This is a genomic window from Desulfatiferula olefinivorans (assembly GCF_054657895.1).
Genome location: NZ_BAAHXV010000003.1, coordinates 172,763 through 257,051 on the forward strand (window position 1 = coordinate 172,763; position 84,289 = coordinate 257,051).

Here is an 84,289-nt window from a genome sequence, read left to right on the forward strand (position 1 = left end):
GGCGAAAAGGGAAGGTGGACAATGCCTTCATGCAGCGGGCCATGGATACGGCCTGGGGCAAATGCACCTGCTGCAATCGTTGCGGACTCTACTGTCCCATGGGGATCGCCACCGGCGTCATGATGAGCTACCTGCGCGGCCTTTGTTTCTCTCAAGGGTTCGTGCCCTGGGAAATGAAAATCGGTTCGGGCATGCATCGGGTCTATCACGCCCAGATGGATGTGACCACCGAGGACTGGGTCGATACCTGCCAGTGGATGGTCGAGGAAAACGAAGAGGATTTTCCCGGTCTGGAAATACCCGTGGATAAACCCGACGCCGACATCATCTATACGGTCAATGCCCGTGAACCCAAACACTATCCGGAAGATATCGGCGACGCCGCCATTTTGTTCCACCTCGCCGGGGAAAACTGGACGGTTCCCAGCAAGGGATGGGAGGAAACCAGTATCGCCATGTTTGCGGGGGACTGGGACGGCGCCGCCCTCCAGGTCCGAGAAGTCTATGACGCCATTACACGGCTGCATCCCAGGCGGATGGTGGTCACCGAATGCGGACACGCCTACCGGGCCACCGTGATCGAAGGCCCCTACTGGGCGGGTATCGAAAGCGGCAAAACCCCCGTCGATGCCCTGCACTATGTGGAATGGATTCTTGAGGCCCTCAAGACCGGCAAGCTCAAGATCGATCCCGACAAGCGGATCAAGGAGCCGGTGACTTACCAGGATTCCTGCAATTACGTCCGGAACGGGGGACTCGGGGCCGTGGGCCCTGAAATCATGCATTACATTGCCGAGGACTTCAGGGAAATGAAGCCGTCCAGGGAGCATAACTTCTGCTGCGGCGGCGGCGGCGGTCTCAACGGTATCGGACGATACCGCAAGCAGCGGAACATCGGCATGAAAATCAAGCGCGATCAGATTCTTGCCACCGGTGCCAAACTGGTGGTTACGCCCTGTCACAACTGCTGGGATGCGATCCGTGATATCGAAGACGTTTACAAGCTGGGGATCCGCTGGTCGTTTCTCAAGCCCCTTCTGCTGAAAATGGTGATTGTTCCGGATCATCTCAAAGGGCAGGACTGATTGCGGCAAGAAAAAAAGCTTGACAGCCCTTGTCGGTTAGCGTTATTTGGTGGCCAATGATTTGTTTTAATTGTCTAACAATAAGGAGCGCACCATGACCGCATCCGAGAAAAAGGATCAGGCTGAAAAACCGTTGACGCCGGTAATGGAAGACTACCTCGAAACCATATACAATCTTGATGTGTCCAACAAGGTGGTTCGGGTCAAGGACATTGCCCAGCGGATGGATGTGAAAATGCCCACCGTGTCCAGCATGCTGAAAACCTTGAACAGCAGGGGGCTTGTCGATTACGAAAAATACGAATACGTCAGGCTGACCAAAGACGGGGCCGACGTGGGTCGGGAAATGCACCGGCGCCATCTGGTCCTTCATCGTTTCCTGACGGAAGTTCTCAAGATCGACCACGACACCGCCGACGGCGAAGCCTGTAAAATGGAACATGCGCTGGGTTCGGAGACACTGGACAGCCTGGTCGATTTCATGGAGTTCATCCAGGCCTGCCCCCGGGCCGGTGAAACCTGGTTGTCTTTCTTTGAAGAATACCGCTCCCATGGGTTGAAACCGGATAAATGCACGGAACGTTGCCCGGAATTTTCCCATGAATACAAATGCAGGCTGGACGCGTTGTGACGCTGTGCGATGAATGACGCCATAATGTAAAAAAACCCTTAAACCGCTGATTGGTAACGATTGGCGGTTTTTTCAGATAGTTGAAGTTAGATATTTCTAACAAGATATGGGTTTGCTTTATTGATGAGGTGGCTATAATGCAGGGCGCCAACGATCCGCTGATTCGTCAGGTCGAAGAAAACATCAAAAGGCTGCAGGCGGGTATGGAACAACATTTGAAGCCCGTCCACGGCGCAGGCCCGGGTGATGTCCAAAACAAACGAATGACTGAGACAAGGAGGAACAATCATGAACGGCAATTTCAGTATGACGCTGTCGCGACGCAACCGTGATCTTCCAAGGGTCAGGCGATGAATGAAACGGGGGGTGATGTGCCGGAGGGATCACTGACGATGAACACGCTGGGGCAAGAACAGAGTGTCGGCCGTCAGGGCAAAGGGTGGTTCTGGTTCTATAAACGGATCAGGATTTTTTTCCGGGATATCGAGGATCAGGACGTGGGTTGTCTCACTCCCGGTCTGGATCACGATATCTGTCGGCTTGTTATGTGCATGAACGGTGATATGCGAATCTGTCTGGTCGGCAGAGAACCTTTCGATGACGTGGAGCTTACCGCAGGCCATTGCAGTCTCCATTATCATCCGGCGGGCTGCCGCTGTATGAATTGCGCCTATTGCAGGCGGGTTCAGGTCCTCGAACTGGAGGCCCCCACCGGTGATTTTCTTTCTCTGATCGGTGAGACGGATCTTGGAAAAAAACTCGAGGAGGCGGTGGTGAAAAGCCGCCCCTTCGCCGTCCGGAAGGGCATGTCACCCCCGTTGTGTCAGGCCCTTGCGACTCTGAAAGATGCCGTGACCGATTCCGGGGGAGGGGGTACCCCGTTGATTCTTTCCCGCGCCCTCGAAATCCTCTGGCTGTTTTCAACGGCGCATGAAAGCGCTGTTGAAAAACCACTGCCGGACGATATCCGAAGGCCCCTGGTAAAGGCCCGATTGCTGCTTGAACAACACATGAGCGAACCGCCTTCACTGGAGGACCTGGCCGGACAAGTGGGCATGAGCCTGACCCGGTTCAAGGAAATGTTTCCCCGAATGTTCGGCATGACCCCTTACGCCTACCTTCGAATCCTCCGCATGGAGCGGGCCCGACATCTTCTTGGCCAGGGGACGATGACCGTCACCGAGGCCGCCTTCGATGTCGGGTACAGCAATCTGAGCCATTTTTCCAAAACCTTCACGGAGCACTTTGGTGTCCAACCATCGCGCATGGCCCGGAAGAAGTGAGCTTTTTTGCAATCGCAGGATAACACCCGCCGGCTGTCAGGGCTGAAGGACGGTCGATACACTGATGGTTTCGACCACAAAGGGGATGCAGCGGACGGCCACACTGCCTTTTTTGACCCAGATCCGGGCGATGGTGGTGGTGTCGCCGTCCAGGGTTACCTCGTTGGACAGCCTTTCCACATAGGAAATGTCTCTGAGCTTGAATTCGTAATAGATGGGCTGATTGCCGAAAAGATCGGCCACCAGGAGGATCTTGTCTTCGCGCTCGGGGTGTTTCCTGGGGCTGCCGGTGAAACAGGCGTGGGTTTTCTTGAGCAGGGTGATGTCCTGGCTGTCGTCGAACAGCTGGATGTCGTAAGTTTCCTGGAGTTGTAAAAAATGATCAAACGGCATGGTAAACCTCCGAAACCGATAAAACGTGAGCGTCCTTTCTGGCGGTGACGTGAAAAACCATGATGTTACTGTATACCACAGGGGTTAAAAACAATTCAAGCTCATGGTGGAACGGACTTGACTCAAACAACATCCGATATTACCATGTCGCAACACTCACGAACCGAAACACGCTCCCACGGCGGGAGTCCCCATTGATTTGACACATTCAGCATCGAAGGAGTCTGCATGAAACGGTACATGGTAATGATGGCGGTTTTTATTTCGTTGATCGGCTTGTCCTCCTGCGGATACAACACGCTTCAGCAGTACGAGGAAGGGGTGTTCAAGGCCTGGGGCGATGTGGAGGCCAATCTTCAGCGCAGGTCCGATCTGATTCCCAACCTGGTCCAGACGGTCAAGGGGTATGCGGCCCATGAACAGGAAACCCTCCAGGGTGTTGTCGACGCCCGGGCCAAGGCCACCCAGACGACGCTTTCGGTCAAGGATCTGTCGGACCCTGCGGCCATGGCCCGGATGAGCGAGGCCCAGGGCATGCTCAGCTCGGCCCTGTCCCGGCTGATGGTGGTGGTGGAACGGTATCCGGATCTGAAGGCCAACCAGAATTTCATGGCCCTTCAGGACCAGCTCGAAGGCACGGAAAACCGGATCAACGTGGCCCGCCAGCGTTACAACGAGGCGGTGGAACGGTTCAATTCGGCCATCAGGTCTTTTCCCAACAGCCTGACCAACAGCCTTCTGCTCAAACTGGAACGCAAGGAATACTACAAGGCAGACGCGGCGGCCCAGGCCGTTCCCAAGGTGGAATTCTAACAGCTTCAGGATAGACGATGAAACATCATGTGATCACGGGTAACGTGCGACGAACCATCGTTTTTTTGATGATGGTCATGGTCCTGGTCGAGGTGATGGCCGTTGCGGCCCTTTCGGAAATGTCCGTGCCCCCGCTCCGTGGCCGGGTCAACGATTACGGCGGAATGCTTTCCGCCTCTACGGTCCGGCAGCTCGAAACCGACCTTTCGGCCCTGGAGCAGAGCGATTCCACGCAGATCGTCGTGCTGACCGTCGATTCATTGGACGGAGAACCCATTGAAACCTTTGCAATCCGTGTGGCCGAGGCCTGGAAAATCGGTCAGGCCGATACGGACAACGGGGCCATGCTGATCGTGTCCAAAAGCGACCGGAAGCTGCGTATCGAGGTGGGGTACGGCCTCGAAGGGCGGCTGACCGATCTGGTGTCCGGGCAGATTATCCGGAACATCGTGGTCCCGTCATTCAAACAGGGTGATTTCGACCGGGGCATCAGTGACGGGGTTTCGGCCATGATCGCCGCCGTCCGGGGAGAATATCAGGCGCCGCCGTCCCGCACCTCGTCTTCGGACGGGTCCGATCCTTTGGTGTTCGGCATTCTGGCCTTTATTTTCTTGGTGTCCCAACTGGGGCGGGCCAACCGTGCGGTCGGAACGGCGGCCGGCGGGATCATGCTTCCGGTGATCGGCGCCATGTTTTTCAATGGCGGCCTTGGCCTGCTGCTTCTGCTGTTTCCCTTAGGGCTTGTGGCCGGCCTGATTCTTTCCGTGCTGGGGGCCGCGCTGGGTTCCCATCTGCCGGTGAGTCACGGCTACCGGAGCGGCGGCGGGTTTTCTTCCGGCGGCGGCTTCGGCGGTTTTTCCGGCGGCGGCGGCGGTTTCGGCGGCGGCGGGGCCTCGGGAGGCTGGTGATCGTCGGTTCGACGTGTTGAGATTTATCGTCATAAGGCGTTACAATTACTAAAAGGATGCTGCTCTGCTCATGAAGAATCTGACCGATGCATTTTTAAGCGAAGCCGATCGTGAAACCATTCGGGACACCGTGGTCCGCACCGAACGACGGACCGCAGGAGAGATCGTTCCCATGGTGGTGTCGTCCAGTTACCGCTATCCCATGGCAACCGTTCTGGGGGCTGCGGCCCTGTCCTTTCCCCTTGCCGTCGTACTGACCGCCGTTGTGGGGGAGCTTTTGTGGATCGGCCGTCAGAACATGTGGCTGTTCATCGGTATGTTTTCCGTGCTGTTTATCGTCTTTCACGCCCTGATCGACCGTGTTCCGGCGCTCAAACGCCTGTTCGTATCCCGCAGGGAAATCGACGAGGAAGTCGAGGAGGCGGCCGTGACCGCGTTTTTCCGTGAGGGCCTTTACCGGACCCGGGATGAAACCGGCGTGCTGATTTTCATTTCCGTGTTCGAACGCAAGGTCCGGGTGCTGGCGGACCGCGGCATCGACGCCAAAGTCGGCAAGGACGCCTGGGCCTGGATCGTCGAGCACATCGTCACAGGCATCAGACAGAAACGCCAGGCCGCCGCCATCTGCGAAGCCGTGGTCATGGCGGGCGACCTCCTGGAAACCCATTTCCCGATCACGGCGGACGACACCAACGAGCTCGGGAATCTGATCGTGAAATAACACCCGTCAATAATGGGGCGGTTTTTCATGGCCACCCATGGGTTCCGCCAGATTTTCGGACAGCTCGCGAATCCGGTCGATGAGAACCCGGTTGGCCGTTTGAATGTCATCGAGGGCTTTCTGCTGCTCGATGACCACGGCGTTCAACTCGGCAATCATGCGTTCCTGATAGGCGAGTTTCGTTTCAATGTCGATTAAACGCTGGTTGTCCATGATGTCTCCCGTGATGCCGTCAGTAAGCTTTTTACGCGTTTTCCTGTCCTCAGACCTCCCCCGCAAGACGGATTATTTCCCGCATATAGCCTTCGGACCGACTCAGGTAAAAGGACAGTCCTTTGGAAAACTGTTTGCCGATGATGCCGTCCACGAACATCAGGCTGATTTTTCGATGACAGGAAAGCAGGTGGTGGCAGCGCAGAAGCACCCGTTTCTCCTCGTTTGTCATGGTCTTGATCAGTTTGCGGAACACGTCCCTGGCCCGGGGCTGGTACATCCAGAAATAGAGAAGATCCAGGGCGTTGACGATCATGACCTGGTCCAGGCCTTCGATATCTTTGTTTCCAAGGGCCCCTTCGAACTGATCGTGGGCGATGAAAAAGGCTTCCAGATCGGTTTCGGGGAACAGGATTTCAAGCCGGATGTAGGTGTCCCGGATCTGGGCCAGCTTTTTGTCGTAGTCGATCCGCCTCAGGCGCATGTTCTCGAACCTGTCGGCAACGCCTTCGATGACCCCGGCCATGGTGTCCGAAGCGGCCTTGGAAATCACGGCGGCCCATTTCTGTAGAATGTCGTTGATGCCCAAAACCCCCAGCGTCCCGAGCAGGCCTCCGATCAGGGTGTTGAAGGCCAGGGCCACGGGGATGGACAACAGGCTCCTGAAAAAATTACCGAACACCGCGCCCCGGGGCAGTCCCCGGAGCAGGTTGTGGGACGACAGGTAGATGCCGTTGATCAGCGCCATCACCGCATACAGCATGGCAGGATCCGTGGTGGTGGTGATGCCGAAGCCCCGGTCCAGCAACAGGGTTTTGACCAGATAATCCAGCAAGGGAACGGAGAATCCCGTGTACAGAAGCGAATCGCTGAGCCTCTCCCAGCTGACGTAATCCTTCCACCGGACCAGGGGGGAACGACGGAATCCGCCGCCGCCCAGAACGGACTGGAGGATGTTGCGGAATCCCGTGATGCCGAACCAGATAAAGGCGCCCAGGTAGGCCAGGACCCACCAGTCCTTGGTCAGCGCGAAGGTCAGAAAGGCAGGGATGAATCCGGCCAGAACCTTGAGTGCGTTTTTCAGCCCCGTGTTCATGTAGGCCGCCTTCGGGCCTTCTTTTTTCTTTCGAAGGGCCCGGGGGACCAGGTGAAGGCCGTTGTCCTTGAAGTCCCCGATCCCTCCGATGGTGGTGATGTTTCCCTTGGGATCGAATCTTACGGATTCGGGGATGACGATCCAGTCACGCACCCGTTTCTGGCCGAGAAACACGGCAAAGGGCAGGATCCGGAACAGTCGGTAGACGTATTCCAGCCCGGCACTGGCCATGGGAACAGGGTGTCCGGTCACCCGGTAACAGGTGTCGACCCGAAGGGGGATGGGGTGGCACACCAGCTCTTTTTTCCGGAAGGCCTTGCGGGCCCGGGCCGGGAGCGTGTTTTCGATGGCGATGCCCATGCCGGGGTACTTGCGTGAATGTCCGGTGGAGTCCGTGCCGATGCAGGATTTCAAGGGCGTGTCCCGGTAAAAGGACATCAGACGGGAAATGTCGATGAGGATCTCGTTGATCCGGGCGGCCCGCTTGTGCCTGCCCTTGCTTTTCAGGTCCTCGATCAGGGTCATGATCATCCGCTTGAGACGCACCGCATTGCCGCTGTTCAGGGCCAGCTGGATGCCGTTGATGGCCTCGTAATCCGGCGCCCGCCCGGCGATGTGATCCTTGAGGTTGAAAATTTCAAGATGGGTGATGTTGCCTCCGCAGTCATAGAGCAGCTCGAGCACGTCTTCCACGTCGAGATCGGTCATGTTGAGGGTGATCCGGGACCCGTGCCTGATGCGTTTGAGCTCTTCGATCAGTTCGGCGGGCGACCGCTGAAGCATGGGGGGGGCGTCGGGGTCGTCCTGGGACGGTTCCATGGGGTCTGGGACCGAGGGGTTGGCGGCGTGAGACAGGTAGGTGTCGTAGATCGACTCGGGATCGATACGGTTCATGGACTCGATCAGCCGGGTAAACGCCTTCTCCTTTTCAGGGCCGGGATCCTTGGCGTATTCCTCCCGAATCTCCTCCAGACGCCGCCGCATGGCCGGAACCATCAGGGTGTGGATGTGTTTGGCCAGATGAAGCAGGGAGGGCTGGCCCGATCCCACGGACCGAAGGAAGTCGTCGGTCGAAATCGGATCGAGCAGGATACCGAACTCATCGGCCACGGCGGGGATGTGTTTCCGGATGAATTCGGACAGGATGTTGAACACGTAGGTCTGCTGATACACCGACACGTTTTTGCTTTCGGCAAGGAATTCCCGGACATGGGGTTTGGCCAGAAAGGACAGGTAGGCCTGGGGTTGGGACAGACCCCTTACCCCCCAGATCAGATGCACGTACCTGCCCTGGAACCGGGCGGGAAATTCCACGCCGATCCGGACACGGATGCCCATGATCTGGGCGGCCTCCATCAGTTCGGAGGCCGCCTCGGGTTCGATGTAGTTGTAATAGACCACCGTGAGAAACCGGATCCCCTTGATCCAGGCGTCCATGATCAAATGGGTGGGGGATTTGCGGCCCTTGGTGTTGGCGTCGTGTACATGGTCGTCAAAGCTGATCTGGTTCCAGTCTTCGGGCATTTCGAGCAGGTGGTATTTTCTGAGCTGCTGCCTGACGACGTTTTGTTTCCCGGTGGCCGCGGCACGGAAATCATGGGCGAGTCTGAGGGCGCTTTCCTCGTCATGGGTTTTGCGCACCAGTTCCTTCATGATCTGAAGCAGCACCCGGGCCGAGTTGAAACGGAAGGTGCTGGCCTTGATGTTCATCACTTCGAAGCTTAAGGTCCGAAGGGCCGTGATCCGGTCTTTTGCTTCGTCGGCATCGAGGGAGCCGATCAGGTGGACAATGGAATAGGCCATGCGAAGGGCCTTGGGTGCGGCCATTTCCACGATGCCGTGGGGGTGGAGAAAGGCGCCGGTGATGTTTTTCAGGTGGCGCCGTTCCTTGCCGCTTTCAAGAACGTCGCGGACGATGTTCAAGAGTTCGTAATCCTGGGCATCAAACATGATTCGTGTAAGCGGTTCGGTCATGACATCCTCGTTCGTTATGGCCATGGGCATGGAGAGTCGCCACAGTTGACTGCCTTCCATCATGCGCTATAAGTTACTAAAATTCAATGGGAATAATGGATGATTTCAGGCCTGATCTTGGATTTGAGGAAATCCTGGTTGACGGTAAAATGTTATCATATTGATTTTAAAGATTTTCTAACCGACAATGCTTCACAGGCTTCTGCCCCGGATCACCCAGAGGCTGGTGAGTTTGAGAAGGCACAAGGCGAGGGCGGCGCCCGGGATCCCGAAGGCCGGAACCAGGATCACGCTTGTCAGGAGTACCCCGAAGGCCGCGCCGGTCAGATCTGCCGAAAAGGCACGGCCGGCCAGGGAATTGCTTTCATCGCCGGCCAGGACCAGGGGAAACTGGAAGCCGCAGGTCAACGACACGGCAAAACCGAACACGAGGTAGAAAACCATGTGGGTCTTGATCATCGGGGTGAGGCTGCCTGCAATGAAGAAAAGGACAAGGCCGGCGAGGGTGAGGTCGGCCCGGGCCAGAAAGAGCCGTCGACGACGGGCAAACCGGTTTTTTGCCGCCAGCAGGGCTCCGGGCAAAAGCCCGGCAAGAAAGACCGTGATCAGGACGCCCATCCGCACATACAGGTAGCCGAACACGATCTGAACGGAAAAAAGCGAAAGAATCTCGCTGCCCATGATGGTGAACCCCGTTGTGAACAGGACGTATTCCTCCCGGGACAGCCGGGGCAGGTAAAAGGCTGCCGCGAGCACCAGGCCTCCGATGAAGACAAGGGGGCGGGTGTGGTGACGGGCAAACCACTGGGTGATCGCAAGGGACATCAGGACAGGCCGGGCGTCGGTGTTGACGGTCGCCTCGGGGGTGAGCATCGACATCAGGTAGGCCCGCCGCGCCGGGCTGACATCGGCGCTGTAGTAATCGCCGATGTAGCGGGTCGAAATGCCTTTTTGGCCCAGAAGGGCGGGAATGTCCGGGTCGAGGGGCCGGTTTGCGCAGATCAGACAGGTTTCACGGCCGGGAAGGATCAGGACATGATCAAACACCTCCCGGGCCGTGCGGTGCAGACAGGAGAGGAGGTCTTTGTTTTCACGATTCAGATAGCTGTCGAAGCCCGCGACCGAAAAGGCCAGAACGCCGTCCGGTTCAAGGCGGCCGGCCATGAGGCGGAAGGCTTCACGGGTGTAGAACCGGTTGACCTGGAAGGTCGACGGCTCCGGCAGGTTGAGCAGAATGGCGTCGTAGGTGTTCGATGTTTCGGACAGAAAGGCCCGGGCGTCGGTGTGGATGGGATTCAGACCTTCTATGTCCGACATCAGGCCGAAATCCATCAGGCTTTGGGTGAGCATGGGGTCGATCTCCACATAATCCACGGAGGAGGGGCGGTATTTTTCGATTTCCGTAAGAATGCCGCTCCGTGACGAAACCAGCAGGACGGATTCGATGCGGTCGACCTGGGAGAGGGCGTAATGGACGCGTTCTTCGGCACCCACCCGGTCATCGGAGGAGAACAACGGCTCTCCGTCCTGAAACAGGGTGTGCCGGCCCTGGTCCTCGACGACAAGGATTCGGCCGTAACGGGTTTCCAGGTAGCGGGCCAGGGTCCCCTGGGCCGGCGTGAGGGACCAGAGCTCGAGCGCGAGGGCGGAGACAAAAAGGCCGAGGGTCAGGATCAGGGCCGGCAAACCGGCCCGGCTTTTCCAGGTCAGGGCCAGCGCCGCCGCCGCAAGGGGCAGAGCCGATACGACCATGGCCTCAACCGGGGTCAGCAGATAAACCAGTACGAAAGAAAACAGGGCCCCGCCCAGCATGTCGCCCAGGTTGTCGGTGATGTAGATCAGGGCTCCGGGGAAGTCCGGCCTGTCCTCCCGGGCCGCCCGGAGGCTGAAGGGCAGGGCGAACCCCACCAGCCCGGCATAGGGCAGGATCGTCAGAAAGCTGAAGAACACGATGGCGGAAAGACCCGGCGAGCTGCCGTGAAGAAAGAGAAGATCCCGCAGGACCCGAAGGGCCAGAAGGGTCAGGGGCCCCAGGGCGCAGAGCAGGAAGGACAAAAAACCTAAGGTCTTTTGCGATGAGGCGCTGCCGGGTCGATACCGGTCGACGAAAAGGAAGGAAAGGGATCCCAGGCCCCCTCCGATCAGCCAGTTGAACAGGGTGAGGGCGATCAGGCATTCGTTGCCGGAAAACAGGGCCAGGTACTCCCGGAGCATCACCAGCTGCCCGCCCACCGAGGCGATGCCCGTGGCCGTCACCGTCAGCAGGACGAGGGATCTATTTTTTTTCTTCAAAATACTGAACCTGATAGACGGCAACCTCAAGATCTTCCGAGGTCCAGGCATCGGCGGGAAGTCCGGCCTTCATGCACAGGTGACGGAGAAAGTCTTCGGCATCGGGAAGCTGGTCCCAGACCTGGGGCAGAAAGGTGGCCCCGGCGTGTCCTTTCCGGATGATCACGCCGTCCACGTGGGGACGCAGCTTCGAAACAAGATCCCTGCCCCCGTGGTGGGCCAGGGGCGCGGGTTCGGTCAGGATACTGACCTCGATGTCCACCGTGTCAAACTCTTCGTCCGAGAGGGGGGAGAACCGGTAGTCGCCGAAGGCGGCGTTGAGGGCGTTCCGCCGAATGCCTTCGGCCACGGATTCGTCCGACGAGAGATTGCCGATGCATCCTCGAAGCTGGTCATGGATTTTAAGGGTGACGAAGGTCCCCCCCTTTCGGTGAAAGGAACCCTCGTCGGGGATCGTTACCGGTTGAGCGGGGCGGCCCAGTTTCCGGGCGATGGTCGCCCGGGCCAGATCGATCAGGACCCGGCCCTGTGCATCCGTGAATTTTTTTGCCGTCGTTTCGTTTTTCTCTTTCATGGTCATACCTCCGTAATAGGCGACGGCGGCGTATCCCACCACCCGCCTGTGATCGCCCGATGTGTCTCCGCTGTTGGCGTAATGAATCAGAGACGGGTGCCAGCCGCTGCGTCCGGCCAGATCCATCAGGGACAGTATGGGCAGGCGTCCGCAGGCGGCATTGTCTTTGGCTGAAAAGGCCTTTGCGTCTGACGAGAGAATCAGGTCAAGGGTGTGCCGGTCGGCGGTCACGGCCCTGTCATAGGGCAGGTAATGGGACAGATCCGAGCTGACCACCCAGAGGGTCGCGGGGTCATCGGGAGGAACCACCGCCGTCAGATCCCGCATCAGCCCTGCGGGATCGTCCTGTCCCACCACCAGGGGAATCAGGGAAAAGTCGGGAAGCACGGTCTGCAGAAAGGGCAGGATCACCTCCAGGCTGTGCTCGCTTCGGTCCGACTCCGGCACGGTGCGGAAGCGATGGGGGAAACGCCGGGCCAGCTCTTTGGACAGGCCGTCGACGGGGATCGTTCCCAGCGGCGTCCTCCAGGCCTCGTATCCGGTGACGGCCGTGCCCCGGAACCCCACCCGGTGGTCGGGCCCGAGAAGCACGACCCGCGTAAACGTCCTTCCGGTCAGCAGCCGTGCGCCATGGGCCGCCGCGGGTCCCGAATAATCATATCCGGCATGGGGCAGGATCAGAGCTTTGAGGGGCACACCCGGCGGCGGGTTGCCGGCGGCCGGGTCCACCTTCGCCGTCAGATCCTTGATGATTGCGGTCAACGCTTCGGGGGTTTCGGGGTAGAAGGCCCCGGCCCAGGCCGGATCACGGACCAGGGGGCCGGCGGCGGCCGGTGCCGCCAGGAAAAAAAGGCAGATGACAATCAAAACCGGACGGGCGGGTGAAACCGTTTCCATGGCGTCCCCTCCTGTGGATCGCGGTGGTCAGATTCTGCTGTCCCGGACCAGCCGGGCAAAATGCTCGAAGGACCGGTCGTAGGTTTTTTCGGCGTCCGCAGGGAAACAGCAGGCCGGAAGCTCGCGGCTTTTCAAGTGATAGCTCAGGCAGTCGCAGCACATCCCCTTGCGTGAGCAGGACGGATACGAGCAGTTGCAACGGGTCAGATTCTTTTCCTTTTTGCATTCCATGGTCAATCCTTCTTACAACAGTTTCAGGTCCCAGTTCCAGGTTCCGGGACGTTTGCGCATGGTCACCGGTCCGGGGACCTCGTCGTTCATGTGGGCGAACAGGCTGTAACCCGCCCGGATGAGCTCGTCCTTTTTGGCGGACAGATCCAGAATCCAGTTGGGATAGACCCATACCTCCGAGCCCTGGCGGGCGGCCCAGGCCTCTTCGCCTTTGGGGCTTTTAAAGGGGACAAAGGGTTTCAGGTCCGTCGAAAGGGTTCGTGAAATCGCCAGGGGCATGGGCCCGCTGAGTACCAGACCCAGGGGCAGGGGGCTCTGGGCGGCCAGTTCCAGGAAATCGTCCCGGGCAAGTTCGGGGCCGGCGAATACCCCTTTGAAGCCCAGGTCGGCCAGAGTCTGGACGGCGATGCCGTTGGTGATGTTGCAGAACGGCCCGGCCCAGAGGTCCAGGGAGTCGGGTTTCGGGAAAAAAACGATCTGCCAGGGCGCGTTGAGGACAAACTGCCTGCCCCCTTTTTTCAAAGCACGCGCGATGCGTCCGGTCCAAAGATCCTCGTCTTCAGGCCAGATGACCGGCGGCAGCCACCACCTGCAGGACGAGCCCAGTTTGCCCGGGACCGCATCCAGCGTATCGTCATCCAGCCAGAGACCGTCACCGGCCTGAATCCGTTTGGGGGCCCGGCGCATGACACGGTATTCCGTGACGGGAGCCTTGCCCCGTGCTTTTTTTCGGGGTGTCGGCGGCAAAACGAGCCGGCTCTCCGACGGGGTCACCGTCTCGGACGGGATGGTGGAAAGTTCCTGGTCCAGATCCCGGAGCAGACGATCGAGTTCCTTTTCCCGTCGGTCGATCAGAAAGACCGGGCTGTCCTTGGCAGGCGTTCGTCGGTCCTTGAACGTCAGGGTGAGGCGCCCTTTTTTGGGGATGGATTGGAATACCTTCCAGACGGCATGCCCCTCGGCATCCTCATAGCCGATACGCAGCAGATCGCCTGCCAGAAGGTCGAATCGGGGAACGAGGAAGGGGGCGTGTGAGGGCCCCTTGAGCTGCCCCACCAGGAGGCCGGATCCGGTCTGGATGCCGGTGTCCACGGGATTTTGCGGCCTCTGGCTGAGAAAGTTGTAATGGCCGGCCGGCCGGCCGAGCGCCTGGCCAAGCAGGCCCAAAGCCGTTTTCTTGGCCTGGGGATCCTGCCCCTGGTCCCGGAGCATCCGGTAGGCCGTGACCGTGTAGTACACGTAGTGGGGGCCTTTTTTCCGCCCTTCGATTTTCCAGGTCGAGACCTGGGGGATGGTCCGAAGCACCTTGACCAGCACATCGAGGCTCAGATCCCGGCAGGAGAAGAACCGTTTCCGGTCAGGGCCCTGGCTGTACATCCGCCGGCAGGGCTGGACACAGCGGCCGCGGACGCTGCTTTTGCCCCCGAGAAAACTGCTCCAGTAACAGCGGCCGGAAATGCCGTAACACAGGGCGCCGTGGATGAAGACTTCGAGGTCCATGCCCTGGGGACAGGCGTCGGCCATCTGTTTGATTTCGTCGACAGAAAGTTCCCGGGGCACCACGGTTCGTGAAAAGCCCAGTCGGTCATGGACGAGAGCCAGTCCCCTGGGGAAGCTCAGGTTGGCCAGGGTGGACAGATGAAGTTGGCCGGTGAAACCCGCCTGCCTGGCGATGGTCCCGAAGGCCGGATCCGCGACGATCAGAGCGTCGGGTTTCACATGGCGAACCAGTTTGTCCACCAGATTGACGGCCTTGTCCACATCGGAGGGCTTCAATATGGAATTGAGGGCCACGTAGACCTCGATACCCCGACGGTGGGCCAGCGTTGTCAGGGCGGCCAGTTCCTCGGTGCCGAAGTTGTCCGCCTCCATCCGGGCGGAAAAGAGTTTGAGGCCGCAGTACACGGCATCGGCGCCGGCCGCAACCGCCGCCAGAAACGAGGCCTTGTTTCCGGCCGGAGCCAGTATTTTCGGGGTATGTGAGGTATCAGTCATGCCGATCAGGGTATCATAATCCCGAAGGCGGAGAAACGGTTTTCTTCAGGGCAATCGCATGTCTGATCATTAAAACATATGGTCCTCATGGATTCATGCCGTTCACGTTTACGAGCACGTTCACGATGGTGGTGCCGGGCTGTGACAAGCCATGCTTCCTTCGTGCTCTTTGTGTTCTTCAGGGAGCGCAGCGACCGGGTGGTTGAATGCATTGACCACGAAGCCCACGAAGAGCATGAAGGAAAAGAGCCCCGGCTCTTTTCTGTGGTGACATGGGATGCCCACAGGAGTGTTGCCGTGCGGCATGCCCCGGCATGTAAGGATGAAAAACGCCGCCCCCAGGGGTGGGGGCGGCGTTTGGGCCGGATCAGTAGTTGATGATCAGGGTCGTTGAAAAAATGGTGTCCGTCCGGTCCAGGGAGCGGGGGACGGGGTGGTTGACGTATTTGACTTCGTAGGCGGTTTTCAGAGAGACCATGTCGGTCAGGGAACAGACCAGCGCGGTTTCGGAGTTGGCCTGGTATTCCTCGCCGTCTTCAAGATCCACGGCGTATTTCACGGTCTGGGTGAATTTGTTTTTTTCGGTAAAGGCGTATTCATACTGCGCCAGAGCGTTTCCCTGAAAAAAATCCTCGGTGGTGTCGTCGATGTATTCTTCATCCACATAATTGACACCGACCTCGGATTTGAAAAAATGCTTGGGACCGTTGAGAAAGATATAACCGCAGGCGGGACCGACGTAATACTTGTTCTCGATACCGGCGAATTTATCCTGGAGCCACCCGGCGAGCAGGGACGAATAGAAATGCTCGGTCAACAGGTAATCGGCCCGGAGTTCGGTGGCGTACTGCTCGGCGTTTCTCACGTCATCACTTTCACCGTACAGGGCGCTGATCAGCCACAGGACGTTGAGTTTTTCCGTGGCGGCCCAGGTCAGGGTGTTCTTGGCTTTGAGCGTCGTGGTTTCCGTGTTGCCGCTGGTGTCGACATAGGAAAGCTCGGCCTCGTTTTTGACGGTTTTGTCTTCCGCATGAAGCGGGGCGGCGCAGAGCGATAGAACCAATACCAGCCAGATCCATCTGTTTTTCATGATACGTTTCATTCCTTTCATATGGCGAATGCCGGTTACATGGGTTTCAGTTCAACACGACGGTTCAGGGCCCGGCCTTCGGCGGTGTCGTTGGTGGCCACCGGACTTTCGATGCCGTAACCTTTTGCGCTGATGCGCTCGGCGGCAATGCCCTTGGAGACGATGTAGTCCATCACTGCCCCGGCCCGTTTTTCGGACAGGCTCTTGTTGAATGCGGCGGAACCGCGATTGTCGGTGTAGCCCTGGACTTCGAGTTTCATGTCGGGGTTGTTTTCAAGAACGGTCACGACCTCATCGAGGTTGGGAAGCGACTCGGCCATGATGGTGGTTTTGCCGGTTTCGAAACGAAGATCCTTGATGCTCCAGCAGCCCCGGGCATTGACCGTGGCGCCGATGGGCGTGCCGGGGCAGGCGTCCTTGTCATCGCTGATGCCGTCCTTGTCGGTGTCAACCGGGCAGCCGTTTTCATCGACGGCCACACCCTTGGGCGTATCGGCGCAGGTGTCTTTGGAATCGGCGACGCCGTCGCCGTCACGGTCGGTTTCGACGGTTGCCGCCGCCACGGGGCATCCGTTATCATCAACGGTCACGCCTTGTTCGGTGCCGGGGCAGGTGTCTTTGTCATCGGTCACGCCGTCGCCGTCGCTGTCCACCGGACAGCCTTTGCTGTCCACAGTCACGCCTTTGGGCGTTCCGGCACAGGCATCTTTGGAATCGGCCACGCCGTCGCCGTCACTGTCCGCTTCGACCACCGGAGCGGGCGCAGGTTTTACTTCCTGTTTCGGTTCGTCGGCGGGGGCGGCTTTGTCCCGGTCGCCGCCGAAGCCGACCACCATGCCCACGGTGTAAAGCAGGTTGCTCTGGGTGTCGGTGAAGGAGATCAGGTGACGGACATCGGCCCGGAGGGCGATGGTTTCGGTCAGGTAGTATTTCAGGCCGGCACCGTAGTTGACCATGAAATCGGTGTCGTTCTCCACGTCGCTGTTGCTGAAGGTCACGGTGCCGAGCCCTGCAGCCACATAGGGCACCAGGGACTTGTCCGGCGTGAGGTTGTAGAACAGGTCGAGCCGGGCCGGATAGACGTCCACGTCCACATCGCCGGGATCGGCCTCGGTGGGGGTCATGTTCACGAACAGTTCCGTTCCCAGGCATTTGGTGAACTGGTAGCCCAGGCCCAGGCCGAAGGTCATGGCGTGGTCGAGTTCTTCATCGCCGTGGAAGGGATCCTGATTGCCTTCGAACACGTGGCCGCCGATCATGGGGGATAAAAAAACTTCCCCGGCTGCGGGGCCGCAGAATGCCGCGGGTGCGAACAACACCAATGACAAAACCGTGACGGTCACATGCATCAAAATGCCTTTCATTGGATGTACCTCCGTTTGTAAGTAATAAAAGAACCATGACCGGGTGTTCCGGTCATGGTGGGTTTCAATAAAGACGGCTTCGTAAAACGTCCGATATCTGCGTTACGCGTCATCCCTCGTCACTGCGGCGTACCTTAAGTACGCCTCATTCCTCGGGATTCGCGACGCATTGAACTCGAACGTTTTTCTTTGCCGTCATGTGACGACGTTTTGCGAGTTCATCAATAAAGGATTGCTTGTTTTTCGGAGTCGCGGTTCGGAGTCGCGGGACGCTGCGGCCATGTTTGTTACATGGGCAGAACTATACAGGAAATAAGGTTTCTGTTCAAGGGGTTAGTCACAAACATCCGGACGCCGCCACAGACGGTCCTTTCCCCTGACATACCCCAGGGATTTTATCGTATGGAGCAGGTAGACATCGAGAAATACCAGGGTGGAGCGTGGAAAGGTGATCCGGGCCAGGTATTGAACCAGGTCAGACGGATGGCTGAGAAGGGCGGACAGGGCCTCGTCAAAGCCGAAAGGCCTGTCAAAGGATGCGATGACGGACCGGGCTGCCTCATGAACGTGCTTGTGCTGATGCCGGATGGTATCGATGTGCCCGGCGATGGCGTCGGTTCCGAACAGGGGGTAGTAATGGCCCTGGAACAGGACGTCCACGCCTTCTTTGGTGACGAAATCATGAAGCCGGTCAAAGGTCTGATCGATCTTTACGACATCCCCGTACTGGATGTCGTTGGCATTGAGAAAATTCAGGGCGTCTCCGGCGAACAGGGCCTTTTGGTCTTTCAGGTAATACACCAGGTGATCTTCGGAATGGCCGGGGGCTTCCATGGCGAAAAGGCCGTCATCGATGCGCCACCCGGTGATCGTCGTGTGATCAAGGTCGATGGATTCTCTGGCTTCGGGTGTCAGGTAGACGGCCCGGGAACGGCCCGGCCGGATCAGGCCCACGCTGTTCAGCGAGTAAAGATAACTGACCGCAAACAACGCGGCGGCGGGGAACAGCCGGGAGAGTCTGGATGAAAGAAGCATTCCCCGGACCATCCAGCCGGGAAACATCCTAAACCGCCTGAGCATGTCGGGAAGTTCCATTTCCCTGGCCATGGTGAGGATCTGTCCGGTGCCGTTGGTCCGCAAATAATGAATCCGGGTCCGGACCCAGTGATGGTAGTAGATGCGGGACCCCCGCCCGGCCGCCCAGCCGTTGTTGGCGCAGTGGTCGTTGTGGTAGTGGGAGCACAGGACATGGAGGGGGCCGTCTGTTTGAAGATAAGGGCGAAGCTCCTTGCGTCGCCTGGCCCCGAAGGCCGGATCTAGGACGTAGAGGGTGTCTCCGATTGCAAATAGACAGGTGTTGGCCGCCGAACTGGCCCGGTTCAGCCGGTCGGTGTCCGAGAACATTCGGATCCCCCGTGCTTCGATTTGTTTCAGAATATCATCGCGGGTCATGCCCTTCCTCCCCCTTCACGGGTAATCACACCATTCAAACCGTCTTGGGGTGATAACAAAACAATGCTATCCAGGCAAGGGGTATTGATGCTTGCAGCCTTAGGGCCTGTAAAAAAAGAACCCGACCATCTTGCATCCCGGCTTCGGGCCATCTTTCGTTGTGGCTCAATCGCAAAATCCTCGACGTAGCTCGGGCTACGCCTGTGGTTTTGCTCAATCACCACAACAAAATCTGACCCAAATCTGTGCGCAATATAGCCATGTTATTTTTTGACAGACCCTCAGGGCCGATACCTTATCAGGCTTTCCTGGGCCATGGTGGCGACCAGAAGGCCGTCTTTGGTGAAGACCATGCCCCGGTTCATGCCCAGGCCGTGGGAGGCGCTGGGGCTTTCCATGGCGTAGAGCAGCCAGTCGTCGACACGGAAATCCCGGTGAAACCAGATGGCGTGGTCCATGCTGGCCACCTGCATCTTTGGTTCGAAGAACGTATGGGCGTGGGGCAGCAGGCTGGTGGTAGCCAGGTTGAAGTCCGAGGCGTAGGCCAGAAGGTAGGTGTGGACGGCCGGATCGTCGGGCAGCGGACCCACAGACCGGAACCAGGTCTGGTGATGGGGCGGCCGTTTGTCCGGCTTGAAGGGGTTGACCGGATTGACCCTGCGGATTTCGATGGGCCGGTCGCAGGTCAGTTTGGTACGGAGCGGCTCGGGGATTTTGTCCTTGATCATCCGGGCCATCTCCAGTTCGGACATCAGGCCCTCCGGGTCCGGGGCCGGGGGCATGTCCGCCCGGTGCTCGAATCCGGGCTCCCGCAGATGGAAGGACGCGGCCATGGAGAAAATCGGACGGCCGTTCTGGATGGCCACAACCCGCCGGGTGGTGAAGCTTTTGCCGTCCCGGATGCAGTCGACGCTGTACACGATGGGCAGTGTCGGATCACCGGGCCAGAGAAAATAGCCGTGGAGGCTGTGGACCGACCGGGTCGGGTCCACGGTCTGGGAGGCCGCCGACAGAGACTGCCCCAGCACCTGGCCGCCGAAAATGTTGCCGAATCCCAGATCCTGGCTCCGTCCTCTGAAAATGGTTTCCTCAATTTTTTCGAGCTTCAAAAGGTCCAGCAGTTCTCTCAATACCGTGTCAGACGCTGTAGCCTGTGCGGATGGGGTCATGGGTCATGTCCTTTCAGGGGTCGAAGATATCTGAAGTGCTTTGCTGACAATTTCATACACCGCCTTGGACAGCCCCGAGGTCGTTGAAATCCTTTCCAGTTCCTGCTTCATCAGGGTCTGCCGTTTTTGATCCAGGCGGTCCCATTTGTTGAACGCGGTGACGATCCGGGCCGCGATGCTGCTGTTGATGTTGTCCTGACGTATCACCTGGTCGGCGACAAATCGGTAGCCCCGGCCGTCCGGGGCATGGAAATGAACGAAATTTCCATGGGCGAAGGTGCCGATCAGGGCCCGGACCTTGTTGGGGTTTTCCCTGGAAAAGGCCGGGTGAGTCGTGAGGGCGATGACGGTGTCCAGGGTGTTGGGGCAGGCGGAGGCGGCCTGGACGGCGAACCATTTGTCCAGCACCAGCGTGTCGGTCCGGAAACGGTTGTAAAAATCCTCCATGGCCCGGGTTTTCAGTTCATGATCCTGGTCGGCGATCAGGCTCAGGGCGGAAAGGGCGTCGGTCATGTTGGCGGCGGACCGGTACTCGTCAAACAATCTGGCGGCGCTGTCGTCAAGCGACCGGGCCAGGTAGGACAGGGCCGTGTTTTTCAGCTTCCGCCGGGCCACGGATGCGCTGTCGATGGCGTAGGGCCCCGTCTCCCTGTTGTTCTCGACACAATCGCGGAACAGGTCATGAAGCTTTTTGGAAAGGGTGTCGAGAAGAAACTCACGGGCCGCGTGGATGCCCTCCACATCGATGAACCCCATGCGGTCCCCCAGTTCGGTTTCACTGGGAATGTTGAGAATCTGGGCGATCAGGGCCTTGTCGGCCCGGGAATCGGTGAGGGTCTGCGCCACGGCTGAGACGAGGTCCGGGGACAGGGCCATGGGGCGGCCGTGCTTCCGGTCGTCGATCAGCGCCGCGATGGTCCGCGTGAACAGACTCTGGGACGCGTCCCACCGGTTGAAGGCATCCGAATCGCGGGCCATCAAAAACATCAGGTCGTCGAGGCCTGCCGTGGACGTCACGGTGACCGGAGCGGAAAAACCCCGGAACAGCGAGGGTACCGGTTCGTCGGTGATGCCGGTGAAGCGAAAGGTCTGCCGGGCCCGGGTCAGGGGCAGGGTGCGTTCAACGCGGGCATCGGATTTCGATTCGCCGTCGAGGATCAGGGGCAGGGCCCGGCCGTTTGAGTCGAGCAGGCAAAGCGTCATGGGAATCAGCATGGGCTTTTTCCCACTCTGGCCGGGGGTGTCGGGAATTGTCTGGGTGACGGTCAGGATGAACTGTGCGGCCGTTTTGTCAAACTGTTTCTCGATGGTTATTTCGGGGGTTCCGGCCTGGGAATACCAGAGCCGGAACTGGGACAGGTCCATGCCCGAGGCGTCTTCCATGGCTTTCACAAAATCCTCGGTGGTCACGGCCTTGCCGTCGAACCGTTTGAAGTAGAGATCCATGCCCCTGCGGAAATCCGAGGGACCTGTGAGGGTATGGATCATCCGGATCACTTCGGCCCCCTTGTTGTAGACCGTGGCCGTGTAGAAGTTGTTCATCTCGATGTAGGCCTCGGGCCGGATGGGATGGGCCATGGGGCCTGTGTCCTCGGGGAACTGGCTTGCCCTCAGGGTCCGGACGTCGGTGATGCGCTTGATGGCCCGGGAACCCATATCCGCGGAAAATTCCTGGTCGCGGAATACCGTGAGCCCCTCCTTGAGGCTCAATTGGAACCAGCTGTTGAGGGTCACGCGGTTGCCGGTCCAGTTGTGGAAATACTCATGGGCGATGACGCCTTCGATGTTCTGGTAATCCGAATCCGTGGCGGTGTCGGGCCGGGCCAGCACGTATTTGGAGTTGAAGACGTTCAGCCCCTTGTTTTCCATGGCCCCGGCGTTGAAGGCGTGGGTGGCCACCACCATGTAGACGTCCAGATCGTAGCTGACGCCGTAGACCTTCTCGTCCCAGGCCATGGCTTTTTTGAGGGATTCAACGGCGTGACCGCACTTGTCCTCGTCGCCGTGGTCCACATAGAACTTCAGGGCCACCGTCCGCCCCTCGGCGGTGGTGAAACGGTCTTCCACGCAGGCCAGGTCGCCCGCCACCAGGGCGAACAGATAACAGGGCTTGGGAAAGGGGTCCTCCCACATCACCCGGTGTCGGTTGCCGTCCAGGATGTCCGTGCCCACACAGTTGCCGTTGGACAGAAGGACCGGGTATGTGTTTCTGTCCGCCGTAATGGTGCAGGAAAAGCGGCTCATCACATCGGGTCGGTCCGGGAAAAAGGTGATGCGCCGGAATCCCTCGGCCTCACACTGGGTGATGAAGGTGTTTCCGGCCATGTAGAGACCCTCGAGGGCGGTGTTGTTCCGGGGCCTGATCCGGGTTGTGATCGCCAGGGTAAAACAGGGGGGTGGGGCGGTGAGGGTCAAAACCTCGTCCCGGAGCGTGTAATCGTCGGCACCCAGGGACTGGCCGTCCAGGGAGATGGCGATCAGTTCAAGGTCGCGGCCGTCCAGGTTGAGGTCGCCGCCGGTGTCTCCGTGATCCGGATTCCGACGGATATCCATGAGCGAGCCAATCAGGGCGTGGTCGTCGTACAGGTCCACATCGAGGTGGATGCGATCCACCAAATACGATGGGGGCTGGTAATGTTTCAGGTATTTCACCAGGTTTTTTTTCATGAAGGAAATCTCCGCGTGTCGATGATTCAGATGACGGTCCGTAAAACTCCTATCCTAACCATGATCTGGAAAAGATCAAGGTGCCAGGCCGGGTGCCCCTGTCGCCAAAAAAACGATTGCATGGCCCACGTGATTCATTTATGGTCATGGATCACAGCTTGGGCCGACGTCCCATCATCCGAATTGAAAAATGTGACCATGATAATGTGAACCGTCTTGTTTGGCAAGGAGATACCCGATGAAACGATTCGTGCTGCCTGTGTTTTTCGTTCTGGCGCTTACGGCATGCAGCAGCAAGGACATCCGTCCCACCGACCTGGGTGTCAAGGCCGGCTGCCTGGTGCCTTGTCCGAAAAAACCCAATTGCGTGGTCAGCAATCCCTTGGATCCCAAACACTATATTTATCCCATTCCCTACGCCACGGATCAGGAGGTGGCCTTTGGCGTGCTTCGGGAGGTCGTAACGGCCATGGAGGGATGCACGATCATCGAGGAAACGCCCCTGTATTTCCGGCTGGAATGCCTTGACGGCGGCGGCGATGTGGAGGCCGATGTGGAATTGTATTTCCCCAACGAACCGGTGATTTTTATCCGTTCGGCCTCACGGGGAGGGTACTGGGATTTCGGAGCCAACCGCAAACGCCTGGAATGGATCCGGGCCCGGTTCAATGAGAAAATCCGTGACGTCAAACTGCCTTTTCTTCCGGAAGAGACCGGGGACGGGGAATGATGCGTCCTTAAATAATGGCCTTCAGTTCGGCGATCAGCCGGGCCATGTCCTCCCGGGAGAGGTCCCGGGTCACGGTCCCGCCGCCGGGGTGGGAGAGGGACAGGGTGCAGCCGCTGTCGGTTGGGGTCAGACGGAACGATTCGCCCGGGGCCATTCGGACCCGGGGGGCCAGCCAGTCATCTGCGTTGAACTCGGCGATCTGGATCAGCACCCCGAACGCGTGTCGGGGATGAATGAACAGCTCCTTCCAGTAGGCCTCCTTGTATTCGTTGTAACCGAAGTAGGGGATGGCTTCACGGTCCAGAGTTTCCATGGCCGTTTGAATATCCGGGGTCTGTAGGGTGATGTGATGGACCCCGCCCTGACGATCGGAAAGGAAGGGATCGAGAAAGCTGCCTTTGTCCGTGGCCCCCAGAATTTCCAGACGGCTCAGATCGCCCAGGGAAAACATCTGCCAGCGGTACTTCATGTGATCGTCCCGGGCCCCCGCGCCGGGTGTTGCCCCCAGCAGGCGTTCGAAGAAGTCCCGGGCCTTTTCCTCATCGCGGACGGCGATGGACACGTGGTCGATGCGTGAAATGATCATGCGTCTCCTTTATTTCAGACCAAGGGCCCACAGGCCCGTTCCCGTTCGGCCAGGGCGAGGGCCGAGCGGACCATGTGGGCGAAGCAGGCGTTGTTCAGGGTGATGTATTTGACCAGCCGGTCGTTTCTCGGATCCAGGGTCCGGAGGATGGCCCGGAAGTCCTGGCCCTGATCAAAACGGTCTTTGACGGTCCCGTAAAAATCCAGCAGAAAATTCAGTTTGGCGGCCATGGCCTTTTTTCCCCCGGTCAGCGTGGGCCGGTGGGCGCAGAACAGGGTGTCGAAGTCGAGGGCCAGAACCTTTCGGAGCGAACGGATCTGGTCTTCCAGGCATTCGTCGGCCCGGAAAAACTTGATTCTTTCCCCCAGAAACAGGTCGCCTGAGAAAAGAAAACCGTGGTTTTCCTCAAGGTACACGGTGTGATCGTGACTGTGCCCCGGGGTGTGAACGGGCCTGATCCGGAAGCCGCCGGTGTCGATCTGCTCAGGGTAAGGCGTCACCTCCACGGGCTCGCTTTTCCCCCAGACCAGATGCTGATAGGGCCGGATGCGGAAACGGTGTTTCAGGATGGCCGCCGTGTCCGGATGACCAAGAACCCGGCTTCCGAAGCGCTCTTTCAATTCGCCGGCATTGCCGCTGTGGTCCTCGTGATGGTGGGTGACAAAGATCAGCTCCGGGGGATCGGCTTCCTGACTCTCTACTATGGCCTTGCGCAAATGGCGGATGCCCGTGTCGAAGAGCGCCTCTCCCAGCCTGAAACACCAGGCCGTCATGATGGGCGGACCCGCTATGCTCACCCCGGCGTTGTATCCGGTGACGGGTCCGAAGTCTTTGATATGGAAATGTTTTTTGAGCAGTGTCATGGCGCGGTTCTCCACGAAGCGAACGAAGCAGGTCGTCATCAATCCCGAAAGCTCACAGGTATCACAGAAACGGAGCTAAAAAAATATCAAATTGCCTCGATCATAAAAGGTAGAAAAGGTAGAAAAGGGACATGCAAATTATACATTTTATCTCTTTACATTGCCGTATTTCTTCTGATAGGTTCAATCCGATGTTTACATAATCTTGCCTTCATCACACAGGAGGGTACCTCATCATGCCACGAACTACCCGGATGCTCAGTTCGGATCAAAAGAGCGTATATCATGTGATTTCCCGCACGGCCCTTGACGGTTTTCCCTTTGGCCCGGTGGAAAAAGACCGGTTCGTTTCAATTTTGAAATGGTTTGCCCGGATCTATTTTGCGGACGTTCTCGGCTTCGCCGTCATGGACAACCATGTACACATCCTGGTCCGCATGCTGCCCGAACGGAATTTTTCCGATGCGGACATCGAAGCCCGTTTCAAGATCAAATACGGTGCCGATGCGGTGTTTCCGGTGGGCCGTATCGATCACTTCCGGGAAAAATGGTCAAATCTCTCCGAATTCGTTCGGGATGTGAAACAGACCTTTTCCCGCTATTACAACAAAACCAGGGGACGGAAAGGAACCCTCTGGGGTGAGCGGTTCAAGAGCGTGATCGTCGAACGAGGGGAAACCCTGATTAATTGCCTGGCCTACATCGACCTGAACGCCATCCGGGCGGGTATCGTCAAGCGGCCCGAAGATTACCGCTGGTGCTCGCTGGGCTACCACAGCCAGACCGGCAACCGGGATGGCTTTCTTTCCACGGACTTTGGCCTGGTGGAATTCGGTGAGATGGACGAGACGGAGCGATTCCGCCGTTATCGTCGCTTTGTCTATGAAGCCGGGTCGATAACCCGATCAGACGGGAAAAGCAAAAAGGTCATCGACAAAGTCATTGTCGATAAAGAACGTGAGCGGAACTTCGAACCCACTCGAACCGACCGGTTCATCAATCGGACCCGTTATTTCACCGATAGCGGCATCATCGGAAGCCGGGCCTTTGTGGCCGAGTATTATCAGCAGTTCAAGCATGTCTTTCAGTCCAGGCATGAAAAAAAGCCCAAGCCTATCAAGGGGTTGGAGGGCCTTTATTCCCTCAAACGTCTGTCGTCCTGACCACATCGCTATTAAAGACTCCAGCTTTAATCATCCATTTGTAAACGACCCAATGGAAAGGCCAAGCTGTTTCTTCGGGTTGGCATCTTCGGAAAAAAACTCGCGCTTCAACGGTTTTTGGACTGAAAAAAGTATGATTTCATCGCAGTGGGGAGGTGTAACTCCATCATAGCGGTTTCTTTAATGATCATCATGGCCGATGTTGGTCATCGATTTTGACCGGCTTTGTCGTGGTGAATAATTTGTATGTCCCTTTTGAGGGATTAAAGTTGGGGTTCGGATTGGCCGATAGGATGGGAACGAGCGGATTCCGGCCTGGTTTTCATGGAAAGAATCATTGAATGAAAATGAATATTCTGATTATCGATAACTCACCGGAAGATCTGGAACAGCTTAGGTTTCTTCTGAATCTGGGGGGGCATTTCGATCTGTTCAGTGTCGACTCGATATCCAAAGCGTTCAAGTTGCTGGGTGTGGGCGGCGCAAAGGATATGCTGAGTAAAACCTACGGGCTCATCATCATCGATATTTTTATGGAGGGGAACAAGGGTCTTGAGGCCTGCAAAAAAATCAAATCCATTCCGAGGCTCAAGGATATTCCTCTGATCGCGGTGACGGAGACGGTGAGCATGGAAAAAATGCTCATGGCCTTTGAAGCCGGTGTGTCCGATTATATCAGCAAGCCCCTTGACAATAAGATTGAACTCATCCCCCGGGTGAATTCCGCCATTAACCTGAAAAAGGAAATTGAGGAACGTAAAGCCCGTGAAAAAGACCTGATGCGGATGACCACGCTGCTTGAAGAGTCCAACAGCAAGCTTCAAACGGCGAACAAGCTTTTGAAAGAGCTGGCGACCATTGACGGTTTGACCGGCATTTCAAACCGAAGAAATTTTGAATCCTTCGGTCGTCGTGAAGTGAACGTGGCGAAGCGGAACAAGACCTGCGTCACCCTTTACATGATCGATATCGATTATTTCAAATCATATAATGATATTTACGGGCACCAGCATGGGGACAAGTGTCTGAAGATGGTCGCCCGTGCCTTGAAAAAGAGTCTGAACCGCCCCGGGGATCTCGTTGCCCGATACGGCGGGGAAGAATTCATCGCTCTTTTGCCTGACACGGATGTCAAGGGTGCGGAGGCCATTGCCCAGCGCATGCGATATCGGGTCGATGAGCTGAAGATCAAGCATTCCGGGTCCAATGTGGGCTCCCGGGTGACCTTCAGCATGGGGATCGCCTGCCGGGTTCCCGGCGGGGACACCACCTTGGAATCCCTGATCGCTTCCGCTGACAAGGCCTTGTATGAGGCCAAAAAACAAGGTCGAAACCGTTATATCTTTTATCGGTCCGATCAAGCCGATCAAGCGGAATAGCCTCTCTTCCCATTCCCCCTTAACGTATTTTATTTTCATCTTTACATCGTCCGGTCGATTTCTTATAGTGGCTGAACATACGCTGGGGGTGTCCCGCATGTCGGGACTGAGACGGAGAAATCCAACCCTTTGAACCTGATGCAGATCATACTGCCGTAGGGAAGCACTGAGACGACATTGTTTTTGTTTATCGAGCTTGCCTTCGGGCAAGCTTTTTTTTTGCCCGAAGCCTGCTAAGAGGCTTGGTAAAGGACATGCTCCCATGCGCATCTGTGTAAACGGTGAATACGAAGATCTTGACGAAGGACCGAGCCTTCTGGATTATCTGGCGGCCCGGAACCTTTCTCCGTCGGAGGTGGTGGTGGAGCGGAACCTTCTGATCGTGATGAAGGACGATTACGCAACGGTGAGGCTCATGGATGGCGACACGCTGGAAATACTGAGATTTGTTGGAGGAGGATGAGATGAGCAGGCAGGCGTTGGCAGACGATGTGCTGGTGATCGGGGGCACGGCCCTGACCAGTCGGCTTTTTACAGGAACGGGCAAGTATACGGCTGATACCCTGATTCCCCGGATCATCGACCAGTCGGGTGCCCAGGTGATCACCGTGGCTCTGCGGCGGGTGGATTTCCAGTCGACGACCGACAATGTGATGAAACATATCCCGAAACACGTGACCCTTCTGCCCAACACCTCCGGGGCCAGGAACGCCGATGAGGCGGTCCGTATCGCCCGGCTGGCCCGGGCCGCGGGCTGTGGAAACTGGATCAAGATCGAGGTGATATCAGACAACATCTACCTTCTGCCCGACGGCTATGAAACGGTTAAAGCCACGGAAATCCTGGCGGCCGAAGGCTTTGTGGTGCTGCCTTACATCAATCCGGACCTGATGGTGGCCCGCTCCCTGGTGTCCGCCGGGGCGGCGGCGGTCATGCCCCTGGGATCACCCATCGGAAGCAACCGGGGACTGAAAACAAAAGAGATGATCCGCATTCTGATCGAGGAAATCGATTTGCCCATTATCGTGGATGCCGGCATCGGGCGGCCGTCCCAGGCTTGTGAAGCCATGGAAATGGGGGCTGCGGCCTGTCTGGTCAACACGGCCATTGCAAGCGCCGCCGATCCGGCAGCCATGGGTGCCGCTTTCGGTGAGGCGGTCAGGGCAGGCAGGCGGGCCTTTCTGGCCGGACCGGGTGCCGAACGGGAGCGGGCCTCAGCCTCGTCCCCCCTGACGGGTTTCCTTTACGAGGAGGCACGCTGACCGATGGGTTTTTATGATGTGTTCAAAACATGGTCCCAGAGCCTGATCGACCAGCGGCTTAACGCCGTGGGACCGGAGGATGTACGTCGGGTGCTTTCCAAAACCCGGCTTGATGAATGGGATTATCTGACCCTTTTGTCACCTTCGGCCCGGGCGTTTCTCGAACCCATGGCTGGGCGGGCCCACCGTCAGACCGTGGCCCAGTTCGGACGGGTCATGGTGCTGTTCACTCCCATGTACGTCTCCAATTACTGCGAAAACCAGTGCATGTACTGCGGGTTCAACGCGACCAACCGAATCGCCCGCAAACATCTGACGTTTGATGAGATCGAGATCGAGGCCCGCCGCATTGCGGAAACGGGCCTCAAGCATATCCTGATTCTGACCGGCGAATCCCGCACCCATGCGTCCATGGATTATCTGAAAGGATGCGTCGCTATTCTTTCACGGTATTTCACCTCTATCGCCATCGAGATTTATCCGATGGAGACCGAGGCGTACCGGGAATTGAACCAGGTCGGGGTGGATGCCGTGACCGTGTATCAGGAAACCTACAACGAAGCCCTTTATGACCGGCTGCATGTGAAGGGACCGAAAAAAAATTACCGGTTCCGGATCGATACCCCTGAGCGGGCCTTAAAGGCCCGGATGCGTTCGGTGAACATCGGGGCCCTGCTGGGGCTTGACCGGCCGGATCGGGAAAGCTTTTACACAGGCATTCACGCCGCCTATCTTCAAAAACAGTATCCGGACGCGGAGATCAGTGTCTCGTTTCCCCGCATGCGTCCTCACGCGGGCAGCTTTGAACCCGACCATCCGGTGGACGATATCACCCTGGTCCAGAGCATTCTGGCCCTGCGCCTTTACATGCCCCGGGCGGGCATCACCATCTCCACCCGGGAAGACGAACGGTTCAGGAACCATATCCTGCCCCTGGGCGTCACCCGGATGTCGGCCGGCTCCACCACCGTGGTGGGCGGGCATACCCAGGAGGATCAGAATACGGGCCAGTTCGAGATCTCAGACGAACGGTCCGTGGCGGACATGGCGCGTTTTCTGGAAACTTCCGGTTATCAGCCGGTGTACAAGGACTGGCAGGCGTTGGGGCAGATGGATCATGAATGTGTTTGAGTCGGGGCTGCTGCGTTATCTTTGCGCGGAAGACCTTGACAAGGTCCGCGCCGTGCGGGTGGGGCTGGCCGGAGCCGGGGGCCTGGGGTCCAATGCCGCCCTCCATCTGGTCCGAAGCGGGTTCCGGAAACTGACTCTGGTCGACGATGATGTCGTGGACGCCTCCAATCTGAACCGGCAGTTTTTTTTCGACGACCAGATCGGGCAATCCAAGGTCTTGATGCTGGCCGACAACCTTTTGCGCATCAATCCGGATCTTGATCTGAAATGTGAGGTCGTCCGGATCGGGCCGGGAAACCTGGACCATCTGTTTGTCGACTGTGATGTGATCGTGGAGGCCCTGGACGGGGTGGACGGCAAGACCATGCTGGTGGAGTATGCCCTCGGCCGCAACAAGGTGCTGGTGGCCGCCTCGGGCCTGGGTGGTTTTGATAGTTCCGATGCCGTTGTCACACGGCAAATCCGGCCCGATTTTTATATGGTGGGGGATTTCAAAAGCGCGGTGACCGACACCTGTCCTCCCCTTTCGTTCCGCACGGGCATCACGGCGGCCAAGCAGGCCGAGGTGGTCTTCCGGGTGGTGACGGGACGGGCCTGAACACGACAGAACCCAAGCAAGGGAGTACACTATGAAAAAACAACCATGCAATACGGATATCTATTGTCTGACCGGGGAGGCCTTTTCAAAAGGCCGCTCGAACATCGAGGTGATGCGCCAGGCCATCGAGGCCGGGGTGCGCACCATCCAGTACCGGGAAAAGGACAAATCAAGGCTTTCCATGTACCGGGAATGTGTGATACTGCGAACCATGACCGCAGACGCCGGGGTGTGTTTCATCATCAACGATTACGTGGATCTTGCCATGGCCGTGTCGGCCGACGGCATCCATGTGGGCCAGGACGACCTGCCGGTTCCCGTGATCCGGGATCTGACCGGCGGGGAGATGGTCATCGGGCTGTCCACCCACACGCCCGATCAGGCACGGGAAGCCGTTCGCCTGGGCGCGGATTACATCGGTGTGGGACCGATTTTCAAAACCGGTACCAAGAAGGATGTGGTGGACCCGGTGGGTTTCGACTATCTGGATTTTGTGGTGTCCGAAATCGATCTGCCCTTTGTGGCCATCGGCGGCATCAAGGCACACAATGCGGAAACCCTGGTGCGGCGCGGGGCGGGCTGTCTGGCCATGATCACCGAGATCGTGGGCGCCGATGACATTGGAACGATGATCCGGACCATCCGGAACACGATGACTAAAGGAAGACAATCATGACCTATACCACCCAGATGGACGCGGCCAGAAAAGGCGTTCTGACCGAGCAAATGAAAATCGTGGCGGCCAAGGAAAAGATGGCTCCGGAACGGCTGATGGACCTGATGGCCCGGGGCCGGGTGATTATTCCGGCCAACAAAAATCACAAAAACCTGGATCCCGAGGGGGTGGGCGAGGGTCTGCGGACCAAGATCAACGTCAATCTGGGAATTTCCAAGGACTGCTGTGATGTGTCCATGGAACTTGCCAAGGCGAAACTCGCCGTCGATCTCAAGGCCGAAGCCGTCATGGATCTGAGTTGTTTCGGCAAGACCCGGGAGTTTCGGCAGGCGTTGCTGGCCATGTCCCCGGCCATGATCGGCACCGTGCCGATTTACGACGCCGTGGGGTTCTATGAAAAAGATCTGAAAGATATCACCGTGGATGAATTTTTCAAGGTGGTGGAAACCCACGCCGAAGACGGGGTGGATTTCGTGACCATCCATGCGGGCCTGAACCGGCAGACCGCGGAAAAGGTAAGGAACAACAAACGTCTGATGGGCATTGTGTCCCGGGGCGGGTCCCTGCTTTATGCCTGGATGCACCTCAACCAGGCGGAAAATCCGTTTTATGAGCATTTTGACCGGCTTCTGGATATCTGTGAACGCTACGACCTGACCCTGAGTCTGGGGGACGGCTGCCGTCCCGGAGGACTGGCCGATTCCACCGACGCCGCCCAGGTCGAGGAACTGATCGTGCTGGGCGAGCTGACCAAACGGGCCTGGGAACGGAATATCCAGGTGATGATCGAAGGCCCGGGCCATATGGCCATGAGCGAGATCGCCGGCAACATGATGCTTGAAAAACGCCTCTGCCACGGGGCGCCTTTTTACGTGCTCGGCCCGCTGGTCACCGATGTGGCGCCGGGTTACGATCACATCACCAGTGCCATCGGCGGAGCCATCGCCGCCGCCGCCGGGGCGGATTTTCTCTGCTACGTGACCCCGGCCGAACATCTGCGGCTGCCCACGGCCGACGACATGAAAGAGGGGATCATGGCCTCGCGCATCGCGGCCCATGCGGCGGACATCGCCAAAAACCTGCCCGGGGCACGGGACTGGGACAACGCCATGAGCGAGGCCCGCTCGAAGCTTGACTGGGAGAAAATGATCGAACTTTCTATTGACCCGGAAAAGGCGAGGCGCTACCGTGAAAGCTCCAAACCCGAACACGAGGACAGCTGCACCATGTGCGGCAAGATGTGCGCGGTGCGAAACGTCAACCGGGTCCACGAGGGCAAGAACATTCAGTTAAGCGACTGATGACCGGCCCCAAACCGCCTTCAATCAATCAGGAACCTTGTTCATGAAACAGGTGAAACGGAATTCGATTCTCTGCCCCAACTGCCGGAAACTGATCAGCGCCGATGAGCGGATCTGCCCCTATTGCAGCATGCTGCGCCCTGGGTCGGCCCTGAAAAACAATCCGGTGATCCGAAACATGGCCGATGCCCGTCAGGTGACCCTCGCCGTTATCTGGATCAATGCCGTCATGTATGTGATCTCCCTTCTGGTCAGCGGGCCGGGCATCGGGTTTTCCATGAATCCTCTGGAGACCCTGTCGCCCTCGTCCGAAAGCCTGATCCTTCTGGGTGCCACGGGAACCTATCCGATCAATACCTTTGGACTCTGGTGGACCCTGCTTTCAGCCAACTACCTCCACGGCAGCGTTTTGCATATCCTGTTCAACATGCTGATGTTCTGGCAGCTGACCCCCCTGGTGGCCCGGGAATACGGCCCTTACCGGATGGTGATTCTCTACACCCTGGGCGGCATCGCCGGCTTTGCCGTATCCTACGCGGCCGGAGTGACGTTTACCATCGGCGCTTCGGCGGCGGTCTGCTCCCTGGTGGGTTCCCTGCTTTATTTCGGGAAAAGCCGGGGCGGGCTCTATGGTCAGGCCGTGTACAAGCAGATTTCCGGCTGGGTGATCAGTCTGTTTTTATTCGGTTTTCTTGTGCCTGGTATCAACAACTGGGGCCACGGCGGCGGAATTTTGGGGGGGATCATCCTGGGACGGCTTTTGGGATACAATGATATCCTCAAGGAAAAATCCGTTCACAAGACATTGGCCTTTCTTTGCGCGGGGGGGACGATTCTCGTGCTGGTGTGGGCCCTGATCCATGCAGGGCTGTACACATTCTTACGCGGCGCGTGATCAGGGCGGAGCGTTTATTCTAACATCCATATGCTGAGCGGTATTCCCAATCGAAGGAGAGACGGCAATGATCATCGGACATGGCGGCAATATTCATGATGTGGCGGCAAAGCTGGGCTGTGAGGCCACGGACATCATCGACATGAGCAGCAACCTGAATCCCTTGGGCCCCCCCGACGGACTGGCCCGGTTTCTGATCGACCAGATGGAAACGATCATCAGTCTGCCCGAGGTGAATTCGAAAAAAATCACCGGCCTTTTGGCCGATAAATACGGCATTCCCCACGAAGGGGTGTTGGCCGGAAACGGCACCACCCAGTTTATCTATTCGATTCCGGCGGCCCTTGGCACCCGGAAGGCTCTGGTCGTGGGCCCCAGCTATGCCGATTACAAGGACGCCTGCACCCTGCACCAGGCCGACTGCGACTATTACCTCACCCGGGCCGAAGACGGCTTCGCCCCGGACATGGATGATCTGGTCAAGGCCGTGGACGGCAAGGATACCGTGTTTATCTGCAATCCCAACAATCCCACGGGGTTTCTCTGGGACCGTGATGCGCTTGCGGAACTCTGCCGGGCCTTTCCTGAAACCTTTTTCGTGATCGACGAGTCCTATCTGCCCTTTGCGGCGGACAGTTACGGCACCAGCGCCATCGGCCTCCGTCTGCCCAATGTCATCGTGCTGAATTCCATGTCCAAGATTTTCCGGATTCCGGGCTTGCGGGTGGGTTTTCTTTTGGCGCCGGTGACCCTTATCTACCGATTTGAAAAATACATTCTTCCCTGGAGCGTCAATGCCCTGGCCCAGGAGGCCGTGGGCTACATCCTGGAAAACCCCGCACTGACCGATGTTTTTCTCGATACCAGCCGCCGCTTCGCGGCTGAGGAGAAACAAGCCTTTTTATCGAGCATCGAAGGTTTGGGCGCCCTTCAGGCCGTTCCCGGGGCGACGTATTTCGTGCTGGCCCGGCTGACGGGTAGCATGGATGCCGCAGGGTTGTGCGCGGAATTGCTCAAGGATCGGATTCTGATCCGTAACTGCGGCAATTTTGTCGGCCTTGACGACCGTTACGTGCGGTTTTCCCTCAAGGACCAGGACACCAACCGGCGGCTGGCGGACCGGCTTCGGGCCATCGTGCGATAGAGCGTTTTACCTGAGAGGCGGGTTTGATGGGCACGCTGCGCTTTACCCATCCTCTACGGGCTATCGATGCAACCGGGGCAACGCGTTGTCTTCCCATCATGGCCGTCTGACGGGCGGCCTCAGAAGCCCAGTCTGATCTGGAAAATCTGAAGAGCTTCGTTCGCTTGCATTCTGGCGAGTTCATCGTCTGCGGTCAGGTCATAGGAATAGAACACGCTCTCGTTGCCGGGAACGCCCCCCGCGAGCACCAGCTCGGCGATCCGGCTTACGGGGTCGGCGGTTTCGGTGTATCGGACCACAAGGACGGTCAGCAGCTGGTCGGCGTACCCGTCTGCGACCCAGTCCCCATGGAACAGGTCGAAAAACTCCAGGGAGGGGTCCCCATTGGTATCGGCCAGATAAGCAAAGGTGTCCGCCAGTATATCGTCTTCGAGATAGCCCTGAAATGTCGATATTTCCGAGGCACTGGGAAAGCCCGCTTCGGAATTGGCCTCAAATCGGGCCTGGGGGTCTTCCAGATAGGCCAGGCCGATGATCAGATCGGTCAGCGGGGTGATGTTGGTGGTCTGGTACATGATCAGTTCATGGTCCGTACCGGCGTCGACGGCGGCGGCGATAATCTCGTCACTGGGGTTCCGTCGGCCGGCGCAGTAGGAATACAAGGTCCGTTCGCCGTCCAGATCTGCCCAGACCAGATAGGGCGGGTCGTGGGGCGCCACGCTGACGGAATAAGTGCCGTCCACGGGATCGATCACCGCTGCGTAACGATCCGCCCGCTTGTTGCTGATCACGTGAACCGTACCGGTCACCCGCACGCCGGTACTCACGGTACCCGAGATCACGTAGGGCTCGGCCTGGCCGTACCCGCTGTTGTCGCAGCCGCAGATCAGAACACACAAAGCAAAAAGAACGGCAAGTCCCCGGCCGATGTATTCGGGTGTGGCTTTCATAAACTAAAAACTCCCTGGTAATTCGTGTAGCATTCCCCCAGGATGCAATGGTCCTCTTGGGCATATCGTTTTCTTGAACATGCGTAAAGATGTATGCGCGCCGCCGGACTTAGTCAAGAAAAAAGAGGCCGCGATCAGGGAAAATCACGGTCCGGTGCCCCGCATTTTTTTGCAGAAAAAAGTATTTGGCCGCCGGGACCTGTGCTATGAATAAAGCGATTCGTCATTCGAATCGGTGGACGACACCCGGCGACATCATGATGAACATCCTATTCCGACGATTGCATGTGAGGGCTTTATGATTATACCCGTTATTCTGGCCGGCGGTTCGGGAACCCGACTCTGGCCCCTTTCCCGCGAACAGTATCCCAAACAGCTGCTCAGTCTGGTCGATGAAAAAACCATGCTCCAGAACACGGTGCTCCGGCTTCTGAGTTTCCCCGAGATCAGGGACCCCATGGTGATCTGTAATGAGGATCACCGTTTCATGGTGGCCGAACAGCTTCGGGCCATCGGGGTGGACAAGGCATCGATCGTTCTTGAACCCATGGGCCGCAACACGGCGCCGGCCCTGTGCGCGGCAGCCCTGAAAGCCATGGAAGGCGGCGCAGATCCCGTGCTGATGGTTCTTCCGGCGGATCATAACATCGAAGAGGTCAAGGCCCTGCATCAGGCCATTTCCCTGGGCATGGGACTGGCCGAGAAAGGGCGTCTGATCACCTTCGGCATTGTTCCTCAGGCTCCGGAAACGGGGTACGGCTATATCCGCAAGGGCGATCTCCTGGAGGACGGGAGCGCCGCGTCGGCCATCGCCGAATTTGTCGAAAAACCCGACCGGGAAACGGCCCGGACCTATGTGGATTCCGGAAATTACTGCTGGAACAGCGGCATGTTCATGTTCAAGGCCTCCGTGGTTCTGGCGGAACTGGAACGCCATGTGCCCGACATTGTTTCGGCCTGCCGGAATGCCGTGGCGCTGGGGCGCAGGGACCTGGATTTCTTCCGTCTGGACAAGGAGGCGTTCAAGGCCTGCCCCAGTGACAGCGTTGACTATGCCGTCATGGAAAAAACCGATCGGGGCGCCGTGATTCCCCTGTCCGCCGGATGGAACGATCTGGGCTCCTGGGACGCCCTCTGGCAGGTGGGCAAAAAAGACGAGCACGGCAATGTGATCCGGGGGGACGTGCTGACCCATGAAGTCAAAGACTCGTTTCTCCATGCGGAAACCCGGATGATCGCCGCCGTGGGCCTTGAAAACCATGTGGTGGTGGAAACCGCCGACGCGGTGCTCATCGCCCCCCGGGACCGGGTCCAGGACGTGAAGCGGATCGTCAGCCAGTTGAAAGGGGTGATGCGCGAAGAGGCCGCCATCCATAAAAAGGTCTACCGGCCCTGGGGGTCCTATCAGGGGATTGATCTGTCCGATCATTTTCAGGTCAAGCGCATTACCGTGAAACCCGGCGCCCGGCTGTCTCTGCAGAAACACTATCACCGGGCCGAGCACTGGGTGGTGGTCCGGGGCACGGCCGTGGTCACCAAAGGCGATGAGGAATTCGTGCTCAAGGAAGACGAATCCACCTACATCCCCCTGGGCGTGGTCCATCGGTTGGAAAATCCGGGCAGGATCGACCTGGAGCTGATCGAAGTCCAGTCCGGATTCTATCTGGGTGAGGACGATATTGTCCGGTTCGAGGATGTTTATGGGCGATAATCTGGAAACCGCGGGGTTTTCATCCCTCAAGGGCCATTTTCTTATCGCCATGCCGGAGCTGTCCGACCCGAATTTCGCCGGAACCGTGACCCTGATCTGTGAACACAATGCGGACGGGGCGTTGGGACTGATTATCAACCGCCCCCATCCGCTGATCGTCACCGAGCAGATTTTCAAGGAGTTCAAGATGTCGGTCCATGAAGGGGTGGGGCAGGATCCGATCTACATGGGGGGGCCGGTGCAGACCGGCGAAATCTACATTCTTCACGGCCCGCCCTTTGACTGGCGGGGCACCCTCCAGGTGACCCGGACCCTGGCGCTGTCCAACACCATCGACCTGCTTGAAGCCATGGCCGTCAAGGTCGGCCCCACCCGGACCCGGATGATGCTCGGATGCGCCGGCTGGGGGCCGGGGCAGCTCGAACAGGAACTGCTGGACAATGCCTGGCTCACCCGGGATGCCCTGGATCACATCATTTTCAACACCTCGGCCGTCGAGTGCTGGGAAGAAGCGGTGAAAAGCCTGGGCATCGATCCCATGCTGCTAAGCTCGGGTGCAGGGAACGCCTGATGCCGTGGGTGAGGTCAGGGCAATCGCATGTTTCATATCCTTGAAGAAAAGCAAAAAACGGCCTTCGTGAGAATCTCAGCGGATTGATCTCAGATCAATCCTGTCGACATAAAAACGTCTCCCTGCCCACAGGGCATGACCCATGGGTCGTGCGGGGTAGACATACGATTGCCGTGTGGGTAAGGTTCTCAGGCGTAGACATTGATGCCCGATCGGTCGGTGGACGTGTCCATGGCGGTGGGGTAGGCTTGGGCCTTTTGCCGTGATTCGGTCGTCTCGGTGGTTTCGGCGGTGGGTTCACCGGCCTTGTCGGCTGCATCGGTTTTGTCGGTAAACGGTGACGGGGCCTCGTTCATGGTCTCGGCCCGGCTTTCAGCCGTAACGTCTCCCCGGGCCTCCATTTCTATTTGCGCGGCTTTGGCGGCCACGGCACGATCCTGGGCGGAGGGCTCCGCCGGAGCCAGGGCGGCCCGGATCACAGTCTGCATTTTGGCGATGGTGGCCCGGGGATCACCCGGTTCCTTCGACACATCGATGCTCACTTCCCCGCCGACCGCATAGCGTTCGCCATCGGGTCCGGTCTGGTATTCGAACTGGGCCCCGCTTCTTACATACCGGCCGCCGGCGGCGACATGGGCCTGTTCATGGGCCTTGACTTCCCTGTCCCTGGCCTTGAGCTCTTCGATCTGCTTGAGCTCTTCCTCGGTCAGTTCAGCCTCTTTTTTGTCTTCAGTCTTCTGCGTGTCTTTTTGGGGGTCGGATGGCGCGGTGTCGGTTTCTTCGCCGGTCGTTTCTGTTTCCCGGCCGTCGCTTACGGGTTTCCCGGTGACAGGGGAGGGCGCGGCATAGGTGTTTTCTCCGGCGTCGTCCGCCGGTTGTTTTTCAAAAACATCAACCGGAGCATCGGAATCCGGCCGGGCGGCCTCGGTCGCTTCCTGGGCCCGGACGGCCGGAGGCATCGGTTGATATGTGACAGGCACGCTCGAGGCGATGGACGAGAGGTTCATGGTCTTATCCCGTTTTATTGACCGAAACAATTACACTCCTTATCATCGGTCAACGGGGCTGATCGCTTGAGGGGAATGTTCCTTTCAAGCGCCGGCCTAAGGATCAGACGGCGTTTTTTTTCGTAAGGGTCAGTTTCTCAAGATTGGTCCGGGCAAAATCCAGACTGTCGTCCAGTTCCAGCGCCAGTTTGTAATAGGTGACGGCCTTGTCGGTTTCTCCCATGTCCCTGTAGTTGGAGGCGATGTTCGCGTAATCGATGCCCGATCCGGGATTGAGCTCAAGCACCCGCTCGAAGCAGCGGATGGCGGTTTCATGGTTTTTCAGCATGAAATGGCAGAATCCCATCAGATTGAAGATGTCCTCCCGCTCGTCGTCGGCCTCGGCTCCCCGTTCAAGAACGGCAAGGGCCTGTTCATACTGCCCCATGTCCTTGAGGCAGACCCCGGTATATGAGCAGATCGATGCCGTGTCCTGGGGCTGGGGAGAAAGGGACAGGGCGCGTTCAAAGCAGGCAAGGGCCTGGGTGTGTCGCTCGAGGGCCAGGTAGGTGAGCCCCAGAAAAAACTGGAGGTAGTATTTTCCGGGCAGTTTCCGGTCCATGTCTTTCAGACGGCCGAGGGCCTCATGGGGCTCCAGGTTTTCCGAAATGAACTTGGCCGAAAACATGCCCACGTTGGTCCCCGTGGCCCGTTCCCGGAAATGGGCGCCGGGGATGACGGTGTAAAAGGCGGGTACCTTTAGATCGGGGTGCATGGTGTCGACGAGAAACACCTCCATGCCCTGTTTTTCGAGGACCGACACGTAGCGTTCCACCTCGATTCGGATATTGTTGTCGGACAGATCGGGCAGATCGGCCATGGACAGGGTGACCGGGGCTCCGATGACATAATCGGCCTCGGCCGGGGAACGGAATTTGGGAAGGCCGCTGGCAACGTAGTTTGCGGCGCTGTTGAAGTCTCCGGCCAGCTGGGCGACTTCGGTCAGGGCCCGGCTGAGGGCCTTTTCCGGGTTCGGCGCCGTACCGGCGGTCCAGACGATTTCACTCCGGGCGGGGAAGGTGGACGGGTCCCAGGCCAGAACGGCCACGGTGGGAATGCCCGTGTCCAGACTGAAATCCGACACCACCAGTTCGATGCCGGCCTGTTGATATTTGTCGAGCATGTCCTGCACGACGGGGTCCTTGGAGGTGCGGGGGTCGATCCGGGGAACGCGGCGCTTTTCCATGCTGACGAGCGAAGATACATGCCGTTCCACGATTTCCGATATACCCTGACAGATGGCTTCTTCCGCGCAGTTCCCCGCCGAAGGCCCGTTGAATTCGTTGATCATGAAAAACCAGTCAAAGGGAATCAGCTCGGCTTTTTTTTGGGTCAGGTTGTATGCCCAGGTCCATTTCAGGGGGAGATCGGCAAAGAATTCACGGGTGATTTCCAGTTCGGCCCGGTTGTCGTCATGGACCGATCGGGCGATCAGATCGAAGGCCATGGCCCGCTCCCGGACATTGCGATAGGTATCGGTGATGAAGTTGGCCGGGTTGTTTCGGAACGCGAAGAAGCTGAACCGTTCGGCCAGCTCCATGACGGCGCTGGCCTCGGACTGATCCGGGGTGGCACCTTTGCCCATCTGTTTGTTGGTGCCGGTCATGGCCCGGGCATCGTTGCCGCAGACGCTGAAGTAAACGGGAATGTTCAGGCGGCCGTTGTCGATCCGCAGTGTGTTTTCAAGGATGTCCAGATCCAGGCGAGCCGTCCGTTCTTTGAATCGCCGGACCGTTTCCCGGGGCGTGATGATCTTATCCTGATCATCCGTGACTTTTTTAAAGGCATCCTGAAGCGTGATGGTGACACTCATGGTTGATCTCCCTGTAATTTTGAAAAAAGAGGGTATAACACACTCGGTTGACCGATGAAAGGGGTGTCTTTTTTAAATTGACCCGCGGTAAATTATCTGCTAAGGGAAATCAAATTATTTCGGCGATTTATTATACTAGATAAGGACAAGGTGATGAGACGCATAGCCCGGCTTGAACGCTACACATCCGAAACGCGGATTTCCGCCGCCATCGATCTTGACGGCACCGGCGAACGGGAGATTTCCACCGGCATTCCTTTTTTCGATCATATGCTGGATCTTTTTTCACGCCACGGCTTTTTCGACCTGACGGTTCAGGCCGAAGGCGACATCGGCGTGGACAACCATCATACCGTGGAAGACATCGGCATTGTTCTGGGCAGCCTGGTCAGTGAAGCCCTGGGCGACCGTCGGGGAATCGTCCGCTACGGTCACGCCGTGACCCCGATGGACGAGACCCTCAGCGAGGTCAGCCTCGATCTGTCGAACCGGCCCTTTCTCGTTTATAACGTCCCCGACCGCATGGGTGTCTGCGGCACCTTCGACACCCGGGACGTGAAAGAGTTCATGCGTGCCTTTTCAGGCAAGGGCGGACTGAATCTCCATGTCAACGTGAGATACGGTGAAAACGACCATCATATCGTTGAATCGGTGTTCAAGGGTCTGGGCCGCGCCCTTGCACAGGCTGTTTCCCTGGACAGCCGGATCGTCGGCCATCTGTCCACCAAAGGGGTGCTTTAGATTTCACCTTTTGTCCCTGTGATCAGGAACGACTGAACATGTCCGGTCCCATGTGCCCATCCGTTTCCCATCATCGCTGAACGAGTGTGGATGACCCGTCCGCAGGCGCGCATTTGTGCTGTCTGCGGATGTTTTTTTCGCCCGGGGCCGGGACGGGGTTTGACAAACGTGGAACCATCGTTATTTTTTGCGTCTGATCCGTGTTGAAATGAGGCCGGATTTAAAATGGTTCTGTGCGGCATTCCAATGCGGCAGGATGGGAGACAGGCGGTTTTGGCACGATTGATACCCGAAGATATAATTCTGGATATCCAGCAGGCGACGGATATTTATGAGATCGTGTCCGAAACGGTTCAGTTGAAAAAGTCGGGGCAGGGCTTTATGGGCCTTTGCCCTTTTCATTCGGAGAAGACCCCGTCGTTCCATGTGAATCCCGTGCGGGGGATTTACCACTGTTTCGGATGCGGCGTGGGCGGTGATGTGTTGAGCTTTGTGATGAAACGTGACGGGCTCACCTTTCCCGAAGCGGTTCGGATGCTGGCCGCGCGCTGCGGCATCACCCTTCCCGAGCCGGAAAAGAATCCGGCGGAGCGCCGGGTTGAAAGTCAGCGGGAGTCCCTTTACGCCGTCAACCGGCTTTCCATGGAATATTTCAAGGGGATTCTGTTCAAGGGGCCCCAGGGCGAGCCGGCCCGGCGCTATCTGGCCAACCGGGGCATGACCGAAACGATTGCCGAAACGTTTCAGCTTGGCTATGCCCCCGACGGGTGGGACAACCTGGTGCGATTTCTTTCAGGGCGGAACATTCCCCGGCAGGTTGCGGAAACATCCGGGCTGATTGCCACGAAAAATAAAGAAAGGTACTACGATCGCTTCAGAAATCGTATTATTTTTCCGATATTAGACCAGAGCAGGCGGGTGATTGGTTTCGGGGGCAGGGTCCTCGATGATTCCCTTCCCAAATACCTGAACTCGCCGGAAACGCCGGTCTACAGCAAGAGCCGGTCGCTTTACGGTTTTCATGCGACCCGGCAGGCATGCAGGCAGACTGGGGCCGTCCACATTGTGGAAGGCTATTTTGATCTTTTATCCTTATATATGTATGGAGTGGAGCATGTGGTGGCCACGCTGGGAACGGCCATCACCCAGGAACATATCCGGATGCTCAGCCGGGCGGGCGTCAGGCGCTTCGTGATGGTCTACGACTCGGACGAGGCGGGAATCAGGGCCGCCGAGCGAAGCATTCCCGTGTTTCAGAAAGAATTTATCAGCGCCAACATTCTCGTGCTGCCGAAAGGCCATGACCCGGATTCGTATATACGTGAGTTCGGTCCGGAAGCCTTTATGAAACTGTCGGATCAGGCTCTTGGGGTCATTCCCTTTCTGCTCGAATCGGCCGTCAGGCAACACGGTCTTTCCGTCGAGGGGCGTATCCGGATCATCGAGGTGATGACGGAACCCATCAGAGCCGTGGAAGACCCCATCGGTCGTTCTTTGTATGTCCGTGAACTGGCGGACCGCATCGGGGTGGACGAAAAAGCGGTGCTGGAAAAAATCAGGGAGCAGGCCGGCGGCCCGCTCAGGCGTGTTTCGGGACCTGCGGCCACTGGTTTTGAATCCCGGCCCGTCGAACGCAGGGTTCGTTATCTGGAAATGGAAAAGCAGATTCTGTCCATGATGCTTCAGTTTCCGGAGATTCTTGACGACTGCCGTCGCAGCGGCGTGGTCGACTACCTGGAACACCCGGCGCTCAAGGCCCTGGCGCGAAAGATTCTTGACCACGGGGGCGATCCGTCGACCCTGGCGCCGACCCTGATTGCCCGGTCTGAAAATGACGCCCAGCGGAAAATGATATCGGCACTGGCCGTCGGTGATATTCCGTGGCTTTACAAGAATTGTGTCAACCTGATTGATCAGTTTGTCCGAAACAGGAAAAAACATGAGGACTCCCTGTCGGAACAGATCAGAATAGCCGAGCTGAATCAGGATCATGATCTTCTGATGGCCCTGATGAAGGAGAAGATGAAGCGGCTGAACCAGTGATGGTCTCGTAAAAAGTCGAATTTCGGACGGCTTCGTAAAATGTTCGAGATCAAGGCTTGCGAAGCCCGAGGAATGAGGCGTACGAAAGGGTACGCCGCAGTGACGAGGGATGAAGCGTAACGCAGATATCGGACTTTTTACGGAGCCGTCAACCATTGAATGAATAAAACATTACAGCGGTATCGTTATTATAATCCGGAGTCGGAGGAGGCAAATTTTTATGACCAGAAAATCCGCAGGGAATGCAGATGAATTGCGAAAATCACAACAGGAAGTGATCAAGGATTTGATCCTCGAAGGAAAGAAGAAGGGTTTTCTGACCTTTGACGAGGTCAATGAAGGTCTTCCCGATGATGTGGCGTCCTCGGAGCAGCTCGATGAGATTTTTATGGGGTTTACGGATATGGGTATTCAGCTCGTCGAAAAGGAAGACGACTATGAAGACCTGATCGATGACAACAAGAAGATGGGCGGCAAACTGGTCAAGGACGAGGCCATCGGATTTGAAAAGGAAAAGGACGACTTTGACGATACGGCGACCCCTTCGGATTTCGGAACGGTGACGGACCCGGTCAAGATGTACCTGCGCGAGATGGGGCTGGTGACCCTGCTTTCACGGGAGGGTGAAATCGAAATCGCCAAGAAGATCGAGGTGGGGGACCAGGAAGTGCTGCGCTGCCAGCTCGATACCACCCTGGCCATCGATTATATCCTCACCCTGGCCGACAGCATTCGGGACGGACGCCTGAGACCCAAGCATGTGCTGCGCGATATCGATGAGGGCGACGGTCTGGTCGATGAGCAGATTCAGGTCGACAGTTTTCTTTCCACCATCGATGCCATCAAGGAAGTCAACGCGGAAAATATGGAGCTGCGTGAAAAACTGTTCACCGAAGAGCTCAATCCCGATGAACAGAGAAAGATTCGGCGGGCCATCGGCCGTCGCACCGACAAAATCTTCAACCTGCTCAAGGAATGGCGGCTTGAGGTCGGCGTCACCGAGCGGGTGGACAAGATCATCAAGGACCAGATCGAATGGTTTGAGGAGATGAACAAGGTGATTATCCGATGTGCCGAATCCTTCAGCACCACGGTCACCGAGTTTCGTTCGGTTCTTGCGGGCGATGACTGTGTGGCCTGGTCCAAGGACAAATGCCGGCTGGATGACGACCGCCGCGCCCGTCTGTTTGACGACATCAAGGTCATTCAGAACCAGATCGACAGTCGTGAGTATGCCATCAAGGCCAACAACCGCATCCTTTCACGGATTGTCAGCGCCATCGAAGACGGACGGCACAAGTCCAAGCTTGCCAAAAGCGAGCTGGTCAAGGCCAATCTTCGCCTGGTGGTCAGTATCGCCAAGAAGTATACCAACCGGGGGCTTCAGTTCCTCGACCTGATTCAGGAAGGCAACATCGGCCTGATGAAGGCGGTGGACAAGTTTGAGTATCGCCGCGGCTACAAATTCAGTACCTACGCCACCTGGTGGATCAGGCAGGCCATCACCCGGGCCATCGCCGATCAGGCCCGTACCATCCGTATTCCGGTTCACATGATCGAAACCATCAACAAGCTGATCCGGACCTCTCGGTATCTGGTGCAGGAGCTGGGCCGTGAACCGACCCCCGAGGAAATTGCCGAAAAGATGGAGATCCCTCTGGACAAAGTCAGGCGTGTTCTGAAAATCGCCCGTGAACCGATTTCTCTGGAAACACCCATCGGTGAGGAGGAAGACAGCCATCTTGGCGATTTTATCGAAGACAAGAAATTCATGCTGCCCTCCGATGCGGCGGTGAGCATGAATCTGGCTGAGAAAACCCGAAAGGTGCTGGCGACCCTGACGCCCCGGGAGGAAAAAGTGCTTCGCATGCGCTTTGGAATCGGTGAAAAGGCCGACCATACCCTGGAAGAGGTGGGCAAGGATTTTGCCGTGACCCGGGAACGTATCCGGCAGATTGAAGCCAAGGCGCTCAGAAAGCTCCGGCACCCCACAAGAAGCAAGAAACTCAAGAGTTTCATTGAAATATAAGACTTGACAAACGCGGTGGCCTGGGGTTATTTAACGAAACTCCAGGACGTTTGAGGGCCTATAGCTCAGTCTGGTAGAGCCACCGGCTCATAACCGGTCGGTCCCTGGTTCGATCCCAGGTGGGCCCACCAAAAACCAGTTTATTCAGAAAAACGAAGGCGGAATGAAGACCCCGAATTATTTTTTTCATCGATGTTGATCCAAGGCGTGGTACTGACATACCACGCCTTTTTCATGTCCGGGAAACGAATGGCGGGATCTGTGTGAGCTTTTGGGGTGCAAGCGCCGTTTCACAGATGGCGCCGGGGGAATACATGGCCACTGTCGCGGATATTGTTACACTGATCGAGAAACACATCGCAGGCCCTGAACTGGCGGAAAGCTGGGATAACTGCGGTCTCCAGGTCGGTGACCGGTCCTTTGAAGTCCGTAAGATCATCACGGCCTTAGATCCCCTGGAGTCGGTGATCGATCATGCCTGCGCCATGGGGGCCGATCTTCTGATCACGCACCACCCTCTGATCTTCAAACCTTTAAAATCCATCGATATATCAAGCCCCGTAGGGCGCATCGTTGCCAAGGCCCTCACTCATCGTCTGGCGATTTATTCGGCTCACACCAGCTATGACAGTGCACAGGGAGGGCTGAACGATGTTCTGGGTCGAAAGATGGGCATCACGGATATGCGGGTTCTGGGACGGCCCGCAGCAACCGAAAAGGCCAAACTTGTCATCTTCGCCCCGCAGGATCACAAGGAAAACATACTCGGGGCCTTGTCCGAAACAACAGCAGGTATAATCGGGAATTATACCTGCTGTTCTTTTTCGTGCCCGGGGCAGGGGCGTTTCAAGCCGGGAGACGGCGCGCGTCCCTTTTCAGGGACGGTGGGACAGCCTGCCGTTGTGGATGAAGTCCGCATTGAAACCGTCGTGCTCAAAAAGGATGCCGCCCGCGTGGTCGATTATGTGGCACGGGTTCATCCCTATGATACCATGGCGTACGATCTTTATCCGCTGACCTGCGAAGACCGATCCCGGGGCCTGGGTCGTCTGGGAGTGCTCGATACGCCCATGTCGCTTGCCGCCTTTGCCGACCGGGTGAAACAGGCGCTGGGAATCGAGCGGGTCAAGGTGGCCGGACACATGGATCTGACGGTGAATAAGGTGGCCTTGTGCTCCGGCAGCGGATCGAGCCTGATGGGGGATTTTTTGAAAAGTACCGCCCAGGTTTATGTCAGCGGAGATTTGCATTACCACGATGCCCGCATGGTCGAGGACGCCGGGCGGGCCCTTGTGGACATCGGTCATTTCGGTTCGGAAATCATCATGGCCGAAGCGATGAAAGAGGCCCTGGCCTCACTTTCCAGGCAAAGGGGATTGTCCATCGAGGTTCAGGCCTGCAAGGTGGAACGTGATCCATTTCAATATATTTAACTTTTTTTATTAAAACGGGAAAACCATTATGTCGTCCATTGCCACAAAAGAAGAGATAGAGATTTTGATCAGGCTTCAGGAAATCGAGACGGGAGCCAATAAAATCAGAAAATTTCTTGATGGAGTCGAAAACGAAATCACCGTCAGGAAAAAGAAACGCCGGGAGGCGGAAAACGAACTGGCCGGTTTTGAGGCTGATCTGGAAGATGCACGCAAGCAGTACCGTGAATTTGACGGCGAGGTCAAGGAACGGGAAATCCGGATCAAAAAGAGCGAGGAATATCTTCGTAACGCCAAAACCAACACTGAATACCAGGTCCTGCAGCGTGAGATCGACGACAATAAAAAAAGGAATTCCGAGGCCGAAAGCCAGATGCTTGAGTTTCTTGATCGCATCGAGGCCCGGGAAAAGGACGTGGCCCGGAGCCGGGCAGCCCTTGACGGCATTGTTGAGGAGACGGAAAAGGAAATCGCTGAAATCGAAAACAGCACGGTCAACGAACGAAAAGAGCTTGAAGCCGTTCTGGAAAAACGGGACGCCGTGGCCGCAACGCTCCGGCCCAGGCTTCGGGATATGTTTACCCGGATTCTCAAGCAGTCGAACGGGCTGGCCATCGTTCCCATGACCAACGCCACCTGCAACGGGTGTTTCATGAATGTTCCTCCGCAGAAATTTATTGAGATCCAGCGCGGGGAAACCTTGAACTTTTGCCCCCAGTGTCATAGAATGCTTTATTTCAAAGGAAAATGAGACCATAGGTCGATAAATGAGATGGGTCGGTTGGTCCGTCTTAGCTTTATCGACCCATGGTCATCTTTTTCGGTCGGGGCAGACCAGACGATCGCCGGGCCGGTGACGGCCGGGAGGAAAGTCCGAACACCACAGGGCAGGGTGCTCCATAACGTGGAGTCATGGAAACATGAAGGCAAGTGCAACAGAAAGCAGACCGCCCCGCTCTCCGTCACTTAGGTGACATGGGCGCGGGGTAAGGGTGAAACGGTGCGGTAAGAGCGCACCAGTTCTCCGGGTGACCGGGGAAGCTGGGTAAACCCCACCCGGTGCAAGACCAAATAGGGAAGTGCCAAGGGCTGCCCGCCCGTACTTCCGGGTAGGTCGCTTGAGATGCCGGGCAACCGGCATCCTAGATGAATGATCGTCGTCACCTTTCGGGTAACCGGTAGGGGAAACAGAATTCGGCTTACGGTCTGCTTCGACCGATTTTTTTTAACGCCATTGATCAGGACGCATTGAGACAGGACAAGGGCAATCAAAACCGACGGATCAGGTGCTGATATTGGAAACTTCGGCGTGCAGTATTTTGTTTAAGAACAAGGTGCGGATTTATTCCCATGATTTTCTCAAGGCATGCGTCTACATTGCAAGTTTTGATTCGCCGGAACATATTTTTACCAAAAAACTTTACTCCCGTCTGGTGTCCACCTCCCACCTCCTTGAAGACTTCCTGGACCTTCACGGCGCCAAGAACAATACCCAATGGCTGTTTTACCGGGAACTGGCGTCCTCTGTCCGGCATCTGAGCACCAGCGGTTATTCCCAGCGCCATATCTCAAACCGGATGGTGTTCTACGACCTTCCCGAGGTCGGACAATTTGTCGAAGAAGGTGAAAAAACACAGGATTTCATAACGCGATCCCTGATGAACATCGCCCCGGTGGTCATCGAGGAGGCGCGCAGGCTTGGGATCGATATTCCCGACGGCAGTTACGATCAGGCCAATTTTCCCGGCGTGGTTACCGGCGAGATTTTGGAATACGACATCGACGATGATGTGGTGGCCGACCAGAAATCCCATATTGTCAAAATCGCCAGCGAATTTCTGAACATTATCAAAATGTTCGAGCCGCTTGCATTTTATGAACCCTATACCCTTGACGAGATCGCCCGGATTGTTCCGGCCAAGGTCAACGAGGTGGAAATCCGCCGCTTTGAAATGCTGATTCACAATCTTCAATCGTCGTTTGACTCGTACGTGGTTATCGGGGGGTATCGATACGGAAACCGCAAGCTCAAACAATTGCGCGCCCATTTTTCCGTGGTGCTTCATATTCTTGAAGTTCAGGGGAGGCTTCTGCATTTTTATGAACGCCATCTTCTGGAGCTCGGGGGCATCAGCCTGTATCAGCAGGTCAGACGCCGCCTGGCCGAATTGGTGGATCCGTCGGTTCTTCTGGATCGAACCATCAATTACGGCCTGTATTATGTCAGTCATTTCCTCACGGCAGGGAAAAAGGTGGCCCATGAGATTCTTGACGCAAACATTGAAACCTCGTCGATCCGGGTCGGCGTTCCCGTCACCCGGGGGTTTCATAACCGCCCCAGCATGATGGTGGCGAAAATCGTTCAGCATTTCGGGGGTAAGGTCGAGCTGGTCGTGAACGGTGATCGATTTGACGCGGGCAGCGTGCTTGACATTCAGTGGGCAGGCGGGAAAATCCAAAAGGAAAACATCACAGAAGTGGTGTTTGAAGGAGACATCCGGGCCCTGCATGATATCAAAATCCTGGCTTCGGTCAACTACGCCGAAGACTCCATGGGTAAGGGACTTGCCCTGCCCAAAGAACTTTCCTACCTCAGATAATCATGGTCATCGCTCTTATCGTGGCCGGCGGCCAGGGACTTCGGATGCAGACGGCTGTTCGCAAACAGTATCTGCTTCTTAACGGTCGACCGGTGCTGCACCATACCCTCCGGGTGTTTGACCGCACAACGGTCATCAATCGCATCGTTCTGGTCGTGCCGTCGTCCGATCTTGATTTTTGCAGGCGCACCCTTGTTCCCGAGGCCTGTCCGGCCCGGGACGTTCTGGTGGTTGAGGGGGGAGCCGAGCGCCGGCAGTCCGTGTACAATGGACTCTGCGCCATGGACGCAGCCCCGGATGACATCGTGGTCATTCACGACGGGGTCCGCCCCTTTGTCGAACCCGGGCATATCGACGACTGCGTTCGAAACGCCCGTGAAACAGGTGCAGCGATCCTGGCCGTTCCGGTTTCGGATACCATCAAACGGGCGGACGAAGCCGGAAACACAGCCCAGACCATCGACCGCCTGAATCTCTGGGCCGCCCAGACGCCCCAGGCCTTTCGCTATTGTCTGATCCGGTCTGCCCATGATGATGCGGCACGCCGGAACCTCACCGCCACCGACGATGCCGCATTGCTTGACATGCAGGGCCGGTCCGTCAAACTGGTTCACGGAAGCCGGAACAATATCAAAATCACCACCCCCGAAGACCTGTTGCTTGCCGAGGCGTTGATGAATTTGGGTCGGAAATGACATGAGCATGTCATTCAGTGTGATGTTGATCTTTGCCGACGGGTGTGCTACATTGGCAAAATAAACGATGATAGTGGTAATAAATGACGTGAAAACAGCGGGTTAAGCCTGGCTGCGAAGGGGGGAGGTCATGGCCTGGGAGAATGGTGATCCTGATCGCCGATCTTATCCACGGTATAAAGTCAACGATGGGGCCTATGCCGCCCTCAGCCCGGATTCCACCATCATGGGCCAGATTATCGATATCAGCCGGAGCGGACTGTGCTTCAGATATATCGTGCATCGGGAACAGGCCTTTGAATCCATGGCCACGCATATTTTTGTGGGGGACAACGGGTTTTACCTGGAAAAAATGCCCTTTAAAACCATCGAGGATGAACAGATCGATCACGGATCCTCGTTCAGCTCCATCATCATGAGGCAGCGCAGGGTGTATTTTTCAAATCTCAATCCGAACCAGTATGCCCAGCTGGATTACTTTCTGCTGAACCGGACTGTGGGTCCGGCCTGACCCCGGTTTCCCCATCGCATCACGCCATGTGGCTTTCCTGATCTTTTTTCGAGTGTGTTCATTCAAAATCGTTGCCCCGGCATTCAAAAAAATGGCCCATCTTTCTGTTATCCCTGTGAAACGGGTTTCATAGTTTAGGTGTTTTGTGTATCATGGATGGTGACCCTACCCCACGGCCCCGGGTTTTTTGTTTGATTGTAAGACGTAACGATCTGAAAATATATTCTATAATTGGCTCGATATCTTGGTTTGACTGGCATATGCCTTGCAGAACCGCTTACAATTGTCCTGGCGGGTCTCGGGGTTTACCGATCAGCAACAAAGGGAGATGCATGCAATGAATTCTTTTACTGTGGACACGATAGAGTTGCTCGGGCGTATCGCGGAGATCAAGAGAATTTACTCCGTCATTGACTCCTCCGTGACCGGTCCGGCCTGCATTGTGGTGACCAGCGGCGCCCAGAGGGAGGGCAAATCCACACTGGCTGCGGGACTTGCCATCGCTGCGGCCAGGCGTGAGGACCGGCGGGTTTTGCTGGTGGATTTCAACTGGCATGCGCCGTGTCTTCACCGCTTCTTCGAGCTTGAACTTGGAGACCAGCCGGACGCCTATGTGAACGGCGGCCCCATACGGCAGGTTGTCAGGCAGACCTCGATACCCAATCTGGATCTTCTGCCCGCACTTCGCGAGGAGAAGGGCGCGGTCAACGGCTCCAAACCCCTGCCCAGCCCGGAATTGCTTAATAAAGCCAAAGCCGAATACGATGTGGTGATCGTCGATACGGCGCCGGCGTTTCCCACCAATCAGCGGATGATCGATCCGGTGGAAATTTCCAAGATGGCCGACGGCGTCGTTCTGGTCACACTGACCAATGTGACGCCCCGGCAGGATTTGAAACGGGCCTGTACGGCCATTGAAACGTCAGGGGCAAACATTCTGGGTGTGGTGGCCAACCAGTGGCAGAATCCGATCGTATAAGGAGGGACCATGTACTTCAATCTGAAACGTTATTATTACGGCATTGTCAAACGTCGCATGCTGGCCTGGCTTATTCTGCTTATCCCTGCCGTGTTTCTTGTCGTGTCGGCCACGCTGCCCGATCGGTATACGGTTGTTCAGAACGTCACCGTCTCTGCGGATTCACCCGTGGCCCTGATGACCAATCCGGTGGGCTACATGCCCTTTAGCGAGCTTATCGAAGATCCTGATTCATTTTTTCTCAATTCCTATGCCCTGAACAAACTCACCGGAACCTTTCTTTCCGGATGGGCTGAAAAATACGGCCCCATTATCGATGACGTTATCCGCACGTCCATGACCATGGCTTTTTCCGGGCAGAATACGGTTCAGATCATCTACTCCGGGACGAGCAGGGATGTCGGTGAGATCCTGGTTTCGTTTTATGCGGATCGCCTGGTGAAAAAATCCCTGGAGGGTCTCGTGCGCAGCAACAACGGCTCGCCCGATGTCACACCGGATTTGTCCGGCGATGTGGACGTTTATGAAATCAGAGCCTTGTGGCGTCAGGAACGTTTGATGCCTCTGATTTACTGTACGCTTGCGTCTATCGTGCTGGTTCTGATCCTGTTCGGTTTTCTTGAGTGGAATGATCCGGCGTTCAAGTCCGAACGTCAGATCGCCCGTTACATCGGCCTTCCCATTCTTGGGAACGTGCCGGATTTGAACAAGGTGGCTGCGCTTCTTCAGAACAGGGATCCGCAGGCTGCATGAGGGGGCCGGGACGGTCCGAAACGTCCCGGTATATCTCGGCGTAGGGAGGCATGAGGAATGGGTTGGTTTGTCTTATTCACGGTCAACGGTAAAGTGGAAAAACGCCTCCGCACAGGGTTGATGCTGCTGATCGCCGCAACCGTGTGGTTGTGGTCCCCCGCCTTGTGCTCGGCGGCGACGGTGTCTCTTTCCTGGGATCGGAACAGTGACGCGGACTATTACATCGTCTATTGGATTCGTTCCGACTCCGAGCCGGTCAGTCCCGCCGTAGACACGCTCAGCGCCTCGGATGCCGTCACGGAAACCGGTTACGTGACCGGCGATCTTGCGGCAGGACGTTATTACTTCGCCGTCAAGGCTTTCAACAGTTGTGGGAATTCCAGTGATTATTCGGACTGGGTGTTTGCCGATGTGGTTGCGGATGCCGGTCCTGTCGCGGGTGATGATCCGGAACCCGAGCCGGGTTCTCCTCCGGTCGCCGAAGAGCCTGAACCCGTGACGCCCCCTGCCGGCGATGAACCCGAACCGGAACCCGAACCTGAGACGCCTGTTGCGGACGAACCCGACGGCGAACCGTCGTCTTATGTGATCGTTACGGAAAGTCCCGGAGTAAAGAGCAGTGACGGATTTGTGCCTGCCGTCGAAAGCCCTCTGATTTCACAGGCGGGTGATGCCCCGACCATTCAGGTGCTGGATTCTTTTTTCGCTCATTTGTACTGGTTGAAAAGCGGATGGTCGGATTACAACGATCGAAACGGCGAGGCCCGTATTGCACGCGGGGACATCGACCAGGATGGACGTGATGAAATGATCGTTGGTTTCGGCCCTGTTCCCGGCATGTTGTCGACCCCGGGAGGGTATTTCCAGATTCTGGACGACGATTACTCCCATTTGGCATGGGGACGTGTCGAATGGGCCGATTACAATGAGGTCAACGGTGAAACCCTGCCCTCCTGCGGGGACATCGACGGGGACGGGAAAGACGAAATAATCATCGGTCTCGGTCCCCATGGCCGCGGGTATATCGAGATTTTTTCTTTTTCAGCACAGGCACCGGTCCATCATTCCTGGGTTTCGGTCCAGTGGCCCGATTACAATGACATGGACGGCAGCGTCCGGCCGGTGTGTGCCGATATCAACGCGGACGGGAGGGATGAGATTATCGCGGGCCTGGGTTCCGAAGGGGCCGATGCCGAGATTCCCGGCGGACGGTTCGAAATACTGGGGAGACAGAACGGAAGCTGGGCCCATCTGATGTGGGGAAACGTGGCCTGGCCGGAATACACGGAAATCAACGGTGAAACCTGGCCTGCCCCGGGGGATCTCGACGGCGACGGTGCCATGGAACTGGCTGTGGGGCTGGGCTTCGGCGGTGATGGGCGTCTGGCTATTTTTGAGTTCCAGGACAACGGGGCGGCCCTCAGTCACTGGGCGCGCATCGAATGGGCCGAATACAACGATTTGTCGGGGGAAACCCGTCCGGTCTGCGGGGATGTGGACCTTGACGGCAAAGACGACATCATCATCGGCTGGAACACCCTGGCGGGTGATTCGGAAAATGCCAATTATTTCAAAGTCCTGTCCTATAACCAGAGTAAGGGCTGGGTCACCAGCATGGACTCCAAATCCATCGGTGCGGATATCGACAGCGTTCCTGTCAAAGGGGCTGTTTCCCGCGATGAAACCATTACGGTGGGGATGGTGGGAACCCTCGAACCGGTCGCGGTGAATCCCCCGCGGGTATCGCCCGTTGCGACGCCCATTGCCGGGGCGGACGCCGGAGGGGGAGGCTGCTTTATCGAGCAGACTCAGGTGTGGTGATGCGGCGGGAGCCTTTCATGCGTCAGTGAGCATCCGGCAGGTGGACCGCCATGCCGTGCGAGTCACAATGCCGCGTCTCATCAAGGAAATAATCCTAAAATGTATTTTAAAATTGATTTGTTGGCTCATGACTGCTATCTTTCGGGAAAACTGGCCAAATATCATCACCTTGTTTTTCAACACCATCGAGCATTATGACGGACAATTCCTTCAGGCTTTTTAAATCATTTTCAGATGAACTTGATCCGGAAAAACTCCAGTTCAAGTTTCTGGAAGCCCTTCTGACCCTTCAGAATGTCGAGCGGGGGTCCATCTGGATCAAAACCGATGCAGGGTATCTGTGTGTCGAGGCGGTGGGGCCCCAGAGCGAAGACATCAAGGGGGTGACGCTCGAAATCGATCAGCCCAGCCTGGTGGGCTGGGTCATCGAAAACGGGAAAATGGCCATTGCGGACCCTGAAAAAGACGGGCGTCACTACAAGCAGATCGAAGAAAACCTGACCGTCAAAAGCCGACTGATTCTGACCTTCCCGCTGCTGCTCAAAGAGAACAAGGTCTACGGCGCCGTTCAGCTGATTGATACGACGCCTGAAAAATACCGGATCAATCTCGAAAAAGGGTATCTGGAATACCTTCAAAATCTCGTGGATACCGGGGCTGTGGCCCTTGGAAATGCCATCGCCTACACCCATCAGCGCAACGAAACCCAGCTGCTCAAGGAAACCCTCAAGGAAATCCGCAGCGAGGGGGGCATTGTGGGGCAGGAAAAGGCCTTTATCGATGCCATGGATCTGGTGAAAAGCTACGCCAATTCCGATTTTCCCGTGCTGATCACCGGTGAGAGCGGAACCGGGAAAGAACTGATGGCGGTTCGTCTGCATAAATTGAGCAGCCGGAGAGACAAACCGTTTCTGGTTCAGAACTGCAGCACCATACCTGCAACGCTTCTTGAAAGTGAACTGTTTGGTTACAAAAAAGGGGCTTTTTCCGGAGCCCTGAAAGACAAGGTCGGCTTGTTTGAAGCCGCAGACGGGGGAACGGTTTTTCTCGATGAAATCGGGGATATGCCTATCAATCTCCAGGCCAGCATCCTTCGGGTGATTCAGAACAGTGAGATCAAACCGCTTGGAACGGCCAACGTCAAAAAAGTGGATATCCGGATCGTATCGGCGACCAATATCGATATCGGAAAAGCCATTGAAAAAGAACAGTTCCGTGCGGATTTGTTCTATCGGCTTTCGGTGCTGCCGGTCCATCTCCCCCCCTTGCGTGAGAGGCGGGCCGATATTCCGCTTCTGCTCAATCATTTTATCAAGCTTGAATCTTTGAAGCTCGATGTTCAGAACAAAACCTTCAGTGATGAGGCCAAACGTGTTTTAATGGCCCATTCCTGGCCGGGTAATATTCGTGAGCTTGAAAACCTGGTTCGGTATCTTCTGGTCGCCACCAGCGAAACGGAAATCAAGGTGTCCCATCTTCCCAAGACTATCGTGGAGGGGACCCCACACCCATGTCCCCCGGCAGTCATCCCGGCGGCGGGAGGCCGTATCGCTTCTGAGACGGGGGCCATTAGCATGATTCAGCCCGAGTCGGAACCGTTCAAAGGATTGACCTGGGAAGACGTTGAACGACAATATGCACGCTACATCCTGCGAACCAACGGCTGGAACGTCACCCGTGCGTCCAAGGCGGCTGACGTGAACCGGTCGACCTTTGCCTCACGAATCAGAAAACTGGGGATCAAACGGGAATTCTGATCCTATACCGCGATGTTCTCCCTCAGCTTGGACGACAGGGTGGAAAGCGAGTAGGGCTTGAGGATGATCAGGCTCTGGTCGACGTTCAGGGCCCGTGATACCTCGTCGGCCGGATAACCCGTCGAAATCAGAATATTAAGGCTTGGCCTAATTTTTTTGATGGCATCGAACAGGGTTTCGCACTTCATGTCGGGCAGATCGAAGTCCAGAACGGCCAGATCGATTTTCTGATCGGCCGTGGTAATGATATCGAGCGCCTCCCGTCCTGATTTGGCTTCCAGGGTACTGTATCCAAGATATTCGAACATTTCCCGGTTGACGGCCAGAACCGCCGATTTGTCTTCGACAATCAACACCTTGTTCTGAATGGTCATGGTGGTCTGGGTACTGACGGCGGGCGTCTGGACCGGTTTGCTTTCATAGGTGGGGATCATGACGGTCACCCGTGTCCCCTGGCCGGGTTTGGAGGTGACGCCGATCCAGCCGCTGTGGTTCTTCACGATACCGTAAACCGCTGCCATGCCCAGGCCCCTTCCCGGAAAATTGGTGGTAAAAAAGGGTTCGAAAATTTTGTTGATGGTCGAGACCGGCATGCCTCGGCCGTTGTCTTCAATGGTCAGGCAGGCGTAACGGCCGGGGACCATCCCCGGATGCCGTGCGGCATATGCGCTGTCGACGTCCTGGGTATAGGTCTTGATCCGGATCAGCCCCGGCCCGTCGATGGATTCCATGGCATTGGATAAAATAGAGGAGATCGCCATTTTGATCTGGGTCAGATCCGCTTCGATCTTATGGGTATCGGAAAGTTCTTCGATCCGGATTTCGACCTGGGGATTGGCCGTGTAACCGGAATCCGGAAGGTTGTTTTTCAGAATGTCGCTCAAATGAGTCAGAACCGGCTGATATTTTCCGCCACGGGAATAGGCCAGAAGTTTTTTGGTCAGACTGGCCATCCGGAAGGCTGAATTCTTGATCTTCTGGGAATAGTTTTCGAGCATGTCCCTGTTGTCCATGCTCATCTGGAGAAGTTCGATGTTCCCCGTAATTTCGAAGAGGGCGTTGTTGAATTCGTGGGCAATGCCCCCGGCCAGTGTGGCGATGGACTCCATTTTTCGGGCCTGCTGAAATTTAATCCCGAATTCCCGTGTTTTGTCTTCGAGTTCCTTGTTCTTTGTGATATCCGGGAACACGGCAATCCCGGCGATGATGTCTCCCTCGTCGTTGCGGATGGGTGCCGCGTTGATCAAAAGCCATTTTTTCTTTCTTCCCGGGACCTGGAGAATCACCTCTTCGTTGATGATTTTTCCCTGCCTGACCGCCCGGACGATGGGCAGGCCGTCGTGGGTGTACGGGGTTCCGTCGGGGTACATGATCCGATTTTCACCGATGGTGCAAAGGGGGATGCGGGTGATCTCCTCGCGTGTCATCCCCAGGACGTGCTCCGCTTCGGCGTTGACAAGCGTCACGTATTCACCGGATGCGTCCGAAAGAATCACCCCCGCCGATGATTGATCCAGAGCCGCAAGAAACAGTGCCCGGGTTTCGGCCAGCTTTTTTTCCATCTTTTTTCGTTTGGTGATGTCCCTGGACACACCCAGGGTGGTGGTGATCTCGCCGTCTTCGTTTCTCAGGAAATGAAACGAGGTTTCAAGCCAAACGGTATTCCCGTCGCGGTGTCTGGCCTCGAGCTCCAGGGTATGAAGGGTTTTCTGACTTTTGCCGGAGGCTGAACCGTCTACGTCCTCGGGCATGGGCCGGGGAGGTTTGAACGTTGTGCCTGCCAACAGGCGCTGCCAGGGCTGCCGGAGAAGATCGTCGGCGCTGTATCCCAGGATTCGTTCAACCGCCGGGCTGATGTAGGTGAAGACGTTGTCTTTGTAGTCGATGATCCACAGAATATCCGTTACGTTTTCAGCGAGTATCCGAAATTTTTCTTCACTTTCCCTCAAGGCGGATTCGGATTGCTTCCGGACCTCCGTTTCATAAAGCAGCAGTTTGCTTTTGACATTGAGGTTCGTGAACAGTTTTTCGGTGCTGCTTCGGATCACGGAGGACATGGCCCGCATGATGGCAAGGGCAATGGCGTTGTTCGCCATGATGACCCGGGTGAAATCCGTTTGGCTGATCGACAGGGTTTCGACATGGTCATTGGCCTTGACGGTCGCGCTCCGGGGGAGGGAGTCGATCAGAGCCATTTCACCAAAAAAGCTGCCCGGTCCCTGTATGGCCACGAGGTTCATTTCTTTTTTATTGTAATTTTTCCAAATTTCAACCGTTCCCTTGATCAGGATATGAAACGCGTCCCCCGGCGAGCCTTCTTCAAATATGATGCTGCCCCGGGGGAACGTCATGCGTGTGCATACATCCAGTATCCGAAGGAGGTTTTCGTCGGATAATGATTTGAAATAAAAAACACTTTTTAAAACGTTTTTATCATTTTCCATGTGAAAGAAATCTTTTTGAGACAAGAAAGACGGCTTGGTAAAACGTCCGATTTTAAGCGTTGCGCCTCATTCATAGGGATTCGCGACACCTTGAACTCGAACTTTTTTCTTTGCCGTCATGTGATGACTTTTTACGAGTTCATCAAGAAAACTATGAAAAAAAAGTTGCAGAACAACAGACAATGCCATTAACTTAACGAGTGATTTTGCTGCTTCACCTGATGGGCACACTTTACGTTGCCTGTCCTGCCTGACTCGCCCGCAGGACGGACAAGCAACGTTGAATTCAATGACATGGGATACCTATATGCTTTAATCAAATCAGTGTCAATGTCTATTGGTACGTCCTTCAGGGCGATCGCTTGCAACGACGTTTACGGACGGAATCACGCGCATGAGGTGTCGAGACGTATTCGATGTTGACGTGGATCGATCCTTACCCAACCGCCTGACGGCGGGCGTTCATGTGGAATTCAATTCATAGTTCGTGTCAGGATTATGAAGGGAAGGTAATGAGAACTGTGTACCCGATACGATAACGTAATGTTCAGTCTTTTGATATTATGAAGAAAAATTTATGCGGCAAAATGGCATATCTTTTGCTTTTGTTCATCATTTTAAAGATGTTAACCATGGAGCGTACGACAATGCGTGAAGAATATAAAACAACGATATCCGCTGCGGCCCATGCGGGCCGTTCCTGGGTCAGCATCAGGACCAAGCTGATCGAGAACTCCGACAGCCGGGATGTGAACAACCATAAATCATTGAACGAAGGCACCTTTTGCAGACGTGAATCGATCGAATCCGGTAACGCGGCGTCTCCTGCGATTCGGTAAGGCTGATTTAATCAAGATCCGTGTTTTTTCGGCGGATGCTGATCAGTCCGGGGAAAGGTTTGTTATGGGTGACAGAGGTGCTTGCGTGAAACGAGAAAGTGTGGCGATCATGGATAGTGACAGACGATTGGGTCTGGAGAGGCGTTCGTACGAGTATTCAGGTCATTTCCCTGAACGACGCGACAGAGTGGAACGACGACGAGGAAACGACAGGCGCTCAATGGATAAGGGTCGGGAGCACGGTTTTGGACGGCGGACGACGGATTGACGGCTTCAAAAAACGTCCGATATCTTGTGCCCTCGTCACGGATTTGATTTCAAGCCGAACGGAACGTCCCGTCCTCTATACGGCAGAGGGCGGTTCGATATTCAGTTCGGTGATTTTTGAGAGCAGGGTTTTGTAGCTGACCTGAAGAATTTTTGCCGCCTTGCTTCGGTTCCAGTTGGTTTTTGTAAGAACGTAAATAATGGCGTCATGCTCGACTTTGTCCAGGGCCTTTTTCCTGATATCCTTCAGGCAGAACGATGAAAGGTCCGGCGAATCCTCGCCGTCAAAGTCGATGGGGCTGTTCACGATGGCCGGAATCTTTTGAATGGGATTGACGGACGACCGTGATTTTTCTTCCCCGAATTCCGAATCCCCCCGCCTCAGTTCATCGAGGACATCCTTCCCTGTACCGAGAATCACAATCCGCTTCAGGACGTTTTGAAGTTGTCTGACGTTCCCCGGCCAGTGATAGGCGATCAGTTCGTCAATGGTCTGCCGGTCCGGACGCTTGATGCGTTTGCTGCTGAATTGGGTGACGTATTCCTCGGTGTAATAATTGATCAATTCCAGAATATCCTCAGGGCGTTCCCGGAGGGGCGGGATATAGATCTTGATGATGTTCAGGCGGTAATACAGATCGGCCCTGAAGCTCTTGTCATTGATTTTTTCGGCAAGATCGTGATTGGTGGCGGCGATGACCCAGGTATCGGATTTCAATTCCTTTTCCGAGCCAAGGGGGGCGTACTCGCCGCTCTGAAGGACATGGAGGAGTTTGGCCTGAAGGGGCAGGGACATGTCGCCGATTTCATCCAGAAACAGCACTCCCTTGTGCGCGAGCTCGAACTTCCCCTTTTTTTTCTTGTCCGCACCGGTAAACGCCCCCTGTTCGTAGCCGTAAAGCTCACTTTCAAGGAGACCGTCGGGCAGGGCCGCGCAGTTGACTTTCACGAACGGTTTGCTGTTTCTCGGGGACTGCTGGTACAGCACCCGGGCGACCACCTCTTTACCTACGCCGGTTTCCCCTGTGATCACAACATTGAGGCCCGTGTCGGCAACATGGTCGATAAGTTCTCGGATTTTTTCAATTTCAGGACTGACGCCAATTAATCGGGTATGCATTTAACGTGTCTTCTTCACTGTCGATGATTGTGCAATCCGCACAATAATTGATGATGGCCCAAGGAGGCCTTGCTTATGCGATGGACCTTTTTTTGTTGATCAACGAGGCGATGTGGGCATCGAGGGTCTTGAGGTCAATGGGCTTTTCAAGAACCACATCGGCATGGGCCTCTGCCGCCAGAGATTCGGGATGCTCTCCAAATCCGGTGATGGCGATGATGGGAAGGTCGGGCCGCTTGTTTTTCAAAATGGAAATCACGCCGACGCCGCTGATATTGGGCATGACGATATCCGTGATTACCAGGTCGATGCCGTCGGGGTCGGCATTGAACAATTTGATTCCGTCCAGTCCGTTCGATGCCGAGACCAGATCGTAGTTTTTACTTTTAAGGAACTGATAAAGCATTTCAACAATGACTTCGCTGTCATCGATAATCAATAGTTTGAAGGTCCTGGTCATTGTGTCCTCTGAGTGTTTGATATCAGTTGGGAAAACAGGACGTTTTGATGAATGAATCCCAAAGAAACGCCGGTGACGCATACACCGTATCTCTTATAGCATAATACCCGCTTTAGCAAGGGTCTTTTTTTATGTGTTTTTTATGACGGGCCGTGTCGTCCGGTCTTTGGGAGTATCAACAATCCCGTCGTTCTTTTGTTCAGAAAGGATTTTGAAAAACGCTAAAGGTTATGTATAGTACTTGAGTCAGTGTTTCAGGTTCGAGAAAAACGTGGGAAGGTTCACGTTTTTAATAGGCTCACGGGTTAGCGGATTGTCATTCGTATCACGAGTGTGGTATGGATTACCCATTATGCCGACATGGGGTTCGGAGATCGCGATCGCCGCTGGGCGGGGGTTTCATTTTTTACCATCAATTTTTCATAAAATCAGTTTGTTATGTTTTTTTTAACCTTTTGGGATCTTTGGGTTTTATGTGGCACATTGTGTGCATCGATTTTAAACCCTTTTAATTGATTCCCCGGCCGCTCGTTTTTTTGGTGTGCGTTGGCCTTGGGGCGTCAGGATTTGAACGTGAGGGATGCACCGTGAATGAAAATCCCATAAAAATAAAACCCGAACAGATCATCGAAATTATATTGAAACGGCACTGGCTGCTGATCATTCCGTTTTGTATTTCCATGATCGTCGGTATTTTTTTGGTCATCACCCTGCCCAGGGTGTATGAGTCGAAAACCGTGATTCTGGTTCAGCCCCAGAAGGTTCCGTCCAATATTGTCCGTGACATTGTCGAATCGGACATCAATGCCCGGATCAGCACCCTGTCTCAGCGCATTCTCAGTCGAACCAATCTTGAAAACATTATCAAGGAGTTTGATCTCTATTCCGGCCCCGAATACGAAAAGATGTTTCTTGAAGAGAAGGTTAAAAGTCTTGAAAAGAGAATCGTGGTCAATGTCACCCGGGGCGGGGGGCGTAATGCCGATTCCTTCTCCATCACGTTCCGTGGCGAAGATCCGGAAAAGGTGATGCGCGTGACCAGCTCCCTGGCCAATTCGTTTATCGATGAAAACCTGAAAATCCGTGAATCCCAGGCTATCGGCACCAATACCTTTCTGGAAGACGAGCTGGAGTCTATGCGCCGACGGCTCATCGAAACCGAGCAGAATCTGAAGGATTATCGTGAAAAGAATATGGGTGGACTGCCGGAACAATTGGATAGTAACCTCAGGATTCTCGGCAGTTTGAATGATCAGTTGACCGCGGTTCAAGCCGAAATCAGGGACGCCAAGCTTCGGCTGACCTCGATCGAGGACACGGAACTTGAGGGCGGGGGACCCACGATCGGTGCCGACGGTTCCGGGTCACAGTCGCCGGCTAGTCTGAATCAGCTGCGCGAACAGCTGGAAACCTATCGAAGCAGGTATACGGATCGTCATCCCGATGTGGTACGACTGAAAAAGATGATAGGCGAACTCGAAGCCCAACTCCAGACGGTGGATGAAGGTAACGACATCGCTTCAGGAACAAGCTCGGGAGCCATGCCCCGGTTCAGCGTCGCGTATCTGAGGCAGAGGCGGGCCATCAATGCGGACCTCGATCGTCTGGAGGGGGAAAAACAAAACCTTCTCGCACAGATCGCCGTCTACAAAAAACGGGTCGAAGATACCCCCAAACGGGAGCAGGAGCTTCAATCCCTTCAGCGGGACTACAACAATATCAATCAGACGTACAACTCCCTGCTTGGGCGTCAATTGGAAGCCCAGATCGCCGTGAACATGGAAAAAAAGCAGAAAGGCGAGCAGTTTCGTGTGCTTGATCCTGCCCGTGTGGGGCAGACTCCGGTGAGCCCCAATATGAAAAAGCTGTTTGTGTTCGTGATGGCCGCCGGACTGGGTCTGGGTGGGGGGCTGGTCTTTCTTTTGGAATTTCTGGATACGTCGTTCAAAGAACCCGAAGAGATCGAGGCATTTATCGATCTGCCGGTTCTGGCCACCATTCCAACGGTACTGAATGAGGTCGAGACCCGCAGACAGAAAATGAGGCTGGTGGGAAGCGTGCTGGGGGTGTTGACGGCCGTCATGCTGTGCGCCGGTTTTTTGGGCTCAATCATCATAATGGGATAACGCTTTGGGTAAATTTTCAGATGCACTCGACAAATACTCCCGGCAGCAGGCAGGTCGTTCTGACGGCCCCGGCCAGGCGTCTTCGGTTTCAACCGACGGCAGCCCTGACGCCTCTCACGGGTTGAAAAAAGACGTGGCGGCCGCCGTCAAACGGAAAATCAAGAAAAAACTGGCGCCCAGTCTTGTGACGGCGTCCCAACCTCACAGCTATGAAGCCGAACAATTCCGGACGCTGAAAACCAACCTGCTTTTTTCAGGAGACCGGGGCATCCCCCGGACCATCATGGTGACCAGTGCCGTTCCGGATGAGGGTAAATCGTTTGTCGCGGCGAATTTGGCGGTGACCTTTGCCCAGAGCGTCGATGAACACGTACTCTTGATGGATTGCGACCTCAGGCTTCCCACCGTTCACCGGGTGTTTGGGATCAGTGACTCGGACCCGGGGCTCAGTGATGTTCTTGCCGGTCGCATCGACATTCCCGACGCGCTTCATAAAACCGCTGTGGAAAAGCTCACCGTACTTCCGGGGGGTTCGGTTCCCCCCAATCCCACCGAGCTGCTTTCATCCCGCCGCATGAAGAATCTTTTGATGGAAGTGGAAGCACGATACAATGATCGCTATGTCATTATCGATTCGCCGCCTCCGTTGCTGACGGCCGAAACCATGGCCATCGCCCGCCAGGTCGACGGGATTCTGATCGTGATCAAGCATGAAAGCACCCGTCGTAAGGACGTCAAGGAGATGATCGAATTGCTCGACAGGGATAAAATTATCGGTGTGATTGTCAACCGGTACGATGTTCGGCTTGCAAAGTATTATGGATATGGTAAGTACCAATCCTACTACGGAAAAAAGTAGACGGGTTTATCTTAGCCCCGTTGGATGGGCAAAGCGCAGCGTGCCCATCATGTGGGAATTTAACTCAATGACATTGTATATCGACCCAAAATGACGATCTCATAAAGCAGATCGATGCTAAGGGCAGATTCTCATGCTCCGTTTTTTCAGACATCTTTATACCATTCGAAATGTGTTTTTCATCCTGGGTGAAGCGTCATTTATTTATGTGGCGGTTCTCGTTTCCTCATGGATATTGATGGGACCTTCCGTGGATGTTCTGGATAAATGGCTGAATCTCAGGGCCCTTGTCATTTCGTTTGTCTGTATTGTCTGTCTTTACTATAACAGCGTGTATGATATTTCCGTGACCCGGAAATATTCCGAACTGACCATTCGCCTGATGCAGGCCTTTGGTGCGGCCCTGATCATACTGGCAGGGATTTACGCCCTGTTTCAAGATGTCATGATCTGTCGTGGTTTTTTTCTGATTTATCTGCCCATTGTGATGGGCCTGATCGCCCTGTGGCGATTTTTGTACATGACGGTACTCCATCGGGGCATCCTCAACCAGCGGATTCTACTGCTGGGCTCCAGCGATATCAGCCAGGGGATCGTATCGACCATTTTGGAGCAGATCGATTGCGGGTACACCCTTGTGGCGGTGGCCGAAGAAAAGCACAGGAATAAAACCATTCAGGGCCTGACCTCCCGGATTCTTCGACTTGAGGGCTATGACAATCTGTATCAGAAGGCCCGGGCAGCCGGTATCGACAAAATTGTGGTGGCGATCAAAGAACGCCGTGGGGCCTTTCCCCTGGACGAGCTGCTGACCTGTCGCGTGGAAGGGCTTGAAATCGTCGAAGGCAACAGTTTCTATGAAATGCTCACCGGCAAGCTGATTGTATCCGATACCAATCCCACCTGGTTTATTTTTTCCGAAGGGTTTCGGAAAACCTGGATTCAGACCTTTATCAAACGGGTGGAGGACATCGTTGCTTCCATGATCCTGATCGCCGTTTTTCTGCCTGTGGTCCTTGCCACAGCCGTTCTGATCAAACTGGAATCCACCGGCCCCGTCCTTTTTTCCCAGGAACGACTGGGAAAACGCAAAAAACCCTATCGGATTTACAAGTTTCGATCCATGCGTCAGGATGCCGAAAAGGAAAGCGGTCCGGTCTGGGCCAAGGCCAATGACGATCGGGTCACCCGGGTTGGAAAATTCATTCGCAAATGGCGGGTCGATGAGATTCCCCAGCTGTGGAATGTCCTCAAGGGGGATATGAGCCTGGTGGGCCCCCGGCCTGAGCGCGACCATTTCATCAAACAGCTCAGCGAACAGATTCCCTATTACTCGGAACGCTTTTGTGTGAAACCCGGATTGACCGGCTGGGCCCAGGTCTGCTACGGCTATGGCGATTCCATCGAAGACGCCGTCGAAAAACTGAATTACGATTTGTTTTATATCAAAAACCTGTCGATTTTCATGGATATTGTCATTATATTCAGAACTGTGAAAACCGTCATATTCGGAGTTGGGGCCCGGTAACGGCGTTTGGGTTCAATCTCTGCGAATATCGCGGAAGTTTTTGATTTAACATGCTGAAAAAACATCGTTTCGTGTTGATTTGAATGTGTAATCGACCGGGCGGAGCTATATTTAGGGAGGGCACATGATACATAAAAATAGAGACTGCAGCGTCATGAATGTCATTACGGTCTTTATTCTGGGCTTTTTTATTCTGTCAGCGTCTGTCCCCTGCACGGCGGCGGATCCGCAAGATGATCCGGACGTCAGCGAGATTCTTGATGCAAAAAACAGCTACCGCATTGGAATCGGAGATATCCTTGAAATCATTACCTGGAAAGAACCCGATTTTTCCCGTGAAAATATTCTGGTCAGGATGGATGGGAAAATCACTTTCCCCCTGATCGATGACATCCGCGCGGCCGGTCAGACGCCCCATCAGTTGAAACAAAGCATCACAACACTTCTCAAACAGTACCTTGAGGCTCCCCATGTTACCGTTGTGGTTCGGGAGCCCGCCAGTCAACGTTTTTATATTCTCGGTGAAGTCGCCCGTACGGGCGAATATCCGCTGCTCAAGGAACTGACCATTCTCCAGGCCTTTGCCATGGCCGGCGGATTTACCGAATGGGCCACGAAAAAAGAAATCATTCTGATTCGAAAAAAACGGCAGGGAGGCAATGATATCGTCACAATCGATTACAAGAAGCTGGTTCAGGGCAAGGGGTTGGAACAGAACGTGGTTCTGAGAGCCGACGATACGATCATTGTTCCGTAACGACGAGGTGAGAATGGCTGTCAAACAATTGGTATGTGCATGGTGTTTATGTTTTTTTTTCTCGGCGGCCACAGCTCGGGCCTACGTTTTGTCCTATGATGCCCATGTGACGGTCAGCGAAGAATATAACGACAACATTTACCTCGATGCCGACGGAGAAGTTGACGATTTTATCACCGTGGTTTCCCCCGGTTTCATGACGGAGCTTCGATGGCAGAGAAGCGGAATAAGGGGCTCGTATGATCTTGGGTACAGCATGTATGAAAACCGTTCGGAGAATGACGGTTTCAGGCATCGGGCCGACGTGGCCACCTGGTGGGACGTTTCACAGAACACCCGATTTAGCCTGGGGGACACCTTTGTCATGTCCGAGGACCAGAGCTATCTCGAGTTGACGGACGTGGGGCAGACCCGTCGCAATACCTCGTATGCCAATTCGGCTCATCTGGATATGGATCACCGGTTCGGTGAACGCCGCAGCCTTGCCCTGGGTTACGCCTATGAAACCCTGGAGAACGATGATGAAACCCTCGAAGACAACCAGAGTCATCATGCAAACGGTACCTTGAACTATTTTTTTTCTCCCTGGCTTGGTATGGAATCCGGCATTGATTATACCCGGGGTCTTTACGATGTGACCCAGGATTTTGATGAATGGTCAGGTCATATCCGGCTGATTCGGGTTTATTCCCGCCACCTTGAATTCAATGCGGCATACACCCATACCCTCATGGCCTGGGAAGGCGACGGTGCCGAGCGTGATTACCAAATCTATCATCCCTCGGTGGGCATAAGCGCCACCTTCGACAACCAGACATCTCTTTCGGTCAATGCCGGATATTTCGTTCAGGATATCGAGCAGGCAGACAACGAGAAGGGCCTGGCCATCGATGGGAATATCGGTAAGTCCTGGACGTTCAGACGCGGTCTGGTTCAGGTGAACGGATCGAGCGGCTATGAAGAATCGCAGCTCAATACGGAAAACCTGGGGTTTACCGTTTACTACGGAGCGGATGCCCGGGGCGAATATTCGTTTACCCGCAATCTGGCCTCGACGCTTGACCTCGGCTATCGGAACAACGATTATGTGAACACAAGTCCTGAACGGACGGATCGAATACTGACGGGGGCTCTGGGCCTTTCCTGGCAGATGATGCGCCGGTTGAGTTCTCGCCTGGAATACCGTTACCGGAACCTTGATTCCGATATCGACATCAATGATTACACGGAAAACCGGATCATGCTGTCTCTGACCTTGACCGCCTTCGATCGGTCGAGCTCGGCGTCTCCCTGAAATACCCTGATGGGCACGCTGCGCTTTGCCCATCCTACAGCTTGAATAATCATCCTTCCTGCCGAAGCGACCGCCTGTCGTAGGGTGGGCTGTGCCCACCAAATGCCCGTTATCATGATTAAAACACTTCATCGTCGGCAGAATAAACATTCGGTTCGGAACCTATTCCGTTTAAATCACCTCACGGGCGAAATCTCAAAGGATGGTCAAAGCGAAGCGATTGTTCAATACCATGAAGAATTATCTTGGTTAATAGTCCATGAGTTCTTATCCCCGGCCGCCGTCTCCCGGCCGGGGATAAAAAAAAACTCCGTGCTCTCCGTGCCTCCGTGGTGAAAACAATAATATGATTAAGAAACTATAACATTGACATATAATTTTACACATGAATGAAGGATTGTTATGCACATTACCGTCGTAGGAACAGGATATGTTGGCCTGGTGACCGGCGCGTGCTTTTCCGAAATGGGGAATCACGTGACCTGTGTGGATGTGGACCGCAAAAAACTTGAGAATCTGAAAAACGGTATCCTACCGATTTACGAACCGGGGCTTGAGCCCATTGTTCTGAAGAATTACGAACAGGGGCTTCTGACGTTTACCGATTCGCTCAAAGAGGCCATGGAAACCTCAAGCATTTACTTTATCGCCGTGGGCACCCCGCCCGGCGAGGATGGCTCTGCAGACCTTCAGTATGTTCTGGGCGTGGCTCGCGAAATCGGACGAAATTTAGACAAATACGCTGTCATCGTCGATAAATCCACCGTCCCTGTGGGAACCGCCGACAAGGTCAAGGCCGCGGTGCGCGAGGAGCTTGACAAGCGAAAGGTGTCGATCGATTTCGATGTGGTCAGCAACCCGGAGTTCCTCAAGGAAGGGGCAGCCGTCAATGACTTCATGAGCCCGGATCGAATCGTCGTGGGTGTTGAATCGGAAAAAGCGGGGGATATCATGAAAAAGTTGTACGCCCCGTTTTCGAGAAACCATGATAAACTGATCCTCATGGGCGTCAAAGACGCGGAAATGACCAAGTATGCCGCCAATTCCATGCTGGCCACCAAAATTTCCTTTATGAACGAAATCGCCAATCTGTGTGAACGCCTGGGTGTGGATGTGGAGATGGTGCGCAAAGGTATTGGTTCGGACCAAAGGATCGGGTATTCATTCATCTATCCGGGCTGTGGCTACGGAGGTTCGTGTTTCCCCAAGGATGTCAAGGCCCTGATCCGGACCAGCCGAAGCATCGGGTTCGAGCCCACCTTGCTTCAGGCCGTCGAAGACCGCAACAACACTCAGAAAAACAGACTGTTCGAAAAAATTATCGATAAGTTCGGCAAAGACCTGACCGGTCGTTGTTTCGGTGTCTGGGGTCTTGCTTTCAAACCCGGGACCGATGACATGCGTGAAGCCTCCTCCGTGGTTTTGATTCATCAACTGATCGGTGCAGGCGCTACGGTGAAGGCCTACGATCCCGTCGCCATGGCCGAGGCCGCCCATCGTGATCTGAAAGACGAAGTCGATAGCGGCAAGGTTGTTCTGACGGATCATCAGTACGATGCCGTTAAAGACGTCGATGCCATGGTTCTGGTTACCGAATGGAAGCCGTTCCGCCAGCCCGATTTCACGGCCATGAAAAAAATGATGAAAAACCCGGTCATCTTTGACGGCAGAAACCAGTACGACCCGGCACACATGGCCGAACTGGGCTTTGAATACGACGGCATCGGCAGACGATCCCTGTAATAAGGGTCGCAGAACCCTAATACAATGCGTGGGATATTTACCGCCCGCCGCCAAAGCGACCGCCTGTCGTAGGGTGGGCTTTCGCCCACCAAATGCCAAAATCCCTTATTTTACGTGAGAGCTCCCGTGGAATGATCTGCAATCAATCATCAGCCATGAGCCTTTATCCCCGTCCGCCGTCTCCCGGCCGGGGATAAAAAAACAACTCCGTGCCTCCGTGATGAATCACAGCTATGAAACAACTCCCCATCGGCATATCGACATTCGAACAAATCCGTAGCAAAGATTGCTATTATGTCGATAAGACCCCGTTCATCAAACAGTTGCACGATCAGGGGAAATATTATTTTCTGTCACGACCTCGGCGATTCGGCAAGAGCCTTTTCATCGATACACTGAAAGAAGCGTTTGCCGGAAACAAAGCCCTTTTCAAGGGTCTTTACCTTGAAAATCATTGGAACTGGGACGAGACTCATACCGTTGTTCTGATCAGTTTTGGCGGCGGTGTCATCAAGGATCTTGAGGATCTTGAAATCAAACTGAATTATATCCTTGAAAACAATGCTGAAAAATACTCGATTCATCTTAAATACAGTACGATAAGAGAAAAATTCAGCGAATTGATCCAGAAACTTTATGAAAAATCCAAGCGGAAAGTCGTTATTCTGGTCGATGAATACGATAAACCCATCCTCGATAATATTTTAGACACAGCCAACGCATCAAAACTTCGTGAGGGCTTAAAAAATATTTATTCGGTCATCAAAGACAGCGATGCCTACGTTGAATTCGCATTTTTGGCCGGCGTCAGCAAGTTTGCAAAGGTCAGCCTTTTTTCAGGATTGAATAATCTTGAGGATTTAACACTTAACCCTGATTTTTCTTCGATGTGTGGCTATTCCCAGAACGAACTTGAGACGATTTTTATCGACAGGTTGGACGGGATAGATCTGAACGAACTGAAAAAATGGTACAACGGGTATAATTTTCTTGGTGATCCGGTCTATAACCCTTTCGATGTGCTTTTGTTTTTCAGAGAGAAAAAGTATAAAAATTATTGGTTTGAAACAGCAACGCCCGGTTTTCTGATTGAACTTCTTTATGGCAAAAAATATTTCATTCCCACACTGAATTCCATGGAAGTCAGCGAAGAAATTTTGGGGAGTTTTGATGTTGACCATATTTATGTCGAAACGCTGATGTTCCAAACCGGTTATCTGACAATAAAGAAAGAAAGTCGTCTTGGCAATATCCTGAGATATCAGCTTGTTTTCCCGAACCTTGAAGTCAGATCCAGCTTCAACAATTATATCCTTAATTATTTTGTTTCGGATGTTGTTTTTAAGAACAACAATCAGTCCCACTTGTATGAACGGTTGCTCGCAAATGATGTGGCCGCATTGGAACAGATCTTCCATGCCTTCTACGCATCTATCCCTAACGACTGGTACAGAAAAAACACAATAGCCAATTACGAAGGCTATTACGCGTCGATATTCTACTGCTATTTTGCCGCCCTTGGCCTGGACGTCACCCCGGAAGATACCACCAATCACGGACGAATCGATCTGACCCTGGCTTTTGAAGGGCGTGTTTATATTTTTGAATTCAAAGTCATTGAACTGGACACAGGCACCACCAGCGCCCTCGACCAGATCAGATCGAAACGGTATTACGAAAAATACACAGGCGATTTTACTGACATCTACCTGATTGGCGTCGAATTTTCCCGCGACACCCGCAACATCGAACGTTTCGACTGGGAAAAACTCAGTTGCTGAAACACATAAAAACACCCGTTTCACCGTTTCGATCCTGGTTTGCCCATGCGTTTTATCCCCGGCTGCCGTCTCATCGCCGGGGATAAAAAACCAACTCCGTGTCCTTTGTGCCTCCGTGGTGAATAAAATATGCAATTGAGCAAAGACACTATTTTCAATTTGATCTCTCAAGGCGAAAATTCCTCGATAGAGTTCAAACGCTTCGACACTCGCGCAGAAAAAATTGCGAGGGAGATTGTTGCGTTTGCCAATACACACGGCGGAACGCTTCTTTTAGGCGTTGATGATGACGGCAACATCGACGGGGTGAAAGATGATAAAAATTATGAAGAATGGCTTGTCAATATTGGAAGAAATTCAGTCATACCGTCTATCTCTCTTCATATTCAGAACATTGTTGTAGACGATAAAACTGTTTTTGCGGTTCAAGTCCCCAAGGGGAAGGATAAGCCGTATCAAGCCACGGACGGTCGTTATTACATTCGGGTTGGTTCAACGAATCGAACGACGACACAGGCGGAATTGTTGCGACTGTTTCAGGCATCCGGAGTGTTTCATTATGATCTGACACCCGTTTCAGGAACAAACGTCAATGATCTGAATTTTGCAAAACTTGATTCATATTTCCAGCGATATCAATTTGAATTTTCCAGAGAAACTGAGTCTCAAAAGATAAACATTCTCGAAAACACGGATATTCTGTCGGTGAATGGTGAAGTCACACTTGGCGGTCTTCTTGTTTTCGGTGTCAATCCATCAAGGTATCTGTACCAGAACGGAATATCCTTTGCCTGTTTTAGCGGCAATACCATTAATGAACTGCTGATTGATAAAAAGAATATCGATGGTGATCTTTGCCGGCAGGTTGATCTTTGTGTTTCGATCATAAAAAGTCTGATACCGACACCGTCACGGATTGATAACACGAAACGGGTTGATACGATACAAACTTATCCGGACAAGGTTTTTCGAGAATTGATAACAAACGCCATGGTTCATCGGAACTATGCGATTTCAGGTTCAAAGACCCGGGTATTTTTATTCAAGAACAGACTGGAGGTCATCAGCCCCGGTCGTTTACCAAACACGGTAACCATTGAGAAGCTGCCTTACGGGGTTTCATTTGCGACCAACCCCGTTCTTGTGAAATTCATGGAAAATCTGAGGTATATTGATCAATTGGGTCGCGGCTTGCCCATGGTCTACCAGGAAGCCGGTCTCCTTGGCAAAAAGGTTGTGTTTGAAGAAATCGGTGAAGAATTCAAGGTCACTCTTGAGCTTTAACTGATCCAACTCTGTGCCTCCGTGGTGAATAAACTATGTCAATCGTAACACCCCCCGGAACCATCATCCTTACCATCGATGTGGAAGACTGGTTCCAGGTTGAAAACTTCAAAGGCAGCATTTCATATGATTCATGGGGTAAACGTGAGATCCGGATCGAAAAAAACACCCGCCTTCTTTTAGATCTGTTCGATTCCATTAAGACCGGTTCATCAGAAGACTCAAGCCATCCCAAAGCGACCTTTTTTATTCTGGGCTGGGTCGCGGAACGATTCCCCGGTCTTGTCCGCGACATTACCGACCGGGGGCATGAAGTGGCGTCTCACGGTTACATGCACCATTTGTGCAGTCAGCTCTCCGAAGCGGATCTTCGTTCCGATCTGTTAAAAAGTAAAGCCCTGTTGGAAGATATTACGGGGACCGCTGTTTCAGGCTATCGGGCCCCCAGTTTTGATATTGGCAGAAAGACTCTGCCTCTCATCGAATCCTGCGGTTTTTCCTATGACTCAAGCTACAATTCCTATGGAGGACACGGTCGATACGGCCGCGTCGATTTTTCATCATACAAACAAAACGGCATCGCCATTGCGCTTTCGGAGTCATTCTATGAACTGCCGATCAGTAATTTGTCTTTCATGGGAAAAACCATCCCCTGGGGGGGAGGCGGTTATTTCAGGCTGACACCCTCATCACTGTTTCACAAAGGAGTAAGACGTATTATCGATAAAGATGGGGCCTTTCTCTTTTATACCCATCCCTGGGAATTCGATCCCAACCAGCCTCGGGTGGAGGACGCTCCGACTTTCTTTAAATTCAGGCATTATGTGAATCTTCACAAAACCCATAAAAAACTCGTCGATTTCATAACGACATTCAAATCGCTGAACTTTATAACCTGTAAACAATACCTCAGTGCCATTAACGTAGAACCATGATGGGCACACTTTGTTTTACCTCTCTTACGAGCGACACACAGTAGGATGGGCAAAGCAACGCGTGCCCATCAACTTGACTCTCTAAGTTTCCTGGTGACTTAACCCTCTTATTCAATCTGACATTATAATCCTATGTGCGGCATAGCCGGTATCATCAATTACAATCGTCCTGAAGACAAAACACCTCTTTTGCGCAGCATGGTTCGGATCATCCGTCATCGGGGGCCTGACGCCATGGGCCTTTTCGATCAGGGGCCTGCCGGACTGGGGCATGCCCGTTTGAGTATCATCGACCTCAACACGGGTGACCAGCCGGTGTACAATGAAGACCGGACCCTTTGCATCGTCTATAACGGTGAGGTGTTCAACTATCCGGACCTTCGGCGTGAGCTGATCGCGGCAGGCCATCGTTTCTATACCGAATCCGATACCGAAGTTTTGGTTCATCTTTATGAGGAACACGGAACGGATATGTTTCGAAAGCTCAACGGTCAGTTTGCCTTCGCTTTATGGGACAGCCGCAACGAAACGCTTCTTCTGGGGCGGGACAGGGTGGGAATTCGACCCCTTTTCTATCATGAAGATCATGGACGGCTTGTGTTCGGCTCCGAGATCAAGGCCATTTTTACCGATCCCGACGTACCACGGCGCCTGGATCCTCAGACAATCTCCGACATTTTTTGTTGTTGGGCGCCACTCGGCACATCCACGGCCTTTGAGGGGATTCATCAGCTTCCTCCAGGGCATTTTGCCGTTTATTCCAGGCAGGGTCTTTCCATCTCACCTTACTGGACCTTAAGCTTCAGCGAGCCCTGTGATACGGCCCGCACCTGCGATGAGTGGGTTGAGGTCATGGGCAGCCTTCTTGAAGATGCGGCACGCATAAGATTGCGGGCCGATGTTCCTGTGGGGGCGTATCTGAGCGGCGGAATTGACAGCACGTATATCAGCAGCCTGATCAAACATAAATTTGATAATCATCTCAATACCTTTTCCGTAGGGTTCGCCGATCCCCGTTTTGATGAAACCCGTTTCCAGAAAATTGCTGCCGAACGCATCGGGACCGATCATCATTATGTCCATTGCACCGATGCCGATATCGGGCGCCTTTTCCCCGAGGTGGTCTGGCATACGGAAGTCCCTGTTCTTAGAACAGCTCCCGTTCCGTTGTTCATGTTGTCCGAGCTTGTGAGGAAGACTCGATTCAAAGTGGTTCTGACCGGGGAAGGGGCCGACGAAGTCTTTGCCGGATACAATATCTTCAAGGAAGACAAGGTACGTCGGTTTTGTGCCCGAAGGCCGGATTCAACCCTTCGCCCCCGACTCATCGAACGTCTTTACCCGTATATTTTCACACAGGAAAACAGCAAAGCCCGGGTGTTTTTAGAAGGGTACTTCAAACGGCATCTGACCGATACCGGGCTACCCTATTATTCCCATGTACTTCGTTGGCAGAATACCTTTCAGATCAAGGGCTTCATGAAAAAAGACCTTGCCCTTCAAACGGGAGCGTTTTCTCATTTTGCCGATCGATTCACAACCTCGCTTCCTTCCGGCTTTATGGCCTGGGATGCCTTGTCTCGTGCGCAATACATAGAAAATACAATTTTTTTATCGAACTACCTGCTGTCTTCCCAAGGGGACCGCATGGCCATGGGGCATTCCGTCGAAGGCCGATACCCTTTTCTGGATTACCGGGTCATTGAAATGGCCACCCGCATTCCTGTCGATCTGCGTCTGAACGGACTGACTGAAAAATACATCCTCAAACAAATCGCACGGGGTTTCATTCCAGACACGTTGGTCGACCGGCCCAAACAACCCTATCGCGCTCCGATCAGCGCCTGCTTTTTCGGAAAAGACAAACCGGACTATGTCGATGAACTCCTGAGCGAACGGGCCCTTGATCAGAGCGGATACTTCGAACCCAAAAAGGTGATGCACCTGATCGACAAATGCCGTAAAAGCGAGGCCAGTCTCCTCAGCGAACGGGAAAACATGGCCATCTGCGGCATCCTGTCCACCCAGTTGCTCGATCATATGTTCATTCGGAATTTTTCGTCTAACCGGACGTTTAACTGTTAATGAGGCAGGGAGAATTCGGAGCGCATGTTCGCATGGAAGACGTGGACAGCGTGGACGGAGTGGACCCGGTGGACAGGTCATACGGCCGGCATTAGCCCCTCGTTCCCAGTCTTAGCCTGGGAATGCCTTTCGCACGGCTCCTGCGATGCTTGCTGGAAAACAATACAACGTCTGTTTTCACGCCTCCGTGGTAAACAAAAAATAAAAGGACAACCCACATGACCCAACATCAACCCTTGACCCTCTGCACACGCTGCATTTTGCCCGAGACTTTTCCCGGCATCACCTTTGATGATCAGGGCGTCTGCAAGTACTGCAGGCAGGAAGAGAAAAAAAACATCCAACTTCATGAAAAGAAAGATGAATACCGTCACCGTCTGGACGATCTGATCCGTGAAGTCCGTGATCAGGCACCGGTCTACGATGTGATCATGGCTTACAGCGGAGGCAAGGATTCAAGTTATACGCTGAAATTGCTGTGTGACCATTATAATCTCAGAATTCTGGCCGTGACCCTTGACAATCATTTCGTATCACCCTCGGCATTTGAGAACATCAAAAAAGTAGCCGATCATCTCGGAGTGGATTCGATGATCGTCCGGCCGCCCTGGAATGTCATCAAAGAGATGTTTGCTCTTACAGCGAAGGAAGACGTGTTTTCCCGAACGACTCTTCTTCGGGCCAGCAGTGCCTGCACCGCCTGCATCGGGATCGTTAAGAACATGATTCTGAAGATGGCCCTTGAAATGTCCATTCCCCTTGCGGCGTTCGGATGGTCTCCCGGCCAGGCTCCCATTCAATCGGCCATCATGAAAACCAATCCGGATATGGCGTCACAGGGACAACAGGTCCTGCTTAAGGCTTTCCCCGAACCCCTTAGAAAAAAAATGGCATCCTACTACGTGCCGCCTGAATATTTTGAAACCCGCAGGGAGCAATTCCCCCAGAATATTCATCCGTTGGCGTTTTTCGACTACAACGAAAAACGGATTATCGAGGAACTGAAAACCATGGGGTGGGCGGAACCCGACGACACCGATACAAATTCATCCAACTGCCTGATGAATGCCTTTGCCAACCAGTGTCACATCGAACGACACGGCTTTCACCCCTATGTCTGGGAGATTGCCAACATGGTCCGGCAGGGCATCATGGATCGGGAAGAGGGCATGGAGAAAATATATTCAGGACAAAACATGACCATGGTTAACTATGCGAAGGAAAGGCTGGGATTATGAGTGACATCAAAGACAAAGTAAGAACATTTATCGTGGACAATTTTCTTTTCGGAGACGCCGGATCCCTGAACGACGAGACATCTTTTTTGGGTGAGGGCATCATTGATTCAACCGGCATTCTCGAAATGGTCGATTTCATCGAAGAAACCTTCGGATTTTCCGTAGAAGACGATGAGCTGGTCCCCGAAAACCTTGACAGCATCAAAAACCTTGAAGCCTACATCACCAGAAAAACCCAAAACGCAGCTTAAATTGCACCACGGAGACACTGAGAACACAGAGAAAAACGAGTGTATCTTCCGCCTTGCCAATGAGTCCTTATCCCCGGCCGCCGTCTCCCGGCCGGCGATAAAAAACCAACTCCGTGCTCTCCGTGCCTCCGTGGTGAAAAAATAAAAAAAACCACAGAGACACGGAGAGCACAGAGAAAAAACAATAAAACCCATGATGGGCAAAACATCGGAAACCCATTATTCGAATATTATAGTCAGCCGCCGTCTCCCGGCTGACTATAAATACATCCAAACTCCGTGACCTCCGTGCCTCCGTGGTGAATAATAAATACCAACACCGGCAATACCAACGACAAAGTACCATTAAACAACCCTTGGGCCTTATGCCCATCTGAGTTCTTATCCCCGGCCGCCGTCTCCCGGCCGGTGATAAAAAAACCCAACTCCGTGCTCTCCGTGCCTCTGTGGTGAATAATAAAACCCAACACCTTCAATACCAACGACAAAGTACCATTAAACAACCCTTAGGCCTTATGCACCCATGAGTTCTTATCCCCGGCCGCCGTCTCCCGGCCGGTGATAAAAAACCCAAGTCCGTGTCCTCTGTGTCTCCGTGGTGAATAATAAATACCAACACCGGCAATACCAACGACAAAGTACCATTAAACAACCCTTGGGCCGTATGCACCCATGAGTTCTTATCCCCGGCCGCCGTCTCCCGGCCGGTGATAAATAAATCCAAACTCTGTGCTCTCCGTGCCTCCGTGGTGAACCCAAAAACATGAAACAACTCCCCATCGGCATAGCGAACTTCCATGAAATACGCACCAAAGACTGCTATTACGTGGACAAGACCCCCTTCATCAAACGCCTGGCCGATGAAGGCAAATACTATTTTCTTTCCCGTCCACGGCGTTTCGGGAAAAGTCTGTTTATCGATACACTCAAAGAAGCCTTCTCCGGCAATAAAGAATTGTTCAAAGGGTTGTTTCTTGAAAACAACTGGGATTGGAGTGATAAAAATCCGGTTATTCATATCAGTTTTGGCGCAGGGATCATTGAAGACAGGGGGAATCTTGACAAGCGGTTTGACAACTTTTTGAAACTTCACGCCGAAGACCATGGGCTTGAACTAAGATCCGATACCCTTGCCGATCGCTTCAGTGAGTTGATTCGTCTCCTTTATCGACAATACAATAAAAAAGTGGTTGTCCTGGTCGATGAATACGACAAGCCCATTCTTGACAACATTACGGATCGACAAAAGGCTATAGAGATTCGAAAAGGGCTGAAAAACCTTTATTCAGTTATCAAGGACAGTGATGTTTATATCAAGTTCTGCCTTTTGACCGGTGTCAGTAAGTTTGCAAAAGTCAGCCTGTTTTCAGGGCTCAACAATCTTGAGGATATTACGCTGCAATCCGATTACGCAACCCTGTGCGGCTATACCCAGCATGAGCTTGAAACCGTATTTCACGATCAATTGATCGGCGTGGATCTTGAAAAGTTGAAACGCTGGTATAACGGTTACAATTTTCTGGGTGACCCGGTATACAATCCCTTTGATATACTTCTTTATTTTCGGGAAAAGAAATACAAGAATTATTGGTTTGAGACGGCAACGCCCGGATTTTTAATTAATCTTCTTGTTGATAAACACTATTATATTCCAAAATTCAATCAGATCGAAGTGGGAGAGGAAGTTCTGGGAAGTTTTGATATTGAGCAAATCTATCCGGAAACACTTATGTTTCAGACCGGCTATCTGACCATTCGGGAGGAGAGCCGTTTAGGAGAGATGCTGCGCTATCATCTTGCCTTTCCCAATAACGAAGTGGAATCAAGCTTCACAAATGCTTTATTGAATTATTTCGTAACGGACATTGTTTCGAAAAACGATAATCAGGCCCGATTATACAACCTGTTGCAAACAAACGATTTAGACGGCCTGAAAGACGTGTTTTATTCATTCTATGCGTCCATTCCCAATGATTGGTACAGAAAAAACACCATAGCCAATTACGAAGGCTACTACGCATCCATTTTCTACTGTTATTTTTCAGCTTTAGGTCTTGACGTCATCACTGAAGACACGACGAACAAGGGTAGAATTGATCTGACGCTGACCTTTGAAAACAGAATCTACATTTTTGAATTCAAAGTCGTCGAACTGACAGACAATCAAAACAAAGCGATCGAGCAGATACGAACAAAAAAATATCATGAAAAATACGTCAATAATTTCGACGAAATCTATCTGATCGGCGTTGAATTTTCCCGCAATACCCGAAATATTGAACGCTTCGACTGGGAAAAGTATGTTCACCACGGAGACACGGAGAACACAGAGAAAAGCAGCAAAAACTAACTCCGTGCCTCCGTGGTGAACCCAAAGTTATCCCACAGAGACTCAAAATCGCAGATAACCAAAGCGCCCATACCGCCCCTGACCCGGCATGCCCATGAGTTCTTAAAGTCAGCCGTCGTCTCTCGGCTGACTTTAAATAAATCCAAACTCCGTGCTCTCCGTGCCTCCGTGGTGAACCCTAAAACATGAAACAACTCCCCATCGGTATAGCCAATTTCCATGAAATACGCACCAAAGACTGCTATTACGTGGACAAGACCCCCTTCATCAAACGTATGGCCGATGAGGGCAAATACTATTTTCTTTCCCGTCCACGGCGTTTCGGGAAAAGTCTGTTTATCGATACGCTCAAAGAAGCCTTCTCCGGCAATAAAGAATTGTTCAAAGGGTTGTTTCTTGAAAACAACTGGGATTGGAGTGAAAAAAGCCCGGTTATTCATATCAGTTTTGGCGCAGGGATCATTGAAGACAGAGCGATTCTTGACAAACGGTTTGACAACTTTTTGAAACTTCACGCCGAAGACCATGGGCTTGAACTAAGATCCGATACCCTTGCCGATCGCTTCAGTGAGTTGATTCGTCTGCTTTTCCGGAAATATAATCGAACGGTTGTTGTTCTTATTGATGAATACGATAAGCCCATTCTTGACAACATTTCAGATCGGCAAAAGGCCATAGAACTCCGGGAAGGGCTGAAAAACGTTTATTCCGTAATTAAAGACAGTGATGCCTATATAAAGTTCTGTCTCTTGACAGGTGTTAGTAAATTTTCAAAGGTTAGTCTTTTCAGCGGATTGAATAATTTAAATGATATTACACTTGACCCACGGTTTGGAGATATTTGCGGTTATACTGAAAAAGAATTGGGAGAGGTCTTTAGAGACAGGTTGTCCACCGTTGATCAACACCAGATGAAAATTTGGTATAATGGCTACAATTTTTTGAAAAGTCCTGTCTACAATCCTTTTTCCTGTCTGCTTTATTTTGATAAAAAACAGATTGGCAATTACTGGTTTGAAACAGCTACCCCCACTTTTTTGGTGAAATTAATCGAAGAAAACAGATATTTTTTGCCGGACATTGAAAATCTGAAAGCCGGGGAAGAAATACTTGGCAGTTTCGATACGGATGATATCATTATTGAAACACTTTTGTTTCAGACCGGCTATCTGACCTCCGTGACATAGAAGAACCTTTGCCGGGCCAGCGTTTTTACAGGCTATGCTTTCCAAATAAAGAGGTAAGGACAAGCCTGAATGCATACCTTCTGAATTCACTCAGCAACGTCAAAGGTCAGACGGGAAGTTACAGAATAGATCTGATTAAGGCGCTTCAGGAAGGAAAACCCGATCAGCTCTATAACGCGCTATTCGGTTTGTTTTCGTCTATTCCCTTTGATTGGTATGGAAACAATAATCTGGATAAATACGAAGGATACTATGCATCGGTCACTTATGCCTGTCTTGTATCACTCGGGTTTGACGTAGTCTGTGAAGATACCACGAATAGGGGCAGAATTGACCTTACCCTGTTCGCAGAGGATAAAATTTATATTATTGAGTTTAAGGTGGTCGAACACATCAACGATAAAACCAAAGCTCTTGATCAGATCAAAGCCAGAAAATACCACGAAAAATATCGGAATAAGGCCTGTGATATATATAGAATCGGAATGGATTTCAGCAAAGAAGAACGAAACCTTACCCGTTTCGAATGGGACCTGATAAAAAAATAAATTCACCACGGAGACACGGAGAACACAGAGAAAAACAAAACATCGCAAACCCATTATTCGAGTTCTTAAAGTCAGCCGTCGTCCGGCTGACTTTAAATAAATCCAAACTCCGTGATCTCCGTGTCTCCGTGGTCAATAATAAAACCCAACACCGTCAATACCAAGGACAAAGTACCATTAAACAACCCTTGGGCCTTATGCCCACCTGAGTTCTTATCATCGGCCGCCGTCTCCCGGCCGGTGATAAATAAAAACCAACTCCGTGCTCTCCGTGCCTCCGTGGTGAACAAAAAAATATGACCCAAAATCCAAAACTCATCCATCATTTTCTCGAGCAAAGCGCCCAAGCCTACCCTGATAAAACCGCCATCATCTATCAGGAAAACAGGATCACCTACGCCGAGCTCAACCAGGCCGCCAACCGTCTCGCTGCTTATTTAATAGACAATAACGTCAAAAAAGGCGCCCTGATACCCCTGATGTTCGAAAACGGCGTGGATTATGTCACGGCCTATTTCGGTATCCTCAAGGCCGGCGCCGTGGCCGTCCCGTTGGGTACGGATTTAAAACCCGAGAGCCTTTCCTATTATCTGAAGGAACTCGAATCCGATATCATGCTTGCCTCAGGTCGATTCGAAAGACTTTTAAAGGCTACGGCGCTTTCTGAGCTTGGAATAAAATCACTGGTTCTTTCAAATCCTGCATCACCTCAATCTACACACGGCATAAATGCCGCCGATTTTACCGAAATCATCCGTAGTGACGGGTCACATCACAATCCGTCTGTTTCGTTAGACCCTGAAGCCCTGGCCAACATCATTTACACATCAGGTTCCACCGGAACTCCGAAAGGCGTCATGCTTTCCCATCGGAACGTAGTGGCCAATACCAATTCCATCTGCCGTTACCTGAAACTGACCGACAAAGACATTCAAATGGTGGTTCTCCCGTTTTTCTACGTGATGGGCCAATCTCTGATGAACACCCACCTGGCTGTTGGGGGGACGTTGGTCATCAACAATACCTTCGCCTATCCAGCCTCGGTCATTCAGCAGATGATCGACGAAAAGGTCACCGGTTTTTCCGGAGTACCGTCCACCTATGCCTATCTGCTTCACAAATCTCCCCTCGAAGCCCGAAAAGACGAGTTGGCCCACCTGCGCTACTGCTCCCAGGCCGGTGGCCATATGGCCAGCCATCTCAAACTGAAACTCAGAGAGATTTTACCATCTCACACTGATATTTACATCATGTATGGTGCCACCGAGGCCTCAGCCCGCCTGGCCTATCTTGAACCGGATCAATTATCCCGAAAGACCGATTCCATCGGCAAAGCGATCCCTGATGTTGATCTTTTCGTAGCGGACAATGACGGAAAACCTCTGCCTGATGGCCAAATCGGTGAACTCATGGCCAAAGGCCTAAACATCATGATGGGATATTTCAAAGACCCCGAACTCACATCAAAAAAACTCGGCCCTGAAGGCTACCACACCGGTGATCTTTGTTATCGTGATAGTGAAGGCTATTTCTTTCTTTCTGGCCGGCAGGATGATCTCATCAAAGTCGGCGGCCACCGTATCAACCCCCAGGAAATCGAAGACACACTGATGGCAAGCGACTTCATCGTTGAAGTCGCCCTCCTCGGACTTCCCGACGCATTGATGGGCAACAAGCTTGTCGCTGTCGTCGTTCCCAAAGATGAAACGTTCGAAAAATCCGACTTTATGCATTATTGCCAAAAGACCATGCCCCGCTTCAAACATCCATCGAATATCGTCTGTACGCGGTCCTTACCCAAAAAAGCCAGCGGAAAAATCGACCGATTCAAATGCCTTGATCTGATAAAAACATAAGAATTCACCACAGAGACACGGAGAACACAGAGAAAAACAAACATTTTTACCTGTCTTGACCATGAGTTCTTATCACCGGCCGCCGTCTCCCGGCCGGTGATAAAAAAAACAACTCCGTGCCCTCCGTGCCTCCGTGGTGAAAAAAAAGAATCATAAAACAACAGCGCAAATCACCAACGACAAAGTATCATAAACATTAACCGGACCGCATGCCCCCATGAGTTCTTATCACTGACCGCCGTCTCCCGGTCGGTGATAAAAAAAACAACTCTGTGCTCTCTGTGCCTCCGTGGTGAATAAAAAAGAACCTTAAAACAACAGCGCAAATCACCAACGACAAAGTATCAATAAACATTAACCGGACCGCATGCCCCCATGAGTTCTTATCACTGACCGCCGTCTCCCGGTCAGCGATAAATAAAACCAACTCTGTGCTCTCTGTGCCTCCGTGGTGAATAAAAAAGAATCATAAAACAACAGCGCAAATCACCAACGACAAAGTATCAATAAACATTAACCGGACCGCATGCCCCCATGAGTTCTTATCACTGACCGACGTCTCCCGGCCGGGGATAAATAAAACCCAACGCCGTGTTCTCCGTGCCTCCGTGGTGAACCCAAAAAAAGAAACCCAATGAATTCATTCCTAAAACAAGTATCATCCAAACGCCTGTATATTCTCAGCGCTCTCATGCTGGCCGCCTTTCTATATGTGAAATTCATGAACCACGGGCGGGAAATGCAGCCCTTACAACCTTTTTCGTCATTTCCAAAAACAATCAATGAATGGAAAGGGAAAGAACAGTTTTTTTCAAAAGAAATCTATGACGCCGTTGGCGTCGATGATTCAGTTCTCGTTGATTATTCGAACCCTTCTGGCGAGAGTGTCCAATTATATATAGGTTTCTACAGAAGCCAGAGAAAAGGCGACCTCATTCATTCCCCGAAGAACTGCATGCCAGGGTCAGGATGGGAAATCACACGAACCAGTATGGAAGATCTTACGTTATCAGATGAAAGGCCTATCCGTATTATCAAGCTGGACCTGGAAAAAGGCCCGCAAAAGATGATCGTCCTCTATTGGTTCCATTCCCGCGGTCGTATCATCAATTCCGAATACAAACAGAAAATATATCTGGTCTGGGATTCCATCTTCCGTAACAGAACCGATGGTTCTTTTGTCCGGTTGATTTCGACAGTGGATAAAGAAAGCCCCGAAGAAACATTAGACTCAGTGAAAACGTTTGCCACCCAACTTTTACCCATTCTGGATGATTTCATCCCGCAATAAAACGAAAAAGATAATTG

At 54.2% G+C, this 84,289-nt stretch carries 70 protein-coding genes, 1 tRNA gene, 1 other RNA gene and 1 riboswitch (1 of these 73 only partly in view); of the genes, 52 read left to right on the forward strand and 20 right to left on the reverse strand.

Annotated features, from left to right (window positions below; translation table 11 throughout):
- From hmcF to ACYQ11_RS03940, 4 genes are all read left to right on the forward strand, one after another.
- On the forward strand, window positions 1–1,085 hold the 3' portion of the coding sequence (gene hmcF / locus ACYQ11_RS03925) for a sulfate respiration complex iron-sulfur protein HmcF (RefSeq protein WP_459922439.1). 298 nt of this gene lie to the left of the window's left edge; the window shows 1,085 of its 1,383 coding nt (coding positions 299–1,383); the start codon falls outside the window, past its left edge; it ends in the stop codon at window positions 1,083–1,085.
- Window positions 1,086–1,179: 94 nt separating this feature from the next.
- A complete protein-coding gene (locus ACYQ11_RS03930) occupies window positions 1,180–1,716 on the forward strand; it encodes a metal-dependent transcriptional regulator (protein ID WP_459922440.1) in 537 nt (178 codons plus the stop codon).
- A 137-nt stretch (window positions 1,717–1,853) separates the two neighbouring features.
- Window positions 1,854–2,048: a hypothetical protein gene (locus ACYQ11_RS03935; protein WP_459922441.1), complete on the forward strand. Its 195-nt coding sequence runs from the start codon at window positions 1,854–1,856 to the stop codon at window positions 2,046–2,048.
- An 18-nt stretch (window positions 2,049–2,066) separates the two neighbouring features.
- A complete protein-coding gene (locus ACYQ11_RS03940; RefSeq protein ID WP_459922442.1) occupies window positions 2,067–2,999 on the forward strand; it encodes a helix-turn-helix domain-containing protein in 933 nt (310 codons plus the stop codon).
- Between the two features lie 36 nt (window positions 3,000–3,035).
- On the opposite strand, the gene ACYQ11_RS03945 is transcribed toward ACYQ11_RS03940, so the two are convergent.
- Entirely contained in the window at window positions 3,036–3,392 is a 357-nt protein-coding gene (locus tag ACYQ11_RS03945; RefSeq protein WP_459922443.1) for an inorganic pyrophosphatase Ppa, read from the reverse strand.
- A gap of 228 nt (window positions 3,393–3,620) precedes the next feature.
- Here ACYQ11_RS03945 and ACYQ11_RS03950 point away from each other — a divergent pair, with 228 nt between their 5' ends.
- The 3 genes from ACYQ11_RS03950 to ACYQ11_RS03960 all read left to right on the forward strand — a co-directional run bounded on the left by ACYQ11_RS03950 (window position 3,621) and on the right by ACYQ11_RS03960 (window position 5,834).
- Window positions 3,621–4,205, forward strand: coding sequence for a LemA family protein (locus tag ACYQ11_RS03950; protein ID WP_459922444.1), 585 nt, complete (start codon window positions 3,621–3,623; stop codon window positions 4,203–4,205).
- Between the two features lie 17 nt (window positions 4,206–4,222).
- The gene (locus ACYQ11_RS03955) at window positions 4,223–5,113 is read left to right on the forward strand and encodes a TPM domain-containing protein (protein WP_459922445.1); all 891 of its coding nucleotides are present in this window, start codon (window positions 4,223–4,225) and stop codon (window positions 5,111–5,113) included.
- 70 nt (window positions 5,114–5,183) lie between these two features.
- Window positions 5,184–5,834 carry a TPM domain-containing protein gene (locus tag ACYQ11_RS03960; protein WP_459922446.1) on the forward strand — a complete coding sequence of 217 codons (651 nt, stop codon included), beginning with the start codon at window positions 5,184–5,186 and terminating at the stop codon, window positions 5,832–5,834.
- A 6-nt stretch (window positions 5,835–5,840) separates the two neighbouring features.
- On the opposite strand, the gene ACYQ11_RS03965 is transcribed toward ACYQ11_RS03960, so the two are convergent.
- The 11 genes from ACYQ11_RS03965 to pepN form a co-directional block, all read right to left on the reverse strand.
- Window positions 5,841–6,047: a SlyX family protein gene (locus ACYQ11_RS03965; protein ID WP_459922447.1), complete on the reverse strand. Its 207-nt coding sequence runs from the start codon at window positions 6,045–6,047 to the stop codon at window positions 5,841–5,843.
- Between the two features lie 49 nt (window positions 6,048–6,096).
- On the reverse strand, window positions 6,097–9,117 hold the full coding sequence (locus ACYQ11_RS03970) for a hypothetical protein (protein WP_459922448.1): 3,021 nt from the start codon (window positions 9,115–9,117) through the stop codon (window positions 6,097–6,099).
- A gap of 192 nt (window positions 9,118–9,309) precedes the next feature.
- The gene (locus ACYQ11_RS03975; protein WP_459922449.1) at window positions 9,310–11,409 is read right to left on the reverse strand and encodes a spermidine synthase; all 2,100 of its coding nucleotides are present in this window, start codon (window positions 11,407–11,409) and stop codon (window positions 9,310–9,312) included.
- Entirely contained in the window at window positions 11,393–12,880 is a 1,488-nt protein-coding gene (gene amrB / locus ACYQ11_RS03980) for an AmmeMemoRadiSam system protein B (RefSeq protein WP_459922450.1), read from the reverse strand. Before amrB ends, ACYQ11_RS03975 begins: the two co-directional genes overlap by 17 nt.
- Before the next feature lie 27 nt (window positions 12,881–12,907).
- Window positions 12,908–13,111 (reverse strand): DUF6485 family protein, encoded by a 204-nt coding sequence (locus tag ACYQ11_RS03985; RefSeq protein WP_459922451.1) that lies wholly within the window; start codon window positions 13,109–13,111, stop codon window positions 12,908–12,910.
- Window positions 13,112–13,123: 12 nt separating this feature from the next.
- On the reverse strand, window positions 13,124–15,106 hold the full coding sequence (locus ACYQ11_RS03990; protein ID WP_459922452.1) for a peptidase U32 family protein: 1,983 nt from the start codon (window positions 15,104–15,106) through the stop codon (window positions 13,124–13,126).
- A gap of 367 nt (window positions 15,107–15,473) precedes the next feature.
- The gene (locus ACYQ11_RS03995; RefSeq protein ID WP_459922453.1) at window positions 15,474–16,196 is read right to left on the reverse strand and encodes a DUF481 domain-containing protein; all 723 of its coding nucleotides are present in this window, start codon (window positions 16,194–16,196) and stop codon (window positions 15,474–15,476) included.
- Between the two features lie 35 nt (window positions 16,197–16,231).
- Complete coding sequence (locus ACYQ11_RS04000; RefSeq protein ID WP_459922454.1) at window positions 16,232–17,560, reverse strand: OmpA family protein; 1,329 nt, start codon at window positions 17,558–17,560, stop codon at window positions 16,232–16,234.
- 333 nt (window positions 17,561–17,893) lie between these two features.
- A complete protein-coding gene (locus tag ACYQ11_RS04005) occupies window positions 17,894–19,012 on the reverse strand; it encodes an MBL fold metallo-hydrolase (protein ID WP_459922455.1) in 1,119 nt (372 codons plus the stop codon).
- Window positions 19,013–19,293: 281 nt separating this feature from the next.
- Window positions 19,294–20,181 (reverse strand): acyl-CoA thioesterase domain-containing protein, encoded by an 888-nt coding sequence (locus ACYQ11_RS04010; RefSeq protein WP_459922456.1) that lies wholly within the window; start codon window positions 20,179–20,181, stop codon window positions 19,294–19,296.
- A gap of 3 nt (window positions 20,182–20,184) precedes the next feature.
- Window positions 20,185–22,848, reverse strand: coding sequence for an aminopeptidase N (gene pepN / locus ACYQ11_RS04015; protein ID WP_459922457.1), 2,664 nt, complete (start codon window positions 22,846–22,848; stop codon window positions 20,185–20,187).
- A 238-nt stretch (window positions 22,849–23,086) separates the two neighbouring features.
- On the opposite strand from pepN, the gene ACYQ11_RS04020 reads away from it, so the two are divergent.
- Window positions 23,087–23,578: a DUF1499 domain-containing protein gene (locus ACYQ11_RS04020; RefSeq protein ID WP_459922458.1), complete on the forward strand. Its 492-nt coding sequence runs from the start codon at window positions 23,087–23,089 to the stop codon at window positions 23,576–23,578.
- Between the two features lie 7 nt (window positions 23,579–23,585).
- Here ACYQ11_RS04020 and ACYQ11_RS04025 read toward each other — a convergent pair whose 3' ends face one another.
- Window positions 23,586–24,164 carry a VOC family protein gene (locus ACYQ11_RS04025; RefSeq protein ID WP_459922459.1) on the reverse strand — a complete coding sequence of 193 codons (579 nt, stop codon included), beginning with the start codon at window positions 24,162–24,164 and terminating at the stop codon, window positions 23,586–23,588.
- Window positions 24,165–24,178: 14 nt separating this feature from the next.
- A complete protein-coding gene (locus ACYQ11_RS04030; RefSeq protein ID WP_459922460.1) occupies window positions 24,179–25,027 on the reverse strand; it encodes an MBL fold metallo-hydrolase in 849 nt (282 codons plus the stop codon).
- 236 nt (window positions 25,028–25,263) lie between these two features.
- Here ACYQ11_RS04030 and ACYQ11_RS04035 point away from each other — a divergent pair, with 236 nt between their 5' ends.
- The 10 genes from ACYQ11_RS04035 (at window position 25,264) to ACYQ11_RS04080 (ending at window position 34,576) form a co-directional block, all read left to right on the forward strand.
- Entirely contained in the window at window positions 25,264–26,190 is a 927-nt protein-coding gene (locus ACYQ11_RS04035) for a transposase (protein WP_459922461.1), read from the forward strand.
- A gap of 341 nt (window positions 26,191–26,531) precedes the next feature.
- Window positions 26,532–27,569: a GGDEF domain-containing response regulator gene (locus ACYQ11_RS04040; protein WP_459922462.1), complete on the forward strand. Its 1,038-nt coding sequence runs from the start codon at window positions 26,532–26,534 to the stop codon at window positions 27,567–27,569.
- A 74-nt stretch (window positions 27,570–27,643) separates the two neighbouring features.
- Window positions 27,644–27,748, forward strand: a riboswitch (TPP riboswitch).
- 83 nt (window positions 27,749–27,831) lie between these two features.
- The gene (gene thiS, locus ACYQ11_RS04045) at window positions 27,832–28,032 is read left to right on the forward strand and encodes a sulfur carrier protein ThiS (RefSeq protein ID WP_459922463.1); all 201 of its coding nucleotides are present in this window, start codon (window positions 27,832–27,834) and stop codon (window positions 28,030–28,032) included.
- Between the two features lies 1 nt (window position 28,033).
- Window positions 28,034–28,831 (forward strand): thiazole synthase, encoded by a 798-nt coding sequence (locus tag ACYQ11_RS04050; protein WP_459922464.1) that lies wholly within the window; start codon window positions 28,034–28,036, stop codon window positions 28,829–28,831.
- 3 nt (window positions 28,832–28,834) lie between these two features.
- Entirely contained in the window at window positions 28,835–29,962 is a 1,128-nt protein-coding gene (thiH, locus tag ACYQ11_RS04055; RefSeq protein WP_459922465.1) for a 2-iminoacetate synthase ThiH, read from the forward strand.
- Window positions 29,949–30,560 (forward strand): sulfur carrier protein ThiS adenylyltransferase ThiF, encoded by a 612-nt coding sequence (gene thiF / locus ACYQ11_RS04060; RefSeq protein WP_459922466.1) that lies wholly within the window; start codon window positions 29,949–29,951, stop codon window positions 30,558–30,560. The genes thiH and thiF overlap by 14 nt, the downstream gene beginning before the upstream one ends.
- 31 nt (window positions 30,561–30,591) lie before the next feature.
- Window positions 30,592–31,236, forward strand: a complete 645-nt coding sequence (gene thiE / locus ACYQ11_RS04065) for a thiamine phosphate synthase (RefSeq protein ID WP_459922467.1) — start codon at window positions 30,592–30,594, stop codon at window positions 31,234–31,236.
- Complete coding sequence (thiC, locus tag ACYQ11_RS04070; protein ID WP_459922468.1) at window positions 31,233–32,537, forward strand: phosphomethylpyrimidine synthase ThiC; 1,305 nt, start codon at window positions 31,233–31,235, stop codon at window positions 32,535–32,537. The genes thiE and thiC overlap by 4 nt, the downstream gene beginning before the upstream one ends.
- A gap of 43 nt (window positions 32,538–32,580) precedes the next feature.
- Window positions 32,581–33,432, forward strand: coding sequence for a rhomboid family intramembrane serine protease (locus ACYQ11_RS04075; RefSeq protein ID WP_459922469.1), 852 nt, complete (start codon window positions 32,581–32,583; stop codon window positions 33,430–33,432).
- A gap of 67 nt (window positions 33,433–33,499) precedes the next feature.
- Complete coding sequence (locus ACYQ11_RS04080) at window positions 33,500–34,576, forward strand: pyridoxal phosphate-dependent aminotransferase (RefSeq protein ID WP_459922470.1); 1,077 nt, start codon at window positions 33,500–33,502, stop codon at window positions 34,574–34,576.
- 119 nt (window positions 34,577–34,695) lie between these two features.
- Here ACYQ11_RS04080 and ACYQ11_RS04085 read toward each other — a convergent pair whose 3' ends face one another.
- Entirely contained in the window at window positions 34,696–35,526 is an 831-nt protein-coding gene (locus tag ACYQ11_RS04085; RefSeq protein WP_459922471.1) for a hypothetical protein, read from the reverse strand.
- A 298-nt stretch (window positions 35,527–35,824) separates the two neighbouring features.
- Between ACYQ11_RS04085 and ACYQ11_RS04090 the strand changes: the two genes are divergently transcribed.
- Window positions 35,825–37,237: a mannose-1-phosphate guanylyltransferase/mannose-6-phosphate isomerase gene (locus ACYQ11_RS04090; RefSeq protein WP_459922472.1), complete on the forward strand. Its 1,413-nt coding sequence runs from the start codon at window positions 35,825–35,827 to the stop codon at window positions 37,235–37,237.
- Entirely contained in the window at window positions 37,227–37,808 is a 582-nt protein-coding gene (locus ACYQ11_RS04095; RefSeq protein WP_459922473.1) for a YqgE/AlgH family protein, read from the forward strand. The genes ACYQ11_RS04090 and ACYQ11_RS04095 overlap by 11 nt, the downstream gene beginning before the upstream one ends.
- A gap of 188 nt (window positions 37,809–37,996) precedes the next feature.
- On the opposite strand, the gene ACYQ11_RS04100 is transcribed toward ACYQ11_RS04095, so the two are convergent.
- Complete coding sequence (locus ACYQ11_RS04100; RefSeq protein WP_459922474.1) at window positions 37,997–38,815, reverse strand: putative metalloprotease CJM1_0395 family protein; 819 nt, start codon at window positions 38,813–38,815, stop codon at window positions 37,997–37,999.
- 103 nt (window positions 38,816–38,918) lie between these two features.
- Entirely contained in the window at window positions 38,919–40,667 is a 1,749-nt protein-coding gene (locus tag ACYQ11_RS04105; protein WP_459922475.1) for a YcaO-like family protein, read from the reverse strand.
- A gap of 153 nt (window positions 40,668–40,820) precedes the next feature.
- On the opposite strand from ACYQ11_RS04105, the gene hisB reads away from it, so the two are divergent.
- The 14 genes from hisB to ACYQ11_RS04175 all read left to right on the forward strand — a co-directional run bounded on the left by hisB (window position 40,821) and on the right by ACYQ11_RS04175 (window position 56,029).
- Window positions 40,821–41,408 (forward strand): imidazoleglycerol-phosphate dehydratase HisB, encoded by a 588-nt coding sequence (gene hisB, locus ACYQ11_RS04110; RefSeq protein ID WP_459922476.1) that lies wholly within the window; start codon window positions 40,821–40,823, stop codon window positions 41,406–41,408.
- Window positions 41,409–41,681: 273 nt separating this feature from the next.
- Window positions 41,682–43,451, forward strand: coding sequence for a DNA primase (dnaG, locus tag ACYQ11_RS04115; protein ID WP_459922477.1), 1,770 nt, complete (start codon window positions 41,682–41,684; stop codon window positions 43,449–43,451).
- 220 nt (window positions 43,452–43,671) lie between these two features.
- Window positions 43,672–45,480, forward strand: a complete 1,809-nt coding sequence (gene rpoD / locus ACYQ11_RS04120; RefSeq protein ID WP_459922478.1) for an RNA polymerase sigma factor RpoD — start codon at window positions 43,672–43,674, stop codon at window positions 45,478–45,480.
- A 54-nt stretch (window positions 45,481–45,534) separates the two neighbouring features.
- Window positions 45,535–45,611 (forward strand) — tRNA-Ile (locus ACYQ11_RS04125).
- A gap of 183 nt (window positions 45,612–45,794) precedes the next feature.
- Window positions 45,795–46,913: a Nif3-like dinuclear metal center hexameric protein gene (locus ACYQ11_RS04130; RefSeq protein WP_459922479.1), complete on the forward strand. Its 1,119-nt coding sequence runs from the start codon at window positions 45,795–45,797 to the stop codon at window positions 46,911–46,913.
- Between the two features lie 28 nt (window positions 46,914–46,941).
- On the forward strand, window positions 46,942–47,664 hold the full coding sequence (locus tag ACYQ11_RS04135) for a zinc ribbon domain-containing protein (RefSeq protein WP_459922480.1): 723 nt from the start codon (window positions 46,942–46,944) through the stop codon (window positions 47,662–47,664).
- Window positions 47,665–47,739: 75 nt separating this feature from the next.
- Window positions 47,740–48,130: RNase P RNA component class A (gene rnpB, locus ACYQ11_RS04140), an RNA gene on the forward strand.
- Window positions 48,131–48,232: 102 nt separating this feature from the next.
- Window positions 48,233–49,513 carry an HPr family phosphocarrier protein gene (locus ACYQ11_RS04145; RefSeq protein ID WP_459922481.1) on the forward strand — a complete coding sequence of 427 codons (1,281 nt, stop codon included), beginning with the start codon at window positions 48,233–48,235 and terminating at the stop codon, window positions 49,511–49,513.
- Between the two features lie 2 nt (window positions 49,514–49,515).
- On the forward strand, window positions 49,516–50,208 hold the full coding sequence (gene ispD, locus ACYQ11_RS04150; RefSeq protein ID WP_459922482.1) for a 2-C-methyl-D-erythritol 4-phosphate cytidylyltransferase: 693 nt from the start codon (window positions 49,516–49,518) through the stop codon (window positions 50,206–50,208).
- A 130-nt stretch (window positions 50,209–50,338) separates the two neighbouring features.
- A complete protein-coding gene (locus ACYQ11_RS04155; RefSeq protein ID WP_459922483.1) occupies window positions 50,339–50,719 on the forward strand; it encodes a PilZ domain-containing protein in 381 nt (126 codons plus the stop codon).
- Window positions 50,720–51,056: 337 nt separating this feature from the next.
- Window positions 51,057–51,698, forward strand: a complete 642-nt coding sequence (locus ACYQ11_RS04160; RefSeq protein WP_459922484.1) for a CpsD/CapB family tyrosine-protein kinase — start codon at window positions 51,057–51,059, stop codon at window positions 51,696–51,698.
- A gap of 9 nt (window positions 51,699–51,707) precedes the next feature.
- On the forward strand, window positions 51,708–52,451 hold the full coding sequence (locus ACYQ11_RS04165; RefSeq protein WP_459922485.1) for a hypothetical protein: 744 nt from the start codon (window positions 51,708–51,710) through the stop codon (window positions 52,449–52,451).
- Window positions 52,452–52,508: 57 nt separating this feature from the next.
- Window positions 52,509–54,272 carry an FG-GAP repeat domain-containing protein gene (locus tag ACYQ11_RS04170; RefSeq protein WP_459922486.1) on the forward strand — a complete coding sequence of 588 codons (1,764 nt, stop codon included), beginning with the start codon at window positions 52,509–52,511 and terminating at the stop codon, window positions 54,270–54,272.
- A gap of 194 nt (window positions 54,273–54,466) precedes the next feature.
- Complete coding sequence (locus ACYQ11_RS04175; RefSeq protein ID WP_459922487.1) at window positions 54,467–56,029, forward strand: sigma-54 interaction domain-containing protein; 1,563 nt, start codon at window positions 54,467–54,469, stop codon at window positions 56,027–56,029.
- Between the two features lie 2 nt (window positions 56,030–56,031).
- Here ACYQ11_RS04175 and ACYQ11_RS04180 read toward each other — a convergent pair whose 3' ends face one another.
- Entirely contained in the window at window positions 56,032–58,380 is a 2,349-nt protein-coding gene (locus tag ACYQ11_RS04180; RefSeq protein WP_459922488.1) for a PAS domain S-box protein, read from the reverse strand.
- Window positions 58,381–59,105: 725 nt separating this feature from the next.
- Between ACYQ11_RS04180 and ACYQ11_RS04185 the strand changes: the two genes are divergently transcribed.
- Window positions 59,106–59,312 carry a hypothetical protein gene (locus tag ACYQ11_RS04185; RefSeq protein ID WP_459922489.1) on the forward strand — a complete coding sequence of 69 codons (207 nt, stop codon included), beginning with the start codon at window positions 59,106–59,108 and terminating at the stop codon, window positions 59,310–59,312.
- A 343-nt stretch (window positions 59,313–59,655) separates the two neighbouring features.
- Here the strand turns inward: ACYQ11_RS04185 and ACYQ11_RS04190 are convergent, their stop codons facing one another.
- Together ACYQ11_RS04190 and ACYQ11_RS04195 are read right to left on the reverse strand one after the other, a co-directional pair.
- On the reverse strand, window positions 59,656–60,699 hold the full coding sequence (locus tag ACYQ11_RS04190) for a sigma-54 interaction domain-containing protein (protein WP_459922490.1): 1,044 nt from the start codon (window positions 60,697–60,699) through the stop codon (window positions 59,656–59,658).
- Window positions 60,700–60,772: 73 nt separating this feature from the next.
- Window positions 60,773–61,159 (reverse strand): response regulator, encoded by a 387-nt coding sequence (locus tag ACYQ11_RS04195; protein WP_459922491.1) that lies wholly within the window; start codon window positions 61,157–61,159, stop codon window positions 60,773–60,775.
- A 587-nt stretch (window positions 61,160–61,746) separates the two neighbouring features.
- On the opposite strand from ACYQ11_RS04195, the gene ACYQ11_RS04200 reads away from it, so the two are divergent.
- From ACYQ11_RS04200 to ACYQ11_RS04280, 17 genes are all read left to right on the forward strand, one after another.
- A complete protein-coding gene (locus ACYQ11_RS04200) occupies window positions 61,747–63,285 on the forward strand; it encodes an XrtA system polysaccharide chain length determinant (protein ID WP_459922492.1) in 1,539 nt (512 codons plus the stop codon).
- A 4-nt stretch (window positions 63,286–63,289) separates the two neighbouring features.
- A complete protein-coding gene (locus tag ACYQ11_RS04205) occupies window positions 63,290–64,144 on the forward strand; it encodes a polysaccharide biosynthesis tyrosine autokinase (protein WP_459922493.1) in 855 nt (284 codons plus the stop codon).
- A gap of 133 nt (window positions 64,145–64,277) precedes the next feature.
- Entirely contained in the window at window positions 64,278–65,672 is a 1,395-nt protein-coding gene (locus tag ACYQ11_RS04210; RefSeq protein WP_459922494.1) for a TIGR03013 family XrtA/PEP-CTERM system glycosyltransferase, read from the forward strand.
- A gap of 124 nt (window positions 65,673–65,796) precedes the next feature.
- Window positions 65,797–66,429: a polysaccharide biosynthesis/export family protein gene (locus ACYQ11_RS04215; RefSeq protein WP_459922495.1), complete on the forward strand. Its 633-nt coding sequence runs from the start codon at window positions 65,797–65,799 to the stop codon at window positions 66,427–66,429.
- A 106-nt stretch (window positions 66,430–66,535) separates the two neighbouring features.
- On the forward strand, window positions 66,536–67,723 hold the full coding sequence (locus tag ACYQ11_RS04220) for an outer membrane beta-barrel protein (protein WP_459922496.1): 1,188 nt from the start codon (window positions 66,536–66,538) through the stop codon (window positions 67,721–67,723).
- Window positions 67,724–68,125: 402 nt separating this feature from the next.
- Complete coding sequence (locus ACYQ11_RS04225; RefSeq protein ID WP_459922497.1) at window positions 68,126–69,466, forward strand: UDP-glucose dehydrogenase family protein; 1,341 nt, start codon at window positions 68,126–68,128, stop codon at window positions 69,464–69,466.
- Between the two features lie 233 nt (window positions 69,467–69,699).
- Window positions 69,700–71,247 carry an ATP-binding protein gene (locus ACYQ11_RS04230; RefSeq protein WP_459922498.1) on the forward strand — a complete coding sequence of 516 codons (1,548 nt, stop codon included), beginning with the start codon at window positions 69,700–69,702 and terminating at the stop codon, window positions 71,245–71,247.
- 129 nt (window positions 71,248–71,376) lie between these two features.
- On the forward strand, window positions 71,377–72,531 hold the full coding sequence (locus tag ACYQ11_RS04235; RefSeq protein WP_459922499.1) for an RNA-binding domain-containing protein: 1,155 nt from the start codon (window positions 71,377–71,379) through the stop codon (window positions 72,529–72,531).
- Window positions 72,532–72,566: 35 nt separating this feature from the next.
- On the forward strand, window positions 72,567–73,466 hold the full coding sequence (locus ACYQ11_RS04240) for an XrtA system polysaccharide deacetylase (protein WP_459922500.1): 900 nt from the start codon (window positions 72,567–72,569) through the stop codon (window positions 73,464–73,466).
- 132 nt (window positions 73,467–73,598) lie between these two features.
- A complete protein-coding gene (gene asnB, locus ACYQ11_RS04245) occupies window positions 73,599–75,551 on the forward strand; it encodes an asparagine synthase (glutamine-hydrolyzing) (protein ID WP_459922501.1) in 1,953 nt (650 codons plus the stop codon).
- Between the two features lie 218 nt (window positions 75,552–75,769).
- Window positions 75,770–76,789, forward strand: coding sequence for an adenine nucleotide alpha hydrolase family protein (locus tag ACYQ11_RS04250; RefSeq protein WP_459922502.1), 1,020 nt, complete (start codon window positions 75,770–75,772; stop codon window positions 76,787–76,789).
- Window positions 76,786–77,040, forward strand: coding sequence for an acyl carrier protein (locus tag ACYQ11_RS04255; protein WP_459922503.1), 255 nt, complete (start codon window positions 76,786–76,788; stop codon window positions 77,038–77,040). The genes ACYQ11_RS04250 and ACYQ11_RS04255 overlap by 4 nt, the downstream gene beginning before the upstream one ends.
- Before the next feature lie 763 nt (window positions 77,041–77,803).
- Window positions 77,804–79,390, forward strand: coding sequence for an ATP-binding protein (locus tag ACYQ11_RS04260; protein WP_459922504.1), 1,587 nt, complete (start codon window positions 77,804–77,806; stop codon window positions 79,388–79,390).
- Between the two features lie 185 nt (window positions 79,391–79,575).
- Window positions 79,576–80,577, forward strand: coding sequence for an ATP-binding protein (locus ACYQ11_RS04265; RefSeq protein WP_459922505.1), 1,002 nt, complete (start codon window positions 79,576–79,578; stop codon window positions 80,575–80,577).
- 8 nt (window positions 80,578–80,585) lie between these two features.
- Window positions 80,586–81,125: a PD-(D/E)XK nuclease domain-containing protein gene (locus ACYQ11_RS04270; RefSeq protein ID WP_459922506.1), complete on the forward strand. Its 540-nt coding sequence runs from the start codon at window positions 80,586–80,588 to the stop codon at window positions 81,123–81,125.
- A gap of 296 nt (window positions 81,126–81,421) precedes the next feature.
- Entirely contained in the window at window positions 81,422–82,981 is a 1,560-nt protein-coding gene (locus ACYQ11_RS04275) for a class I adenylate-forming enzyme family protein (protein ID WP_459922507.1), read from the forward strand.
- Between the two features lie 634 nt (window positions 82,982–83,615).
- On the forward strand, window positions 83,616–84,272 hold the full coding sequence (locus ACYQ11_RS04280) for an exosortase C-terminal domain/associated protein EpsI (RefSeq protein WP_459922508.1): 657 nt from the start codon (window positions 83,616–83,618) through the stop codon (window positions 84,270–84,272).
- Window positions 84,273–84,289 lie beyond the last annotated feature (17 nt).

Coding starts and splice junctions, on each gene's coding strand:
- ACYQ11_RS03990 (WP_459922452.1), bottom strand. CDS start 15,106: ATGACTGATACCTCACATACCCCGAAAATACTGGCTCCGGCCGGAAAC.
- ACYQ11_RS04180 (WP_459922488.1), bottom strand. CDS start 58,380: ATGACGTTCCCCCGGGGCAGCATCATATTTGAAGAAGGCTCGCCGGGG.
- ACYQ11_RS04090 (WP_459922472.1), top strand. CDS start 35,825: ATGATTATACCCGTTATTCTGGCCGGCGGTTCGGGAACCCGACTCTGG.
- ACYQ11_RS04235 (WP_459922499.1), top strand. CDS start 71,377: ATGCAATTGAGCAAAGACACTATTTTCAATTTGATCTCTCAAGGCGAA.
- ACYQ11_RS03945 (WP_459922443.1), bottom strand. CDS start 3,392: ATGCCGTTTGATCATTTTTTACAACTCCAGGAAACTTACGACATCCAG.
- ACYQ11_RS04210 (WP_459922494.1), top strand. CDS start 64,278: ATGCTCCGTTTTTTCAGACATCTTTATACCATTCGAAATGTGTTTTTC.
- ACYQ11_RS04165 (WP_459922485.1), top strand. CDS start 51,708: ATGTACTTCAATCTGAAACGTTATTATTACGGCATTGTCAAACGTCGC.
- ACYQ11_RS04160 (WP_459922484.1), top strand. CDS start 51,057: ATGAATTCTTTTACTGTGGACACGATAGAGTTGCTCGGGCGTATCGCG.
- ispD (WP_459922482.1), top strand. CDS start 49,516: ATGGTCATCGCTCTTATCGTGGCCGGCGGCCAGGGACTTCGGATGCAG.
- ACYQ11_RS04240 (WP_459922500.1), top strand. CDS start 72,567: ATGTCAATCGTAACACCCCCCGGAACCATCATCCTTACCATCGATGTG.
- thiE (WP_459922467.1), top strand. CDS start 30,592: ATGAAAAAACAACCATGCAATACGGATATCTATTGTCTGACCGGGGAG.
- ACYQ11_RS04080 (WP_459922470.1), top strand. CDS start 33,500: ATGATCATCGGACATGGCGGCAATATTCATGATGTGGCGGCAAAGCTG.
- ACYQ11_RS04170 (WP_459922486.1), top strand. CDS start 52,509: ATGGGTTGGTTTGTCTTATTCACGGTCAACGGTAAAGTGGAAAAACGC.
- ACYQ11_RS04075 (WP_459922469.1), top strand. CDS start 32,581: ATGAAACAGGTGAAACGGAATTCGATTCTCTGCCCCAACTGCCGGAAA.
- thiC (WP_459922468.1), top strand. CDS start 31,233: ATGACCTATACCACCCAGATGGACGCGGCCAGAAAAGGCGTTCTGACC.
- ACYQ11_RS04280 (WP_459922508.1), top strand. CDS start 83,616: ATGAATTCATTCCTAAAACAAGTATCATCCAAACGCCTGTATATTCTC.
- ACYQ11_RS04030 (WP_459922460.1), bottom strand. CDS start 25,027: ATGACACTGCTCAAAAAACATTTCCATATCAAAGACTTCGGACCCGTC.
- rpoD (WP_459922478.1), top strand. CDS start 43,672: ATGACCAGAAAATCCGCAGGGAATGCAGATGAATTGCGAAAATCACAA.
- ACYQ11_RS03940 (WP_459922442.1), top strand. CDS start 2,067: ATGAATGAAACGGGGGGTGATGTGCCGGAGGGATCACTGACGATGAAC.
- ACYQ11_RS04185 (WP_459922489.1), top strand. CDS start 59,106: ATGGAGCGTACGACAATGCGTGAAGAATATAAAACAACGATATCCGCT.
- ACYQ11_RS04105 (WP_459922475.1), bottom strand. CDS start 40,667: ATGAGTGTCACCATCACGCTTCAGGATGCCTTTAAAAAAGTCACGGAT.
- ACYQ11_RS04085 (WP_459922471.1), bottom strand. CDS start 35,526: ATGAAAGCCACACCCGAATACATCGGCCGGGGACTTGCCGTTCTTTTT.
- ACYQ11_RS04155 (WP_459922483.1), top strand. CDS start 50,339: ATGGCCTGGGAGAATGGTGATCCTGATCGCCGATCTTATCCACGGTAT.
- ACYQ11_RS03935 (WP_459922441.1), top strand. CDS start 1,854: ATGCAGGGCGCCAACGATCCGCTGATTCGTCAGGTCGAAGAAAACATC.
- ACYQ11_RS04095 (WP_459922473.1), top strand. CDS start 37,227: ATGGGCGATAATCTGGAAACCGCGGGGTTTTCATCCCTCAAGGGCCAT.
- amrB (WP_459922450.1), bottom strand. CDS start 12,880: ATGGAAACGGTTTCACCCGCCCGTCCGGTTTTGATTGTCATCTGCCTT.
- ACYQ11_RS03965 (WP_459922447.1), bottom strand. CDS start 6,047: ATGGACAACCAGCGTTTAATCGACATTGAAACGAAACTCGCCTATCAG.
- ACYQ11_RS04175 (WP_459922487.1), top strand. CDS start 54,467: ATGACGGACAATTCCTTCAGGCTTTTTAAATCATTTTCAGATGAACTT.
- ACYQ11_RS03970 (WP_459922448.1), bottom strand. CDS start 9,117: ATGACCGAACCGCTTACACGAATCATGTTTGATGCCCAGGATTACGAA.
- ACYQ11_RS04010 (WP_459922456.1), bottom strand. CDS start 20,181: ATGACCCCATCCGCACAGGCTACAGCGTCTGACACGGTATTGAGAGAA.
- ACYQ11_RS04135 (WP_459922480.1), top strand. CDS start 46,942: ATGTCGTCCATTGCCACAAAAGAAGAGATAGAGATTTTGATCAGGCTT.
- ACYQ11_RS03985 (WP_459922451.1), bottom strand. CDS start 13,111: ATGGAATGCAAAAAGGAAAAGAATCTGACCCGTTGCAACTGCTCGTAT.
- ACYQ11_RS04005 (WP_459922455.1), bottom strand. CDS start 19,012: ATGACCCGCGATGATATTCTGAAACAAATCGAAGCACGGGGGATCCGA.
- ACYQ11_RS04040 (WP_459922462.1), top strand. CDS start 26,532: ATGAAAATGAATATTCTGATTATCGATAACTCACCGGAAGATCTGGAA.
- thiF (WP_459922466.1), top strand. CDS start 29,949: ATGAATGTGTTTGAGTCGGGGCTGCTGCGTTATCTTTGCGCGGAAGAC.
- ACYQ11_RS04035 (WP_459922461.1), top strand. CDS start 25,264: ATGCCACGAACTACCCGGATGCTCAGTTCGGATCAAAAGAGCGTATAT.
- ACYQ11_RS04195 (WP_459922491.1), bottom strand. CDS start 61,159: ATGACCAGGACCTTCAAACTATTGATTATCGATGACAGCGAAGTCATT.
- ACYQ11_RS04230 (WP_459922498.1), top strand. CDS start 69,700: ATGAAACAACTCCCCATCGGCATATCGACATTCGAACAAATCCGTAGC.
- ACYQ11_RS04100 (WP_459922474.1), bottom strand. CDS start 38,815: ATGAACCTCTCGTCCATCGCCTCGAGCGTGCCTGTCACATATCAACCG.
- thiS (WP_459922463.1), top strand. CDS start 27,832: ATGCGCATCTGTGTAAACGGTGAATACGAAGATCTTGACGAAGGACCG.
- ACYQ11_RS04130 (WP_459922479.1), top strand. CDS start 45,795: ATGGCCACTGTCGCGGATATTGTTACACTGATCGAGAAACACATCGCA.
- ACYQ11_RS04260 (WP_459922504.1), top strand. CDS start 77,804: ATGAAACAACTCCCCATCGGCATAGCGAACTTCCATGAAATACGCACC.
- ACYQ11_RS03955 (WP_459922445.1), top strand. CDS start 4,223: ATGAAACATCATGTGATCACGGGTAACGTGCGACGAACCATCGTTTTT.
- ACYQ11_RS04025 (WP_459922459.1), bottom strand. CDS start 24,164: ATGATCATTTCACGCATCGACCACGTGTCCATCGCCGTCCGCGATGAG.
- ACYQ11_RS04255 (WP_459922503.1), top strand. CDS start 76,786: ATGAGTGACATCAAAGACAAAGTAAGAACATTTATCGTGGACAATTTT.
- ACYQ11_RS03960 (WP_459922446.1), top strand. CDS start 5,184: ATGAAGAATCTGACCGATGCATTTTTAAGCGAAGCCGATCGTGAAACC.
- ACYQ11_RS04275 (WP_459922507.1), top strand. CDS start 81,422: ATGACCCAAAATCCAAAACTCATCCATCATTTTCTCGAGCAAAGCGCC.
- ACYQ11_RS04265 (WP_459922505.1), top strand. CDS start 79,576: ATGAAACAACTCCCCATCGGTATAGCCAATTTCCATGAAATACGCACC.
- pepN (WP_459922457.1), bottom strand. CDS start 22,848: ATGAAAAAAAACCTGGTGAAATACCTGAAACATTACCAGCCCCCATCG.
- asnB (WP_459922501.1), top strand. CDS start 73,599: ATGTGCGGCATAGCCGGTATCATCAATTACAATCGTCCTGAAGACAAA.
- ACYQ11_RS04215 (WP_459922495.1), top strand. CDS start 65,797: ATGATACATAAAAATAGAGACTGCAGCGTCATGAATGTCATTACGGTC.
- ACYQ11_RS03950 (WP_459922444.1), top strand. CDS start 3,621: ATGAAACGGTACATGGTAATGATGGCGGTTTTTATTTCGTTGATCGGC.
- thiH (WP_459922465.1), top strand. CDS start 28,835: ATGGGTTTTTATGATGTGTTCAAAACATGGTCCCAGAGCCTGATCGAC.
- ACYQ11_RS04050 (WP_459922464.1), top strand. CDS start 28,034: ATGAGCAGGCAGGCGTTGGCAGACGATGTGCTGGTGATCGGGGGCACG.
- ACYQ11_RS04000 (WP_459922454.1), bottom strand. CDS start 17,560: ATGAAAGGCATTTTGATGCATGTGACCGTCACGGTTTTGTCATTGGTG.
- ACYQ11_RS04020 (WP_459922458.1), top strand. CDS start 23,087: ATGAAACGATTCGTGCTGCCTGTGTTTTTCGTTCTGGCGCTTACGGCA.
- ACYQ11_RS03930 (WP_459922440.1), top strand. CDS start 1,180: ATGACCGCATCCGAGAAAAAGGATCAGGCTGAAAAACCGTTGACGCCG.
- ACYQ11_RS04250 (WP_459922502.1), top strand. CDS start 75,770: ATGACCCAACATCAACCCTTGACCCTCTGCACACGCTGCATTTTGCCC.
- hisB (WP_459922476.1), top strand. CDS start 40,821: ATGAGACGCATAGCCCGGCTTGAACGCTACACATCCGAAACGCGGATT.
- ACYQ11_RS04225 (WP_459922497.1), top strand. CDS start 68,126: ATGCACATTACCGTCGTAGGAACAGGATATGTTGGCCTGGTGACCGGC.
- ACYQ11_RS03995 (WP_459922453.1), bottom strand. CDS start 16,196: ATGAAAAACAGATGGATCTGGCTGGTATTGGTTCTATCGCTCTGCGCC.
- ACYQ11_RS04190 (WP_459922490.1), bottom strand. CDS start 60,699: ATGCATACCCGATTAATTGGCGTCAGTCCTGAAATTGAAAAAATCCGA.